At 67.3% G+C, this 112,885-nt stretch carries 101 protein-coding genes, 1 tRNA gene and 3 pseudogenes; 41 read left to right on the top strand and 64 right to left on the bottom strand.

The window, feature by feature from the left end; translation table 11 throughout:
- Positions 1-17: 17 nt before the first annotated feature.
- The 3 genes from AC5P9L_RS16165 to AC5P9L_RS16155 all read right to left on the bottom strand — a co-directional run bounded on the left by AC5P9L_RS16165 (position 18) and on the right by AC5P9L_RS16155 (position 3,636).
- The gene (locus AC5P9L_RS16165) at positions 18-533 is read right to left on the bottom strand and encodes a cytochrome c oxidase assembly factor Coa1 family protein (RefSeq protein ID WP_279915936.1); all 516 of its coding nucleotides are present in this window, start codon (positions 531-533) and stop codon (positions 18-20) included.
- 25 nt (positions 534-558) lie between these two features.
- A complete protein-coding gene (locus AC5P9L_RS16160) occupies positions 559-2,784 on the bottom strand; it encodes a S9 family peptidase (RefSeq protein WP_279915937.1) in 2,226 nt (741 codons plus the stop codon).
- 162 nt (positions 2,785-2,946) lie between these two features.
- Complete coding sequence (locus tag AC5P9L_RS16155) at positions 2,947-3,636, bottom strand: glutathione binding-like protein (protein ID WP_076739703.1); 690 nt, start codon at positions 3,634-3,636, stop codon at positions 2,947-2,949.
- Between the two features lie 112 nt (positions 3,637-3,748).
- Here AC5P9L_RS16155 and AC5P9L_RS16150 point away from each other — a divergent pair, with 112 nt between their 5' ends.
- Together AC5P9L_RS16150 and AC5P9L_RS16145 are read left to right on the top strand one after the other, a co-directional pair.
- The gene (locus AC5P9L_RS16150) at positions 3,749-4,369 is read left to right on the top strand and encodes a TIGR00645 family protein (RefSeq protein ID WP_005411554.1); all 621 of its coding nucleotides are present in this window, start codon (positions 3,749-3,751) and stop codon (positions 4,367-4,369) included.
- A gap of 202 nt (positions 4,370-4,571) precedes the next feature.
- Entirely contained in the window at positions 4,572-5,576 is a 1,005-nt protein-coding gene (locus AC5P9L_RS16145; protein WP_005414830.1) for an energy transducer TonB, read from the top strand.
- 82 nt (positions 5,577-5,658) lie between these two features.
- Here the strand turns inward: AC5P9L_RS16145 and AC5P9L_RS16140 are convergent, their stop codons facing one another.
- The gene (locus AC5P9L_RS16140; RefSeq protein WP_005414831.1) at positions 5,659-5,913 is read right to left on the bottom strand and encodes a hypothetical protein; all 255 of its coding nucleotides are present in this window, start codon (positions 5,911-5,913) and stop codon (positions 5,659-5,661) included.
- A gap of 77 nt (positions 5,914-5,990) precedes the next feature.
- Here AC5P9L_RS16140 and AC5P9L_RS16135 point away from each other — a divergent pair, with 77 nt between their 5' ends.
- Positions 5,991-6,788, top strand: a complete 798-nt coding sequence (locus AC5P9L_RS16135) for a helix-turn-helix domain-containing protein (protein ID WP_111193765.1) — start codon at positions 5,991-5,993, stop codon at positions 6,786-6,788.
- Between the two features lie 100 nt (positions 6,789-6,888).
- Positions 6,889-7,599, top strand: coding sequence for a transposase (locus tag AC5P9L_RS16130; protein WP_049397678.1), 711 nt, complete (start codon positions 6,889-6,891; stop codon positions 7,597-7,599).
- A 22-nt stretch (positions 7,600-7,621) separates the two neighbouring features.
- Here AC5P9L_RS16130 and AC5P9L_RS16125 read toward each other — a convergent pair whose 3' ends face one another.
- The 4 genes from AC5P9L_RS16125 to AC5P9L_RS16110 form a co-directional block, all read right to left on the bottom strand.
- Complete coding sequence (locus AC5P9L_RS16125) at positions 7,622-8,806, bottom strand: ABC transporter permease (RefSeq protein WP_032967061.1); 1,185 nt, start codon at positions 8,804-8,806, stop codon at positions 7,622-7,624.
- Positions 8,803-9,549 carry an ABC transporter ATP-binding protein gene (locus tag AC5P9L_RS16120; RefSeq protein WP_005411560.1) on the bottom strand — a complete coding sequence of 249 codons (747 nt, stop codon included), beginning with the start codon at positions 9,547-9,549 and terminating at the stop codon, positions 8,803-8,805. Before AC5P9L_RS16120 ends, AC5P9L_RS16125 begins: the two co-directional genes overlap by 4 nt.
- A complete protein-coding gene (locus AC5P9L_RS16115; protein WP_279915817.1) occupies positions 9,546-11,072 on the bottom strand; it encodes an alpha/beta hydrolase in 1,527 nt (508 codons plus the stop codon). The genes AC5P9L_RS16120 and AC5P9L_RS16115 overlap by 4 nt, the downstream gene beginning before the upstream one ends.
- A 68-nt stretch (positions 11,073-11,140) precedes the next feature.
- Positions 11,141-11,524, bottom strand: coding sequence for a GGDEF domain-containing protein (locus tag AC5P9L_RS16110; protein ID WP_080334785.1), 384 nt, complete (start codon positions 11,522-11,524; stop codon positions 11,141-11,143).
- Between the two features lie 216 nt (positions 11,525-11,740).
- Here AC5P9L_RS16110 and AC5P9L_RS16105 point away from each other — a divergent pair, with 216 nt between their 5' ends.
- The 3 genes from AC5P9L_RS16105 (at position 11,741) to AC5P9L_RS16095 (ending at position 14,979) form a co-directional block, all read left to right on the top strand.
- The gene (locus AC5P9L_RS16105) at positions 11,741-12,226 is read left to right on the top strand and encodes a DUF1203 domain-containing protein (RefSeq protein WP_049397677.1); all 486 of its coding nucleotides are present in this window, start codon (positions 11,741-11,743) and stop codon (positions 12,224-12,226) included.
- 232 nt (positions 12,227-12,458) lie between these two features.
- Positions 12,459-13,631 carry a lytic polysaccharide monooxygenase gene (locus AC5P9L_RS16100; protein ID WP_043034473.1) on the top strand — a complete coding sequence of 391 codons (1,173 nt, stop codon included), beginning with the start codon at positions 12,459-12,461 and terminating at the stop codon, positions 13,629-13,631.
- Positions 13,632-13,809: 178 nt separating this feature from the next.
- Positions 13,810-14,979 carry a lytic polysaccharide monooxygenase gene (locus AC5P9L_RS16095; RefSeq protein ID WP_005411565.1) on the top strand — a complete coding sequence of 390 codons (1,170 nt, stop codon included), beginning with the start codon at positions 13,810-13,812 and terminating at the stop codon, positions 14,977-14,979.
- Between the two features lie 113 nt (positions 14,980-15,092).
- Here the strand turns inward: AC5P9L_RS16095 and AC5P9L_RS16090 are convergent, their stop codons facing one another.
- A complete protein-coding gene (locus AC5P9L_RS16090; RefSeq protein WP_024958208.1) occupies positions 15,093-15,842 on the bottom strand; it encodes a ferredoxin--NADP reductase in 750 nt (249 codons plus the stop codon).
- Positions 15,843-15,926: 84 nt separating this feature from the next.
- Between AC5P9L_RS16090 and AC5P9L_RS16085 the strand changes: the two genes are divergently transcribed.
- From AC5P9L_RS16085 to AC5P9L_RS16065, 5 genes are all read left to right on the top strand, one after another.
- Positions 15,927-16,895, top strand: a complete 969-nt coding sequence (locus tag AC5P9L_RS16085; RefSeq protein ID WP_005411567.1) for an ABC transporter ATP-binding protein — start codon at positions 15,927-15,929, stop codon at positions 16,893-16,895.
- Positions 16,892-17,683 carry an ABC transporter permease gene (locus tag AC5P9L_RS16080; RefSeq protein WP_005411568.1) on the top strand — a complete coding sequence of 264 codons (792 nt, stop codon included), beginning with the start codon at positions 16,892-16,894 and terminating at the stop codon, positions 17,681-17,683. The genes AC5P9L_RS16085 and AC5P9L_RS16080 overlap by 4 nt, the downstream gene beginning before the upstream one ends.
- 323 nt (positions 17,684-18,006) lie before the next feature.
- Positions 18,007-18,774: a hypothetical protein gene (locus tag AC5P9L_RS16075; RefSeq protein WP_043034472.1), complete on the top strand. Its 768-nt coding sequence runs from the start codon at positions 18,007-18,009 to the stop codon at positions 18,772-18,774.
- Positions 18,775-19,151: 377 nt separating this feature from the next.
- Positions 19,152-20,090, top strand: coding sequence for a 2-dehydropantoate 2-reductase (gene panE, locus AC5P9L_RS16070; protein WP_005411570.1), 939 nt, complete (start codon positions 19,152-19,154; stop codon positions 20,088-20,090).
- Between the two features lie 29 nt (positions 20,091-20,119).
- Positions 20,120-20,971 carry an NAD-dependent epimerase/dehydratase family protein gene (locus AC5P9L_RS16065; protein WP_005414841.1) on the top strand — a complete coding sequence of 284 codons (852 nt, stop codon included), beginning with the start codon at positions 20,120-20,122 and terminating at the stop codon, positions 20,969-20,971.
- Between the two features lie 56 nt (positions 20,972-21,027).
- Here the strand turns inward: AC5P9L_RS16065 and AC5P9L_RS16060 are convergent, their stop codons facing one another.
- Positions 21,028-21,825 carry a TatD family hydrolase gene (locus tag AC5P9L_RS16060; protein ID WP_032967280.1) on the bottom strand — a complete coding sequence of 266 codons (798 nt, stop codon included), beginning with the start codon at positions 21,823-21,825 and terminating at the stop codon, positions 21,028-21,030.
- Positions 21,826-21,892: 67 nt separating this feature from the next.
- Between AC5P9L_RS16060 and hrpB the strand changes: the two genes are divergently transcribed.
- Together hrpB and AC5P9L_RS16050 are read left to right on the top strand one after the other, a co-directional pair.
- Positions 21,893-24,397, top strand: coding sequence for an ATP-dependent helicase HrpB (gene hrpB / locus AC5P9L_RS16055; protein WP_323162980.1), 2,505 nt, complete (start codon positions 21,893-21,895; stop codon positions 24,395-24,397).
- 211 nt (positions 24,398-24,608) lie between these two features.
- On the top strand, positions 24,609-24,983 hold the full coding sequence (locus AC5P9L_RS16050; protein ID WP_005411574.1) for a hypothetical protein: 375 nt from the start codon (positions 24,609-24,611) through the stop codon (positions 24,981-24,983).
- Between the two features lie 90 nt (positions 24,984-25,073).
- On the opposite strand, the gene AC5P9L_RS16045 is transcribed toward AC5P9L_RS16050, so the two are convergent.
- The 3 genes from AC5P9L_RS16045 to AC5P9L_RS16035 all read right to left on the bottom strand — a co-directional run bounded on the left by AC5P9L_RS16045 (position 25,074) and on the right by AC5P9L_RS16035 (position 26,896).
- Complete coding sequence (locus tag AC5P9L_RS16045; protein ID WP_012481576.1) at positions 25,074-25,613, bottom strand: pseudouridine synthase; 540 nt, start codon at positions 25,611-25,613, stop codon at positions 25,074-25,076.
- Positions 25,614-25,677: 64 nt separating this feature from the next.
- Entirely contained in the window at positions 25,678-25,944 is a 267-nt protein-coding gene (locus AC5P9L_RS16040; RefSeq protein WP_012481577.1) for a hypothetical protein, read from the bottom strand.
- A 94-nt stretch (positions 25,945-26,038) separates the two neighbouring features.
- Entirely contained in the window at positions 26,039-26,896 is an 858-nt protein-coding gene (locus AC5P9L_RS16035) for a class I SAM-dependent methyltransferase (protein WP_012481578.1), read from the bottom strand.
- A 169-nt stretch (positions 26,897-27,065) separates the two neighbouring features.
- Between AC5P9L_RS16035 and AC5P9L_RS16030 the strand changes: the two genes are divergently transcribed.
- The 4 genes from AC5P9L_RS16030 to AC5P9L_RS16015 all read left to right on the top strand — a co-directional run bounded on the left by AC5P9L_RS16030 (position 27,066) and on the right by AC5P9L_RS16015 (position 31,505).
- Positions 27,066-28,022, top strand: a complete 957-nt coding sequence (locus tag AC5P9L_RS16030) for an aldo/keto reductase (protein WP_049397671.1) — start codon at positions 27,066-27,068, stop codon at positions 28,020-28,022.
- 649 nt (positions 28,023-28,671) lie between these two features.
- A tRNA-Thr gene (locus AC5P9L_RS16025) sits at positions 28,672-28,745 on the top strand.
- A 358-nt stretch (positions 28,746-29,103) separates the two neighbouring features.
- On the top strand, positions 29,104-30,228 hold the full coding sequence (locus tag AC5P9L_RS16020; protein ID WP_005411579.1) for a slipin family protein: 1,125 nt from the start codon (positions 29,104-29,106) through the stop codon (positions 30,226-30,228).
- Between the two features lie 56 nt (positions 30,229-30,284).
- Positions 30,285-31,505 carry an RtcB family protein gene (locus AC5P9L_RS16015; protein WP_111202334.1) on the top strand — a complete coding sequence of 407 codons (1,221 nt, stop codon included), beginning with the start codon at positions 30,285-30,287 and terminating at the stop codon, positions 31,503-31,505.
- Between the two features lie 95 nt (positions 31,506-31,600).
- On the opposite strand, the gene AC5P9L_RS16010 is transcribed toward AC5P9L_RS16015, so the two are convergent.
- Positions 31,601-32,506, bottom strand: coding sequence for an NAD(P)/FAD-dependent oxidoreductase (locus AC5P9L_RS16010; RefSeq protein WP_012481581.1), 906 nt, complete (start codon positions 32,504-32,506; stop codon positions 31,601-31,603).
- Positions 32,496-32,951, bottom strand: coding sequence for an Rrf2 family transcriptional regulator (locus tag AC5P9L_RS16005; RefSeq protein WP_111202333.1), 456 nt, complete (start codon positions 32,949-32,951; stop codon positions 32,496-32,498). The genes AC5P9L_RS16010 and AC5P9L_RS16005 overlap by 11 nt, the downstream gene beginning before the upstream one ends.
- Before the next feature lie 182 nt (positions 32,952-33,133).
- Between AC5P9L_RS16005 and AC5P9L_RS16000 the strand changes: the two genes are divergently transcribed.
- Positions 33,134-35,254 carry a methyl-accepting chemotaxis protein gene (locus tag AC5P9L_RS16000; RefSeq protein ID WP_043034463.1) on the top strand — a complete coding sequence of 707 codons (2,121 nt, stop codon included), beginning with the start codon at positions 33,134-33,136 and terminating at the stop codon, positions 35,252-35,254.
- Positions 35,255-35,974: 720 nt separating this feature from the next.
- On the opposite strand, the gene AC5P9L_RS15995 is transcribed toward AC5P9L_RS16000, so the two are convergent.
- On the bottom strand, positions 35,975-36,877 hold the full coding sequence (locus tag AC5P9L_RS15995; protein WP_062605378.1) for a LysR family transcriptional regulator: 903 nt from the start codon (positions 36,875-36,877) through the stop codon (positions 35,975-35,977).
- Between the two features lie 106 nt (positions 36,878-36,983).
- Between AC5P9L_RS15995 and AC5P9L_RS15990 the strand changes: the two genes are divergently transcribed.
- Both AC5P9L_RS15990 and dkgB read left to right on the top strand, forming a co-directional pair.
- Complete coding sequence (locus AC5P9L_RS15990) at positions 36,984-38,198, top strand: MFS transporter (RefSeq protein ID WP_495230660.1); 1,215 nt, start codon at positions 36,984-36,986, stop codon at positions 38,196-38,198.
- 125 nt (positions 38,199-38,323) lie between these two features.
- Positions 38,324-39,133 (top strand): 2,5-didehydrogluconate reductase DkgB, encoded by an 810-nt coding sequence (gene dkgB / locus AC5P9L_RS15985; protein ID WP_262101815.1) that lies wholly within the window; start codon positions 38,324-38,326, stop codon positions 39,131-39,133.
- 68 nt (positions 39,134-39,201) lie between these two features.
- On the opposite strand, the gene AC5P9L_RS15980 is transcribed toward dkgB, so the two are convergent.
- Entirely contained in the window at positions 39,202-40,947 is a 1,746-nt protein-coding gene (locus tag AC5P9L_RS15980) for an ATP-binding response regulator (RefSeq protein WP_262101816.1), read from the bottom strand.
- Positions 40,948-40,959: 12 nt separating this feature from the next.
- On the bottom strand, positions 40,960-41,391 hold the full coding sequence (locus tag AC5P9L_RS15975) for a hypothetical protein (protein ID WP_262101817.1): 432 nt from the start codon (positions 41,389-41,391) through the stop codon (positions 40,960-40,962).
- Positions 41,392-41,661: 270 nt separating this feature from the next.
- Between AC5P9L_RS15975 and AC5P9L_RS15970 the strand changes: the two genes are divergently transcribed.
- Positions 41,662-42,438 carry a YdcF family protein gene (locus AC5P9L_RS15970; RefSeq protein ID WP_262101818.1) on the top strand — a complete coding sequence of 259 codons (777 nt, stop codon included), beginning with the start codon at positions 41,662-41,664 and terminating at the stop codon, positions 42,436-42,438.
- Here AC5P9L_RS15970 and AC5P9L_RS15965 read toward each other — a convergent pair.
- From AC5P9L_RS15965 to AC5P9L_RS15955, 3 genes and pseudogenes are all read right to left on the bottom strand, one after another.
- A complete protein-coding gene (locus AC5P9L_RS15965; protein WP_071305583.1) occupies positions 42,401-43,102 on the bottom strand; it encodes an alpha/beta fold hydrolase in 702 nt (233 codons plus the stop codon). The two genes, AC5P9L_RS15970 and AC5P9L_RS15965, sit on opposite strands and share 38 nt — an antisense overlap.
- Before the next feature lie 127 nt (positions 43,103-43,229).
- Positions 43,230-43,995: pseudogene (locus tag AC5P9L_RS15960) on the bottom strand (ATP-binding cassette domain-containing protein).
- 172 nt (positions 43,996-44,167) lie between these two features.
- Positions 44,168-44,545 carry a hypothetical protein gene (locus tag AC5P9L_RS15955; RefSeq protein ID WP_279915804.1) on the bottom strand — a complete coding sequence of 126 codons (378 nt, stop codon included), beginning with the start codon at positions 44,543-44,545 and terminating at the stop codon, positions 44,168-44,170.
- A gap of 159 nt (positions 44,546-44,704) precedes the next feature.
- Here AC5P9L_RS15955 and AC5P9L_RS15950 point away from each other — a divergent pair.
- Both AC5P9L_RS15950 and AC5P9L_RS15945 read left to right on the top strand, forming a co-directional pair.
- Positions 44,705-44,933, top strand: a pseudogene (locus AC5P9L_RS15950) (transposase); the annotation flags it as partial.
- 684 nt (positions 44,934-45,617) lie between these two features.
- Positions 45,618-45,728 (top strand): annotated as a pseudogene (locus tag AC5P9L_RS15945) (YbjQ family protein); the annotation flags it as partial.
- Between the two features lie 28 nt (positions 45,729-45,756).
- On the opposite strand, the gene AC5P9L_RS15940 reads toward AC5P9L_RS15945, so the two are convergent.
- Both AC5P9L_RS15940 and mgtE read right to left on the bottom strand, forming a co-directional pair.
- Positions 45,757-48,477 (bottom strand): bifunctional acetate--CoA ligase family protein/GNAT family N-acetyltransferase, encoded by a 2,721-nt coding sequence (locus AC5P9L_RS15940; protein ID WP_279915803.1) that lies wholly within the window; start codon positions 48,475-48,477, stop codon positions 45,757-45,759.
- Positions 48,478-48,655: 178 nt separating this feature from the next.
- A complete protein-coding gene (gene mgtE, locus AC5P9L_RS15935) occupies positions 48,656-50,026 on the bottom strand; it encodes a magnesium transporter (RefSeq protein WP_043034452.1) in 1,371 nt (456 codons plus the stop codon).
- A gap of 344 nt (positions 50,027-50,370) precedes the next feature.
- On the opposite strand from mgtE, the gene AC5P9L_RS15930 reads away from it, so the two are divergent.
- Positions 50,371-52,149, top strand: a complete 1,779-nt coding sequence (locus AC5P9L_RS15930; protein ID WP_005411591.1) for a monovalent cation:proton antiporter-2 (CPA2) family protein — start codon at positions 50,371-50,373, stop codon at positions 52,147-52,149.
- A 168-nt stretch (positions 52,150-52,317) separates the two neighbouring features.
- On the opposite strand, the gene AC5P9L_RS15925 is transcribed toward AC5P9L_RS15930, so the two are convergent.
- From AC5P9L_RS15925 to AC5P9L_RS15790, 28 genes are all read right to left on the bottom strand, one after another.
- Positions 52,318-55,656, bottom strand: a complete 3,339-nt coding sequence (locus AC5P9L_RS15925; protein ID WP_274849963.1) for an ankyrin repeat domain-containing protein — start codon at positions 55,654-55,656, stop codon at positions 52,318-52,320.
- Positions 55,649-55,909, bottom strand: coding sequence for a YcgL domain-containing protein (locus tag AC5P9L_RS15920; RefSeq protein WP_005411593.1), 261 nt, complete (start codon positions 55,907-55,909; stop codon positions 55,649-55,651). The genes AC5P9L_RS15925 and AC5P9L_RS15920 overlap by 8 nt, the downstream gene beginning before the upstream one ends.
- A gap of 160 nt (positions 55,910-56,069) precedes the next feature.
- Positions 56,070-56,510 (bottom strand): hypothetical protein, encoded by a 441-nt coding sequence (locus AC5P9L_RS15915; protein ID WP_043034448.1) that lies wholly within the window; start codon positions 56,508-56,510, stop codon positions 56,070-56,072.
- 62 nt (positions 56,511-56,572) lie between these two features.
- Positions 56,573-57,811 (bottom strand): beta-ketoacyl-ACP synthase, encoded by a 1,239-nt coding sequence (locus AC5P9L_RS15910; RefSeq protein WP_005411595.1) that lies wholly within the window; start codon positions 57,809-57,811, stop codon positions 56,573-56,575.
- Positions 57,811-58,542 carry a 3-ketoacyl-ACP reductase FabG2 gene (locus AC5P9L_RS15905; protein ID WP_262101820.1) on the bottom strand — a complete coding sequence of 244 codons (732 nt, stop codon included), beginning with the start codon at positions 58,540-58,542 and terminating at the stop codon, positions 57,811-57,813. The genes AC5P9L_RS15910 and AC5P9L_RS15905 overlap by 1 nt, the downstream gene beginning before the upstream one ends.
- On the bottom strand, positions 58,539-58,994 hold the full coding sequence (locus tag AC5P9L_RS15900; protein ID WP_005411597.1) for a hotdog family protein: 456 nt from the start codon (positions 58,992-58,994) through the stop codon (positions 58,539-58,541). The genes AC5P9L_RS15905 and AC5P9L_RS15900 overlap by 4 nt, the downstream gene beginning before the upstream one ends.
- Positions 58,991-60,175, bottom strand: a complete 1,185-nt coding sequence (locus AC5P9L_RS15895; RefSeq protein WP_005414864.1) for a beta-ketoacyl-[acyl-carrier-protein] synthase family protein — start codon at positions 60,173-60,175, stop codon at positions 58,991-58,993. The genes AC5P9L_RS15900 and AC5P9L_RS15895 overlap by 4 nt, the downstream gene beginning before the upstream one ends.
- Complete coding sequence (locus AC5P9L_RS15890; protein WP_005411599.1) at positions 60,172-60,729, bottom strand: DUF3261 domain-containing protein; 558 nt, start codon at positions 60,727-60,729, stop codon at positions 60,172-60,174. The genes AC5P9L_RS15895 and AC5P9L_RS15890 overlap by 4 nt, the downstream gene beginning before the upstream one ends.
- Complete coding sequence (locus AC5P9L_RS15885) at positions 60,717-61,967, bottom strand: NAD(P)/FAD-dependent oxidoreductase (protein WP_262101821.1); 1,251 nt, start codon at positions 61,965-61,967, stop codon at positions 60,717-60,719. The genes AC5P9L_RS15890 and AC5P9L_RS15885 overlap by 13 nt, the downstream gene beginning before the upstream one ends.
- 51 nt (positions 61,968-62,018) lie before the next feature.
- Complete coding sequence (locus tag AC5P9L_RS15880) at positions 62,019-64,394, bottom strand: MMPL family transporter (RefSeq protein ID WP_032964027.1); 2,376 nt, start codon at positions 64,392-64,394, stop codon at positions 62,019-62,021.
- The gene (locus tag AC5P9L_RS15875) at positions 64,366-64,995 is read right to left on the bottom strand and encodes an outer membrane lipoprotein carrier protein LolA (RefSeq protein ID WP_262101822.1); all 630 of its coding nucleotides are present in this window, start codon (positions 64,993-64,995) and stop codon (positions 64,366-64,368) included. Before AC5P9L_RS15875 ends, AC5P9L_RS15880 begins: the two co-directional genes overlap by 29 nt.
- Positions 64,992-65,423, bottom strand: coding sequence for an acyl-CoA thioesterase (locus tag AC5P9L_RS15870; RefSeq protein WP_043034444.1), 432 nt, complete (start codon positions 65,421-65,423; stop codon positions 64,992-64,994). The genes AC5P9L_RS15875 and AC5P9L_RS15870 overlap by 4 nt, the downstream gene beginning before the upstream one ends.
- Positions 65,410-66,960, bottom strand: coding sequence for an HAL/PAL/TAL family ammonia-lyase (locus AC5P9L_RS15865; protein ID WP_262101823.1), 1,551 nt, complete (start codon positions 66,958-66,960; stop codon positions 65,410-65,412). Before AC5P9L_RS15865 ends, AC5P9L_RS15870 begins: the two co-directional genes overlap by 14 nt.
- Complete coding sequence (locus AC5P9L_RS15860) at positions 66,950-67,891, bottom strand: lysophospholipid acyltransferase family protein (protein WP_005414871.1); 942 nt, start codon at positions 67,889-67,891, stop codon at positions 66,950-66,952. Before AC5P9L_RS15860 ends, AC5P9L_RS15865 begins: the two co-directional genes overlap by 11 nt.
- A 1-nt stretch (position 67,892) precedes the next feature.
- The gene (locus AC5P9L_RS15855) at positions 67,893-68,663 is read right to left on the bottom strand and encodes a glycosyltransferase family 2 protein (protein WP_043034442.1); all 771 of its coding nucleotides are present in this window, start codon (positions 68,661-68,663) and stop codon (positions 67,893-67,895) included.
- Complete coding sequence (locus AC5P9L_RS15850; protein WP_279915635.1) at positions 68,653-70,338, bottom strand: ApeI family dehydratase; 1,686 nt, start codon at positions 70,336-70,338, stop codon at positions 68,653-68,655. Before AC5P9L_RS15850 ends, AC5P9L_RS15855 begins: the two co-directional genes overlap by 11 nt.
- Positions 70,331-70,882 (bottom strand): COG4648 family protein, encoded by a 552-nt coding sequence (locus AC5P9L_RS15845; RefSeq protein ID WP_005414874.1) that lies wholly within the window; start codon positions 70,880-70,882, stop codon positions 70,331-70,333. The genes AC5P9L_RS15850 and AC5P9L_RS15845 overlap by 8 nt, the downstream gene beginning before the upstream one ends.
- Positions 70,883-70,904: 22 nt before the next feature.
- Complete coding sequence (locus AC5P9L_RS15840; protein WP_005411609.1) at positions 70,905-71,162, bottom strand: acyl carrier protein; 258 nt, start codon at positions 71,160-71,162, stop codon at positions 70,905-70,907.
- Positions 71,163-71,179: 17 nt separating this feature from the next.
- A complete protein-coding gene (locus AC5P9L_RS15835; protein ID WP_005411610.1) occupies positions 71,180-71,437 on the bottom strand; it encodes a phosphopantetheine-binding protein in 258 nt (85 codons plus the stop codon).
- A complete protein-coding gene (locus tag AC5P9L_RS15830; RefSeq protein WP_005414875.1) occupies positions 71,424-72,221 on the bottom strand; it encodes a lysophospholipid acyltransferase family protein in 798 nt (265 codons plus the stop codon). Before AC5P9L_RS15830 ends, AC5P9L_RS15835 begins: the two co-directional genes overlap by 14 nt.
- Positions 72,214-72,957 (bottom strand): beta-ketoacyl synthase chain length factor, encoded by a 744-nt coding sequence (locus AC5P9L_RS15825; protein ID WP_279915634.1) that lies wholly within the window; start codon positions 72,955-72,957, stop codon positions 72,214-72,216. The genes AC5P9L_RS15830 and AC5P9L_RS15825 overlap by 8 nt, the downstream gene beginning before the upstream one ends.
- A gap of 217 nt (positions 72,958-73,174) precedes the next feature.
- Positions 73,175-74,188, bottom strand: a complete 1,014-nt coding sequence (gene cydB, locus AC5P9L_RS15820) for a cytochrome d ubiquinol oxidase subunit II (protein ID WP_005414876.1) — start codon at positions 74,186-74,188, stop codon at positions 73,175-73,177.
- 1 nt (position 74,189) lies between these two features.
- Positions 74,190-75,587 (bottom strand): cytochrome ubiquinol oxidase subunit I, encoded by a 1,398-nt coding sequence (locus AC5P9L_RS15815; protein ID WP_024957719.1) that lies wholly within the window; start codon positions 75,585-75,587, stop codon positions 74,190-74,192.
- Positions 75,588-75,716: 129 nt separating this feature from the next.
- The gene (locus AC5P9L_RS15810) at positions 75,717-76,916 is read right to left on the bottom strand and encodes an FtsX-like permease family protein (RefSeq protein WP_099473863.1); all 1,200 of its coding nucleotides are present in this window, start codon (positions 76,914-76,916) and stop codon (positions 75,717-75,719) included.
- A gap of 1 nt (position 76,917) precedes the next feature.
- Positions 76,918-78,213, bottom strand: a complete 1,296-nt coding sequence (locus tag AC5P9L_RS15805; RefSeq protein WP_227843490.1) for an ABC transporter permease — start codon at positions 78,211-78,213, stop codon at positions 76,918-76,920.
- A 321-nt stretch (positions 78,214-78,534) separates the two neighbouring features.
- The gene (locus AC5P9L_RS15800) at positions 78,535-78,750 is read right to left on the bottom strand and encodes a hypothetical protein (protein ID WP_049417918.1); all 216 of its coding nucleotides are present in this window, start codon (positions 78,748-78,750) and stop codon (positions 78,535-78,537) included.
- Complete coding sequence (locus AC5P9L_RS15795; RefSeq protein WP_049417915.1) at positions 78,747-79,397, bottom strand: RNA polymerase sigma factor; 651 nt, start codon at positions 79,395-79,397, stop codon at positions 78,747-78,749. Before AC5P9L_RS15795 ends, AC5P9L_RS15800 begins: the two co-directional genes overlap by 4 nt.
- 36 nt (positions 79,398-79,433) lie before the next feature.
- Positions 79,434-79,763, bottom strand: a complete 330-nt coding sequence (locus tag AC5P9L_RS15790; RefSeq protein ID WP_005411618.1) for a hypothetical protein — start codon at positions 79,761-79,763, stop codon at positions 79,434-79,436.
- A gap of 168 nt (positions 79,764-79,931) precedes the next feature.
- On the opposite strand from AC5P9L_RS15790, the gene AC5P9L_RS15785 reads away from it, so the two are divergent.
- From AC5P9L_RS15785 to AC5P9L_RS15755, 7 genes are all read left to right on the top strand, one after another.
- Positions 79,932-82,304, top strand: a complete 2,373-nt coding sequence (locus AC5P9L_RS15785; RefSeq protein ID WP_183153677.1) for a S9 family peptidase — start codon at positions 79,932-79,934, stop codon at positions 82,302-82,304.
- Positions 82,301-82,720, top strand: coding sequence for an NUDIX hydrolase (locus AC5P9L_RS15780; RefSeq protein WP_012481609.1), 420 nt, complete (start codon positions 82,301-82,303; stop codon positions 82,718-82,720). The genes AC5P9L_RS15785 and AC5P9L_RS15780 overlap by 4 nt, the downstream gene beginning before the upstream one ends.
- Before the next feature lie 30 nt (positions 82,721-82,750).
- Entirely contained in the window at positions 82,751-83,311 is a 561-nt protein-coding gene (locus AC5P9L_RS15775; RefSeq protein ID WP_279915631.1) for a hypothetical protein, read from the top strand.
- 35 nt (positions 83,312-83,346) lie between these two features.
- Entirely contained in the window at positions 83,347-84,468 is a 1,122-nt protein-coding gene (locus AC5P9L_RS15770) for a hypothetical protein (RefSeq protein WP_495230658.1), read from the top strand.
- A 37-nt stretch (positions 84,469-84,505) separates the two neighbouring features.
- On the top strand, positions 84,506-86,119 hold the full coding sequence (locus AC5P9L_RS15765) for a hypothetical protein (protein ID WP_262101826.1): 1,614 nt from the start codon (positions 84,506-84,508) through the stop codon (positions 86,117-86,119).
- A 54-nt stretch (positions 86,120-86,173) separates the two neighbouring features.
- Positions 86,174-87,070: an oxygen-dependent coproporphyrinogen oxidase gene (gene hemF / locus AC5P9L_RS15760; RefSeq protein WP_005411624.1), complete on the top strand. Its 897-nt coding sequence runs from the start codon at positions 86,174-86,176 to the stop codon at positions 87,068-87,070.
- Between the two features lie 95 nt (positions 87,071-87,165).
- Positions 87,166-88,329 (top strand): hypothetical protein, encoded by a 1,164-nt coding sequence (locus AC5P9L_RS15755; protein WP_062605336.1) that lies wholly within the window; start codon positions 87,166-87,168, stop codon positions 88,327-88,329.
- Between the two features lie 42 nt (positions 88,330-88,371).
- On the opposite strand, the gene AC5P9L_RS15750 is transcribed toward AC5P9L_RS15755, so the two are convergent.
- Together AC5P9L_RS15750 and polA are read right to left on the bottom strand one after the other, a co-directional pair.
- The gene (locus tag AC5P9L_RS15750; protein WP_062605334.1) at positions 88,372-88,851 is read right to left on the bottom strand and encodes a DUF421 domain-containing protein; all 480 of its coding nucleotides are present in this window, start codon (positions 88,849-88,851) and stop codon (positions 88,372-88,374) included.
- A 340-nt stretch (positions 88,852-89,191) separates the two neighbouring features.
- Complete coding sequence (gene polA, locus AC5P9L_RS15745) at positions 89,192-91,966, bottom strand: DNA polymerase I (protein WP_323162947.1); 2,775 nt, start codon at positions 91,964-91,966, stop codon at positions 89,192-89,194.
- A gap of 98 nt (positions 91,967-92,064) precedes the next feature.
- Between polA and AC5P9L_RS15740 the strand changes: the two genes are divergently transcribed.
- On the top strand, positions 92,065-92,349 hold the full coding sequence (locus tag AC5P9L_RS15740) for a DUF2782 domain-containing protein (protein WP_005411628.1): 285 nt from the start codon (positions 92,065-92,067) through the stop codon (positions 92,347-92,349).
- Positions 92,350-92,606: 257 nt separating this feature from the next.
- Here the strand turns inward: AC5P9L_RS15740 and AC5P9L_RS15735 are convergent, their stop codons facing one another.
- A complete protein-coding gene (locus AC5P9L_RS15735) occupies positions 92,607-93,053 on the bottom strand; it encodes a universal stress protein (RefSeq protein ID WP_005411629.1) in 447 nt (148 codons plus the stop codon).
- A gap of 185 nt (positions 93,054-93,238) precedes the next feature.
- On the opposite strand from AC5P9L_RS15735, the gene AC5P9L_RS15730 reads away from it, so the two are divergent.
- A complete protein-coding gene (locus AC5P9L_RS15730; RefSeq protein ID WP_005411630.1) occupies positions 93,239-93,385 on the top strand; it encodes a hypothetical protein in 147 nt (48 codons plus the stop codon).
- A 49-nt stretch (positions 93,386-93,434) separates the two neighbouring features.
- Here the strand turns inward: AC5P9L_RS15730 and AC5P9L_RS15725 are convergent, their stop codons facing one another.
- A complete protein-coding gene (locus tag AC5P9L_RS15725) occupies positions 93,435-93,989 on the bottom strand; it encodes a hypothetical protein (protein WP_012481617.1) in 555 nt (184 codons plus the stop codon).
- A gap of 147 nt (positions 93,990-94,136) precedes the next feature.
- Between AC5P9L_RS15725 and AC5P9L_RS15720 the strand changes: the two genes are divergently transcribed.
- Positions 94,137-94,763, top strand: coding sequence for a hypothetical protein (locus AC5P9L_RS15720; RefSeq protein ID WP_024957802.1), 627 nt, complete (start codon positions 94,137-94,139; stop codon positions 94,761-94,763).
- Positions 94,764-94,854: 91 nt separating this feature from the next.
- Here the strand turns inward: AC5P9L_RS15720 and AC5P9L_RS15715 are convergent, their stop codons facing one another.
- From AC5P9L_RS15715 to rpmB, 6 genes are all read right to left on the bottom strand, one after another.
- Positions 94,855-95,181 carry a low molecular weight protein tyrosine phosphatase family protein gene (locus AC5P9L_RS15715; protein ID WP_024957801.1) on the bottom strand — a complete coding sequence of 109 codons (327 nt, stop codon included), beginning with the start codon at positions 95,179-95,181 and terminating at the stop codon, positions 94,855-94,857.
- Positions 95,182-95,352: 171 nt separating this feature from the next.
- Positions 95,353-97,545, bottom strand: a complete 2,193-nt coding sequence (gene uvrD / locus AC5P9L_RS15710) for a DNA helicase II (protein WP_012481620.1) — start codon at positions 97,543-97,545, stop codon at positions 95,353-95,355.
- A gap of 9 nt (positions 97,546-97,554) precedes the next feature.
- Positions 97,555-98,976: an FAD/NAD(P)-binding protein gene (locus AC5P9L_RS15705; protein WP_279915772.1), complete on the bottom strand. Its 1,422-nt coding sequence runs from the start codon at positions 98,974-98,976 to the stop codon at positions 97,555-97,557.
- 45 nt (positions 98,977-99,021) lie between these two features.
- A complete protein-coding gene (gene cls / locus AC5P9L_RS15700) occupies positions 99,022-100,440 on the bottom strand; it encodes a cardiolipin synthase (protein WP_495230670.1) in 1,419 nt (472 codons plus the stop codon).
- Positions 100,441-100,672: 232 nt separating this feature from the next.
- Positions 100,673-100,840, bottom strand: coding sequence for a 50S ribosomal protein L33 (gene rpmG, locus AC5P9L_RS15695; RefSeq protein ID WP_169411268.1), 168 nt, complete (start codon positions 100,838-100,840; stop codon positions 100,673-100,675).
- 10 nt (positions 100,841-100,850) lie between these two features.
- Positions 100,851-101,087, bottom strand: a complete 237-nt coding sequence (gene rpmB / locus AC5P9L_RS15690; protein ID WP_005411638.1) for a 50S ribosomal protein L28 — start codon at positions 101,085-101,087, stop codon at positions 100,851-100,853.
- Between the two features lie 278 nt (positions 101,088-101,365).
- Between rpmB and AC5P9L_RS15685 the strand changes: the two genes are divergently transcribed.
- The gene (locus AC5P9L_RS15685; RefSeq protein WP_043034428.1) at positions 101,366-102,580 is read left to right on the top strand and encodes a glycosyltransferase; all 1,215 of its coding nucleotides are present in this window, start codon (positions 101,366-101,368) and stop codon (positions 102,578-102,580) included.
- A gap of 13 nt (positions 102,581-102,593) precedes the next feature.
- Here AC5P9L_RS15685 and dnaQ read toward each other — a convergent pair whose 3' ends face one another.
- Together dnaQ and AC5P9L_RS15675 are read right to left on the bottom strand one after the other, a co-directional pair.
- Positions 102,594-103,103 (bottom strand): DNA polymerase III subunit epsilon, encoded by a 510-nt coding sequence (gene dnaQ, locus AC5P9L_RS15680; protein WP_005411640.1) that lies wholly within the window; start codon positions 103,101-103,103, stop codon positions 102,594-102,596.
- Between the two features lie 55 nt (positions 103,104-103,158).
- Positions 103,159-104,052, bottom strand: coding sequence for a LysR family transcriptional regulator (locus tag AC5P9L_RS15675; RefSeq protein ID WP_279915773.1), 894 nt, complete (start codon positions 104,050-104,052; stop codon positions 103,159-103,161).
- Positions 104,053-104,159: 107 nt separating this feature from the next.
- Here AC5P9L_RS15675 and AC5P9L_RS15670 point away from each other — a divergent pair, with 107 nt between their 5' ends.
- The 5 genes from AC5P9L_RS15670 to AC5P9L_RS15650 all read left to right on the top strand — a co-directional run bounded on the left by AC5P9L_RS15670 (position 104,160) and on the right by AC5P9L_RS15650 (position 110,784).
- On the top strand, positions 104,160-104,558 hold the full coding sequence (locus AC5P9L_RS15670) for a RidA family protein (RefSeq protein WP_005414901.1): 399 nt from the start codon (positions 104,160-104,162) through the stop codon (positions 104,556-104,558).
- Between the two features lie 161 nt (positions 104,559-104,719).
- Positions 104,720-105,052 carry a hypothetical protein gene (locus AC5P9L_RS15665; protein WP_005414902.1) on the top strand — a complete coding sequence of 111 codons (333 nt, stop codon included), beginning with the start codon at positions 104,720-104,722 and terminating at the stop codon, positions 105,050-105,052.
- Between the two features lie 56 nt (positions 105,053-105,108).
- On the top strand, positions 105,109-106,362 hold the full coding sequence (locus AC5P9L_RS15660) for a TolC family protein (RefSeq protein ID WP_108270106.1): 1,254 nt from the start codon (positions 105,109-105,111) through the stop codon (positions 106,360-106,362).
- Positions 106,359-107,564, top strand: coding sequence for an efflux RND transporter periplasmic adaptor subunit (locus AC5P9L_RS15655; protein WP_164172853.1), 1,206 nt, complete (start codon positions 106,359-106,361; stop codon positions 107,562-107,564). Before AC5P9L_RS15660 ends, AC5P9L_RS15655 begins: the two co-directional genes overlap by 4 nt.
- Before the next feature lie 10 nt (positions 107,565-107,574).
- Positions 107,575-110,784 carry an efflux RND transporter permease subunit gene (locus AC5P9L_RS15650; protein ID WP_279915774.1) on the top strand — a complete coding sequence of 1,070 codons (3,210 nt, stop codon included), beginning with the start codon at positions 107,575-107,577 and terminating at the stop codon, positions 110,782-110,784.
- 95 nt (positions 110,785-110,879) lie between these two features.
- On the opposite strand, the gene AC5P9L_RS15645 is transcribed toward AC5P9L_RS15650, so the two are convergent.
- The gene (locus tag AC5P9L_RS15645; RefSeq protein ID WP_043034422.1) at positions 110,880-112,652 is read right to left on the bottom strand and encodes a DUF885 domain-containing protein; all 1,773 of its coding nucleotides are present in this window, start codon (positions 112,650-112,652) and stop codon (positions 110,880-110,882) included.
- Positions 112,653-112,885 lie beyond the last annotated feature (233 nt).

Here is a 112,885-nt window from a genome sequence, read left to right as displayed (position 1 = left end):
TCGCCTGCGCCCGGAGGTCACAGCACGGCGGTCAGCGGGCATTCGCCGCGATCACGGCAGGCCCTCAGCTCGCACTCCTGCGCGGCCTCGTCGTCATCCAGCGCCGTCAGGTCGAAGGTCTGCTTGTCCTCGCCCAACACGTACATCACCGGGTAGTCCCACACGTCATCGCGACGGGTACCCTGCACGAACAACCGTCCGTGCGCATGCGGTCCTTCCAGGGCTACGGTCAGGCCGACATCACGCTGGCCGTTGATCGCAGTCTGCATGCTGCCCAGCGGCATCGACTCGATGTTCAACGGCTCACCGAACGCTTCCACCAGTTCAATACTGCAGCCCGCGCGCCGCAGCGCCTCGCGCATCGGCGGGCTCTCGCGTGCCGCCTCGCTCCAGCGCAGCACGCTCCAGGTCACCACACCCCCTGCACCACCCAGCACCAGCACCACCATCAACGGCATCGCCCAGCGCCAGTGGCGGCACCACCAACCGGCGGATGCCGGGTCATGGGCGGGAATCGGCGGTGGCAGGGTCATCGGCGGGCTCCTTCCCGTTGCTGGATCAGGGCTTGAGGCAACGTCCCAGGAAGGCTTCGGCCACGCGGTAGCGATGCAGGGCATCGGCGCCGGACAGGCCATGCTTGGCACCCGGGTAGGTCATCAGCTCGAACGGCTGTGCACGCTTCTGCAACGCGCTCATCAGGCTGGTCGAATTGGTGAACAACACGTTGTCGTCAGCCATGCCGTGGATCAGCAGCAGCGGCGAGCGCAGGCCATCGATATGGGTCAGCACGCGCGCTTCGCGGTAACCCGCTTCATTGCGCGCCGGCAGGTCCATGTAGCGTTCGGTGTAATGGCTGTCGTACAGGCCCCAGTCGGTCACCGGCGCACCGGCCACGCCACAAGCGTACTGGTTCGAAGCCTTGGCCAGCAGCATCAGGGTCATGTAGCCGCCGTTGGACCAGCCCTGCACGCCGATGCGCGCCGGGTCCACCCATGGCTGCTGCTTCAGCCAGGCCACGCCGCGCAGCTGGTCGGTCACTTCCACCGTGCCCTGCTTGCCATACAGCGCACCACCGAAGTCGCGGCCACGGCGCGGGGTGCCACGGTTGTCCAGCGAGAACACCACGTAGCCCTGCTGGGCCAGGTACTGGTTGAACAGGTGGTCGCCACGGCCGGGCCAGCTGTCGGTGACGGTCTGGCTGGCCGGGCCACCATAGACGTACACGGCCACCGGGTAGCGCTTGGACGGATCGAAGCCGGCCGGCTTGATCACGCTGTAGTTCAGCGGGGTCTTGCCGTCGGCAGCCATCAACGTGCCGAACTCCACCGGGCGCTGCGCATCGCGGTAGCGCGCATACGGATGCTTGGGATCGGCCAGGTCGTTCTCGAGCAGGGTGGCGATCTTCTCGCCATTGGCGCGGAACAGTTCGATCTGCGGCGGCGTGGTGCTGTTGGACCAACTGTCCACGTAGACGCTGGCGTTGCGGGCGAAGCTGGCGCTGTGCATGCCCGGCGCCTTCGACAGGCGCTGCGGCTCACCGCCCTGCAGCGACACCGCGTAGATCTGGCTTTCGCGCGAGGTCTCGATGCCGGCGCGGAAGTAGGCCTTGCCAGCCTTTTCATCAACCGCCAGCAGCTCGTCCACCGGCCAGTTGCCGTGGGTCAGCGCAGTGGCCTTGCCCTTGCTGTCGATGCGGTAAAGGTGCTGGAAGCCGGTGCGTTCGGACGACCACAGCACGCTGCCATCGTCGAGGAAACGCAGGCTGTTGTGCAGCGGCACCCAGGTCGGGCTGGTTTCGTGGGCGAGCACGCGCTGGCGGTTGGAGTCGAGTGCCACTTCCACCAGGTCCAGCTGCTTCTGGTCACGCGACTGGCGCTGGAAGCTCAGGTGCTGCGCATCGCGCCAATCGACGCGGGCCAGGTAGATGTCCTGTTCCTTGCCCAGATCGACCCAGCGCGGCTGCGCGCCGGAAGCCGGTGCGATCACGCCCAGCTGCACGCGCACGTTGGCGTCGCCGGCGGCCGGGTAACGCTGTTCGATCACATCGGTGCGGTCGGCGTAGACCTCGTAGCGCTTCTGCACCGGCACCGGTGCCTCGTCGATGCGGGCGAAGGCGATGGCCGAATCGTCCGGTGCCCACCAGTAGCCGGTGTGGCGGTCCATTTCTTCATCGGCGACGAACTCGGCAACGCCGTTGCCGATGGTGGTGCTGCCGTCGCGGGTCAGCTGCAGCTGCCTGCCGCTGGCCAGGTCGATCACCCACAGGTTGCGGCCGCGGATGAAGCTGACGAAGCCGCCCTTGGGCGACAGCTTGGCGTCGGTGGCGAAGCCTTCACCATGGGTCAGCTGGCGCACCGCCGCCTGGCCCTGCTGCTTGAGGTCGTACAGGTACAGCTCGCCGCCCAGCGGGAACAGCAGGCGCTGCGCGTCCGGCGACCACTGGTAATCGACGATGCCGGTCATCGCGGCGATGCGCTGGCGCTCGCGGCGGGCCTTCTCCTCGTCGCTGAGGGTCTCGGTGCCGGGCAGCACCACCTTGGAATCAACCAGCAACCGGGTCTGGCCACTGTCGATGTCGTAGGTCCACAGGTCCAGCTGGTTGCGGTCGCTGTCCTTGCCGCGCAGGAAGCTGACCTGCGAACCGTCGGGCGCCACCTTCGGCTTCATCAGGGTTGGGCCGGACAACGGCAACGGGCCGGTGATGGCTTCCAGGGTCAGCTTTTCAGCGTGGGCGGCGGTACTGGTGGCGAGCATGAGGGCGAGCGAAGCGAACAGGTGGCGCATGGAGGATCCCGGCAAACGGCAGGTCCGCCCCCGCGATGGACGCGGAGCGGTCGTCCCCCATCCTAACCAAGCCCGTGCGGGAAGGCAGCATGACCTTCTGCCCATGCCGCGGTGCTGGGGTCAGAGCCCTTCGCGCTGCAAAGGGATCCGACCCCGAGGCGGTCAGCGCTGGCCGAACAGGTGCTTGCGCTCTTCGTCGCTGAGCGGCTTGCCGGCGTTGGGGTTCACCTGCTGGCGCAGGGCATAGGCCCGCTGGGTGGCCGGGCGTGCGGCAATGGCTTCATGCCAGCGCTTGAGGTTCGGGAACGCGGTGAAATCCACCGGCAGCTTGTCGTAGGCGCCGATCCACGGGTAGCTGGCCATGTCGGCGATGGTGTACTCGTCGCCGGCCAGGAAGGCGTGCTGGGCCAGGCGCTTGTCCATCACCCCATGCAGGCGGCGCACTTCGTTGTCATAGCGCTCGATGGCATACGGCATCTTTTCAGGCGCGTATACGTTGAAGTGGCCCATCTGGCCGCTCATCGGGCCCAGGCCGGCCATCTGCCAGAACAGCCACTCCAGGGTGGTGACGCGGCCGCGGGGGTCGCTGGGCAGGAAGCGGCCGGTCTTCTCGGCCAGGTACAGCAGGATCGCGCCGGACTCGAACACGCTCTGGGGAGCACCGCCATCGGCCGGTGCCTGGTCGACGATGGCCGGCATCTTGTTGTTCGGCGAGATCGCCAGGAATTCCGGCTTGAACTGGTCGCCCGAGCCGATGTTGACCGGGTGGATGCGGTATTCCAGGCCGGTTTCTTCCAGCAGCAGGGTCACTTTGTGGCCGTTCGGGGTGGGCCAGTAATACAGGTCGATCATGGCGGCGGCTCGGGGTGCGGAAAGGAACCTGAAGTCTAGTGCGTGAGTTGGGTTGGCACCGTCATGGCGGGCCGGTAACCTCGCCTCTCCCCCGCAACGCAGCATCCCTCGCATGAGTGCAAACCGCCCGCCGCTCTCCCCCCTGTCCACGCTGATCTTCGCCTCACGCTGGCTGCAGCTGCCGCTGTACCTGGGCCTGATCGTGGCGCAGTGCGTCTACGTGTTCCTGTTCGGCAAGGAACTGTGGCACCTGATCTCGCACTCGGTGTCGATGGGCGAGCAGCAGATCATGCTGATCGTGCTGGGCCTGATCGACGTGGTGATGATCTCCAACCTGCTGGTGATGGTGATCGTCGGCGGCTACGAGACCTTCGTCTCGCGCCTGCGCCTGGAAGGCCACCCGGACCAGCCGGAATGGCTGAGCCACGTCAACGCCAGCGTGCTGAAGGTGAAGCTGGCGATGGCGATCATCGGCATCTCCTCGATCCATCTGCTGAAGACCTTCATCGCCAGCGGTGCGCTGGGCGGCATCCCGCTGTGCACGCCGGAGCAGATGAGCGTGGCCGCTGCCAACATCGGTGTCGCCCGCTGCTCGATGCTGACCCAGGATGGCGTGCTGTGGCAGACCATCATCCACTGCGTGTTCATCCTGTCGGCGATCGGCATCGCCTGGACCGACAAGCTGATGTCCAACAGCCACAGCAAGTCGCACGACAAGGCACACGACCACTGAGGTCGCCTCCACCAGCGGCTTGACCGCCGCTGCCCCATTCCGGCCACCGTCCCTTGTGCGCGGCGGTGGCCGGGATGCTAGATTGCACCCTCGCCGTTGCCGGCGGTGGCGTCGGGAAACGTCACCCTGCCGCGCCCGGACCGCAGGTCCCGGCCATGCGTATCAATGATTTACGTCACGTCGTCTTCTAGAGGGGAGCAGGATGTCGCACGTCTCAACGATCACCGCCGCGCGCCGGTGGCTGCCGGTTGCCCTGGCACTGGCACTGGCCGCCTGCTCGGGCAAGGAAGAATCCGCAGCGCCTGCTGCCGCCACGGCGCCTGCCGCTGCCGCACCCGCCGCACCGGCGGTTGCTGCCAAGGTGCAGTCCATGGGTACCGAGCAGCTGCGCGAGTCGGCCAGCCAGGCGCTGCGCGAGAACCGCATGTATGCACCGGCCGGCGACAACGCCATCGAGTACTACCTCGCCCTGCGTGACAAGACGCCGGACGACGCCTCGGTGAAGAGCGCACTGACCGACCTGCTGCCGTACACCCTGATCGCCGCCGAGCAACACCTGGGCCGCGAGGACTACACCGAAGCGCAGCGCCTGGTGGCACTGATCGAGAAGGTGGATGCATCCGCGCCGGCCCTGCCGCGCCTGAAGGACGGCCTGGCCAAGGGCGTGCAGAACGCCGCCAAGCGCACCGAAGCGGAAGCCGAGAAGGCCAAGAAGGACGCCGAGGACCGCAGCAAGCAGCAGACCGAGCAGCAGCGCCTGAGCGAGCAGCGCGCCAAGGAAGCCGACGCCGCCAAGCAGATTGCCGCGCAGCAGGATGCCGCGCGCCGCGACAACGAGCGCCAGGAAGCCGAGCGCCAGGCCGCCGCCCGCCGCGAGGCCGAGCAGAAGCAGCAGCAGGCTGCCGCCCAGCAGGCCAGCGCCGCACGCCAGGCCGCCGCACCGGCAGCGCCCACCCTGCGCCCGGTCAGCACACCGGCGCCGCGCTATCCGGGCGAAGCGCTGCGTTCGGGAACCTCCGGCGAAGTGCTGGTGGAGATCACCGTCGGCACTGACGGCTCGGTGGTGAACGCTCGCGTGCTGCGCGCGACGCCGGGACGCGTGTTCGACCGTGAAGCCCTGAACGCGGTCAAGCGTTGGCGCTTCGAGCCGGTCAGCGCGCCGGTGACCACCCGCCGTACGCTGGTGTTCGCGCCGGGCAACAACTGAACGAAAAAGGGGACGGAGGGGATTAAGTCGTTTCTGCCCCTGCAATGACGCCAAGGCCCGGCATGTCCGGGCCTTGTCCGTTTCAGGCCGCTCCATCGATCAGGTGTTGCAGTGCCGGATCGCGCGCCGTCAGCACCTGGAACAGGCCCAGCGCGTGCAGGCCCGGCAGCAGCGCACGCAGGTCGGCTTCGGCAGTGGAACGGGTGGCAACATCGCTGGCGGGATCCTGCCAGTCACGGACGCTGGCCAGGAAGGCGCCGACACTGCCCTTGCGCACGGTAAGGCCGTTCACCTGCACGTCGTTCTGATGGTCGGGGAGGATGTCGTGTGGCTGCATGGGGAAGCGCTCCGTTGAAGTGGGCCCCAGTGTGGGGGTCCGGAGGCGACGTTTCTGCCGTATAACTGCCAATCGATATGGCAGATCAGACAACCGCCGCATTGCTCGCCCCCGCGCTGGCCGATGCCACCGATGGACCGGCGGTGCTGGCGGCCCGGCTGCACCAGCTCGGCAAGCGTCGCACGGCCCGCCACCGGCATGCGCGTGGGCAGCTGCTGGGTGCGTACCAGGGGCTGCTGCGGATCGCCGCCGACGACCTGCACTGGCTGCTGCCCGCAGGTCACGTCGCCTGGATACCGCCCTTGCTGCCCCACGCGCTGCTGGGCGCAGACGGGTTCAATGGCTGGAGCCTGTACTTCAACGCGGAGGCCTGCCTGGGTCTGCCCGCCACACCACGCATCTTCCAGCCCAATGCGCTGCTGCAGGCGGCGACAGCACGTGCGCTGCAATGGCCCCATGCGCCACTGGATGCTGCGCAGGCACGCCTGGCCGGCGTGATCGCCGATGAGATTGCCGCCAGCACGCCGCTGCCGCTGGCCCTGCCACAACCGCGTGACCGGCGCCTGGGCCGGATCGCCGCCGCGCTGGCTCGCGCGCCGCACGACAACCGCAGCGTCGAGGACTGGGCCGCCAGCAGTGGCCTGTCCGGCCGCAGCCTGGCCCGCCACTGGCTGGCCGAGACCGGCATGACGCTGAGCCAGTGGCGGCAACGCCTGCGGGTGCTGCTGGCGCTGCCACGCCTGCTGTCCGGCGAGCCGGTGATCAGCGTCGCGCTGTCGATGGGGTACGACACGCCCAGCGCCTTCATCGCCGTGTTCAAGCGCGAGATGGGGGTGACGCCTGCGCGGTATGGAAAAGGGGACGGAGGGGATTAAGTCGCTTCTGCCCTCCCCCACGCCATCTCGCGGCATCGCCTGATGCCCTTCAAGGTCACGGAGGCGGCAGTCTGATGAATTCTTGAAGCCCCGAACTGCCATGCCTCGACAAGCACGCCTGATGTTGGCCGAACAGCCGTACCACGTAACCCAGCGCGGTGTGAACAAGGGGGCGATCTTCGTTGACGATATCGACCGTCAGCTGTTTCTGCACCTGTTGCACAGCGCGTTCCTGAAGCATCAGGTCGCACTGCATGCCTACGTATTGATGGGCAATCACGTTCATCTGTTGGCCACACCTTCCACGCGTGTTGGCTTGGCGAATGCGATGCGGATGCAGGGCAACAACTATGTCCAGGCGTTCAATCAGCGGCATCAGCGCAGCGGACCGCTCTGGCAGGGCCGCTTCCATTCTTCGATGGTGGACAGCGACGCCTATCTGCTCAGCGTCTATCGCTACATCGAACTCAATCCGGTTCGTGCAGGCATGACTGCCGCCCCGGAAGATCACCCATGGTCGAGCGTGCATGGAAACCTGCAGCGGCGCCACGATCCGATGCTGACGGAACATCCCGCATTCCAGGCGCTCGCCCCGACCCAGCGACAGCGGGCAATGCTCTATGCGGAGTTTCTGCAGGACATGAACGCGTCCGCTGACCTGCCGGCAATCCGTGCGCACAGTGCCGGCCAGCATCCGTTGGGAAATGCAGCTTACCTGCGAATGGTGGAACAGACCCTGGGTCGCCCCGTGATGCTGCGCAAGCGGGGGCGCCCTCAGAAGAAGGGCGCGGGGGGGTTAGAAACGACTTAATCCCCTCCGTCCCCTTTTACGGTCAGCCGGAGATGGCCAGGCGCTCGTTGTGATAACGGCGCACGGCGGCGAACCACAGCACGGCGGCCAGGCCGAGGCTGGCGCCGAGGTAGATGGCCCAGACCGCGGGTGTGATGGTCTCGTGGCGGATCACCTTCAGCAGCATCTGGTTCTGCGACAGGAACGGCACGGCGTACTGCCACAGCTGGCTCTTCACCGGGTAGGCAATCAGCGCATAGCCCGGCAGCATCGGCAGCAGCATCAACCAGGTCATGTGGCTCTGCGCTTCCTTCATGCTCTTGGCCGCTGCGGCCAGGAAGGTCAGCAGCGAGGTGCCGATCAGCAGCATCGGCAGCATCACCAGCAGCATCTGCACCATCGCCATGATGTTCATGTTGAGCTGGCGGCCGATGTTGCCGGGGGCGATCTGCGCGCTCACCTTGAACGCGGCCAGGGTCAACAGCAGCGACGCAAAGCCGACCATGCAGGCGGCGGCGATCTTGCCGCTGACAATGGCACTGCGCGACCCCGGCGTGGCCAGCAGCGGCTCCAGCGACTGCCGCTCACGCTCGCCGGCGGTGGTGTCCATCACCAGGTAGGCACCACCGAGGAACGAGGTGAGGGTCAGCAGGATCGGCAACAACGCCGACAGCATCAGGCCACGCTTGGCTTCGGCACTGGCCATGTCCTGGCTGGCCACGTCCAGCGGCCGTGCGACCTGGGCGTCGATGCCCCGCGCCATCAGCCGCAGCGCCCCTACCTGCCCGTTGTACGTGGCCAACGCCGCCTGCAGGCGCGCAGTGGGCACCTCGGCGGCACGTCGTGTGCTGTCACTGATCACCTCCACCAGCGCTGGCTTGCCATCGGCCCAGTCCCTGCCGAAGTCCGGGCTGATGCGCAGCGCCACGTCGATGTCCTGCGAACGGATGGCCTCGGCCAGGTCCTTCGGCGCAGCAGCGGCATTCAGGCCCTGGGCAGCCAGGAAGCGCACCAGGTTCGGCGCATGTTCGGCGCCGATGGTGGGAATCTGCAGCGGCTGCTCGATCTGCGTGCGCACGCGGCTTTCGGACAGCTTGCCCATGCCCAGGATCAGCAGCGGGTACAGCAGCGGCCCGAACAGCAGGGTCAGCGCCAGCGTCCGGCGGTCGCGCGACAGGTCACGCAGCTCCTTGCGCATCACCGTCATCAGGGTCGACATCATGCTCATGCGTGCAGGCCCTCTTCGCTGCCGATCAGTTTCACGAACGCATCCTCCAGGTTGGATTCGCCGGACTGCGCGCGCAGTTCATCGGCGCTGCCGGCGGCCATCACCGTGCCCTTGGCGATGATCACGATGTGATCGCACAGCGCGGCCACCTCCTGCATGATGTGGCTGGACAGGATCACGCAGCGGCCTTCTTCGCGCAGGCCCAGCAGGAAGCGGCGCAGTGCGCGGGTGGTCATCACGTCCAGGCCGTTGGTCGGTTCATCGAGAATGACGTTGCGCGGGTCGTGCACCAGTGCGCGGGCGATCGCGGTCTTGGTGCGCTGGCCCTGCGAGAAGCCATCGGTCTGGCGGTCGAGGATGTCCCCCATGTCCAGCGCGTGCGACAGCACCTCGATGCGCTCGCGGATGCGCTCGGCCGACAGGCCATGCAGTTCGCCGAAGTAGGCGATGTTCTCACGCGCGGTCAGGCGCTTGTAGACGCCACGCGCGTCGGGCAGCACGCCGAGATGGCGACGCACTTCCACCGGATTGCGCGCAGCATCGACACCATCGACGCTGATGCTGCCCTGGTCGGGGGTCATCAGCGTGTACAGCATGCGCATGGTGGTGGTCTTGCCGGCACCATTGGGCCCCAGCAGGCCGGTGATGCGGCCATCCTCGGCGCGGAAGCCGACGTTGGACACGGCCTGGATACGGCCGGTGCGGGTGTCGAAGGCCTTGTGCAGGTTGTCGGCGACGATCATGGTTCCCATCCGTTGAACGAGGTGAACGCCGGCACGTAGCTCAGCGTGTCCAGGCAGCCGGCATCCAGCGCCTTGGCATCGGTCGTGTCGATGAACTGGCCGAGCAGGCGCGGCATGCAGCCGGCAGTCAGCGTGCCGTGGCCCTGGCCACGGGCGACCAGCGCGCGTCCATTGGGCAGGCCCTTGAGGACCTGCTCGGCATAGCGCGGCGGGGTCACCGGGTCCAGTTCACCAGACAACAGCAGCGCCGGTACGTCACTGCGCAGCGGCACGGCATTGGCTGCCGGTGCCGGCCGGTGCGGCCATGCCGGGCAGGCGGCAAAGAAGGAACTTGCCACGTCGTTGCCGAACAGGCGCCCGGGATCCTCGGCCGGCGCCTGGTAGCGCGGCGCGTCTTCGCTGCAGATCACCGACCAGTGCATGCCACGGTTGATCTGGAAATCCATGCTGCGGTTCGCACCGCGCGCCAGCGAGGCGAGCGGCGCGTAGCGGCCGTGCGCGGCTTCATCAAGAACCAGCGGCAGCAATGAGGCGTACTGAGGTACGTAGGAAAACGCAAACGCCAGGCCCACCACGCTGTCCGGTGTCAGCACATCCTTCCGGGTGTCGTAGGTGCCAGGATCGCGATACTCGACCGGAACCGGTGCACGGCGCAGGGTCTCGACCACGCTGCGCAGCTGCGCACGGGTATCGGTCGGGAAGCGCCGGCTGCAGGCAGCGTCCTTGCGGCACTGCGCCGACTGCAGGGCGATCGCGTCTTCGAACGTTCTGGCGAAATCGCCGCCCACCACCAGCTCATTCGGCACCACGCCATCGATGACGATGCTGCGGGTGTGCTGTGGATAGGTACCCGCATAGCGCTGGGCCACGCGGGTGCCGTAGGACGCACCGATCAGATTGACCCGGTCCACGCCCAAGGCCTGGCGGACCGCGTCCAGGTCGGCAATGGCTTCGGTGGTGGTGTAGAAACGTGCGTCCGCACGTCCCTGCAGGGAAGCCGCGCATCGCTGGGCATAGTCGCGCAGCAAGGCCTCGGAGGGCGCCGCGTCCTCGTCCATCGGCAGTTCCTTTCCGTCCGCGCCGAGGCAGCTGAGCGGGTTGGAGCCGCCGGTGCCGCGCTGGTCGACCAGGAAGATGTCCCGCTGCTTGCGCACCTGGCGCAGCGCGGTATCGACGATGACGGCCACTTCGCTGGCGGCCTGGCCGGGGCCACCGGCCAGGAAGAACACCGGGTCGGGCTGGCTGGAGCCGCTGCTGCCCGATTCCAGCCAGGCGATGCGCAGGCCGATGCGCCGGCCACCGGGCTGGGCCCGGTCCTCCGGCACCTGCAGGGTGGCGCACTGCGCTTCCACGTTGGCACTGGCACCTACCGTGGACAGCGTGCAGGGCTGGAAGTCGATCGTGCCGAAACGGCGGCTGGGTGCATCGCTGGCGCCTTCGGCGCCGGGTGACGGTGACTGGCTGCATCCGGCAAGCATCAGGCTGGCCAACACTGCGGCCAACGCGAGGTGGTGTCTTTGCATCGTGCTCGTTTCCCCTGGAGGACGTTCCTGGCAACCACGACGGGCTGCCGCGGAAGATGTGACTCAACTTACACGGGCACGGCGTCGTCGGCGATGGGCAGACGCGAAATCTCCGCCGGCGTGGCGCAGGCCAGGCGATCGCGGCCGGCGGCCTTGGCCCGGTACAGCGCCGCGTCTGCCGCTGCCAGCAGCGTGGACAGCTCGCCCTGGCCGTCGTCCATCGCCAGGCCGATGCTGGCAGTGAACGTCACCGGCCCGGTGGCCAGCCGCGCCGGCTTCTGCTGCAGAGCGGTACGGATCGCCGCAGCCCGCGCCATCGCTTCCGCCTGCGTGCTGCCGGCCAGCACCAGCACGAACTCCTCGCCACCGTAGCGGCCCAGCAGCGTGTGATGGCCCTGCAAACCGTGCTGCATCAACGCAGCGAAGTGGCGCAGTACCTCGTCTCCGGCCAGATGGCCCCAGCGATGCAGAGCAGGAAGCCAAGCACGGTGAGGGTGGGGAAATCCACGGACATGCGGCGCTCATCGGCCGGGGCGGCGCGCGCATCTTGGCGCCTTGTGCTGCGTTCCCCGTGGCGCTGCCTGGCCCGATGGAGATGCGGGGTCTGAAAACGGCGAGCACGGCGGCCGGTGCCTGCGCAGAATCCGTGGGAAACCAAGGAGACGCCCATGCATGCGTGGTACCTCGGTGGCATCGACCACCGCCCGTTCCTGCACCTGTTCGAAAAGAGCGACACCGCGCTGGCTGCGCTGGGCATCCGGCGTCGCTGGGCCGGCGAATCAGGAGGACACCCCTGCCGGATCAGCCTGAGCGATCCGCCCGGTGGCAGCGAGCTGCTGCTGTTGTCCCACGTGCACCTGCCCCTGCACTCGCCCTATCACGCCTCGGGCCCGATCTTCGTGCAGCGTGGCGTGACCCGCTGCGTGCTGCCGCCGGGCGAAGTACCCCCGTACGTGCAGCGCCGGATGATCTCGTTGCGCGCCTATGACCAGGCTGCATTGATGCTGGCCGCCGAGATCAGCGCAGGCACGGATGTCGGCGCTCGGCTGGACGCGCTGTTTGCCGACCCTGACGTGGCCTTCGTGCAACTGCACAACGCGGCCCACGGCTGCTTCTCGTGCCAGGCGGATCGCGTCGGCATGGCGCCGACATGACCGGATCTCCACGACGTGATCGTTGCCACGCCGGACACGTGATCGCCAGCGCATCCGTTCAGGCCCACGTGAAGCCCGCGGGAAGGGCTTCACACCCACAGTCACGGATCAGCATTTCCATGGTTCCGCACCCGGCACCGCAACTCGATACTCGCGATGGTGCCGCCGAAAGTCCGCCGCGCAGCGCAACTCTGCGGTCACCGCTCTCTTTCGACGACCACAAGGAAGCGCCATGTCATTCCGATCCACACCGCTGCTGCTGGCCACCTCGTTCGCCGCTGCAGGCCTGTGCCTGGCCGGCAACGCGTTCGCCCACGGCACCATGACCACGCCGGTCAGCCGCGTCTATGCCTGTTTCCAGGGCAATCCGGAGAACCCGACCAACCCGGCCTGCGCCGCCGCGAAAGCGGTGGGCGGATCGCAGGCGTTCTACGACTGGAACGGCATCAACCAGGCCAACGCCAACGGCAACCATCAGGCGGTGGTGCCCGACGGCAAGCTGTGCAGCGGCAACAATCCCACCTTCCGCGGCTTGGACGTGAACCGCAGTGACTGGCAGACCACGCCGATCCACGCCGATGCCAATGGCAAGTTCACCTTCGTGTTCAAGGCGACCGCGCCGCACGCCACGCGCGACTGGCGCTTCTTCGTCACCCGCGACGGCTGGCAACCGGGCAGCCCGTTGCGTTGGGCCGACCTGCAGGAGTTCTGCACGCTGGGCAATACACCGCTCTCTGCCGATGGCACCTACAAGCTGCAGTGCACGCTGCCGCAGCGCACCGGCCAGCATGTGATCTACAACACCTGGCAGCGCTCGGATTCGACCGAAGCGTTCTACACCTGCATGGACGTACGCTTTGAGGGCAGCGGCGGTGGTACGACGCCGGCACCGCAATGGCAGGATGCCGGCCCGGTCACCGCCCGCGGTGAATTGCCGGTGGGTACGACGCTGGCACTGCGCGTGTTCAATGCCAGCGGCAACGATGTCGAACGTGTGGAAGCGACGCTGGCCAGCGGCCAGACCTCGGCCGCGCAATGGCCCTTGGCGCTGGCCCGCAAGGTCAATGCCAGTGCCCGGCATGCGCGCGTGGGCGTGCTTGCCAATGGCGTGATCACGCCGTCGGCGTCAGCCACCGACAATCGCGTGTACCTGAAGGACGGCAACCGCTTCCAGCTCGATACCCAGGTGCCGGACCCGGGTACGCCATCGCCGGGTGGTGATTTCGACCACGTGTACCCGGCGGGCATCGGCAGCTATGTGCCGGGCCAGACCGTGGTGAAGAGCAGCGACGGCAAGCTGTATGCCTGCCGCCCGTTCCCGGAGGGTGCATGGTGCAACGTCAATGCCGAGGCCTACCGGCCGGGCGTGGGCGCGGCCTGGCGCGATGCGTGGATCGCGTACTGACGCAGTGATGTGGGAGGCGGTGCACATCACACCGCCTCCTGGCTCCCCTGCCGCGCAGTGGGGCGCGCGTTGCAGAAACAGAGGAACGCAGCAGCCTTTCAAACTTGTCTGATGGGCATATGGCGGCTACATGGGAAGACTCCGCGAGGTTTCCAACACTTCGCAAAGGAGTTCCTGCATGCACCTGTCCCATCGGGCCGTCCTCGCACTGTCCGCCGTTGTCGGCCTGGCACTGTCCGGCAACGCCTTCGCCCACGGCACCCTGTCCAAGCCGCTCAGCCGCGTGAAGCAGTGCCACGAGGGCAATCCGGAGAATCCGACCAACCCGGCCTGCGCCGCCGCCAAGGCCATCGGCGGCGCCCAGCCGTTCTACGACTGGGCCGGTGTCAACCAGGCCAACGCCAACGGCAACCATCAAGCGGTGGTTCCAGATGGCGAGTTGTGCAGCGGCGGCAACAGCAAGTACCGCGGCCTCGATCTGAACCGCAGTGACTGGCCGACCTCGCCGATCCGCGCCGATTCGCGCGGGCGCTACACCTTCGAGTTCAAGGCACCGGCCCCGCATGCTACCCGCGAGTGGAAGTTCTACGTCACCCGCGACGGCTGGCAGCCGGGCAGCCCGCTGCGCTGGGCCGACCTGCAGGAATTCTGCACGCTGGGCAACGTGCCGGTCTCCGGCGACGTCTACAAGCTGGATTGCCCGCTGCCCAAGCGCAGCGGCCAGCACATCATCTACAACACCTGGCAGCGCTCGGATTCCGGTGAAGCGTTCTATACCTGCGCGGACGTGCGCTTCGAAGGCGGTGGTGGCGTTGAACCGCCGCCGCAGTGGCAGGACGCCGGCCCGGTCACCGCCCGCGGTGCGTTGGAAGAAGGCACCACCCTGACGCTGCGCGTGTTCAACGCCCAGGGCAATGATCTGGAGCGTCCGGAGATCACCCTGGCCGCAGGTCAGACCGCTGCGAACCAGTGGCCGCTGGCGCTGGCCCGCAAGGTCAACGCCAGTGCACAGCAGGCGCGTGTGGGCGTGATGAGGAACGGCGTGATCACGCCGGTCGCCTCGGCCACCGAGAACCGCGTCTACCTGAAGCCGGGCAACCTGTTCCAGATCGATACCCGCCTGCCGGGCCCGGTGGATCCGGTCGATCCGCCGCCGGGTGACGACTACGACTTCGTGTATCCGGCCGGTATCGGCAGCTACACGCCGGGCGAAACCGTGGTCAAGGGCACCGACGGCAAGCTCTACGCCTGCCGGCCGTTCCCGGAGGGTGCGTGGTGCAACATCAACGCCGATGCCTATCGCCCGGGCACCGGTTTCGCCTGGCGCGATGCCTGGGTCGCGTACTGAGGCAGGGCACCGGGGGCGGCGTGGCGCCGCCTCCGGTTCTTGGAGTTGCCGGCCAGCGGCCGGCACTACCAGGGTTCGTGGGGCTGCCGGCCAGCGGCCGGCACTACCCTGACTTACTTGCTGCTGACGTACTTCTCGCGGCGGATCTGCGGGTTGCCCAGGCCGGCGGCCTTCAGCAGCTCGGCACAGGCATCGACCATGTCCGGGTTGCCGCACAGGTAAGCGATGTCGGTGGCCGGGTCCGGCGTGAAGCCGGCCAGCGCCTGCTGCACATAGCCGTGCTGTACGTCCGGGTGCGGATCAGCCGGGAGTTCACGCGACAGGCACGGAACATAACGGAAGTTCGGGTGTTTTTCGGCGAAGCTGTAAAAATCTTCGCTGTACAGCAGCTCGCCCGGGCTGCGCGCGCCCTGCAGCAGCACGATCTGCACACCGCGTTCGGCCATGGCCTTTTCCAGCAGCGGCAGCATCGAGCGGTACGGGGTAACGCCGGTACCGGTGGCGATCAGCAGGTAACGGGCGTTGTGGTCACCGGGATTCAGGCAGAACCGGCCATAGGGGCCGGACGCACTGATCTGGCCGCCCTGCTCCAGTGCCTCGAACAGGGCCGTGGCGGCGCCACCGGGCACGAAACTGACGGCGATATCCACCGCCTCGCCTGGGCCCAGCGCGTGGTCGTGGATGGTCGCCAGCGAGTAGCTGCGCTTGGTTTCGGTGCCGTCGGCGTAGCTGAAATGGACCTGGATGAACTGGCCAGGCTGGAAATCCAGCGGCTGCCCATCGTCACGCACGAACTGGTAGTGGCCGACGGTCGGGGCCAGCATGCGGCAGCCGACCAGCTTGAGGGGGAATTGAACAGGCACGACTTTTCGGGACAGTGTGTAGCCGGGGCAAGCCCTCGGGGTCTTCTATAATAGCCCCTCCCCGCCCCTCTCCAGCGCCAGCCCATGGGCGCGAAGGCTTCGAGCTTGGCATCCCAGAACGATACGGCGCCCGCCCTGCGCGTGCGCGACCTGCGCAAGACCTACGACAACGGCACCCAGGCCCTGAAGGGGGTTTCCCTGGAAGTGGCCCCGGGCGACTTCTTCGCCCTGCTCGGCCCCAATGGCGCCGGCAAGTCGACCCTGATCGGCATCATCAGCTCCCTGGTCAACCTCAGCGAGGGCCAGGTGGAAGTGTTCGGCAGCGACCTGGTGCGCAACCGCAGCGCCACCATGCGCCTGATCGGGCTGGTGCCCCAGGAAATCAACTTCAACCTGTTCGAGAAGCCCTTCGACATCCTGGTGAACTACGCCGGCTTCTATGGCGTACCGCGCGAGGAAGCCGAGCAGCGCGCCGAAGAGGAACTGAAGCGCGCGCACCTGTGGGAAAAGGCACAGGTAATGAGCCGCACGCTGTCCGGCGGCATGAAGCGCCGGCTGATGATCGCCCGCGCGATGATGACCCGCCCGCGCCTGCTGATCCTGGACGAGCCGACCGCCGGCGTGGACATCGAGATCCGCCGCGACATGTGGCGCGTGCTGAAGGAGATCAATGCCGCAGGCACCACGATCATCCTTACCACGCACTACCTGGAAGAAGCCGAGTACCTGTGCCGCCACCTGGCGATCATCAACCATGGCCAGATCGTCGAGCAGGGGCCGATGCGCACCCTGCTGGCCAAGCTGGACGTGGAGGGCTTCCTGCTGGACATCGACGGTGACCTGCCGGCACAGCTGCCGGTGATCGAAGGTGCGACGCTGACCGCGCCGGACCCGCACACGCTGGACATCGACATGCCGCGCGCAATGGACCTCAACCGCGTGTTCGCCACGCTCAACGAGGCCGGTATCCGCGTGCGTTCGATGCGTACCAAGAGCAACCGCCTGGAGGAGCTGTTCGTGCGCCTCACCGGCAACCTGGAGAAGCCTGCATGAGCACCACCGAGCTGACCGACGGCCAGCGCAACCGCATCGCGCTGATGACCATCGTGCGCCGCGAAGTCGCCCGCATCATGCGCATCTGGGGCCAGACCCTGGTGCCGCCGGCGATCACCATGACCCTGTACTTCCTGATCTTCGGCAACCTGATCGGGTCGCGCGTGGGTGACATGGGCGGCTACACCTACATGCAGTTCATCGTGCCGGGCCTGGTGATGATGAGCGTGATCCAGAACAGCTACGGCAACATCAGTTCCTCGTTCTTTGGCGCCAAGTTCGGCCGCCACGTGGAAGAACTGCTGGTCAGCCCGATGCCGAACTGGGTGATCCTGTGGGGCTACGTGGCCGGCGCCGTGCTGCGCGGCCTGATGGTGGGCGTGATCGTGCTGATCATAGCGATGTTCTTCACCCCGGTGCGCATCCCGCACCCGCTGGTGATGCTGACCACGGTGATCCTGGGCGCGACGATCTTCTCGCTGGCCGGCTTCATCAACGCGGTGTATGCGAAGAAGTTCGATGACGTGGCGATCGTGCCGACCTTCATCCTGACCCCGCTGACCTACCTGGGTGGCGTGTTCTATTCGGTGAAGCTGCTGCCGGGCTGGGCCGAAGCGGCCACGCACGCCAACCCGATCTTCTACATGGTCAACGCGTTCCGCTATGGCCTGCTGGGCAGCAGCGATGTACCGCTGCCGGTGGCCTACGGCCTGATGATCGGTTTCGTGGTGGTGCTGACGGCGTTGGCGCTGTGGCTGCTGCGTCGCGGCGTGGGCATGCGCAGCTGAGTTTTGCCTGCAGGGCCTGCGGCCCTGCACCCGCTGAATCAACGTCAACGTCAACTTCAACGGCAAAAGCTGACTAGCCGGGGATGGCGGGGTGGGTCCGGTTGCGGGCGACGCCGTGAATCCGTCCATGGAGGCTTGGCCGCGGCATCCATGCCGCAGACACCCCCGCAACCGGACCCACCCCGCCTTCGACAGATTGCCGCTGCTGTTGGTGGGTGTCGACCTTGGTCGACACGATGGATCCACGCCATGCGTGGATGGAGCGTTCACGGCAAGGCCGACGCCCGGATCTTTTCGTTCGGAATTGCGGCTAGGCTGTGGCGATGAAGATCACTTCCATTCCATTGGACAAGGCCGTTGTGGACGGCCCCATCGATGCCTTCAGCCATGCGTTGCTGGGCGATTCACCCACGCTGGATGAGGTGCTGGAATACCTGGCCTCGCGGCACGCGGCTGATCCCCGGTATCGCTACCTGTGCACGCTCGATGATGTCGGCCAATGCCGCTACACCAGCATGCATGCGTCCGACGACGCGCGCATCGCGCTGTACGAGGACGAAGATCCGGAAACCCCCGAAGATGCATTGGCGGCACGCGAGCGGTTGCTGGCGCATGTGGTCGCGCAGCTCGAGCATTCCTCTCATCGGCTGGAATGGAGCGCGCTGGCGGGCACGCTGATGTGCAGCAACGAGGACGTCGAGGCGCTGGTCGCCGCCAATGCAACGCCGGACCTGATCGTCGACGAGGTGGTCTGCGTACAGCAGGTGCCGGTGGACCGCGATGACCTGCTGATTGCCGCCCTGCCCAACGGTTACTTCAGCGCGGACTGGGACATCTTCCAGAATCACGCCCTGATCCGGCACCTGCAGGAACACCATGACTACCGCTTGTTCGGGCTCGGCGCATCGTGGCTCGGCTTCCAGCGCGACAGCGCGCCGTCGCCTGCACAGGCAAATGCGTTGGTCGCGGACCTGCAGCGCGTCTACGCGGCCGGACCGCACGACACGTGGTCAAAACTGGCTGCAACCCTGGCCACCCGCGCCACACTGCTGTTGGGCTACACCGAAGACTTCAGCGAACAACTGCCCTGAGCACCGCTCTACACGAGCGAGCGCAGCGGGCGACCCGCCTCCGCTCCTGATCTGTTTTCCGTGGTGGCCGCACCCGGAAACTGTCAGGGGTCGTGTGCGATGGGCTCGCGGGGGTATCCGCGCCATGGATGGCGCGGCTAAGCCCCCAGGGGTGAGGGCGCTTTGCTTGCGAAGCATTGCTTCGCAAGCGCCCGAACGCACAGCCGCCAGCGGCTGGGCCGGACCGCGGAGCGGGGTTCACGGCGTCCCCCGCGAACCCATCGCACACGACCCAGCTCATGAAACCAACTGCGCGAACCACTACGAGGGGCTCCGCCGTTGGCCGCAATCTCCGGCACAATCGCAGATCTGATTCCCCAGAAAGCGGTGAACGTGCAATGCGCATCCTGATCCTCGGCGCCGGCGGTACCGGCGGTTACTTCGGTGGTCGCCTGGCCCAGGCCGGCGTGGACGTGACCTTCCTCGTGCGCCCCGCGCGCGCCGCACAGCTGGACCGCGATGGCCTGGTCATCCGCAGCCCGCTCGGCGATGCCAGCTTCCCGGTGCAGCACGTCACCGCCGATGCGCTGCCCGCATTGGCCGCGCAGAAGCCGTTCGATCTGGTCATCCTCAGCTGCAAGGCCTACGACCTCGACAGCTCGATCGACGCCATTGCTCCAGCCGTGGGCGCGAACACCACCGTGCTGCCGATCCTCAACGGCCTGCACCACTACAACGCGCTGGACCTGCGCTTCGGCCGCGACGCCGTGCTCGGCGGCCTGTGCTTCATCAGCGCCACCAAGGCCCCCGACGGTGCGGTGCTGCACCTGGGCAAGCCGGCCAAGCTCACCTTCGGCGAACGCGATGGCGGCGCGGCGTCCGCACGCGTGCGTGCCTTCGCCGCTGCCTGCGCGCAGGCCCATCTTGATCACCTGGCGAGCGAACACATCGGCCAGGAACAGTGGATCAAGTACACCTTCCTGACCGCGCTGGCCGCTGCTACCTGCCTGCTTCGCGCGGATATCGGCACCATCGTCGCCACCGATGATGGCGAGGCGATCGTGCGCGGCCTGTACGACGAATGCCTGGCCGTGGCCGAAGCTGCCGGTGAGCCGATTCCCGATGCCGCGCAGGACACCGCACGCGGCACCCTCACCCAGGCGGGCTCGGCACTGAAGGCGTCGATGCTGCGGGATCTGGAAGCCGGCCAGCAGGTAGAGGCCGAACAGATCGTCGGCGACATGCTGGCGCGTGCACGCAAGGCCGATCAGGAAGCCCTGCTGCTGCAGGTCGCCTACAGCAGCCTGCAGGCCTACCAGGCACTGCGCGGCGCGTGAGCCTCCCGTTGCAGGCCGGCGCGCTGCCTATGCGGGTGCTGATCCTCGGTATGGGCTGGAGCGGATGCGTGCTGGCCCCGCATCTGCAGGCGCGGGGCGTGCACGTCGTCGGCACGGTGCGTAACCCCTCGTCGGCGCCGGACGATGGCCTGCTGCGGCATCAGCTGCACGCTGACTCCCCACCGTCGCCCGCCCTGCTCGATGAGGTCGCGCAGGCCGAGGCCGTGCTGTGCAGCGTGCCGCCAGATGCCGCGGGCGACCCGGCACTGCGCCTGCTGCTGCCGGCTCTGCGGGCCAGCCCGGCACTGCGCTGGGTGGGCTATCTGTCGTCCACGTCGGTGTATGCCGATCGGGCCGGCGGCTGGGTTGACGAGCACAGCGCAGCCGATGCCACCGAAGCAGCCGGCGTGCAGCGCCTGCGTGCCGAAGCGCAATGGCGTGCGCTTGCAGAGGAACGTGGCATCGCTTCGGCGGTGTTCCGCCTGCCCGGCCTGTACGGGCCGGGGCGCAATGCGTTGCTGCAGCTGTCACAGGGCCGTGCCCGCCATGTGATTCGGCCGGGCCTGGCGTTCAACCGCCTGCACGTAGAGGATCTTGCGGCAGTGATCGTCGCGGCGATGCAGCGACCGGTTGCGCAGGGGATATACCTGCCCAGCGATGACGAGCCGGCCCCACCGCAGGATGTGCTGGCCTTCGCCGCGAAGCTGGGCGGGTTTGCGATGCCACCTGCCGTGGCCTGGGACGACCCTGAACTCAGCCCGACGCTACGGCGCTTCTACGAGAGCAACAAGCGCATCGACAGTCGTGGCACGCGTGAAGCGCTGGCGTGGCAGCCGCGCTTCCCCAGCTACCGTGAGGGCCTGCGCGACCTGCTCCGGTAGTGCCGGGCGCTGGCCGGCAATCAGGATGTGCTGCCGGCCAGCGGCCGGCACTACCGTCAACCCGCGTCGGGCAGGCGGAAGAACGCACGCGTCGCCGCAGTCGCATTGGCCGCCGTCACTGCAACGTCCTCGCCACGGTCACGCGCCAGTTCTTCCACGATGTGCGAGAGGAACATCGGTTCGTTGCGGCGGTCCTTCGGCATCGGCTTCAGCGTGCGTGGCAGCAGGTAGGGCGCATCGGTCTCGATCATCAGGCGGTTGGCCGGGATGTTCTTCACCAGTTCGCGCAGGTGCGCGCCACGGCGCTCGTCGCACAGCCAGCCAGTGATGCCGATGTACCAGTCCTGGTCCAGGTAATCGAACAGCTCGTCGCGTTCGCCGGTGAAGCAATGCACCACCGCCGGGCCGATGCGTCCTTCAAAGTTCTTCATCTGTGCCATGAAATCGGCATGCGCGTCGCGCTGGTGCAGGAACAGGGGCTTGCCGTTGTCTGCCGCCAGCTGCAGCTGGCGCTCGAAGGCACGGTGCTGGGCCGGGCGCGGCGAGAAGTCACGGAAGTAGTCCAGCCCGCACTCGCCCACCGCCACCACTTCGGGGTGGGCATGCAGCGCGCGCATTTCAGCATCGCATTCCTCGGTGTACTCCACCGCGTGGTGCGGGTGCACGCCGGCGGTGGCGTACAGGAAGCCCGGGTGCTGCTGCGCCAGCTGCAGGGCCAGCGGCGAGTGCTCGCGGCTGGCGCCGGTGATGACCATCTGCACCACGCCGGCCTGCCGTGCGCGGTCGAGGACGGCATCGCGGTCGCGGTCGAAGGAGTCGTGGGTCAGGTTGGCGCCGATATCGATCAGGTGCATGGTCATCGCGGGGGAAAAGTGCCCGCGCATTGTACCTGCGCCCGCCGCGGCCCCTTATCCTTTGCCCATGAATGCCCCGCTCTTCCCGATTTCCCCGCTGCTGCCACAGATCCAGCAGCACCTGGCCGTGCAGCCACGGCTGGTGCTGGAAGCCCCGCCCGGCGCCGGCAAGACCACCCAGGTGCCGCTGGCGCTGCTCGATGCACCGTGGCTGCAAGGCCGGAAGATCATCCTGCTGGAGCCGCGCCGGGTGGCCGCACGCAGCGCCGCGCTGTTCATGGCGCGGCAGCTGGGCGAAGAGGTCGGCGGCACGGTCGGCTACCGCATCCGCTTCGAGAACAAGGTCTCGGCGCGCACCCGCATTGAAGTCGTCACCGAAGGCATCCTGACCCGCATGCTGCAGGATGACCCGATGCTGGAAGAGGTCGGTGCGATCCTGTTCGACGAATTCCACGAGCGCCATCTCAGTGGCGACCTCGGCCTGGCGCTGGCGCTGGACGTGCAGGCGCAGCTGCGCGATGACCTTCGCTTGGTGGTGATGTCGGCCACGCTGGACGGCGAGCGCCTGGCGCGCTTCCTCGATGCGCCGCGGCTGAGCAGCGAGGGCCGCAGCTACCCGGTGACGGTCAGCCATTTCCCGGCGCGTCGCGATGAGGCGCTGGAACTGCAGGTGCGCCGCGCGGTGCAGCAGGCGCTGGCCGAACACCCCGGTGACCTGCTGGTGTTCCTGCCCGGGCAGCGCGAGATCGCGCGGGTGCAGGCCGGCCTGCAGGAATCGCTGGATGCCGGCGTCGAAGTACTGGCCCTGCACGGTGAACTGCCGGTGGAACAGCAGGCGCGCGTGCTGCAGGCGGCCAGCGATGGTCGCCGCCGCGTGGTGCTGGCCACCAACGTCGCCGAGTCGTCGGTGACGCTGCCCGGCGTGCGCGTGGTGATCGACAGTGGCCAGGCACGCGAACCGCGCTACGACCCCAACAGCGGTTTCACCCGGCTGGACGTGGTGGCCATCGCCCAGGCGTCGGCCGACCAGCGCGCCGGTCGTGCCGGGCGCGTGGCCGAAGGCGTGGCCTGGCGGCTGTGGCCGCAGTCGCAGCGATTGGAGCCGCAGCGCCGCGCCGAGATCGACCAGGTGGAACTGGCCGGACTGGCACTGGAACTGGCCGCCTGGGGCAGCAGCGACCTGCGCTTCCTCGATCCGCCACCTGCCGGCCCGATGGGCGCCGCCCGCGAACTGCTGCAGCGGTTGGGCGCATTGTCCAGCAGTGGTGCGATCACCGCACTCGGCCGCCGCGTACTGGCGCTGGGTACGCACCCACGGATGGCGGCGATGCTGCTTGCCGCGCCCGATGCACGTTCGCAGGCGCTGGCCGCCGATCTGGCCGCGCTGCTGGAAGCGCGCGATCCGCTGCGCCAGGGCGGTGACGCGCTGGCGAGCCGCTGGCGCGCACTGGCTGCATTCCGCAATGGCCGCACACCGGGCGATGCCAACCGCGGCGGGCTGGCCGCCATCGATGCCGCCGCCAAGCAGTGGCGTCGCCGCCTGCGCTGCGAAGCCACGCCGCCGGCCAGCATCGAGGCCCATGAGCTGGGTGACCTGCTCGCTCACGCCTTCCCTGATCGGATCGGCTTCCAGCATCCCGGCGATCCACTGCGTTACCTGCTGGCCAATGGGCGCAGCGCGCGCCTGCACGAGCTGAGCGACCTGCGTGGCGAACCGTGGCTGGTGGCCAGCGAGCTTCGCTTTGAGGCACGCGATGCGCTGCTGCTGCGTGCCGCACCGGTGGACGAAGGCCAACTGCGCAGGGCGTGGCCGGAGCGCTTCGTCACCGAAGACGTGGTGCGATGGGACAGCGAGCGCCGCGCCCTGGTGGCCCTGCGCGAGACCCGTTTCGACCGGATCGTGTTGGACAGCCGCTCGGCCGGCCGGGTCGATCCGCAGCACGCCGCGCAGGCACTGACCGATGCGGTGGCCGAGCTCGGCCTGCAGGCGCTGCCGTGGACCGAAGGCCTGCGCCAGTGGCAGGCACGGGTGGAATCGCTGCGCCGCTGGATGCCCGAGCTTGGCCTGCCCGACTGCAGCGACGACGCCCTGCTGGCCAACCGTGCGCAGTGGCTGCAGCCCGCGTTCGCCGGCAAGACGCGACTGGATGCGCTGGACGAATCCAGCTTTGGCGAAGCGCTGAAATCGCCACTGGAGTGGTCACAACGGCAGCTGGTCGAGCGTCATGCGCCGACCCGCATTACCGTGCCGTCCGGACTGGAGCGGCCGATCACCTATGCGCTGGACAGCGAGAGCGGCGATCCGCTGCCGCCGGTGCTGGCGGTGAAGCTGCAGGAACTGTTCGGCCTGGCCGACACGCCGCGCATCGCCGATGGCCGCGTGCCGCTGACCCTGCACCTGCTGTCGCCCGGTGGCCGGCCGCTGCAGGTCACCCAGGACCTGCGCAACTTCTGGGAAAACACCTACGCCGAAGTGAAAAAGGAGATGAAGGGCCGCTACCCGCGCCATCCGTGGCCGGATGACCCGTGGACGGCCACGGCCACGCACCGGGCCAAGCCGCGCGGAACCTGACGGGCGGGGTCGGATCCCATTGCATCGCGATGGGCTCTGACCCCAGGCGTGGCGCTGGGGTCAGAGCCGTTTCCCAACGGAAAGGGATCCGACCCACCCTGCCTGATCCTGAATGGCTACGCTAAAGTCACACCGCCTGCGTCCCCGACTGACATACCGTTTACGGGCAACACGCGACACTGGACTTCGACCCGAGGCAAAGGACCCCCGCATGAGCAAGCTGACTGTAATCACCGACCGCGCTCTGGAGCGCGCCCTGGAGCTGGCCCACACCGCCGGCGATGGCCTGAAGAGCGCCGGTGGCAGCCTGCGCAACGCGGACTGGATCAAGACCGGCGCCGCCCTCGGCGCAGTAAAGACCGGCGGCAAGGTCGCCACCAAGTTCGCCCGCCGCAACCCGGCCGTGACCATTGCCGCGGCTGCCGTCGGCGTCGGCCTGCTCGGCTATGCGCTGTACCGCAAGCAGCAGAAGAAGAAGGCTGCCAATGGCCACGTGGTGAATGGGCAGGCGCAGCGCATCAACGCACGCGACCGCCGCAACGACACCGTGGTGGACGAGCACAGCGATATCGGCAGCGACGCCTGAGTGTGACCGACCGGTTCAGAGCCCTTCCTGCGGAAGGGATCTGAACCCGGGCCGGGGCCGGATGCCGCGAGGTATCCGGCCCTTTCTGTTTCAACCGATCTGCCGCCACTGCCCCGGCTGCAGGTCGTCCAGCCGGTAGGGCCCCATCGCCACCCGCACCAGCCGCAGCGTTGGCAGGTTCACTGCGGCGGTCATCCGCCGCACCTGGCGGTTGCGGCCCTCGCGGATCGTGATCGCCAGCCAGGCATCGGGCACGGTCTTGCGGAAGCGCACCGGCGGATCGCGTGTCCACAGCGACGGCGCCGGATCGAGGCGCTCGATCTTCGCCGGCAAGGTCGGTCCGTCGTTCAGCTCGACGCCGTCGCGCAGCTGTTGCAGCTGCTCATCGCTGGGCGTGCCTTCCACCTGCACCCAGTAGGTCTTGTCGGCCTTGTGCCTGGGATCGGTGAGCTTGTGCGCCAGCGTGCCGTTATCCGTCAGCAGCAGCAGGCCCTCGCTGTCATGGTCCAGGCGGCCCGCGGCATACACGCGCGGCGGCAGGCCGAACCCGGCCAGGGTCGGCCGCGCCGGCACGCTGCGGTCGGTGAACTGGCAGAGCACGTTGAAGGGCTTGTTGAAGGCGATCAGCATTGCGGGCACGGCAGTCGGCGGGTGGGGCATTGTCCCATTCCCGCATCGCCGCCGCGATCACCACTCAGCCGAAGACCTTCCTTTCCATCAACAGCGCAACGAGCACCACCACGGCGCCGCACGTGGCGGCAGCGTTGGCGCGATACCGTAGCCGCGCTACCGGTGGGCAGGCCCTGCGCGCACGTTCGTCCCACAGGCAGCCCACGAGCAGCACCGCAAAACCTGCCGCCGCCACGAGATCATGCACGTGACCCGCATGGAACACGAAGTCGTACAACCGCGGCAGCGCCATCAATGCGAAGGCGAAGTACAGCACTTTCTTCAACAGCACACTCCATTGGTGGCAGCGCCGGGCATTGCCCGGCCGCTACCCATTCCGCCCGACACCGCGCTGCGCGCTCACCAGGCGCAGCCCGGCGCCCCCTTTACGGCTTGATGAAGCGCAGGGTCATGCGGTCGCTTTCGCCGATCGCCTGGTACTTCGCATCATCGGCCTTGTCGTGCTGGTTGGTCGGCGGCAGCGTCCACACGCCGTTCGGGTGGTCCTTGGTGTCGCGCGGGTTGGCGTTGACCTCGCTGCGCGCGTCCAACCTGAAGCCGGCGGCCTCGGCCATCGCGATCACCTGCTGCTGGCCGACATAGCCGGTGTCATCGTCGTCGGCCACGTCGGCCTTGGCGCGGTGCTCGACCACGCCCAGCACGCCGCCCGGCTTGAGCACGTTGAAGAAGCCCTGGAACATGCCCTGCGCCTGGCCGGCCTTGCGCCAGTTGTGCACGTTGCGGAAGGTCAGCACCACATCGGCTGAACCGGCCGGGCCGAACACCGGCTTGGCCGGATCGTAGGCCACCACGGCAGTCTTGCCGAACTGTGCCGGTGCAGCGGCGTACTTCTTTTCCAGACTGTCGCGGCTGCGCTGCTGGTAGTCGCGTCCACGGCCTTCGGGCACCGCCATCGGATCGACCACCGCAGCAACGTAGTGGCCCTTGTCGTGCAGCAGGGGCGCCAGGATCTCCGAGTACCAGCCGTTGCCGGGGGTGATCTCGATGACGGTCTTTTCCGGCGTCACCTTGAAGAACGACAGCGTCTGCGCCGGGTGGCGGAAGCCGTCGCGCTTGACGTTGTTGGCATCACGGGTGGGTGCCTTCACCGCCGCGTCGATGGCCGGCGACACCTGGATCTTCGCCGGCGCCACCGTGGCCGGTGCGGCGAACGCGGGAACAGCGGCAAACAGGGCCGAAGCAAGCAGCAGGCGGCAACCACGCAGGGACGAAGCAGGCATCATCGGAGCGACTCCAGCGGAAGATGCGGCGAGACTAGCAGCCGCGGCGTCCCAGGTGTTCACAAAACGTTAGCTGCGTGCCTATCGCGGAACACTGTTTTGTGGTCGCCGCCGCAGCACGGTCACACTACGCGTTTTATTCTGGAGCACTTCCCCCAAGGAGTCCGTGCCCATGACGGCAACCCGCGAACTGGGCCGTTCCGGCCTGCATGTACGTCCGCTCGCCTTCGGTGGCAATGTGTTCGGCTGGAGCGCCGATGAGAAGGCCAGCTTCGCCCTGCTCGATGCCTTCGTCGACGCCGGCTTCAACCTGGTCGACACCGCCGATGTGTATTCGGCCTGGGTGCCGGGCAATGCCGGCGGCGAATCGGAAACGCTGATCGGCAAGTGGTTTGCCCGCAGCGGCAAGCGCGACAAGGTGGTGCTGGCGACCAAGGTGGCCAAGTGGGCCGAACGCCCCGGCCTGACCCCGGACAACATCAATGCGGCGGTCGAGGATTCGCTGCGCCGCCTGCAGACCGACGTGATCGATCTGTACCAGGCCCACGAGGATGACGAGTCGACGCCGCTGGAAGCGACCCTGGCTGCATTCGGCCGGTTGATCGAAGCTGGCAAGGTGCGTGCGATCGGTGCTTCCAACTACAGCGCCACGCGCCTGGCCGATGCGCTGAAGGTGTCCACCGACTACAAGCTGCCGCGTTACGAAACCCTGCAGCCGGAGTACAACCTGTATGACCGCGCCGGCTACGAAAAGGAACTGGAACCGCTGGTGCAGCGCGAACAGATCGGCGTGATCGGCTACTACGCGCTGGCCAGTGGCTTCCTCAGCGGCAAGTACCGCACGCCGGCCGATGCGGCCAAGAGCCCGGCGCGTGGCGAGAACGTGGTGAAGCGCTATCTGAATCCGCGTGGCCTGCGCATCCTGCAGGCACTGGATGACGTGGCCAGCAAGCACAACGCCAGTGCCGCGCAGATCGCACTGGCATGGCAGATCGCACGGCCGTCGATCACCGCGCCGATCGTCAGCGCCACCAGCGTCGAGCAGCTGCACGATCTGCTGGCGGCGGCCAACGTGTCGCTGAGCGTGCACGATGTCGCGCAGCTGGATGCCGCCAGCGCGGAAGCGTGAGGGCCGGTAGTGCCGGCCGCTGGCCGGCATTGCACACATACCGAAGAAAATAATTGAACAAAATGGTTGCGCACGACTAAATCGTGGTTTATCGTGCGCACCTCGTTTCAACAACCACTGGAAACTTCCCTTGAACGCGCATTCCGTCGCCATCGCCAAACTGCTGCCATGCCTGCGCATGGACGGGCCGGCGCGCGCGTTCGGCAAGGAAGACCAGCTGACAACGGCCTGATACCCGCCCTGCGGAGATCGGCCACCCCGATCTCCGAGGCCTGACGACGCCCTCGGAACGCAAGTCCCGGGGGCGTTTTCGTTTGCGTCGACACAAGGACCCGCGATGCCAGAACTGCACCCCGCGCGGCGACCCGCCGCTCACTGACCCAGGCTTTTCCCGCCCCGCCGAAGGATTTACTTCGCGCGACTGGCAGCGCCTGGACATTATCTGCATCGCATCAGAACATTATCGCTCGCCGATAATGTCGGTGGCCTGCACCCTCGATTATCCAACGGTCCCGTTTCAACCACGGGCTGGTGCGCGCGGCGTTGCCGTGGCGTATGCCGGAGGTCGCGGACATGCCATCGCCTGGATCGCCTGCTGGAGGCAGGCACCGGTTCGCCGGTACTCGGTTCGATTCCGCGCGGTCCCCAACTGGATAGCTCAGCTTGGTCAGAGCAACGGATCCGTAATCCGTCTGTCGTGGGTTCGATTCCCACTCCAAACCACATGACCTGTCACGTCATGACTTGAAGCAACACCCGGGGGCGCAAGCCCCAGCGGCCATCGTCGCCGTCCACCGACATCGCCTTCGGGCAGGAACGTGGAAGGCAACGGACCTCACGCCGGGCCCCGGCCCGCCGCCACTGCCAGCCACGTTCCGCACCGGTGCTGCCTGCCGGGAACGACGATGGCAGCACTGCCGGCGCATCGAAGGCTCCGCGCGCGGACCGTCCGCCGATGGCCGCCCTCTTCCGCTGCCTGCACGTGATGTGCAGGCAGCCTCGCCACGACCGGATCGACCCGGGTCATGGCGATTCATCCGCAACGGGTCGAACCACCAGAGCCATACAAGGAGAGACTCCCATGTTCTGGACCATCAAGGTCGTGATCGGCGACGGCGAGCGCGGCCTGGTGTATCGCAACCGTCGTTTCCAGCAGATCCTGCTGCCGGGCGTGCACCGCCTGTCGCCGTTCGGCGGCCGGCCGCACGTGGACATCCACACTGCATCGAAGGGCGCGGCCTACACTGGCAGCGACCAGGACAGCCTGATCGAAGCGCTGGGCGCACAGCTGGACACGCACTTCGTGCTGGCCAACGTCGGCGCCAGCGAGGTCGGCCTGTTGCTGCGCAACGGCCGCATCGATGAAGTGCTGCCGCCGGGCAGCCGCCGTCTGTACTGGCGCGGTTCGGTCGATACCCAGGTGCAGGTAATGGCGTTGGGTGACGAGCCGCGCATTCCGGCCGACGTGCAGCAGCGGCTGGGCCAGCTGGGCGTGCTGCCGCGTGTGGCGGTGATCAGCACGGTGCCGAGCGAGTCGGTCGGCCTGCTGTTCATCGATGGCACGCTGCGGCAGACGCTGGACGCCGGCCTGCACGCGTTCTGGAACTTCAACGGCAACGTGTCGGTGGAGCGTGTGGAACTGCGTGCACGTTCACTGGACGTGTCCGGCCAGGAACTGCTCAGCCGCGACAAGGTGACCCTGCGGGTGAACCTGGCCGCGACCGTGCAGGTGGTCGACCCGGTGCGTGCGCACCGCACGCTCAGCAATGCCGATGAGTTCGTCTATCGGCAGCTGCAGTTCGGCCTGCGCCAGGCAATTGCCGCGCGCAGCCTGGACGAGCTGCTGGGTGACAAGGCGGCACTGGACGGCGAGATCGCTGCGCATGTGCAGGCGGCGATCGAAGGCCACGGCGTGCGCTTGCTCGGCGTCGGCATCAAGGACGTGATCCTGCCGGGCGAGATGAAGGAGATCCTCAACGGCGTGGTGCTGGCCGAAAAGCAGGCCCAGGCCAGCGTGATCCGTCGCCGCGAGGAGGCCAACGCCACGCGTTCGCAGCTCAACACCGCAAAGCTGATCGAGGACAACCCGGTGCTGATGCGCTTGAAGGAGCTGGAGGCACTGGAGAAGGTCACCGAGAAGATCGACACGCTCACCGTGTTCGGCGGCCTGGATGGCGTGCTGAAGCAGCTGGTGACGATCAGGTAGGGGGTAGCGGTGGCGCAGGGACGCGCCGCCGGCCCATCAATGACATTAAGGAAGACATGGACACTCAACAGAACTATCAATGGCTGCATGCCGAGGGCACCACGCCGATCAAGGGCTGGGTCAACGGAGTGCCGCTGGAAGCGCAGGCGCATGAGCAGCTGCGCAACATCGCTGCGATCCCGTTCGTCGGGCCGTGGGTGGCCGTGATGCCGGACGTACACCTGGGCAAGGGCGCGACCGTCGGCTCGGTGATCCCGACCCGCGGTGCGATCATCCCGGCCGCGGTCGGCGTCGACATCGGCTGCGGCATGGCGGCGGTGCGTACCACGCTGCGCGCCAACGACCTGCCCGATGACCTGCGGCAGCTGCGCAACAGCATCGAGCGCAGCATCCCGGTGGGCAACGGGCGCGGCGGCGAGCATCACCGCATGCCCGACAGCATCCACACCCGGCTGGTGCAGTCCGGGCTGGCCGCCGGCCTGGAGAAGATCAAGGACAAGCACCGCCGCATCCGCACCGACAAGCTGGACCGCCAGCTGGGTACGCTGGGCGGCGGCAATCACTTCATCGAACTGTGCCTGGACGAGACGGACACGGTGTGGGTGATGCTGCACAGCGGCTCACGCGGTACCGGCAACCTGATCGGCACCTACTTCATCGAGAAGGCGCGCGAGGAACTGGCCCGGCGCGTGCTGGGCTTCCACCTGCCGGACAAGGACCTGGCGTTCTTCATGGAAGGCGAGCCGCTGTTCGATGACTACGTCGAAGCGGTGTCGTGGGCGCAGGACTACGCCCGGCAGAACCGCGAGGCGATGATGTCGCGCGTGCTGGCCGAGATGCGCCACCGGCTGCCGAAGTTCCAGCTGGCGGCGATGGCGGTGAACTGCCACCACAACTACGTGCAGAAGGAGATGCACCACGGGCAGGAACTGCTGGTGACGCGCAAGGGCGCGGTCAGCGCGCGTGAGGGCGAGCTGGGCATCATTCCCGGCAGCATGGGCACGCGCAGCTACATCGTGCGCGGCAAGGGCAACGCGGACAGCTTCCACAGCTGCAGCCACGGCGCCGGCCGGGTGATGAGCCGTGGCACGGCGCGCCAGCAGATCACGCTGGCCCAGCACCGCGAGGCCACCGCGCACGTGGAATGCCGCAAGGACAGTGGCGTGCTGGACGAGTCACCGGCCGCGTACAAGTCGATCGACGATGTGATGGCCGCGCAGCTGGACCTGGTCGACGTGGTGCACACGCTGCGGCAGGTGCTGTGCGTGAAGGGGTAATGGAGCGGTGCCGGCCAAGGCCGGCCTCTACCAGAGCAACACGTGGCGTCGGGGGTCAGATCCCTTTCTGCGAGAGGGATCTGACCCCGGCACATTCAGCGCGGCACGCTGTCCTCGGCCACCAGCGCATGGTGCACGCCGATGCCCGCGCGCACGCCTTCGGCCATGGCCAGGGTGATGTTGCCCACCGTGGTCGCATCGCCTGCGGCATACACGTTCGGCACCGAGGTGTGCTTCATCGCATCGACCTCGATCAGCACGCCCAGCGGGCTCTCGACCAACGTGCAGCCCAGCTGCTGCACCAATGGCGTGGCCATCGCCTGGGTGGCCGGCACGAACAACGCACGCTGGGCGATTCGGCGGCCGTCGGCCAGCTCCACTTCCAGCCAGGTCGGCTGGTCGCCCTGCACGCCCAGCACGGGTGACGTCTCGATCTGCACGCCGCGCTGCTGCATGGCGGCGCGTTCCTCATCCGTGATGTCCAGTCCCATGCTGAAGAACGTGACATTGCCCCAGTCCGCGAACAGCGGCGCCTTGCTGGCGGACATCGGATGACCGCCAAGCAGGCCAATGGCACCACCACCCACTTCATAGCCATGACAGTACGGGCAGTGCAGCACGGTGCTGCCCCAGCGCTCGGCGAGGCCGGGCAACGCCGGCAACTGGTCGGCGATGCCGCTGGCGAGCAGCAGCTTGCGCGCGGCCAGCACCTGGCCATCGGCGGTACGCACTTCCACGCCTTCGGCGCTGGCGGTGGCCTGCACGGCTTCGGCATGCACCCAACGCACCGTGGGGTAGTCCAGCAGCTGCTGGCGCGCGGTCTTCAGCAGCTCGGCGCCACTGATGCCATCCAGCCCGAGCACCCCGTGCGAATGACTGGCGAAACGGTTGCGCGGCGAACCGGCGTCGATGACGGTGACCGGGCGACGGGCACGGGCCAGGATCAGGCCGGCGGCAATGCCGGCATAGCTGCCGCCGACGATGAGCACATCAGGATTCATGGTGACCTTCCAGGGAACGGTGATGGGCAAGATGGCGGGCGAAGTCGGCGCCGAGCTGATCCAGGGTGGTCGCCTGCAAGCGTTGTTCGAGCAGGCGCTGCGCCTCGCGTGCACCCTCGAGCAGGGCGCTGTTGACCAGCTGCTGGATCGGGCAGCCACCGCCGGAGTCGCGTGCGCCGACCTGGACCAGCGGTGGTGCGCCCACCGCCAGGTAGATGTCATGCAGGGTGATCGCCGCGGCATCGCGTGCCAGCAGGCTGCCGCCGCCGTGGCCGCGGGTGCTGCGCACCAGGCCGGCCTTGTGCAGCTGCGCCAGCAGGCGACGGATCACCACCGGATGCATCGGCAGGCAGGACGCCAGCTGCTCGGACGTGCGCGGGGCGGCATGGCCGACCAGGTGCGCCATCACATGCAGGGCGTCGGACAGTGGATTCGCGGATTTCATGTAACAACGATAGTTACATTTAAATTCTCTGTCGAGGGTCTTCTTTCGTTCCATATGGACACATTTGTCCTATGAAACACCCCCTTCACATCACTAAACGAAACGGTAATGTGATGGGCGTCGCACTTCAGATGCGAGGGGACAGGTCGATACCGCATTGCCCCTTCCCGAGAGTCCCTTCCATGAAAGCGTCTGTCCGTGCTCCGCGCCTGCAGTCCAAGCTGCTCGGCGCGGTTTCCGTTGGTCTGGCCGTGGTCCTGCTGTGCGCATTGGCGGGCCTGGCCTCCGCCTGGTTGAAGCTGTCCACCGAGGTTCCACCCGAAGTCGCGCACAGCCGCGACGCCGAACGCCTGCAGCGCGAGTTCCGCGGCCAGGTGCAGGAATGGAAGAACGTGCTGCTGCGCGGCCACGACGACGCGCTGCGCCAGCGCCATCTGGACGCCTTCGACAGCGAGGGCCGCCTGGTCGAGCAGCTGGCCAGGGGCCTCGTAGCCAGCCCGGACATACGCACGCGCGAACTGGCACAGTCCTTCATCGGCCTGCACACGCAGCTGCAGAAGGACTACCACGCCGCCCTGCAGGCGTTTGCGGAAGCCGGCTACGATCCCGCCGCCGGCGACAACCTGGTGCGTGGCAAGGACCGCCCGGTGGCGACCGCACTGGATGCGCTGAGCACGCATGCCACGCAGGTGGCCGAAGCAACCGTAGCGGCGCGGTCGCAGCAGGCGCGGCAGACCCTGCTGCTGTGCGCGGCGCTGACCGTGCTGGCCGCCGTGTTGCTGCTGATGGGCCTGGCCTGGTGGCTGCGGCGCGCGGTGGTGCAGCCGGTGCTGGCGGTGGAAGCCGCTGCGCGTGCCGTGGCCGCCGGTGATCTGCAGCACGTGGTGCAGGTGCGCAGCCGCGACGAGATCGGTCGCCTCGCGCAGGCGATGCAGGCGGTGCAGTCCACGCTGCGCGGCGTACTGGACGCACAGGCGACGATGGCGCAGGCGCATGACGCCGGCACCATCAGCCATCGCATGGATGCCAGTGCATTCCCGGGCGCGTTCGGCACCATGGTGGCCGACTGCAACACGCTGGTTGACGCGCACATCCAGGTGAAGATGCGCGCGATCTCGATCATGGGCCGCTATGCCGTCGGTGACCTCAGCCAGGACATGGAACGCCTGCCCGGCGAAAAGGCCGTGATCACCAACGCGTTGGATACGGCCAAGGCCAATCTCGGCATGATCAACGGCGAGATCCGCCGCCTGGCCGAAGCCGCCGCCGCCGGTGACTTCGGCCAGCGCGGCGACAGCGCACGCTTCGAGCATGATTTCCGCGCAATGGTCGACGGCTTGAACCGATTGATGCAGACCACCGAACTGAACCTCGGCGAGGTCTCCAGCATGCTGCGCGCGATTGCCGACGGCCGCCTCGGCGCGCGCATGCACGGTGATTTCCAGGGCGTGTTCGCGCGTATCGCCGGCGACGCGAACACCACCGCTACGCAGCTGGCAACCATCGTCACCGACATCAAGCACGCCTCCGGCAACATCCACACGGCGGCGGCGGAGATCGCCGCCGGCAACAACGATCTGTCGCGCCGTACCGAACAACAGGCCGCCAACCTGGAAGAGACGGCGGCATCGATGGAGGAACTGACCTCCACCGTGCGCCAGAACGCCGAGCATGCGCGCCAGGCCAACCAGCTGGCGATCGGCGCGCACACCGTTGCCTCTCACGGCGGCAGCGTGGTCGGCCAGGTGGTGACGACGATGGGCGCGATCGAAACCTCGTCGCGGCAGATCGCCGAGATCATCAGCGTGATCGACGGCATCGCCTTCCAGACCAACATCCTGGCGCTGAACGCCGCGGTGGAAGCGGCACGCGCCGGCGAGCAGGGCCGCGGCTTCGCGGTGGTTGCCAGCGAAGTGCGCACCCTGGCACAGCGTTCGGCGGCAGCCGCGAAGGAGATCAAGGCGTTGATCGAAGCGTCGGTGGAACAGGTCGGCCACGGTGCACGGCGCGTGCGCGAGGCCGGTGACACCATGGCCGAGATCGTGGCGTCGGTGCAGCGCGTCACCGACATCATGGCCGAGATCTCCGCCGCCTCGCAGGAGCAGAGCGCGGGCATCGAACAGGTCAGCCAGACGGTGATCCAGATGGACGGCACCACCCAGCAGAATGCCGCGCTGGTGGAGGAAGCCAGCGCCGCCGCGCGCAGCCTGGAGCAGCAGGCGAACCGGTTGATCGACGCGGTGGATGTGTTCGATCTGTCGACCACCGCCGCAGCGAAGGACGCGCTGGCGCGCGCGGCCTGATTGATCCGGTTGCCGGCCAGCGGCCGGCAACCCCACCACCACATGGGTAGCGCCCGACCGTTGGTCGGGCGATGGCAGGGGCCGTGCGGACCAACGGTCCGCACCCACCGTAACCTGCGGTAGTGCCGGCCGCTGGCCGGCAACCCCACCACCACATGGGTAGCGCCCGACCGTTGGTCGGGCGATGACAGGGGCCGTGCGGACCAACGGTCCGCACCCGCCGTAACCTGCGGTAGTGCCGGCCGCTGGCCGGCCACCCCACCACCACATGGGAAGCGCCAGACCGTTGGTCGGGCGATGGCAAGGGCCGTGCGGACCAACGGTCCGCACCACCGTAACCTGCGGTAGTGCCGGCCGCTGGCCGGCAACCCCATCACCACATGGGTAGCGCCCGACCGTTGGTCGGGCCATGGCAGGGGCCGTGCGGACCAACGGTCCGCACCCACCGTAACCTGCGGTAGTGCCGGCCGCTGACCGGCAACCCCATCACCACATGGGTAGCGCCCGACCGTTGGTCGGGCGATGGCAGGGGCCGTGCGGACCAACGGTCCGCACATACCGTAACCTGCGGTAGTGTCGGCCGCTGGCCGGCAACCCCACCACCACATGGGTAGCGCCCGACCGTTGGTCGGGCGATGGCAGGGGCCGTGCGGACCAACGGTCCGCACCCGCCGTAACCTGCGGTAGTGCCGGCCGCTGGCCGGCAACCCCACCACGACCTCAGCGCAGGTAATCGCTCCGCGCCATCGCTTCACCCAGGTAATCCAGGAACGAGCTGATCCGCGCCGACACCGCCGTGTTGCGGTAATACACCGCGTGGATCGGCTGGTACACATCCAGCGTCTGCGTCGCCAGCACCGGCACCAACGTGCCGGCGGCGCGGTCGCGGTCGGTCACGAAGTCGGACAGGCAGGTGATGCCCACGCCTTCCACCGCCAGTCGGCGTAGTGTTTCGCCGCTGGACACCGCGATATCCGGTCGCACCCGCAGCAGGCCATCGGCATCGCCCGGCAGCGGCCAGTGATTCAACGATTCCGGTTCGTTGAAGCTGAGCAGGGTGTGCTGGCCCAGCGCGGCGACGCTGGCCGGTTCGCCGTGTGCCGCCAGGTAGGCCGGACTGGCCACCAGCCGCAGCTGGCAGCGACCCAACGGCCGCGCATGCAGGGTGGAGTCGGCCAGCAGCCCGATCCGGATCGCCAGGTCGGTGCGCCGTTCCAGCAGGTCGATGTAGCGCTCGGAGCTGTTCAACTCCAGCTGCACCTCCGGGTAGCGCGCGCGGTACCCGGCCACCAGCGGCGCGATCACGTGCAGCACGAACGGCATCGCCGCATCCACGCGCAGGCGTCCGGCCGGGCGCTCGCGGCGGGCGGCCATCTGTTCCTCGGCGGACTCCACCGCATCGATGATCGCCCGTGCATGGCGCAGGTAGGCCTCGCCCTCTGCGGTCAGGTGCAGGCGGCGGGTGGTACGGGTCAACAGGGTGGTGCCGAGCTTGTCTTCCAGCCGCCCCAGCGCCCGGCTCACGCCCGACGGCGTCTGCCCCAGCTGTTCGGCGGCAGCACTGATCGACCCGCTGTCGATCACCGCGAGGAAGGCCTGCATTTCATCGAGAGTGGTCTTCATGCCTCCATTATTGACTGGGCGGCAATAGTGATTGGCGTGAAGGCCGGTTTTTTCCGCAAAGGTGCGCCGCGCACACTGCGCGCCTTCCTTCCCTCCGGAGCCGGCCATGATCCGTGGCATTCCCCTCGCCCTGCTGGCGCTGACCCTCGGTGCCTTCGCCATCGGCACCACCGAGTTCGTCATCGTCGGCCTGATTCCCACCATTGCCGCCGACCTTCAGGTCAGCCTGCCCTCGGCCGGCCTGCTGGTCTCGCTGTATGCCCTCGGCGTGGCCATCGGTGCGCCGGTGCTGACCGCGCTCACCGGCCGCGTGCCGCGCAAGTCGCTGCTGGTGGCGCTGATGGTGCTGTTCACCCTCGGCAACGTCATCGCCTTCCTGGCGCCGGGCTACACCTCGCTGATCGTCGCCCGAATCCTCACCGGCCTCGCCCACGGTGTGTTCTTCTCGATCGGTTCGATCATCGCCACCGCGGTGGTGCCGAAGGAGAAGGCCGCCAGCGCGATCGCCATCATGTTCACCGGCCTCACCGTGGCGCTGGTGACCGGGGTGCCGCTGGGCACCTTCATCGGCCAGCACCTGGGCTGGCGCGCCACCTTCCTGGCGGTGGCCGCTCTGGGCGTGATCGCCCTGCTCGGCGCGCTGCTGTTCGTGCCGCGCAGCGTGCCGCAGAGTGCGCCGGCCAGCTTCCGCCAGCAGCTGGCCGTACTCGCCCAACCCCGCCTGCTGCTGGTCTATGCGATGACCGCGCTGGGCTACGGCGGCACCTTCCTGGCCTTCACCTATCTGGCGCCGATCCTGCAGGACGTCACCGGTTTCTCCGCCAATGTGGTCAGCCTGGTGCTGCTGGTGTACGGCGTGTCGGTGGCAATCGGCAACCTGTGGGGCGGGCGCATGGCCGACCGCATGGGTCCGGTGCCCGCACTGAAGCGCATCTTCGCCCTGCTGGCCATCGTGCTGTTCGTGCTCACCTTCACCGCCTACAACACCTGGCTGATGCTGCTCACGGTGCTGGCACTGGGTGCGGTGGCGTTCGGCAACGTGCCCGGCCTGCAGGTCTACGTGGTCAAGCAGGCGCAGCGCTATGCGCCGCAGGCCACCGACGTGGCCTCGGGGCTGAACATCGCCGCCTTCAACATCGGCATCGCGCTGGGCGCCTCGCTCGGCGGGCTGGTGGTGGAGAACATCGGCCTGATGCACACGCCGTGGCTGGGCGCGCTGGTGGTGGTGGGCGCGTATGCATTGACCGTGCTCAGCGGCCGCCTGGACCGCCGCGACGGCATCGATGACCGCGCCGATGGCATCGCCGTGGCCGCGCATTGAGATAAGTCATGCCGTGCCGGCGCCCTGCCGGTACGGTGGTGCAATGCACCGTTGCCGGCACGCATGCGGCCACTGGCCTACCCTTTGCCGGATATTCGCATCCCTCCCCTTTGCTGGAGCTCCCCATGACTGTCCCCGCCTTCGGTCTCGGCACCTTCCGCCTCAAAGACCAGACCGTGATCGATTCCGTGCGCAATGCGCTGGATGTCGGCTACCGCGCCATCGATACCGCGCAGATCTACGGCAATGAAGCCGAGGTCGGCCAGGCCATCGCCGATTCCGGCGTGCCGCGCGAAGAGATCTACCTGACCACCAAGGTCTGGATCACCGAGTTCAAGCGCGAAGCGCTGCTGGCCAGCCTGCGTACCAGTCTGGAAAAGCTGCGTACCGATCATGTGGACCTGACGCTGATCCACTGGCCGTCGCCGAACGACAAGGTCGACGTGCCGATGGAGGAGTACCTGACCGCACTGGCCGAGGCCAAGGCACAGGGCCTGACGAAGGAGATCGGCATCTCCAACTTCACCATCGCACAGACCCGCAAGGCGATCGAGATCCTCGGCGCCGATGCGATCACCACCAACCAGATCGAGATCCATCCGTACCTGCAGAACCGCCTGCTGGTGAAGTTCCTGCAGGACAACGGCATCCACATTACCGCCTACATGAGCCTGGCCTATGGCGAGGTGATCAAGGACCCGGTGATCCAGGCCATTGCCGGCCGTCACCAGGCCACGCCCGCGCAGATCGCACTGGCCTGGGCACTGCAGCAGGGTTACTCGGTCATTCCGTCTTCGACCAAGCGCGAGAACCTGTCGGGCAACCTGGAAGCGGCCGCGATCCGCCTCACCGACGAAGACATGGCGCAGATCGCCAAGCTGGATCGTGGGCACCGCCTGGCCAACCCGGAAGGCATTGCGCCGGCCTGGGATTGAGGCCCTGTTGTTGTAGAGCCGAGCCCACGCTCGGCTGCCGTCTCCCTGGAGCCGAGCATGGCTCGGCTCTACAGACTGGATCCCCGAGGCGCCACCTCGTGCAGCATCCGCAGCACCTCGTGCACATCCAACGGTTTGCACAGGAAGCCGGCGGCGCCCATTGAACGCGCCCTCTCGATGACCTGCAGACGCGTGTCCGCGCTCATCACCAGGATGGGCGGACCGTCCGTTCTGGAGCCGACCGCTTCAAGTATGTCCCAACCGCTGCAACCCGGCATATGAAGGTCCAGCAGCACCACGTCTGGCGCAAGCGACGCCACCGCAGCCTGCGCATCGCGCCCGTCGTGCCGGCAACTCAGTCGATGACCTGCACATTCCATCAGCCGCTCGACCACCTGCCGGTTGGTTTCCACATCCTCGAACAGCAGGCAATGCAGGGATCGTACCGACGCCGCATGTGCCTTGAACACCGCCTCAAGCGAAGGTGATGCTGCCTCGCCGATCACGGCAGGAGCGGTGAAGCACCACTGGAACGAGGCGCCACCCCACGTGCTGCGGCCCACCTCGATCGTCGCGCCCATGGCATCGGAAATCAGTCGCACGATGTAGAGCCCAAGCCCAACCCCCTGCTCGCAACGGGCATCGCCCTCGCTCACCTGGACGAAGGGGGAGAAGATCGCCTCCTGGTCGCTCTCGTCGATACCGCACCCGGAGTCGGAAACGGTCACCCGCACCTGCCATTGCTCACCGATGCGGGAGGCGTCAATGGACACGCGGGTCTCGCCCCCCACCGGGCTGAACTTGATCCCGTTGCAGACAAGATTGCTGATCACCTGTTCGACCCGGCCTGCGTCAACCAGCATCCACACTGCGGGATCGCAGTCCTCCACCGTCAGCAGTACACCTTTCTCCGCAGCAGCCGGTGCGCAGCTTTCCTGCATCGCATCGAGCGCGGACGCCAATGAACAGGGTTGAGGACGAAGCCGCAGCGTTCCACCCTCGATGCTGGCCACATCGAGGACATCATCAATGCGATGCCGCAGCGCTCTTGCCTGCCGGGCCACCAACGCAAACGAACTGCGCTGCGCCGGCGTCGCGGCGTCCATGTCCAGCAACTGGATGCCATTGATGATGGCATTCAACGGCGTCCTCAGCTCATGGCTCATCGTTCCGATGAACCGCCCCTGGGCCTCGCGCGACGCGACGGCACGGAGCGCAATATCGCGCATGGCCGCAACCATGGAGGCAACCACGGCCGGCAGCAGGATCGTCAGCGCCAGGGCATAGGCCAGGTAGGCAGGTCGCGAGATCCAATAGCCCTCCGGCGCGGCCCACAGCAGCCCCAACGCCGTTGCAGCGATGGCTGGCGCGATCGCCCTCCGCCCGTAGGCAGCCGTCGCCGCGATCACCAGGAAGGGCAGCGTTGCATTGAGCGTCATCAGAAGAATGAAGGCTGCATCGACCTGCACCGTCACCATCACCAGGCTGAGGAGCAGGCCCACCGCGTCGCGCCATGCCACACCGCGATCCTTATGGAGGTTCACCCATGCGGCCCATGCCACGGACGCAACAAGCAGCGCAATCGACGCAGGCAGCACCTTCGCCGCCTCGTTGGCCAGCACGGGTTGTGGTCCATCCATCCAGAGCCAGCACCACAGCACGGTCAGTGCCTGCAATACCACTCTGGACAGGCTGGCACGCGGCTCCTGCAGCCAGGACAGCAACAGCGCAAGTCGTTTCATTTCCAGTGAGCGGGCCGCCTGAAGCAGTGCGTCGGGGCCAGGATCGAGCAGAGCAGAGGGTGCATGGGGCATGGCCGGACTCCTTCACCTGTGAGAAACGATGGAACGTTGCAGAAGGCGCTGCGCCGCTACCGCCAAGGCTTGGGAGCGGCGTCGTATGTGGTCTGCCGCCGCGCCCGATCGAAGGCACTCACCCAGGTCGTCGCACGCGCTGGCGATCAGCCTGCTGCCCAGCGCCGACGTGATGCTCTTGAGCGCGTGCAGGCGCGCCAGTTCTGCATCCAGATCGCTGCTGGGCGTACTCGCAGACTCCGCCCTCCACCGTGCTATCGCTTCGTCCAACGCAGCAACAAAGGACGGCAGCTCGCATGGTGACACCGCGGCAATCACCTTCAGCATTGAATGCTCGCCAAGCTCAGGGCGATCGGCGCCTGCCGCCTGCGTTCCCGCCATGCCACGTCGATCGATTGCGTGCATCTGTCTCCGCCATATGTCGCATGCGACCTGTTCGTGCATGTCGCTCCCGGCCAAATACGATTTCGTGCAGGGCCATTCGCGACAACGCATCTTCCCGATTCGCTACTGCATCCGCTCATGAATGAGAGCGAACAAACCCGGAAACCGCTCGGAAAACACGTATCCCAGCCCTAATCCAAGCAATACGCCGCCGAGAATGACGCCCGCTCTTGCGGAGGGTGACAGTCGCTTCAGATCCATGGCATCCAGCATCCACACAACGAAGGCCCCGCGCCATCGGAATTCATTCAAACTTTCCTGAGGTGCACTGTGCTGGCGTTTACCCTTCTTCTTCTGCTGGCATGTGCTGCACTGATCGCCACACGCCGATTCCGCACCGCGGCACTCCTGTCGGTGCTGCCCCTGATGGCCCTGTCCAGCGCAACGGGCCCGATAACGCAATGGATGCTCGACCGGGCCCAGGCCAGCGCTGCACTCACGACACCTGCAGATCGGCCGAAGACAACGATCGTGCTGCTGGGCGGTGGCATCGAGCACCATGCCGAGGGCTCCAGCCCGGGTCTGGTGGGGTACAGCCGATTACTGGTTACGGCGCAGCGCTATCTGCTCTGCCAGCAGAAGCACGAGACCTGCAGGGTGATCGTGAGCGGAGGTGCCTCACGAAACCGTAAGACCAGCGAGGCCAACGTCTACGCGCGCGAGCTGGCCCGTCTGGGTGTGCCGATGGATCGCATCGAGCAGGAGGATGCCAGCGCCAACACCTGGGAGAACGCCCGGAACAGCAGCGCGATGCTCCGCCACGATCCATCGCGCGTGGTAATCGTGACCTCGGGTCTTCACCTCAGGCGAAGCCTGCTCTATTTCCAGCATTTCGGCGTGATTGCCGAAGGCCTGCCCAGCGACCGGCTACGCGCTACGCCCGGATGGCTCCCCTCGGCCTTCAACCTGCTGCTGGCTGAGGTGATGTTGCACGAACGTATCGGCGTGCTTCGTTACCACGCCTACAACAGACTGGGGTGGAACGAACCACCGATGCCACCGATCCCCTTCAATCCACAGACAGCCACCCACGCATCGCCGCACTGACCTCGTCCGGCTTTTCCATCGGGGCCAGGTGCCCGCAATCGGGCACCACCACCAGCTGCGAGTGCGGCACCAGGTCGTGCATTTCCTCGCTCACCGCCAGCGGCGTGATGCGGTCGTTGGCACCGCACACGATCAGCAGCGGATCGCGGTAGCCCGCCAGCACGTCATGGCCGTCGCGCCGCTCCAGCGCACTCTGGCGCAGGAATACCTCCGCCCCCAGGCGGGCGGTCATGTCGCGCACGCGCTGCACCAGCACGTAGTCGTCCAGCCGTGAGGCGTCGATGTAGCTGCGCATCAGCACATCGCCGAAGCCATGGAACTTGCCAGGCAGGCGCACGCTGGCGCGCTGGCTACGCCGTTGTTCGGCACGTTCCGGTGAATCGGCGTGGATCGAGGTATCGATCAGCGCCAGCTGCAATACGCGCTCCGGGGCGATGCGCAGGATCTGCTGGGCCACGAAGCCACCCAGCGAGAAACCGGCCAGGGCGAAGCGCTCCGGTGCCTGTGCCAGCACGTCCTCGGCCACCGCCTGCAGGGTCTCGCCGCGGGTCTGGTCGCCTACGGTGCAATCGGCAATGTCGGCCAGGTCGGCCAGCTGTGCGCGCCACAGTTCAGCATCGTTGAGCAGGCCGGGCAGCAGCAACAGGGGGATACGGTCGGTCATGGGGGTATTGTCGCGCCGGTGCGGTGGTAGCGCCATGCCAGCGACCGCGCCAAGCGCGGCGACATGCCCCGGATGAAACAGGCGCGCCGGACCCGCGCCCGCTTCTGGATACCCTGTGGGACGCCAGTCAGACCGATGCCGCGACGCATTCCTCGGCGTCGGAAGCAGGCGCCGTCGACGCCCCACGCTGGGGCCGCACCTCCTGGACGATCCGCCCCTGCTCCATCACGTGCACGCGGTCGGCGCTGTTTATGGTCTCCGGCCTATGAGCCACGATCACCTTGATCAGCTCCATACGCTGCACGGCTTCGTTGACCAAGCGCTCGCGCATGACATCAAGATGGCTGGTGGCCTCATCTAGAAGCAGAATCCGTGGCCGGCGGTAGAGGGCGCGGGCCAGAATCACGCGCTGCTTCTGACCGCCTGAGAGCGAGTTGCCCATGTCGCCGATATGACCGTGGTAACCCATCGCCATCCCCGCGATCTCATCATGCACCGCGGCCATTCGAGCAGCTTCCTCAATGCGCTGTTCATCGAAGCCGCTATCGAAGCCGCTGATGTTGTCGACAATGCTTCCGACAAACAACTGGTCATCCGGGATCGCATCAAGCTCGCTGACCCGGGCGAACAGCCGCATCGAAGCGATCTCGTGCAGCGCTTACTACATGCCCGGAGCGCTCCAACGCATATCACTGCTGCAGCAGGTGGATGCGCAGCATCGTGTCCACCGCATACGGCGACTTACCCACGCGACCCGAACGCGGGTAATCTGGCTCGATCCGGGCCAGTAGTGCCTTTCATGGCGCTACCCAGTCCACCTCGTAAAGGAGAATCTCGCGCCGGGTCTGCTTGCGCTTGCCCAGACCCTGCGTATCGCCAAATGTCAGCTGCATGGATGGCTTCTCAACGTGTGCCTCTATTGTCTCTCAGGCCGCCGGCCAGCGGACAGCACTACCGAAGTAGTTGTTCAGAGCATCCGTAGATGCAGGTCATGAGGACGGCAAATCTCGCTCAGCCATCAGCGACCAGTGGACTAAGAATAAGCCAATCTATAGACAAATAACGTTATTCATCCCCCTCGACCTGTACATCGACCTTATCCCGAAAAATAACTGAAATTAAAGACAAGAGCAGAGCTGGAAGCCCCAAGAGAAGCACGAACGACAAAGGCGCACCGAACGACCATAGAGCGGCCGAAAACACGGCAGCCGAAACCCCAAGCAGCAGGAACGAGTACTTAATTTTCCCTATTAACAGGTAACTTGCCGTCGAACACATCAGCGAGAATGCGGCAACAAAAGCTCCAACCTCCTGAGGAACCTGCAAAGGCTCAGCACCCCGAAGCGCCGCCACCAGCATCAGCGCTGACGCAGACGCCATTGCTACCAGGGAAATAAAGTAGAACTTGCCATGCCGGCCATCAAATCCATCAGTAATCTTCATATCGACTCTCAATGGATCGCAGGGCGAAAGCCCCGCGATCCAGCTAATGATTGACCAGCGCTAAGGATGTTCTGAACAGCTCCCTGCGAACTGTGCAGCAGTGCCCGCCACAGACTGCCGCTTCGGGGGACACTACTGAGCCGCGTAGTGGAGTACATCATACGGCTGACACTTGGGGATGCGCAGGGCCTGGGCAAGCGCAAGCAGACCCGGCGCGTGATTCTCCTTTACGAGGTGGACTAGGTAGTGCCATGGAAGGCACTACTGGTCCGGATCGAGCCAGATTACCCGCGTTCGGGTCGCGTGGGTCGGTCGCCGTATGTGATGGAGACGATGCTGCGCATCCACCTGCTGCAGCAGTGATATGCGTTGGAGCGATTCGGGCATGTAGCAAGCGCTGCACGAGATTGATTCGATGCGGCTGTTCGAGCGGCTCACCAGTCGTTCTCAGGTCAAGATGCCCTGCATAACTCGCGTGGACTCCATGCCAAGCGTCGAGAAGGGCCATGACGATTGCTCTGGTCCATCAACTGCCGCATTGAAACCAATACGGACTTGGCGTCCTTGCAGGAATCAGCCGCAGCTGCAACTCAAGCGGCAACCTTGCAAAGTGATCATTTCGACTCGTGCTCTTCCCGAATCCGCTCGCGCCTGACGTCGGCATGCCTGGCTATCGCAATGACAACCGCTCCTATGAACAAGAACGGCAAGATCCGACCGTCTGCAGTTGCCGCCACCATAGCTAGGCAGCACACGCAGATGGCGAAGGTCTTTTCGTTGATACCTTGGATCCTCACAAATTTCCTCATGCCTGCAACATCGGGAAACATCCTCTTTCAATAAGGTCACGAAGGACCGCTGCCACGCAGTGGCGCAATGTAGCGTTGCTTCTTCGCTGAGTTGAAGAGCGAAATGCGTCAGTAGCCGCTTCTTTCCTTCTGGTGATTCAGTCACTCCTACGCAAGAGACACAGCAGGCGCCCGGTACGCCGACATGCGTGGACCACTCGGACGTCACTGGCGTAGGGTATAAGCCATCGTTGTAGTCAATATTCAATCGTTGAACGACTGACAGCAGCGCAATCATCAGCATGAGCTTGCTTTACGACGCCGCCGATGTGATGACTGGACTGACCGAGGTGCTGTGCTATGGCACGGCGGTGGAGGTGGACCCCTTGCGGTGACGTTGTCGAACCGGGCGCAGGCTCGGCTCTACAACGGGGTTTCGGGCACCTCGACCTGCTGCACCGGCAGCGTCACCACCATCACCGTCGGGTCGTCCGGATCGAGTTTGGTCTTGAAGCCCAGGCTCTGGCACATCGCCAGCATGGTGCTGTTTTCGCGCAGCACCTGGCCTTCCACCACGTCCAGGCCCAGCCACTTGGCGTACTCGATCATGATCGCCATCAACCGCCAGCCGATGCCGTGGCCCTTCAGGTCCGAGCGGATCAGGATGCCGTACTCGCCACGGTGGTAATCGGCATCGGCGTGCAGGCGCACCGCGCCAAGCATTTCGCCGCTGCGTGGTTCGATCGCCACCAGTGCGATCGAGCGTGCGTAATCGAGCTGGGTCAGGCGCGCGATGAACTCGTGGCTGAAATGCTTCACCGACTGGAAGAAGCGCAGGCGCAGGTCCTCGTCGCTGACACGGGCGAAGAATGCGCGGAACAGCGCATCGTCTTCCGGACGCACCGGACGCACGAAGGCGCGGCCGCCATCGGACAGTTCGATGGTGCGCTCCCACTCCTTCGGGTACGGGAACACCGAGAAGCGCGGATGACCGCGGCCCTTGTGCAGAATGCGCGACGGCGCCACCGCCACGCGTGCGTCGAGCGCGAGGATGCCCTTGCTGTCGACCAACAACGGATTGATGTCCAGCGTACGCACTTCGGGAATGTCCGCGGCCAGCTGTGCCAGCTTGACCAGCGCCAGCGCCAGTGTGCGCTCGTCGGCGGCGGGCACATCGCCATAGGCCTTGAGGATGCGCGAAGCCCGGGTATGGCCAATCAGCTCGTGGGCCAGGCGCAGGTCCAGCGGCGGCAACGCCAACGCCTTGTCATTGATCACTTCAACTGCGGTACCGCCACGACCGACCACGATCACCGGGCCGAACGTCGCGTCATCGGCGATGCCGACAATCAGTTCACGCGCCTTCGGGCGAACAATGGTCGGCTGCACCAGCAGGCCATCGATGCGGGCATCCGGCCGCAGCTGGCGTGCGCGCGACAGGATCGCGTTGGCCGCGCTCTGCACCGCCGGCAACGTGGACAGGTTCAGGCGCACGCCGTCCACTTCCGACTTGTGCGGGATGTCCGGTGACAGGATCTTCAGTGCGACCGTGGCACCGCGCTCGAGCAGCGGCTGCGCCAGGTCCATCGCCTCGTGCGCATCGCGCGCATGCATGACCGGTGCGGACGGAATGCCATAGGCCTTGAGCAGTTCATGCGTAGCCAGCGGGTCCAGCCACTGCTGGCCGTTGGCCAGCGCGGCATCGACCAGCGCGCGTGCGGCCGCCGCGTCGACATTGAAGTCCTGCGGCAGGCTGGGCGGCGTTTCCATCAGCGCGTTCTGCGCTTCGCGATAGCGCACCAGATGCTGGAAGCCGCGCACCGCTTCGGCCTCGGTCGGATAGGTCGGCACCCGTGCCGCGTTGAGCGTGGCGGTGGCCTGGTCATCGTTGCCCAGCCACACCGCGAATACCGGCTTGTCGCGATGGTGGCGCGGACGCAGGCCGAGCGTGCGGGTCAGCGCCTGCGCAGCGTCTGCAGACGAGGTGAATGCGGTGGGCACATTGACCACCATCACCGCGTCGTTCTCGTTGTCGGCCAGCAGCGCTTCAATGGCGGCGGCATAGCGGTCACCATCGGCGTCGACCACGATGTCGACCGGATTGCTGCGCGACCAGCCCTGCGGCAACACGGCGTCGAGTTTCTCGACCGTGCTGTCGGACAGGTTGGCCAGCGTGCCACGCAATGCAATGAGCTGATCCACGGCAAGGCGGCCGACACCGCCACCATTGCTGAGAATGGCCAGGCGACGACCGGGGAACGTCCCCAACCGGCCCAGCGATTCGGCAGCCGTGAACAGCTCGTCCAGCGCGCTGACGCGCAGCAGGCCGGCGCGGTTGAAGGCCGCACCGTACACGTCGTCGGTGCGGGCCAGGGCCTGCACATGGGTATCGCGGCTGCCCGGCTGCACGCGCTCGGCGCGGCCGGACTTCACCACCACCACCGGCTTGGCGCGGGCGGCGGCACGCGCGGCCGACATGAACTTGCGCGCATCCTTGATCTGCTCGACGTAGAGCAGGATGGCGCGGGTGCGGTAGTCGGTGGCGAAGTAGTCGAGCAGGTCACCGAAGTCGACGTCCATCGTGTCGCCCAGCGAGACCACCGCGGAAAACCCGACCGAGCGGGCCACGCCCCACTCCACCAGCGCGGCGGCAATGGCCGAGGATTCGGAGATCAACGCAAGATCACCGGCCTGCGGGAAGTGCGCGGCGATGCTGGCATTGAGCCGTGCGTGCGGTGCAATCACACCCAGGCAGTGTGGGCCGAGGATGCGCAGGCCATGCTTGCGCGCCACCGCCTCCACCTGCGCCGACAGCGAGCCCGGGCCTTCACCCAGGTGCGCGGTGAGGATGATTGCCGCCTGCACGCCGCGTTCGGCAGCGGTGCGCACCACCTGCGGCACGATCGACGCCGGCGCGGTGATCACCACCAGATCCGGCACCCAGTCCAGGTCCTTCAGCCGCTTCACGGTGCGGATGCCATCAATTTCGGCATGCCGCGGGTTGATCCACGCCACCTTGCCGGGGAAGCCGGTGCCGCGCAGGTTGCGCATCACCGCACGTCCGGCCGAGCGCTGACGCGGGCTGCCGCCGATCACCGCGACCGACTGCGGACGGAACACGGACTGCAGGTGGTAGGTACTCATGCGCCTACGGTAACCAAATTCCATGACGATGGGGTCAGATCCCTTTCCCCAGGAAAGGGATCTGACCCTTGCGTGACCCTTGCGTGCCGACCAAGGTCGGCAACTACCGGAGCACGCTGCTTCAGGGGTCCGAGCCCTTCGCTGCGCGAAGGGATCCGACCCAGTAAACGACCCCGGCCTACAACAGCGTGCCGTGCAGGATCATCGCGGCGATGCTGAAATAGATCACCAGCCCGGTCACGTCCACAAGGGTGGCCACGAACGGGGCCGAGGCACTGGCCGGGTCGAAGCCGAGCCGCTTCAGGATGAACGGCAGCATCGATCCGGACAGCGAGCCGAACGTGACGATGCCGATCAGCGCCGCGCCGATGGTGATCGCCAGCAGGATCCAGTGCTCGCCGTAGTCATGCAGGCCACCCAGCTGCCAGATCACGATTCGCACGATGGCCAGGCAGCCGAGGATCGCGCCCAGCACCATGCCGGTGGGCACTTCGCGCAGGGCCACCTTCCACCAGTCGCGCAGGCGCAGTTCGCGCAGCGCCAGGCTGCGGATCAGCAGCGAGGTGGCCTGCGAACCGGAGTTGCCGCCCGAACTCATGATGAGCGGAATGAACAGGGTCAGCACCACCGCACGCGCCAGTTCGTCCTCATAGTGCTGCATCGCGCTGGCGGTCAGCATCTCGCCCAGGAACAGCACGCTCAGCCAGCCGGCGCGCTTGCGCAGCATCTCGAAGAAACCGATCTGCATGTACGGCTTGTCCAGCGCTTCCATGCCGCCGAACTTGTGCGCGTCCTCGGTGGATTCCTCGATCAGCGCATCCAGTACGTCATCGACGGTGACGATGCCGAGCATCTGCTGCTGCGCATCGACCACCGGGATCGCCAGCAGGTCGTGGCGACGGATCAGCCGTGCCACTTCTTCCTGGTCCATCAGTGCGTCCACCGTCACCGGTGGATTGACCTGGGCCACGTCCAGGATCGACTCCTCCGGCAGGCCGGTGATCAGCCGGCGCATGGTCACCACCTGCTGCAGCTGCTGGCTGGCCGGCTCCAGCACGTAGATCGCGTACACCGTTTCACGGGTGCGCTCGACCTGGCGGATGTGCTGCAGGGTCTGCGCCACGGTCCAGCTGGCGGGTACCGCCACGTACTCGGTGGTCATCAGCGCGCCGGCGGTGTTCGGCGGGTAGCTGAGCAGCTTCTGGATGGCCTGGCGGGCGTCGGTGCCCAGCAGCGGGATCAACCGGGCGCGTTCTTCCTCATCCAGCTCATGGACGATGTCGGTGGCGCGGTCGTCGGCCATCAAGCCGAGCAGGGCGGCAGCGCGCGCCGGCGGCAGCGCAGCCACCAGTTCGCCGCTGCGGTGCAGTTCCGGCGCTTCCAGCATTTTCACTGCACGCGGCAACGGCAGCGCAGCCAGCGTTTCCGCGGCGCGGGTCAGTTCCAGCGTGTTGAGGAATTCCACCGCATCGGCGGTGTTGAAGTTCGCCAGCGGCGCGGCCAGTGCGGCGGCATCGGCCACCGGGCGCAGCAATTGCTTCTGGTTCATCGGGTTTGCCTTGTGGGGGTGCGACCTCGCGCAACGCCAACGCAGGCAAACCGTCCCGATGTCAGGCGGTGGCCATCGCTGGCGTCGAACGAGGTCGACTTCTACTGTCGCTGGACATGGGTTGGGGACTCCGGGATGCGTGTGCCGACGGACGCGCCGCCAGCGGCGGGCAGTCTGGACCCGTGGACCATGCAGGTCAACCCGGTCCCGCCGCGGCAGCACCCTGCCCGCAGGTTGTTCTCGTGCGTACACAGGCCGGCGCGCATAATGGCGCGGTGGTGTTCGCCACGCTTTTCCCAACCCGAACGGACGCACAGCGGCTCCCCCGATGACCAGGTATTCCCATGCATAGCGGTGGTCTGGAACTGGCGCTGGTGCTGCTGCTGGCAGCGGTCATCGCCGTGCCGGTGTTCAAGAAGTTCGGTTTCGGCGCGGTGCTGGGCTACCTGGCGGCCGGTGTGGTGCTGGGCCCGGACGGGCTGGGCTTCGTGCAGGACGCCGACCGCATCCTCGGCGCCGCCGAGATCGGCGTGGTGATGCTGCTGTTCGTGATCGGCCTGGAGCTGTCGCCGGCACGCCTGAAGGTGATGCGGCGCTCGGTGTTCGGCGCCGGTGCGGCACAGGTGGCGCTGTCCGGGCTGGTGCTGGGCGGCCTGCTGCTGCTCGACCACTTCCAGTGGAAGAGCGCGCTGGTGGTAGGTGTGGCGCTGGCGCTGTCATCCACGGCGGTGGGCCTGCAGCTGCTGTCCGAGCACAAGGCGATCAACAGCGACCACGGCCGGTTGGGCTTTGCCATCCTGCTGTTCCAGGACCTGATCGCGATTCCGCTGCTGGCGGCCATCCCGCTGCTGGGCGGGGTCAAGAACGAGACCCTGCGCTGGGAAGATGCGGCCGTGGCGCTGGGTGCGCTGGCGGTGGTGATCCTGTGCGGACGACCGGTGCTGCGCAAGGTGTTCAGCATCATCGCGCGCACCCGCAGCCCGGAAGTATTCACTGCCACCGCCCTGCTGGTGGTGCTGGGCACCGCCTGGTTCATGCAGGAAGCCGGCCTCAGCCCCAGCCTCGGCGCGTTCCTGGCCGGCGTGCTGCTGTCCGATTCGGAGTTCCGGCATGAGCTGGAAGCGCAGATCGAGCCGTTCAAGGGGCTGCTGCTGGGCCTGTTCTTCATCGCAGTGGGCATGGGCATCGACCTGGACCGCATCGCCGCCGAGCCGTGGCTGATCGCCGCAGGTGTCGGCATCCTGCTGGTGGTCAAGTTCAGCCTGCTCTACGCGGTTGGACGTGTCGCCCGGCTCAGCTCGCGGCAATCGCTGCTGCTGGGCAGCGTCCTGTGGCTGGGCGGTGAGTTCGCCTTCGTGGTGTTCAACGAGGCACAGCGCGCGCACCTGCTGGGCAACGCCAACCACGACCGGCTGGTGGCGATCGTCGGCCTGTCGATGGCGATCACGCCGCTGTTGATGATCGCGCTGCTGAAACTGCTCGGCCAGGAGAAAGCCACTCCGCGCGAGCCGGCCGAGGCCGACAAGGTGGCGCCGGACAACCGGCCCAAGGTGCTGATCGCCGGCATGGGCCGCTTCGGCCAGGTGATTGCGCGCCTGCTGACCGCGCAGAAGGTGCCGTTCGTGGCGCTGGAGGCGAACCCGGATACCGTGGCCGACCTGCGCCGATTCGGCAACCAGCTGTATTACGGCGACCCGACCCGGCCGGAGATGCTGCGCGCGGCCGGGGGCGAGCACATCGATGTGTTCGTGATCACCGTGGATGACCCGGAAACCAACCTGCGCGCGGTGCGCATGGTGCGCCGGCTGTACCCGGACGCGACGGTGCTGGCGCGTGCACGCAACCGTCAGCATGCGTGGCGGTTGATGGACATGTCGGCCGAGCCGTTCCGCGAAGTGTTCGGCACCAGCCTGGAGATGAGCGGCCGCGTGCTGACCGCGCTGGGCGTGGCACCGGACGTGGCCGAGCGCCACGTGCAGCGCTTCCGCGAGCACGATGAGCAGCTGCTGCGCGACCAGTACCTGGTGTACGACGACGAGGCGGCGGTGATCCAGACCTCGCGCGACGCACGCAACGACCTGATGCATCTGTTCGAGGCCGACGCGGAAAGCGACGGCAAGTAGGCGTGCCGACCAACGGTCGGCACCCACCACGGATTGCAGTAGTGCCGGCCGCTGGCCGGCAATCTCGCGTCCCCGGGGTTTCATGAGGTTGCCGGCCAGCGGCCGGCACTACCCACTGCGGATTCCGGCCGTAGATCCACGCCATGCGTGGATGTCGCAGACCTCGGCTCAACCGTTGTCGCGCAGGAACCGCGCCATCGACGAGACGCCCGGCACGCGCGGTTCAAACTCGCCGGCCACGTCGATGAAGCCACGCATCACCGCGATCTCGCGCGGGCTGCGGTTGAGGCTGTCGCGCGCCTCCGGATCGGCACCAGCGCGCAGCAGGCGCTGCACCAGCAGCGGCAGACCGTGCAGGGCCGCGAGGTGCAGCGGTCCGAAGCCGCGCGGATCACGCACCTCAAGGCTCACGTCTTCGTCCAGCAGGCGTTCCACTGCGGCCATCACCACCTGTTCGTCGCAGGCGGTGCCGGGCTCGGCGCGTGCGCCCAGCAGCAGCAGCAGCGGCGTGACCGCACCGGCCGCGGCCTGGTCCGGTTCGGCACCGGCCAGCAGCAGGGTGTCGAGCAGGGCGAGCAGGCGCGAGCGGTCGCGGGCACTGAAGCCATACAGCGCGGCACAGTGCAGTGGGCCCAGCTGCTGGGCGTCACCGGCGTGCACGTCGGCACCGGCGGTGAGCAGGCGGGCAACGATGTCCGGCAGGCCCAGCGCGGACGCCAGCATCAGCACGGTCACTCCGCCCGGCAGGCGGTGTTCCAGCTTCGCGCCAGCGTCGAGCAGGGCCGAGACGATGTCCACCTGGCGCATGCTGACCGCCGCCGACAGCGGCGTGGCACCACTGGCCGCTGCATGCTGCGGATCAGCGCCACGCGCCAACAACAGGTCGGTCACCGCCAGATGGCCACCGCCGGCGGCGCGCAGCAGCGCGGTGCAGCCCTGCGCATCAACCGCATCGACGGCGAAGCCCAGATCGATCAGGCGGCGTACCGCATCCACGTCACCGGCCATTGCGGCGGCCGGCAGATCGGACTCGCGCAGGGTGCGGCGCGGCAACGGCCACACCCGCCAGTCCAGCCAGTCGGCCAGATCGCGGCGACCAATCGACAGCGCCACGCCCAGCGGCGTCTGGCCATCGGCGGCGCGTGCTTCCGGCGAGGCACCGTGCTGCACCAGCAGCTTCAGCGCGCCTTCGCGGGCCAATGCGGTGGCCAGATGCAATGCGGTCATGCCATGGCTGTCGCGCGCTTCGCGATCGACGCCCGCCTTCAGCAGCGCCTGCTGCAGGCGCAGCCAGCCCAGGCGCACCGCCAGCGACAACGGCGGATCACCGGCCGGCGAAGCCGCGAACGGATCGGCGCCACGCTCCAGCAATTCCAGCGCCAGCTGTTCCAGGCCACGGGCGGCCTGGTCGTGCTGCGCACAGGCCGCCAGGAAGCGCGCCAGGCCACCGCGTCCGGCCGGCGACAAGCCACGCTGCAACATCACCTGCAACGCCGGCACCGCATCGATTCCGCGCGACAGCAACGCGAACATCGGCGTATCGGAACAGGCGTCGCGCACGTAGGGATCGGCGCCGTGGCCCAGCAGCCAATCCACCGCGCGCGGCTCCAGCGCCAGCTCGGGGTCGAGCAGCAGGCCGCCCAGTTCTTCCGGCTGGCACAGCTTGGCCAGCGCGGCCATGCCTTCGGTGTTGCCGAAGCCCAGCGCCTCGCGCAGCAGGGTCAGCGGCGGGCGGTCCGGCAGCAGGCCGCTGGCACTGGCGGCTTCGCCACGCTCGGCCAGGCCGTCACTGACCGCGGCCGGCAACGGATAGGACGGATCCAGCAGGGCGACAATCGCCCAGCGCCCGGCTTCGGCAGCGTAGTCCACTGCACGGCGACCGACCGGATCGGTCGCGTCGGCGGCGATGCCCAGCTCCACCAGGCGCTTGACCAGCAACGGCGAGACATCCTCTGCCATCACCGCCAGCTGCACTGCGTTGCGCCCTTCGCCGTCGACGGCAACCAGGTCCGGCTTGTGCGGCAGCAAGTGTTCGACCACCGCGGCGCGCCCGGCACGGGCGGCTTCCAGCCAGGGCGTACGCCCCAGTGCATCGCGTGCTTCCAGGTTGGCACCGGCGGCCAGCAGCACGCCGATGATTTCAACGTGGCCGGCCAGCGCCGCCTCGTGCAGCGCGCTGCGGCGCTGGCGATCACGCGCGTCGGCACGCGCCTTGTGCTTGAGCAGCAGCTGCACGCCAGCCGGATCGTCGTCTTCGGTGGCGGCGGCGGCCAGCAGCACCGGGGTGCCCTCTGCCGGTTCGCTGCGCGCACCGCGTTCGAGCAGGAAGCGGGCCAGACGCCAGTTGCCGACCTGGCAGGCCACGGCCAGCGGCGACCAGCCCTCGTTGTTCAACGCATCGACTTCGGCGGCGGCATCGCGCAGCAGCGCGGCCACGCCCGGGTCGGAACTGCGCGCGGCATGGTGCAGCGGGGTGTTGCCATCGCTGTCGGTGGCACGCGAATCGGCACCGTTGGCGAGCAGGGTCATCACGGCTTCGGGGCGGCCATGCCAGCTGTCGCGGGTGGCGGCCAGCAGCGGGGTCATGCCCCGGTGCGGCGCGTTCACGTCAACGCCGCGGGCAATCAGTTCGCGCAGCAGGCGCAGGTCCGGCAGCACCGCCGCCAGCACCGCCAGGCTGCGCTGGTCGCGCCAGTTCGGGTCGGGCAGCGCGTACGGATCGGCGCCGGCCTGCAGCAGCTGCAGGCCGCGGTCGATGCGGCCGTGGCGGGCGGCTTCATACAGGGCCGGGGTCAGCTCCTGCGGAGCCATCGCCTCCAGCGGCGCGGTCTCGGCCGCGGCAGCGAACATCGGTTCGTGTTCTGCGCTGGACGTCGCCATCGGGCTGGGTCGCAACGACACCAGCGGCGCCGGCGCGACCCGCTGCAGCAGCAGGTGCAGCATGGGAGACACCACCACCACGGCCAGCGCAGCGGGCCAGCGGGCGCTCTCCGGCAGCAGTCCCGGCCAGGCCGGCAGCACCACCAGCGCGGCCAGCGCGATCACCAGCGCCGCCACGCCGAGACCGCGCCAGGCGGTCAGGTCGCGACCGGCCAGCGCCTGCCAATGATGGGCCAGGCGGCCATCAAGCCGTTCGACATCGTTCCACAGCGGCCAGGTGCGCCAGGCAGCGAGCAGGCCGGCACTGACCAGCACGCTCAGGCCCAGCACCGCCGCAAGGCTGCCGCTGTCACGCAGCGCCGCCAGCGGCCAGGCCAGCAGCAGCGCCAGCAGCAGCGGTGCGGCCGCCCACAGTGCCAGCAGCGCCGGCAGGTCCTGGCGTGCAACCACCTTCAGCGGCAGCAGCGCACGGCTGCGCCGCCACCACGATACGCCCAGCGCGAACGCCGGTTGCGCCAGGGCGGCGAGAATGGCACCGGCAACGCCGCCCACGGCAGCACCCAGTGCCAGCACGGCGCCCACGGCGAAGGCGATCGACAGGGCGCGCGGACGGGAGGCGTCAGTCATAGTGGCGCGGCATCAGGCTGGCCACCGACGGCGGCACCTGCAGGTAGAACCCGCGCTCGCTCATGTCACTGCGAACCTTGTCCGGGTCGGCCTGGGCCAGGCGACGCTGGGCATCCAGGGCCACGTCCAGGACGAAGGTGAGCGCACCCAGCGAGGTGAGCAGCGGCGCAGGCAGCGCGCTGAAATCATCGCGTCGGGGAACGTAGACGTAGGTGTCAGGCTTGAGTTGGCTTTTATAGACGTAGGCGTGCATGTCCGCGGGACGATAACCCGGGAAGAGCCATGATTGTGTCGGAAAGCCGACACCGGGGAAAGCCGTCGGCCGACGATGGCGGCGTGATCGACGGCGTTTCCCCGACGGGGTTCAGCAATGTGGCGGCGGCGTTCAGGCAACGCCGCTGCCCTGCGGTCGCTTACTTGACCTTGGCGTAGGTGCCCTTCAGCGCCACGCCAGCGAGGATCGTACCGGCATAGCATTCGTAGTTGGTGCTGCTCTTGAACTCGTTCTTCTTGTAGTAGCTGACGATGTCGACCACCGCGTTGGCACCGCGCGACTTGGCGCCGTCCTGCAGTGCGCGCAGCGCCGACAGCGCGACCCAGCGGCAGGCCTCGGCATCGCTCTTGTTGGCGGCGTTGGTCTTCTTGTTGGTCACGTCCTCGCCCAAGCGCTGCTGCACGCTGACCGGCTGGCCGGCCAGGTAGAAGCGCACGCTGCCGTCGATGCCGGCGTCCCGGGCGGCCTGCGAGGTGATCAGCTCCTGCAGGGACTGCTCAACGCGGGTGTCGCGGGCGGAGGCGGTGGAGGTCAGGGCCAGCAGTGCAGTGGCCGTGGCGATCATCAGGGTGCGGCGCATCGGAACATCTCCTTGTCGGGGGTGCGGGTGGGTTGAGGAAAAAGGCGGGATGGGACGGTGGATCATTCGCTCCAGCGGCGGAACACCAGCGAGGTGTTGATGCCGCCGAAGGCGAAGTTGTTGCTCATCACGTACTCGGCCTGCAATTCGCGGCCCTGCCCGGTGATGAAGTCGAGCTGGCCGCAGCGCGGGTCAACCTCGGCCAGGTTCAGCGTGGGGGCGAACCAGCCGGCACGCATCATCTCGATGCTCAGCCAGGCCTCGAACGCACCGCAGGCACCGAGCATGTGGCCGACGTAGCTCTTCAGCGAGCTGATCGGTACGCGGCTGCCGAACACCTGCGCGGTGGCCTGGGTCTCGGCGATGTCGCCGTGATCGGTGGCGGTGCCGTGGGCGTTGACGTAGTCGATCTGCGCCGCCTCCAGGCCCGCATCCTCCAGCGCCAGGCGCATGGCCTGGGCCATGGTGTCGGCGCTGGGCTGGGTGACGTGCTGGCCGTCGCTGTTGGTGCCGTAGCCGACCACCTCGGCAAGGATGGTGGCACCGCGCGCCTGCGCGTGCTCCAGGTCTTCCAGGATCAGCGTGCAGGCACCCTCGCCCAGCACCAGGCCATCGCGGCCGGCATCGAACGGGCGCGGCGTGGTCTGCGGCGCGTCGTTGCGCACGCTGGTGGCGAACAGGGTGTCGAACACCGCCGCAGCGGTAGCGTCGAGCTGCTCGGCACCACCGGCGACCATCACCGTCTGCTTGCCGCTGCGGATCGCTTCATAGGCCGCGCCCACGCCCTGGCTGCCCGAGGTGCAGGCGCTGGAGGTGGTATAGACACGCCCGGACAGGCCGAAGAACACGCCGATGTTGACCGGCGCGGTGTGGCTCATCATCTTCAGGTAGGTGGTGGCGCTGATGCCTTCGGTGGTGAACTCGTTGAGCATGCGCCCGAACTCGCCGGTGGCTTCGTGGCTGCCCGACGAGGAACCATAGGCCACGCCGGTGCGACCGCTGCGCAGCACCGGGTGCTCGTGCAGGCCAGCTTCGCGCAGCGCCACTTCGGTGGCACGCACCGACATGATCGCGACCTTGCCCATGGAGCGGGTGGTCTTGCGGTTGTAGTTCGGCGGCAGCGCGAAGTCCTGCGCCGGCGCAGCCAGCTTGGTGTTCAGCCCGGCATAGACATCCCACTCGGGCATCGCGCGCACCGCGTTGCGGCAGCTGCGCAGGTGCGCCTCGATGGTCGGCCAGTCATGGCCGAGCGGACTGATCGCGGACGCACCGGTCACCACGACGCGACGATCGGTGGCCATCAGAGCATGCCCCCGTTCACCGAGATCACCTGGCGGGTGATGTAGCCGGCCGATTCGGACAGCAGGAACGCCACCGTGGCCGCCACTTCGTCGGGACAGCCGACGCGGCCGGCGGGAATCAGCTTGAGCGCGTGTTCGATCACTTCATCGTTGAGCATTTCGGTCTCGATCAGGCCCGGGGCCACGCAGTTGACGGTGATCTGGCGGCTGGCCAGTTCCAGCGCCAGGGCCTTGGTGGCACCGATGATGCCGGCCTTGGCGGCACTGTAATTGACCTGCCCGCGGTTGCCGGCCAGTCCGGACACCGACGACAGGGTAACGATGCGGCCCGGCTTGCGCCGCCGCACCATCGGCATGATCAGCGGATGCAGCACGTTGTAGAAGCCATCCAGGTTGGTGTGGATGACCTGGTCCCAATCCTCCGCCGACAGTGCCGGGAAGGCGCCATCACGGGCGATGCCGGCATTGCAGACCACGCCGTAGTACGCGCCGTGCGCTTCGACATCGGCCTCCAGCGCGGCGCGTGCGGCCTCGCGGTCGGCCACGTCGAACATCAGTACGCGGGCCTGCTGGCCCAACGCGTGGATCTCGGCCACCACGGCCTGTGCCTCATCCAGGCGGCTGCGGCAATGCACCACCACGTCGAAGCCATCGCGCGCGATGCGCAGCGCGATGGCCCGGCCGATGCCCCGGCTGGCGCCGGTCACCAGCACGCTTCGATTCCCTGTCATGCCTGTCCACTCTCCAGATAGGCCATCGCATCGGCCGGTTCGAATACCGACACGTTGGCTGTCGCCCATTCGTCCTCGCCCGCCAGGATGCGGCAGGCGAACATCCCCAATCCATTGTCACCCAACAGCTCGCAGCGCGCCTGTACGCGCAGCCGCGAGCCGCTGGGGAAGCTGCAGCGCGCGCTGTTGTAGCGGCGGCTGCCGAGCAGGAAGCCCAGCTGCGGTGGCTTGCCCGCTGCACGCGCACGGCAGCCGGCCCAGGCCGCGATGGCCTGTGCCATGTATTCGATGCCCACCCAGGCCGGCACTTCGTGGTTTTCCACGAACAGGCCGGCCTCGGGCACCACCAGTTCCGCCTCGATGGTGTCCTGGTCCCAGTGCGTGATGCGCTCCAGCAGGCACATGTCCTGGCGGTGCGGTACCACCTCTTCAATTGCATACAGCATGTTCATCGACGCTCCAGCGCCAGCACGGCATTGCTGCCGCCGAAGGCGAACGAATTGCTCAGCACCCGCCGCGGTGCCTGCGCCAGGCGGGTGGCCGGTGCGACCAGCGGCAGTGCCGGCAGCGCGGGGTCTGCCACGCCGTCCCACCAGTGCGGTGGCAGTTGCTGCTGCGGGTTCTCGGCCAGCACGATCCAGCACAATGCAGCTTCGATCGCGCCTGACGCACCCAGCGTATGGCCGGTCAGGGGCTTGGTCGAACTGGCCCGAATGCCGTTGCCCAGCACCTGCGAAACCGCCAGGCTTTCCATCGCATCGTTGTGCCCGGTGGCGGTGCCATGCAGGTTCACGTAGTCCACTTCATCGGCCGCCCAGCCGGCGCGCTGCAGCGCCTGCTGCAGGGCATCGATGGCACCCAGGCCCTGCGGATCGGGGGCGGACATATGGTGAGCGTCGGCCGATTCGCCCCACCCGGCCAGGCACACCGGACCCGGCTCGCGGGTGAGCAGGAACAGCGCGGCGCCCTCGCCGATGTTGATACCGGAGCGGTGCTGCGAGAACGGATTGCAGCGCAGGGCCGACACCGATTCCAGCGCGCTGAAGCCGGCCACGGTGAAGCGGCACAGCGAGTCCGCACCGCCTGCGATCACGGCGTCGACGATACCGGCTCGCAGCATGCGTGCAGCCGACATCAGCGCCTTGGCACTGGACGAACAGGCGGTGGACAGGGTCCACGCGGGCCCTTGAGCGCCGCTGCGCTGACGCACGAACTGCGCGGCAGTACCCATTTCCTGCTGGGCGTAATCGAAGCCCTGCGGCCACTGGCCCTGTTCGGCGTGGGTGCGCAGGGCCTGCTCGGACTCACCAATGCCCGAGGTGCTGGTGCCCAGCACCACCGCCACGCGCTCGGCGCCATGGCGGGTGATCGCGGCGGCCACCGCCGGAGCGATCTGCGCCAGTGCCACGTCCAGCAGGGCGTTGTTGCGCCCGCGCAGGGCCACCGGCAGTTCCTCCAGCGCCGGCAGTGGCGTGCGTACTTCTCCCAGCGCCAGGGTGCGCCCCGGCAACAGGCTGTCGTTGTCACTGAGCCCGCCCGGCACGTCGGCGAACATCGCCGACGCGACAGCGGCGCGGCCATCGCCGAGCGCGCAGACCACGCCCAGGTCGTTCAGGTAGATCGGTGCACTCATCGGTCCTGTCCGGCCATGTCGATCGATTCGATGCGCAGCGCATAGCCTTCGGCACGGTTGTCCAGCTGCACGCTGCCATCGTCCAGGCGCTGCAGTTGCAGCCACACCGTGCCATCGCGCGACAGGCTGCGCTGCTGGCCGTCGTCGCTGACCTGCCAGTCGGACGGCAGCGCGGCGGCGATGGCCGCGGTCGGCCACAGCGCGAACTGCAGGTCATCCAGCACACGCTCGGCACGTACCTGCGGCGGCAGCCACGGCGCGCGCTGCTGGGTCAGCTGCTGGCCGTCCCACTGCAGGCGCACGCCGGTCTGGCCCATCGCCTGCACCGCCAGCTGCACCTGCTGCGCGTCGGCTTCCAGCAGCGCGTCGAGGTCGCGCTCATGGCTGCCGAAGCGGAAATGCAGCTGCTGCTGCAGGGCCAGCGGCGCCGGCAGGCTGGCCGGCGACAGCCGCAGCGGCGGCAGCTCCACCTGGGGCTTGGGCATGCGCCCGGCACAGGCGGCCAGCAGCAGGCACAGCAGCAGGGCCGCAGTACGGAAGATCAGGCGCTGCACAATTCCTCCAGCACGCGCATGCGGCGACCACCTTCATCGGCCACATACGGATTCTTGGTGTCCCAGGCGTAACCGGCCAGGATGGAGCTGATCATGTCGCGCACTTCGGGCTGCTGCTGCGGGTGGTAGATGATCTTCTGGAAGCCGCCCTGGTACCAGCTTTCCACGAAGCGGCGGAAGGTCTTCACGCCGGCGCGCAGCGGGATCGAGAATTCAGCTTCCCAGTCTACGGTTTGGCCGGCATAACGGCGCTTGAGGCACTCGCTGGCCAGCTGCGCGGACTTGAAGGCAATGGTCACACCGGACGAGAACACCGGGTCGAGGAACTCGCCGGCGTTGCCCAGCAACGCGTAGCCGGGGCCCCACAGCGAGCTGACATTGGCCGAGTAACCCGTGATGCGGCGCACCGGCAGCACCGCCCATTCGGCATTGGCCAGCAGGCGGGTCAGGTTGGGGTCCTCGCCGACGATGGCCTGCAGCTTCTGCAGGTCGTCGCCTTCGTAGCGCTCGAAGAACGACGGCTCGGCGACCACGCCCAGCGAGCAGCAGCCGTTGGAGAATGGAATCGTCCAGTACCAGACGTCGATGTGTTCGGGATGGGTGGTGATCAGGATCTTGTTGCGGTCGAAGTCGGCTTCGGCCGGAATGTTGTCGCGCACGTGGCAGAAGATCGCGCCGCGCACCGGGAAATTGGATGGCGATTCCAGCTGCAGCAGGCGCGGCAGCAGGCGCGCGAAGCCCGATGCGTCGAGGATGAAATCCGCCTCGATGCGGTATTCGCTGCCATCCGGGCGGCGCACGCTCACCGCAGGCTGTTCACCGGGTTCGACCGACAGCACTTCATCACCGAAACGCAGCGTGGTTCCCATGCGCTCGGCGCCGCGTGCCAACACGTTGTCGAAGTCGGCGCGCTGCACCTGGTAGGTGGTACCCCAGCCCGGCGAGAACTTCTTCCGGAAGTCGAAGGCAGTACGCGCTTCACCGTGCACGAAGGCCGCGCCGTTCTTGTACTGGAAACCGGCCTCGACCACATCCTGCAGCAGCCCGGCTGCTTCGATGTACTCCATGCTCTGTGGCAGCAGGCTTTCGCCGATGGAGAAGCGCGGGAACTGCTGGCGCTCCAGCATCAGCACCTGTCGGCCCTGCTGGCGCAGCATCGCCGCGGCCACGGAGCCGGCCGGGCCTGCGCCGATGATCAGGATTTCAGTGCGTTCGACAGCATCCACAGCAGTACTCATCGGGGCGTCCTTGTTGCTCGATCAGGGAAAGAAGAAAAGCGGAAGGCGGACTCAGGCCGGCGGCAGGTCATGCGGTGGCGGCCGGAACAGTGGCGAGATCAGCCAGACCAGGCCGATGCCGAACAGCAGGGTCAGGCCGAACGCGCGCAGCGCCGGGGTCTGCGACAGGCCCAGCAGGCCGAACGACAGCCAGGTGCTGGCCGCACCCACGCAGACCGCCAGCCATGCGCTGGCATCGCCACGGTGTTCGATCAGGAAGATGCCGTAGTCGATGCCCATGCCCAGCAGCAGCATCAGCGCCAGCACGTTGAACAGCTGCAGCGGCTGGCCGAACAGGCCCAGCAGGCCCAGGGTCAGTGCGCCGGCAATCAGGGTGGGGGCAAATACGCGCCAGGCCTGGCGGCGGTAGCGCAGCCACAGCGCACCGAACACCAGTGCGATGCCGACCAGCAGCAGCCCGCCCATCAGCTTGCGGTAGTGGCCCAGCAGCTTGGAGAAATCGGAGGTGCGGTCTACCCAGCGCACGCCGGGCAGGCCTTCGGCAGCACCCTGCAGCGTGGCCAGGGCATCGGCGCGCGACAGGTCATCGACCATCACCACGCTGATCATCTGCCCACCGACTTCACCCACCCACAGGTGGCGGAACGGCTGCGAGGCCGGCGAGGCCAGGAAGGCTTCGGCGGTGAGCGGCGCGCCGGCGAACTGCGGCCGCTGCAGCGGCTCGCCCACCGCCTCGGACACGGCCGACAGCACGCCGGGTTCCACCTTCGCGGTCAGCGCAGCATCGGCCTGCTGGCGTGCCGGTGATGGCAGCCAATCGCTGATCGCGCGATAGCCACCAATGCGCTTGTCGGTGGCCAACACACGCAGGCGCTCGGTCAGTGCTTCCTCGCGCTGCAGCAGCTGCGCGGCATCGACACCCTGCACCAGGTAGAACTGCGCCGGACTGGGCATGCCCAGCAACTGGCTCAGGCGGATCTGCTGCGCCATCAATGCCGGCGGCGAGGACTGCAGGCTGCGCAGGTCGTCGTTGCTCTGCAGGCGCGCGATGCCGATGGCAGACAGCGCCAGCGTGATCACCACGAACATCGTCACCGCGCGGCGGCCATGCAGGCGCGGGAAGCGCTCCAGCGTATTGCCCAGCCACTGCGAGAAGCGGGTCTGGCGGATCTCGCCACCGTCGAGCCACGGGAACCAGAAGATCACCGTGAGGAAAGCTGCGGCCAGGCCCACCACCGAGAACAGTGCCATCTGGCGCAGGCCGGGGAACGGGGCCAGGCCCAATGCCAGGTAGGCCAGCGCACTGGTCAGCAGGGCCAGCCACAGGCCGGGCAGCAGATGCCGCAGCAGTTTCCAGCGACGATCGGCCGGTTCGGCCTGGCGCGAGGCGAACCAGTGAATGCCGTAATCCTCGGCCACGCCCACCAGCGACGCACCAAACACCAGGGTCAGCACGTGCACCTTGCCGAACACCAGCACGGTCACCGCCAGCGCCACGCCACAGCCGATCAGCAGCGAGGCGGCCACCAGCAGGATCGGGCGCAGCGAGCGGAATGCCAGCCACACCAGCAGCAGCACCGCCGCCAACGACCCCCAACCGATGGTGTTGATCTCCTGGTTGGCCTGCACCGCGGCGGCCTCGGCATGCAGCGGCACGCCGGCATGCAGGATTTCAAGCTCAGGCGCCGCCGCCGTGGCGGCCTGCCCGGCACGTTCCAGCAGGCCATCGAGGTGGCGCTCGCCATCCAGCTGGAACGCCGAGCCGGGCGTATCGAACTGCAGCACGGCCCAATGCCTGCCCTCGGCTTCAAGCAGGCCGTCATCGCCCAACCGCAGGCCCGAACCCTGCGCCTGCTGCTGCCACCACTGCGGCCACAGCGACAACGGATCCTGGCGCCATTCAGTCAATCGCGGCGCACCCATCGGGCCATACAGCGCAGCCAGCGCCTGCTCGGCCAACACGCCCGGTTCGCTGCCCAGCAACTGCTCGCGCTGGGCCGGTGTCAGCAGGCGGTCGCGGTACGGCGCGTAGAACGCGCGCGCCTCGTCAAACCAGCCTTCGATCGAACCGCTGGGTACCAGCAAGGCATGGTCGGCATCCTTGGCCATGGCCGCCGCAAAGGCCGCCTGCGCGCGCTTGGCAGCCGCGCTGTCCTTGCTGCCGAGCAGCACCACGACCTGCCGCGAACTGCCATCGGCAATGCGCCGGGTGACGTCGCTCAACAGGCGGTCGTGCGCATCCTGCGGCAGCAGGGCGAGGATGTCGGTGTCGATCCGCGATTGCTGGCTCCACAGCTGCCACTGCTGCGCGCCCAGCGCCAGCAGCACCAGCAGCCAGGCAATGCCCAGCCAGTGCCACCAGCGCCGCAACCGGTCCGGTGCGTTCGATGCCACGGCCTCACTCAAAGCGGCGGGCCTCGTCGGCATTGAGCGTGGCCGGCGCCTCGCTCAACGCGCTGAACTGGATCTGCGTGCGGTCCTTGTTGGCCTCGACGATCTCGACCTGGCGCACGTAGCGGTCGCCCTGCAGGGTCAGCGATTCGAAGGCCTTGGCCAGCATCGCCGACTTCGGCGTCAGGCGCAGCCGCCAGCCCTGCCCTTCACGGCTGGCCGCCACGTTGAACTGGCTGGACAGTGCCTGCACGTCGCCACTCATCAACGCGAACATGATCGCGTTCACTGAACGCATCGCCGGCTGCTGCCGCGCGTCCAGTTCGACGCGGGTGCTGCCATCACGCTGCCGGCTGAGGATGCGATCGGCGGTGACCACTACTTCCGAGGGGAACGGCTTGAGCGTGGTCCAGATCACGCCGTGCTGGCGCGCGACCACGAACCGGCCCTGCGAGCGCAGCGGGTTCTTGAAGCCACTCACCTGCTTTTCCTGGCTGAACTGGCCACGCAGCACATCCGGCCGCGCCACCGCCTGGGTGATCGCATCGATGGCAGGGTCGGCCGCCTGCACCAGTGGTGCGGCCACCAGCAGCAGCGCGCACAGCAGCGCACGCGCGAAACGGTTCGCTTGGTTCATGGCGCAGGCACTCCCAGGCGTTCCCACAGTACCGGCGGGCACTGGTACAGCATTTCCTTGCTGGCCGCGTCCACCGCGACCTGGATGGTCATCGCCCGGGTCAGCACCTGGCCGCTTTCCGCATCGAGGATTTCGTACTCGATCTTCAGCCGGTTCTCCCATTCCACGATGCGCGCGATCACGCGCAGCGCCTGGTTGAACAGCAGCGGGCGCACGTACTTCACCCGCGCATCGACCACCGGCCACAGGTAGCCCGATTCGAGCATCTGCGGATAGTCGTAGTCGTAGCGACCGAGCAGCGCGCAGCGCGCGATCTCGAAGTACTTGAAGTAGTTGCCATGCCAGACCACGTTCATCGGATCGCAGTCATGGAAGGCGGGCGTCAACGCAATCTCGCCAACCCGTTCGATAGCCTCATTCACCGGCATACAGCTCCCAACGTTGCGCGCGGATCTCCACCAGCAGTTCCCGCAGTTCGCGATCCAGCGCGCGGTCTTCCTCGACCAGGGCGATGCGCTGCCCCAGGTCGGCGTACATGTCGGCCAGACTGCCATGCAGCTGCGCATTCAGGCCAACCCGCTCACGCAGGGCCAGGCCCTGGCGCGCGGCGATCAGCATCGCGGCCACCACCTGTTCAGTCAGCTCGATCACCCGCAGGCAGTCGCGCGCGGCGATGGTGCCCATGCTGACCTTGTCCTGGTTGTGGCACTCGGTGGAACGCGAGAACACGCTGGCCGGCATGGTCTGCTTCAGCGCTTCGGCAGTCCAGGCCGACACGCTGATCTGCAGTGCCTTCAGGCCATGGTTGATGGCCGCGCGCGGACCGGTGGCCGCCGACAGGTTGGCCGGCAGGCCATGGTTGTAACGGGCGTCCACCACCAGCGCCAGCTGCCGGTCGAGCAGATCGGCAACGTTGGCCACGGTGTTCTTCAGGGTGTCCATCGCCAGCGCGATGTGGCCCCCGTAGAAGTGGCCGCCATGCAGGATGCGCTCGCCGTCGGCGTCGATCAGCGGGTTGTCGTTGGCGCTGTTCAGTTCGGTCTCGATCAGCTGGCGCAGGAACGGCAGGCTGTCCTCCAGCACGCCGATCACATGCGGTGCGCAGCGCAGCGAGTAGCGGTCCTGCAGGCGCTGTTCATTGCGCGGCGGGCGCTCGCTGTGCAGGTCGCTGCGCAGGCGCGCGGCGATGCGGCCCTGGCCCGGGTGCGGCTTGGCTGCGAACAGGGTTTCGTCGAAGTGGTGCGCGTTGCCGTCGCTGGCCAGCACGTTGAACGCGGTCAGGCGTGTAGCCATGCGTGCCAGGTAGTCGGCGCGCTGCCAGGCCAGGCAGGCCAGGCCGGTCATCACCGCGGTGCCGTTCATGATCGCCAGGCCTTCCTTCGGCCGCAGCTTCAGCGGGTTCATGCCGATCTTCGCCAGCACGTCCGCCGCCGGCTGCACGCGGCCGTCGTGCAGCACCTCGCGCTCGCCGCACAGCACCGCCGCCACGTAGGACAGCGGCGTCAGGTCACCGCTGGCACCGACCGAGCCTTCGGCCGGAATCATCGGCAGCACGTCGTGCTGCAGCAGCGTGGCCAGGCCTTCCAGCAGCGGCAGGCTTACACCGGACATGCCGCGCACCAGAGAGGCCAGGCGCGCCGCCAGCACCGCACGGGTCTCGACCGGGTCCAGGTAACGGCCCAGGCCGCAGCCATGGTAGGTGTACAGGTGGTGCGGCAGTTCAACCACCAGCGCCGGTGGGATGTTCACCGTGCACGAATCGCCATAGCCGGTGGTCACACCGTAGATCACGCCGTCCTCGCGCAGCAGGCGGTCGAGGAAGTCGGCACCGCGCTGGATGTGCGCGCGGAATGCCGGCGCGTCGCTCAGTGCGGCCTCGCACTGGCGCTGGGCCAGGGCAACCACGTCTTCGATGGTCAACGGTGCATCGCCAAAGCGGCACACAGGTACGGCGTCAGTCGTCATGCGGAGCCTGATCCCAGAAGGGGAAGAAATTGAACCAGTCCAACGGGGACTGGATGACCTGGAGTTCCAGCCAACGCGCGAAGCGCTGTGCCTGTTCGGCCAGTGCCGCATCGCGTGAGCCGCGCGGCAGCACGATGCGTTCGGCGAACTGTTCGAATGCCACGCGGTAGCCCTCGCCCTGGTGCAGGCAGGCCATGGTGTAGACCGGGCAGCCCAGTGCGGCGGCGAGCACATAGGCGCCGATCGGGAACGGGGCGCGGTGGCCAAGGAAATCGGCGGTGACGCTGCGTCCGCCCTGCACCGGCGTGCGGTCGCCGACGATGGCGACGAAGCCCCCCGCCGCGACGCGCTCGGCCAGCATCACTGCCGTGGCCGGGCCCATTTCGGTTACCTGCACCAGTTCCACCGCCGCCAGCGGGTCCAGCCGTTGCAGCAGGCGGTTGAAGCGCTGCGCATGCGCGGTGTGCACCAGCACGGTGATGCGGAACCCGGGCACCTGTTCGGCCAGCACCTGACACAGTTCCAGGCAGCCGATGTGCGCGGTCAGGATCAGCCCGCCTTCGCGGCGCGCGATCTTCTGCAGCACCAGGTCGCGATGCAGGTGGATGCGTTCGGCCGGATAGCGCCCGCCCAGGCCGAGGATCTTGTCCAGCATCGTGTCGGCGAAGGCGAAGAAGTGGCGCAGGCTGTCGCGCCGGGTCGGCGCACGGCCCAGCACACCGCTGTGTGCCTGCAGGCGCTGGAGGTACTGCATGGAGGCCTGGCGGCCGACGCGGTTGCCCAGCCAGTGGCAGGCCACCACCGGCCACACGCACAGTCGGAACGGCCAGCGCCCGAACCAGCGGTGCACCCAGCACAGGAACAACACGCCGGCCACCGACGTCGATTCGCCGATGTCGGCCCAGTGCGGAGCGCCCTGCGCGGCCGCCATCTCAGCGCTGCCCCCGCAGGCGGCGCCACAGCAGGCGCGGTGCGCGCCAGAGCATGCCGAAGAACAGGCGTGTATGCATGCGGCTGATGCGCACGTTGTCGCGCCACACATCGAAGTGCGACACGCCATCGGCGGGATAGGTCACCCGCGTGGCCAGGTGCTCGACCGGCAGCTGTCGCCAGTACAGGCGCACCATCACCTCGGTATCGAAATCCATGCGGCGGCCGATGGTCTCTTCACCGATCAGGCGCAGCACCGGCGGCAGCGGATACACGCGGAAGCCGCACATGGTGTCGCGCAGGTGCAGCGACAGCGTGTTGATCCAGACCCAGATATGGGTCGCGTAGCGTCCGTACAGGCGCGCCTTGGGAACACTGGCGTCGTAGGCCGGGATGCCGCAGATCACCACACCCGGGTGCGCACGCGCCGCCTCGACGAAACGCGGCAGGTCGGCGGTATCGTGCTGGCCGTCGGCATCGATCTGCAACACGTGGCTGTAGCCACGCGCAGCGGCTTCAGCAAAACCGGCCAGCATCGCCCCACCCTTGCCCTGGTTGATGTCCAGGCGCAGCAGGTCGACGCCCTGGCGCTGTGCCAGCGAACGCAGCACCGTCGCGCACGCTTCATGCGAGCCATCGTCGACCAGCAGGCACGGCAGCCCGGCGGCCTGCACGCCGTCGACCACCGCCGCGATGGCGTGCTCGTGGTCGTAGACGGGAATCACCACCAGTGGCGCGAACGCGGCACCGGCAACGGCCGGATCAGTCCGCATCGGCGAAAACCACCTTGCCGCTGGCATGCACACCGTGGCTGGAGGTGTAGCGGAAGGCCAGCACATTGCGCGTGGCATCCCAGTCCAGCTGCAGGGTCAGCTCATCGCCCGGGCGGGCCACGTGCTGGAACTTCACCGCATCCATGCGCAGGAATCCGGCCGGCATGCTGAACGCCTGGCGGCCAAAACGCACGGCCCAGTCCAGCTGCGCCACGCCGGGCAGGATCGCCGCCTGCGGGAAGTGGCCCTGGAACGGCCGCAGCGCCGGGTCGAGGGTCATGCGCAACGTAGCGCTGGCAGCATCGCGGTGATCCCAGACCGGCACCGGCATGAGCGGCTGGAACAGCGCCGCCAGTGCCGCCTGGGTGACCTTGCCCTGTGCATTGATCGGCAGCGCATCCACCAGGCGCCAGCGGCGCGGCCGGGTGACCGCGTCATGCGCCTGTGCCAGGCGCGCGCCAAGGCGCTGGCCCAGCGCGCGGCGCGCGGCGTCACCGCCCTCCAGCAGCGCCAGGCTGGCCGGTACCACCACCGCTGCCAGCTGCTCACGCTGTCCTGGCAGGACCAGTACTCTCACATCGTCCACTTCGGTGTCTTCGCGCAGCGCGCGTTCCAGCGCATCCAGCGAAACGCGGCGCTCCTCGATCTTGACGATGCGGTCGGCACGGCCCAGCAGGCGGAAGCGGCCATCGGCCAGGGCTTCCACGCGGTCCTGGGTGCGCCACCAGTCGAGGGTTTCCAGATGCGCCGAGGCGACGGCCAGGCAGCCATCCTCGATGCGCCACTGCACGCCCGGCAACGGCTGCCACGGTGGCAGGTCGGTATCCCAGCGGCGCCAGGCGATACCCCCGGTTTCGCTGCTGCCGTAAACCTCGGTCGGTGCCACGCCCAGCCATTGCCGTACCTGGCGTGCGGCTCCTTCGGGCAGCGGGCCACCGGAGGAGAACACCGCGCGCAGGCGGCCGTGCAGGCTGGCCCAGTCGAGCTGCTCGGGCAGGCGCTTGAGGTGGGCTGGCGTCGCCACCAGCACCGTGTCGGTACCGGCCAGCGCGCCCACCAGGTCTTCGTGGAAGAACCGGCGCGGATGGATCAGGCGGCCGGCGGCCAGCGGCCACAGCACCCGGAACAGCAGGCCGTAGATGTGCTGGTGGGACACCGTGCCATGCACCTGCACGCCTTCCAGCTGCGCGCCGAACGCAGCCTGCAGCGCATCCACCTCGCGCGCCAGCTGGTCCATGCGCTTGTTGATCGCACTGGGCTGGCCCGTGCTGCCGGAGGTGAACACGCACAGCTCGCAGGCGCGCTCGTCCAGCACCTGCAGTTCGCCGTCCACGCCAACGGTGGGGGCAACCAGCGCTCGGTAGTCGGCGGAAACATCGCCGGCAAAACCGCTCACCTGTGGCTGCAGCGCCTGCAGCGTGGCCGGCAGGTTGTCGGCAGCCAGGAACACCCGCTTGCCGGCATGCCAGGCGCCGAACAGCGCAGCAGCGAAGGCCACCGCATCATCGAAGTACAGGGCCCAGTCACGGCCATCGGCAGCAGCAAAGGCCGCACGCCAGGCCAGCACCCGCTGGCGGAAGCGGGAATGGTCGATCACCTCGCCATCGCACACGCCGATGCTGCGCTGCGGCTGCGGGTCCACCAGCAGCCGGTCCAGGGCAATCCACTCAGCCATGCGCGTGCGCTGCCTTGACCCGACGCCGCACCAGCCACTCACCTGCAAACAACACGCCCATCATCACGTACGCCAACAATCCGTTGTAGAGCATCCAGACCCGGTCCGACGCGTAAAGCGCGGTCAGCAGGGCCAGGCTGCCGTTGAGAACGAAGAAGCCACACCACACCTGGGTGACGCGGCGGGTATAGGCCACCGCGAACGCCGGCAGGTCCGGCTCCTGCAACCGCGCCAGGCGTTCCACCAGCGGCGGGCCGAAGCGCAGGCTGGTGCCGAACACCGCCAGCATCACCATGTTGACCAGCGCCGGATACAGCTTCAGCGGCAGGGCCTGGTTCAGCACGGTGGCCAACACGGCCAGCAGGCCGGTTCCCGCGGCGGCGGCCCACCACAGCGGCTGGCGCGTACTCAGCGCACGCAGCAGGGCCAGGGTGAACAGCAGCAGCGACAGCCAGCGTGGCTCGAAACGGCCCATCGCCAGGTACACCAGCACCGGGTAGGCCAGCGAGATCGCAGCCACCACGACCGTGCGTGCGCGTGCCATGGCGGAGCCGCCGGCGCTGCGGTCAGGCGGCTGCCTGGTCCGGCAGCAACCCATGCACGACATCGACGATGTCCTGCACGGTGCGCACGGCCTTGAACGCTTCCGGCTGCAGATTGCGGCCCAGCAGCGGCTTGAGCTGCACGATCAGGTCGACCGCATCGATGCTGTCGATATCCAGGTCGTCGTACAGGCGTGCCTCGGGGGTGATCCGGGCGGTTTCGATCTCGAAGCTGTCGGTCAGGATGCTGACGATGCGTTCGAACAGTTCATTCTTGGTCATGGCAATTCCTGGCGCCGTTACGACTGGCGGGCGGCGACGAACTCGCCGAGCGCGCGCACGCTGGAGAAATGGCGACGGGTTTCTTCCGAATCGGCCGAGAGGCTGACACCGTACTTCTTCTGCAACGCCAGGCCCAGCTCCAGCGCGTCGATCGAATCCAGGCCGAGGCCCTCGACGAACAGCGGCGCGGTCGGATCGATGTCCTCCGGCGTGATGTCCTCCAGCGAAAGGGAGGAAATGATCAATTCCTTGATCTCGTGCTCAAGTGCTTGCACGGGGCGGCTCTCCAGACAGGTCGAAATAACGAGAAAGGTGCTCGGTAACGCGGCGTGCCGCCAAGGCATCCCCCCTTGGCGAGTCGTCTTCGGCCAAGAAAGGCGCGATCGGGATATCTTCGCCGATCTGCAGCCGAACGTGAAAGCGACGTGAGGGGACACGATACCACTTCTGTCCCTTGGTCAGGGTTGGCGGGCTGCAGGTGATCCGCACCGGGGTGACGTCGATGCGGCCCCGTACGGCGATGTTGGCGGCCCCGCGCTGCAGGCGCGGCGGCTGCCCGGGCACGCTGCGGGTGCCCTCCGGAAAGATGACCAGGGTGCCGCCGGCATGCACCGCGGCCACGCAGTCATCGACCAGGCCGGCGCCATCGTCATTGGAGATGTAGCCGGCGGCCCGTACCGGACCGCGCATGAACGGGTTGCAGGCCACGGCCCGCTTGACCACGCAGTCGGCGTTGGGAAGCAGCGAGATCAGGCAGACCACGTCGATCAGGGTCGGGTGGTTGGCCAGCACCAGCAGGCCGTCACGCTGCAGGCGTTCACCGCCCTCGATCTCGTAGGTCATCACCCCCAGCCCGCGCATCAGCCGCAGATGGCTGGCGAACGCGACCTGGACCACGCGCCGGGCGCGCCGGCGACGGGCCACCGGGTCCCGCATCAGCAGCAGTACCGGCATCACCAGGACGCCGAGCAGCAGCCCGCCCAGGCCAAACGCAACAAAGCTCAGGCCGGTGCCAAACACCCGCCAGGCGTGGTCGAGGCGGCGCGGCAGCTCACTCACGGCGGCCCCAGCGCCAGCGCTGGCCATGGGCCACGTGCTCCAGCACTGGCGCGCCGGACAACAGGAAGCGATGCAGGTCCAGCGCGTGCGGCAGCAGGCCGGGCACAGTGCTGGCCTGGCCGTCGGCCGGCTGCCACTGCAGCGCCAGCGTCGGCCGGCCCTCTGCTGGCGCGGTCAAACGCCAGCACCAGGCGAAGAACGGGTCGGGTTCGTCGGCGAACGTCGCGTAAACCTCCGGTAGCGGCGACTCGTAGACCACCACCCGTACCTCGCGGGCGCCATCGGCAAGCAGGGCGACGGCCTCCAGGCACGCGGCTTCGACCGTTGCCTGGCCAGCAGCCAATGCCAGGTAGTTGCCGCGATGGCCGCGGGCGATTGAATACAGCGCGGCGATCGCGTTGTGCACCGACAGGCCAAATCCGGTGGGCGACAACGGCTGGTCGCCGACCAGCGCCCCCAGCAGGTCCATCGAACGTGCGACGTCGCCATGGCGGCTGGCGAACACCAGCGGCACGTCGCTGTCGGCCCCCTGCCCGTCCTCGCACCAGCACGCGGTCTGGATCGCCATGCGGCCCAACCGCTCGATGCGACGGCGTTGCATTGCCGGAACCTCTGCCAGTGCCGGCGTATCCCCGCCGTGCGGCAGGTACGGCGCTTCGGCCCAGCCCAGCCACTGGCTACGCTCGCTCAGGCCGGGCGCCCACGCGGCCCAGTCGACGATGGAGAATTCAATCATTTAGCGTTGGTGCTTCAACGGGAGAACGATAGGCACGAGCCATTACGGCGACGCGCGGCGGCCCCCCATTCCTGCAGCCGTGCGTCCGTCCAGGACGTCGCCGGCTGCCCCCCTGGCTGCCGGAAAGGAGCGCACGCTAGCACGTCCCGCCCGGGGTGTGCAGGTTTCACATTCCCCAACACGGGGCCCGGCACCGGCGGGCCCCGCCTTCAACCCATCAGTGGTAACCGGTGTCGGCGTGCACCTTGCCGCGGAACACCCGGTACGACCACGCCGTATAGCCGAGGATGACCGGCAGCAGAATGACCAGCCCGACCAGGGTGAAGCCCAGCGAGGAGGCCGGCGCGGCGGCCTGCCACAGGGTCATCGACGGCGGCAGCAGGTACGGCCACATGCCCAGCACCAGGCCAAGGAAACCAAGCACGAACAGCGCCAGGCTGAGCAGGAACGGCGGCAGGTCGCGGCGCGGATGGGTCGCACTGCGCCACAGCGCGGCGGCCACCGCCAGGGTCAACAGCGGCACCGGCGACAGCCACCAGAAGTTGCCGTCGCTGAACCAGCGCGCCATCAGCCGCGAATCGAGGAACGGCAGCCAGCTGCTGACCAGGCCCATCGCTGCGATCACCGCCACCACCAGCGGCCGGGTCATCTGCCGTGCCAGCGCCTGCACGCGGCCTTCGGTCTTCAGGATCAGCCAGGTGCTGCCCAGCAGTGCATAGCCGGCCACCAGCGCAGCACCGGTCAGCATCGCGAACGGGCTGAACCAGGCGAACGGCCCGCCCTGATAGACACCGTCCACCAGCGGGATGCCCTGCACCAGGGTGCCGAGTATCACGCCCTGGGCAAACGTGGCCAGCAGCGAACCGAGGCCGAACGCCACGCTCCACAGCCGGCGCGATCGATGCGCCTTGAAGCGGAACTCGAACGCCACGCCGCGGAACACCAGCGCCACCACCAGCAGCAGCACCGGCAGGTACAGCGCCGACAGCAGCACCGCATAGGCCTTCGGGAACGCCGCCAGCAGGCCGGCGCCACCCAGCACCAGCCAGGTCTCGTTGCCGTCCCAGATCGGCGCGGCGGTGTTCATCATCAGGTCCAACTGTTCCTCGTCCTCGGCGAACGGGGCGAGGATGCCGATGCCGAGCACGAAACCGTCCAGCACCACGTACATCAGCACGCCGAAGCCGATCACCGCGAACCACGCCACCGGCAGCCAGGTCATCAGGTCCATGTCAGCGCTCCTCCAGCGGTTCGTCTGCCGCCGACAGCGGGCGTGCCGGGGTGTGGCTGCCGTGGTCCAGCGACGGCCCATCATCATGTGGCCGCGGTCCGTGGCGCAGGATCTTCACCAGGTACCAGATGCCCCAGCCGAACACGAAGGCGTAGCCGACCACGTAGACACCCAGCGACAGCGCGGTCATCCACGCGCTCTGCGGGCCGACCGCATCAGCAGTGCGCAGCACGCCATACACCACCCACGGCTGGCGGCCCATCTCGGTGACGAACCACCCGGACAGCAGCGCGATGAAGCCGCTGGGCAGCATCCAGTTCCAGCCGCGCAGCAGCCACGGCGAATCCAGCAGCTTCCTGCGCCACAACTGGAACGCCGACACCCAGGCCAGCAGCAGCATCAGCGTGCCCAGCCCGACCATGATGCGGAAGGCGAAGAACACCGGCGTCACCGGCGGCCGCTCGCTGGACGGTACCGAGGTGAGCGGGTCGAAGGTACCGTCCAGGCTGTGGGTGAGGATCACGCTGCCCAGCTTCGGAATGGCAACTTCGAAATCATTGCGCTCTTCCTTCTCGTTCGGCAGCGCGAACACCACCAGCGGTACGCCCTCGCCCTCCTTGGTTTCATGCCAGTGCGCTTCCATCGCCGCGATCTTCATCGGCTGGTGCTTGAGCGTGTTCAGGCCATGCATGTCGCCGACGAAAATCTGCACCGGCACGGTCAGTGCCGCGAACGCCACCGCTGCGATCAACATGCGCCGGCCCGCTTCCACGTGCGTGCCCTTGCGCAGGTACCACGCGCCCACGCCACCGATCACGAAACAGGTGGTGATGAACGAACCCAGCGCCATGTGCGCCAGCCGGTACGGGAACGAAGGATTGAACACCACCTGCCACCAGTCCACCGGATGCACCACGCCGTTGACCATCTCGTAGCCGGCCGGCGTATGCAGCCAGCTGTTGGACGACAGGATCCAGAACGTGGAGAACAGCGTGCCCAGCGCCACCATGCAGGTGGACAGGAAATGCAGGCGCGGCGAGACGCGGCCCCAGCCGAACATCATCACGCCGAGGAAGCTGGCTTCCAGGAAGAACGCGGTCAGCACTTCGTAGGTCAGCAGCGGGCCGATGACCGTGCCGGCCACCTCGCTCAGCCGTGGCCAGTTGGTTCCGAACTGGAAGGCCATGACGATGCCGCTGACCACGCCCATGCCGAACGACACCGCGAAGATCTTCTGCCAGAAGAAATACAGCTCGCGCCACACGGGCAGCTTGGTGCGCAGCCAGCGCCATTCGATGAAGGCCAGCCAGCTGGCCGTGCCAATGGTGAAGGCGGGGAACAGCACATGGAAACTGATGACGAACCCGAACTGGATCCGGGACAACAACAACGCGTCCAAGGGACGCCTCCTGCCTGTGACCGGTGGGATACCGGACCACTTTAGGAGGATTTCGTTAAGACGGGATGCGACCGGGTGACGCGCTGCTTAACTTTGTCGCAGGTGAAGCTGGGTGACAGGATGAATGGGCTACAGCGGCTTCAGCAAGGTCAAGGGCGGCTCCTTGGCGATTCGCAGGGCCCGGGGTACCAGTGCAGTCAAGCAGGCCGCCATCACCAGCACGACAGCGCTCGATATCGAGAACCACGGTGAACCTGTGCTGCCGTCCTGCGGCGACCCTACCCACTGCAACGACAACGCGCCGAGCAGGGTGCCCAGCGTGGTGAACAGTGAAACCTCGAACATGATTTCGGCAAAGATCACGGACCTGCGAGCACCCAATGTCCGTCGGACCCCAATGGAGTGCCGGCGCCGATCAAGCCACGCGCCCACAACTCCGGAAACGCCGGCCATCAGCACACCGAGAACAACGGCGGTCATGACCGCGAGCACGGTCGTAGCGAAGCGATCAGCTTTGACGTAGGCGTCGCGATAACCCGCCAGCGTCTCGACACCGGCTGGATGCATGATCCGATAAGGCCGCTGCAGCGCATCGGCGGTGCGATCAAGCGATGAACGATCAACCTCCGACCTCCACTTCGCCAGATAATAGCGACTGGCGCCCATGGGAAGGCCCGGGAGCAGCACCCACTGCGAGTCCCGCTCATTGCCGCCTGGCGCCGGTCCAGCAACAGACGCAAATACGCCCACGATGACCCGGCTGCTGCCGGGGCCGAAATACAGGTGGCGGCCAACAGCATTCCCCGTTCCGAACAGATGGGCAGCCAGCGATTCACTGATCAGCACCACCGGAGCGCCTTCAACCATGTCCTCCTCCATGGCATCGCGCCCCAGGACGATTCCCGCGCCCAGCATCGCCAGCAAGCCAGAGCTTGCAGTTACAACGGGAACGCGATCACATCCAGCAACGTCTGCCGTGCCCGCGTTCATCGAATGCACCATGGCCGACTCACTGGTGCATACGCCGTATCGATGGGCTCTTCCCCCGAACGGAACAGCGTCGCTCACAACCGTGTCCTGAACACCGGGCAGCCGGATCGCGGACAGGTCTGCCCGCAGCACTGCCGCATCCGCGCCTTCTTCGACATCAGAGACTCTGACCACACCAATCGATGCTGCCTCCCGGATGCTCCCGGCGTTCAATCTGGCGAAGCTGTCCAGCGCAGATTGCAGTGCGAACGCACATGCCAGGCTTGCAAGCGCTGCCTGCACTGCAAGCAGTGCGGCGCTTCCCAAATGTCGTCGGGTCTCCCTCATCGATTCGAACATTTCAGGCAGCCCCCTTCGCGAAGGCACTCGACAGGGAGCTGACCCTGCAGATTTCAAACGACGGGACCAATGAACAGAGCAACGTCGTGACGACTCCCAGGCCAGCGGCCATCAGCATTGCCCCAGCATGCATCGCCGTTATCGCGCTGGGCAGAACGTCTCCCGCAGCAACCACCCGGATTCCCAGCGTGTAGGTGACGACAGCGAGCACACTGCTTGCGGCTCCCGCCGCGATGGATTCCCACATGAGCTGGATGAACACGTCCCGACGTCGCGCTCCCAGTGCACGTCGTATCGCGAGCTCCCGCCGACGGCGCCCCAGACTGAAGCTCAGCAGCGCCGCCGCGTTGACGATGCACACACCGAGAAGGATCAGTGACAGCCGAAGCTGCATCCTGGCCCGCTCCGGAACCAATCCCAGCCTATCCAGCCACTCCATCAACGGCCAAAGTGCCACCTGCTGGGTGCCTGGTTCGATCCGAAGGCCCTTTGCCTGTGCATAGGCATCCAGATTCGCCCGGTAGGCGGCGACATCGTCCGCGGTGGGCAGCCACGCCCACAATTGGAGCCATGACACGTTGGCTCCTGCAGGGTCCGTGTCCTGGTCACCCCCCCAGATCGCCGTCCCATCCACAACAGTCAGCCTGTCCGCGATTGCGGTCTCAACTGGCAGGTAGATCTCGTCAGGTTCCACAAACGGCCGGCGTGTGAGATCTCCCTGAAACATCGGTACCGGATGCCAATCCTCCGCGACACCCACAACAGTGTAGGTGCGCCTGCCCAGTTCCAACCGATGACCAACACAGTCCTGCGCACACTCGCGCTCGGCGAGCGCACGCGACAGGACCACTATCCGACTCGCAGCATGCCCCTCCTCGGCGGTCCATGCCCGCCCTTGAACAACGGCGATGCCAAGGACACTGAAGACTTCAGAGGTGGCGAACCTCGCACGCAGCCTTGCGCTGGACGCTCCCGGCCGGGAGAGCGTCACCGCCCCCCCTGCCATTGCTGCCTGCTTCCACGCCCGGCCCTGGTTCAGAAGCACCTTCGCATCTGGCCAGGTCAGTGCCTGGCCAGGATCCGGCGAACCCCTGCGCAGTGCGTCTGGACGCGCGTCAAGGTACGGGCGGAACAATGCCGAGCTCCTGCCTGGCGCGGGATCCGACGATGCCTGGAGAACAATGGAGAGCATCACGGTCGTGATCCCCACCCCCGCACCCAGCATGAGAGCGATTGCCAGATGAGTGCCGATCCGTTGCTTGAATCGGGCAAGCGAAAGCTGGATGTAGTAGAGCATCATCCAATTGCATCCGGCGTTGGATTACTGGCGCACCTGTCCATGTGATTCTCACTCCATACCCGTGGAAGCTGATGGTTGAGAGTCTCTGATTGTGAAACTCCGACTCAAGCGGAGGCATGGAGTTTGCAACTTTCCTCAGGAAACACACGTAGCTCGCGGACCCTGAATAGAGCGACTGCCACTGATGACGAGGCCGACGTGACGGAGTCTGACGGGAAAGGCCAACTGCCGACGTGGAGACAACGCCCGACGCTTGGATATCTGATCGGAAGTTGGAGGAAGAAGCGTCCCAAAGCAGTTGCGGGCGTCAATGTTCTTCTAGACCCAGAAGTACCAGGCCGCTGCAGCCAGCAGCGCGCCAAACAACAGCACCTGCACCACCACATAGCCCACGCCACTGTCGCGTGACTCAGCGGCAATGCGCTTCTGCAGCGCCTCACTCACATCCGGCGTTTCTTCCCGCTGCACCTGCTCACGCAACGCCTGCGCCAGCGCGCGCTTTTCCGCATCGCGAGGGTCGGTCGGTCGGTTCACAGCAGTTCTCCGGCGGCGGCACGCCGCGTCAGTTCCTGCTTCAGGACCTGGCGCGCACGGTGAAGGTGGCTCTTGATGGTACCGCGCGCCAGCCCGGTCACCTGCTCGATTTCGGCCAGATCGAAATCCTCCAGGTAGTGCAGGCCGACGATCAGGCGCTGCGGTGCACTCAGCCGTTCCAGCGCCGCGCCGAGCTGGCGCCCTGCCTGCAGCGCCTCGCTCAACTCAACCGGGCCCGGGCCTTCATCGCCGACACCCAGTTCCTCCGGCACCTCCACGGCCACCATCCATTGCGCCTCCAGCCGCCGCCGGCGCAGGTGCTGCAGCGCCGTGGTGTAAGCGACCCGGGATACCCAGGTGCGCAGCGAGCATTCAAAACGAAACCGGTGCAGCTGGCGGAACACCGCAAGGAAATTTTCCTGCAGCAGGTCGGCCACCTGATCACGATCGCCCACCATGCGCCCGATCACATGCGCGCAGGTGCGTTGATGGGTCTCGACCAGCTGCGAAAACGCCACCTGCGAGCCATCGATGATGGCCCGCACCAGGGCCTGGTCCGCGTCCAGCGGTCCGATGGGTGCCTCCGTCTTCGCGTCGTGGCGGCGACGGCCCCGCAGTGCCGACAGTGCGTCGTCGAGCAGGCTCATCTACGGGGCGCCCCCTGTGCCCGTGGCACGCCTGCCTCAGCCCTTGCGCGCAGCAGGACGGGTGAAGTGCCAGGCCAGCAGCTGGCCCAGGCCGGCACTGCCGACCAGTGCGGCGGCGGCGCCGAAGGTCAGGTCACGGGCACCCATCGCTTCCAGCAGGGCCATGGCCAGCGCCAGGCAGACCAGGCTGATGCCCCAGCGCAGCGCGCCCTGGCGGCGGCGCTCTTCTTCCAGCACGGCCAGCGAGCGGATCACTTCCTCGGGCACGTGCGGGGCCACCAGCTTGCTGCGCGCGCGGGCATCGGCAATGGCGTGGATCGCGTAGGCGATGCAGATGAAGAGGGTGATCGGGATCAGTTCCTGCATGGTCGGGCTCCTGTTCGGTGGATGATGCGGGTTCAGGAGAATGGATGCGCGAGGCCGGCCAGCGGTTGCACTACTTTGCCAATCCCGCTGCCATGACCTGTGGCCCCTGCCCCCGGCCCTTGCGGCTGCTACGCTTGGCCGGTTTTCCTCTACTGGTGCCGTCCGCCCATGTCCCGAGTGCTGCCCCTGTCCCTCCTGCTGTCGGCCGTGCTGGCCGCACCGGCCGCGCATGCCGCGCCGACGCCGATCACCATCGAACAGGCCATGGCCGACCCGGACTGGATCGGTCCGCCGGTCGAGAAGGCCTGGTGGTCGTGGAACAGCCAGCAGGTGGAGTACCAGCTCAAGCGCAACGGCAGCCCGGTGCGCGATACCTTCCGCCAGCCGGTGGCCGGTGGCGTGGCCGCGCAGGTGGCCGATGACCAGCGCGGCACCCTGGACGTGGCCGAGCCGGTCTACGACCGCAGCCGCAGCCGCAGTGCCTTCGTGCGCAATGGCGACGTGTTCGTGCGCGACCTGCGCAGCGGCGCGCTGACGCAGCTGACCCGCAGCAACGAGCGCGCGGGCAACGTGAACTTCGCCGCCGACAATGGCGTGATCTGGCGCGTCGGCCAGAACTGGTTCCACTGGACCGCCGCCAGCGGCGTGCAGCAGGTGGCCAGCCTGAAGGCCGAAAAGGATCCGCGTACACCGCCGAAGGCCGACGTGCTGCGCGACCAGCAGCTGCGCACGCTGGAAACCCTTCGCCGCGACCGTGACCAGCGCGAAGCACTGAAGGACCAGGACCAGCGCTGGCGCCAGGCCGACCCGACCCGCGCGCCGGGCCCGGTGTACCTGGGCGCCGACGTGGAGATCGCCGACAGCGTGCTGTCGCCTGACCTGACCCACCTGGTCGTGGTGACCAAGCCGAAGGACTTCGATGACGGCCGTGGCGGCAAGATGCCGCTGTACGTGACCGAGTCGGGCTACGAGGAAACCGAGGACACCCGCACCCGCGTCGGCCGTAACGGCTTCGAGCCGCACACGCTGTGGTACGTGGACGTGCGCACCGGCAAGGCCGAGAAGGTTTCGCTGGCCGGCCTGCCGGGCATCAGCACCGATCCGCTGGCCGAGCTGCGCCGCAAGGCCGGCAAGGACGCGCTGAAGGGCGAGCGCAGCCTGCAGGTGATGAGCGACTTCATGGGCGGTGGCATCCGCTGGAGCCCCGATGGCCAGCAGGCCGCGGTGATGCTGCGTGCCAACGACAACAAGGACCGCTGGATCATCAGCGTCAACGCCGCCGACGGCCGCGTGCAGAACCGCCATCGACTGACCGACACCGCCTGGATCAACTGGGGCTTCAATGATTTCGGCTGGATGGCCGATGGCCGCACGCTGTGGCTGCTGTCGGAGGAATCGGGCTTCTCGCACCTGTATACCCAGTCCGGTACGGGCAAGCCGCAGGCGCTGACCAGCGGCAAGTGGGAAACCTCGGCGCCGGTGCTGTCGGCCGACGGCAAGGGTTTCTACTTCCTGTGCAACCAGCAGGCGCCGCATGACTACGAAGTCTGCGCGGTCGACACCGGCAGCCGCCAGGTGCGCGAGCTGACCAGCCTCAACGGCGTGGAAGACTTCTCGCTGTCGCCGGACGGCCAGCAGCTGCTGGTGCGCTACTCCGGCGCCTACCTGCCGGCGCAGCTGGCCGTGGTACCGAGCACCGGCGCAGGCCAGGCCCGCGTGCTGACCGACACCCGTACCGCCGACTACAAGGCACGCCAGTGGATCCAGCCGAAGCTGGTGGCAGTGCCGTCCAAGCACGGTGCCGGCGTGGTCTGGGCCAAGTACTACGAGCCGGAAAACAAGGAACCGGGGAAGAAGTACCCGATCGTGATGTTCGTGCACGGCGCCGGCTACCTGCAGAACGTGCACCAGCGCTACCCGGCCTACTTCCGCGAGCAGATGTTCCACAACCTGCTGGTGCAGAAGGGCTACATCGTGCTGGACATGGATTACCGCGGCAGCGAGGGCTACGGCCGCGACTGGCGTACGGCGATCTACCGCAACATGGGCCACCCGGAACTGGAAGACTACAAGGACGGCCTGGACTGGCTGGTCGACACCCAGCAGGGTGACCGCGACCATGCCGGCATCTACGGTGGTTCCTACGGCGGCTTCATGACCTTCATGGCCCTGTTCCGCTCGCCGGGCACGTTCAAGGCCGGCGCCGCGCTGCGCCCGGTGGTGGATTGGCACCAGTACAACCACGGCTATACCAGCAACATCCTCAATACCCCGGACATCGATCCGGAGGCGTACCGCGTGTCCTCGCCGATCGAATACGCGCAGAACCTGCAGGACAACCTGCTGATCGCCCACGGCATGATGGATGACAACGTGTTCTTCCAGGACTCGGTGAACCTCACCCAGCGCCTGATCGAACTGCACAAGGACAACTGGTCGATCGCACCGTACCCGCTGGAGCGCCACGGCTATGTGCGCGCCGATTCCTGGCTGGACCAGTACAAGCGCATCCTCAAGCTGTTCGAGCAGAACCTGAAGTGAGCAACGCCGCGGCCACGATCCACATCGTGGCCGCGGTCATCCTGGATGACCGCGGCCGGGCGCTGGTGGTGCGCAAGCACGGCGCCAGCCGCTTCATCCAACCGGGCGGCAAGCCCGAACCCGGCGAAGCGCCGCTGCAGGCGCTGGCCCGCGAACTGGACGAAGAACTCGGTGTGCAGTTGTGCGCCGATACCGCCATCGCGCTGGGCACCTTCGAGGATTGGGCGGTGAACGAGCCCGGCCATCGCGTGCAGGCACAGGCCTGGTGGGTGCGGGTGGACGGCACGCCACAGGCATGTGCCGAGATCGCCGAACTGGCCTGGGTGCCGCTGCAGCCGCCGCATGGCCAGCCCTTGGCACCGTTGAGCGAACACCATATCCTGCCGGCCGTCGCCACCCGGGTGACGGCCCGCTGATCGCGCGGGCACCGATTGCAAGGACACCGGATGTCAATGTCGATCCCGCCGATTCCCTCGCTGGTCCAGCCGACCTATCACGCCTGGGTGCGCCCGATCGCACACGCTTCGTTCTGGCTGTCGCTGCTGCTCACGGTGTACTTCGTGATGCAGGGGCTGCTGCTGTGGCCGCTGCGCAACCTTCCGATCTGGCATCTGGTTGAGAGGGAAGTACAAGACCAGCACCTGCACAGCCTGACCTGGCTTTTGGCGCATCCGGTGGCCGCGTCGATGATTGCCGCGCTGCTGTGCCTGGCCTCGACGCTGGCCAGCTGGGGCCTGCTGCGCGAGCGCAGCTGGGGCCTGTGGAGCTTTGTGGTGATCCTGCTGCTGAGCGCATTGGCCAACTTTGCGGTCGCCGGCTGGTTGGACGTGTTCATGCGTGATGTCATCCCGTTTCTCTCCGACGACGCCGTCCTGCAGCAGGAACTCCATCTGAAACGCTGGTTGATCACGCTGACCGTGGTGGCCATGTCATTGGTGCTCCTCGGCCTGCAGGGCTGGCTGGCCTGGCGCCTGTTGCGGCCGGACATCCGCTCGCGCTTTCACTGAGCCACACCCCTTTCCCGCACGACAAGGACCGTCGCTTGCGCTTGCTGCCCCTTCTCCCCGCATTGCTGCTGTTGACTGCGCTGCCTGCCGGCGCCGATGCGCTGCAATGTGGCGAGTACCGCAGCGCCGATGGCGGCATGGCGCTGGTGTTCACCACTCCCGGCAGCGGCTACCACCACGATGAGGGCAGCGAGCCGCAGCCGCTGTGGGTTAATCGCGGTGCGGCACAGACGCGGTTGGTCATGCTCGACGATGGCGTGGCGCAGCCGATCCGGATCAGCGCCGATGGGCAGCGCATCGAGCACGACGGGGTGGTGCTCTACACCCTGCGCCAGTCCCGCACCTGCGCCAGCGAGCCCAGCGCGATGGACGGCAGCTGCCGCGTCGCCGGCAGCCACTGCGTTGCACGGCTGCCCACGGCCTCACCCGGCCAGGCCCAGCGTGCGTGCAGCGAAGGCGTTGGCGCGGGCTGCTCGGCGCTGCTGCGCCAGCTTCGCGATGGAACAACTGTAGTCGGCAGCGATGACACCAGCCCCGCGCGCTTCGAACGCCCGCCCATCTGCCGCGAACACACGCCCGGCCATGACCCACAGGCCTGCGAGACGCTGACCGGCGATGCGCTGGCCGCCGCCATGCAGAAGGTCGGTGAACGCCTGCAACAGGAAGACGAAGACATGCCGGATTCACCGCTTCCGGCCGCTGCACGCGATCGCCTGCAGCAGTTGTGCCTGCAGCAACGTGGTGGCCGCTTCTGCGTCGAAGTAGCCGCACAGCAGCTGATCGCGCTGGAGCCCGCATTGGCGGTGCAGGCGCTGCAGGTGGTCTGCGATGCCGGCCGCACCAGCGCCTGCGAACGCATCGCACCGCTGCGCGGTCCCGGCGCTGACCTGCGCCTCGTCCCGGCCCAGCAGGTGCCCTGCGGCCGCTACCAGGCCGATGGAGGCGTGATCGACAGGCTCGACTTCGGCGATGGCACCCGGGCCCGCCTGCAGAACGGCGCCATCCACCTGCAGCAGAACGGCGAAACCCTTGTGCTGCGCCAGTTCGGCAACGGCGATCTGCTCGGCATGGATGCGCAGACCGCCTACCAGCGTTACCAGCCCGTGCCCGGCACGGCAGAATGTACGCCCCCGCGCGAGGGCCCTGGTTCGCCGTAGCGCCTGGAGTTTCCCGTTCGATCGTCAAGGAGACGACATGCATTCACCCGCACCGCGCCAGCGCTGGCTGGCCTGGGCGTTGCTGCTGGCCGCACCGATGGCCGCCGCACAGTCACCACAATGCGGCCTGTTCAAGGCCGACGAAGGCAGCAGCACGCTGCGCATCAGCTCACCCAACCGTGGCGAGCAGAAGCACTTCGGCAGTGCGCCGTCTCCGGTCGCGTTCCAGCAGATCGACGGAAAGCTGCAACTGGTGAACCTGGAACATGGCCTGCCCAGCGCGCTGCAGGTGCGCGACCGTGGCCGCACGGTCGAGGTGGATGGCACGACCTACATCCTGCTGGCCCCCGAACAGTGCGCCGCAGCAACCACGCCGGCTGAAGGCAGCTGCCTGGCCAATGCCGTGGCCTGCCTGGACAACCGTCACGAAGCCACTCCGGCCACGCTGGAAGCAGGGTGTCGGGAAGGCGTGCCCGGCATGTGCCTGCAACTGGCTGATCGTTGGCATGAGGAGGCTAAACCTGTCGTCGAAGCCGATCCTGTCCAGCAGAAGGCGGCCCTCGACGCCGCCCTGTCCGGTATCAAGCTCCCCGCTGCCTGTGACAACGGTGGCTTCGAACAGGAAACCCCGGCATGTGCCGCCGCGCTCGAGGCCGACCCCGCAGTGCAGGCGCAGCTGGTCAAGGCCGCGATGACGGCAGCCATGACCGAAGCCATGGTGACGATGACGGCGCCGACCGTGCCGGTGATCATTCCGGCTGAGCGGCGGCAACAGTTGTTGCGGCTGTGCCGCGAGGTAGCGCATGGCGGCTTCTGCGAGCGGGTGGCCGAACTGTCCTGGGACGCGGGAGATCCCCTGCTGGCGGTGCAGGCGCTGGCTGCGGCCTGTACACCGGGCAACGACACCGCCACCTGCGAGCGTCTGCCGGCGTTGCAGGCGCTGGGCGCATCATTGCAACCGCAACCGGCAACGGCCCTGCCCTGCGGCAACTACCGGGCCGATGGCGGTCTGATGGACACGCTGGACTTCGGTGACAACGGCCTGGTCGGCGTTGGCTGGAACAGTCATCTCCGCGCCCGCGTCGAAGAGGGCGACATCCGCATCCGCCACGACAGGGGCGGCGACTTCGTGCTGCGTCCGCTGCCTGGCGGCCAACTGCTGGGCCTGGATACCTGGACCCGCTTCCAGGTGTTCACCCCCACTGGCGATGGCCCGGGCCGCTGCAGTGCACCGAAGCAGTACACCGTGCTGCCGCTACCCCAGGATTGCCCGCAGGCGCTCGCTGCCGGCGGGGCGGAAGCCTGCTGCGCGCAGGGCAAGCTGCAGGGCTGCAACGTACTCGGCAACCGCCTTGCGCTGTCCGGGCACTGGCTGCAGGCCGCCGAGCACTACACCACGGTCTGCCGCGCCGGCGTCCGCGAGGGCTGCGAGAACCTGGTCACGGCCCAGGGCAACGATGCCGAGGTGGATGCACATGCACTGCTGGACCGGCTGTGCAAGGCCGACCGCAGTGGCCTGCACGTGGCCTGCGACGTGCTCGGCACCCAGAACTGGGAACTGATCGATCTGGGCCGCGCGCTGCAGAAGGCGGCCGATGACGCGGCATCAGACGACACCCCGCCGCCACGCCATTCCAACCGCAAGCGCTGAGCCGGCCAGGGCCTGTCCGCAGCTTCGGGCGGGCCCTGCGGTAAAGTACGCGCCATGAACGAATTCGAGCGCGTGCGCGCCTACCTCACCGACCTGCAGGACCGCATCTGTGCGGCGATCGAGGCCGTCGATGGCCGGGCCCGCTTCCAGGAAGACCTGTGGCAGCGTGCCGAGGGCGGCGGTGGGCGCACCCGCGTGCTGCGCGACGGCGCGGTGTTCGAGCAGGCCGGTATCGGCTTTTCCGATGTGTCCGGCAGCCGCCTGCCGCCGTCGGCCTCGGCCAACCGCCCGGAACTGGCCGGCGCCTCCTGGCGCGCCACCGGCGTGTCGCTGGTGTTCCACCCGCTCAACCCCTACGTGCCGACCACCCATGCCAACGTGCGCTTCTTCCAGGCACAGCGCGACGGTGAAGTGGTGGCCAGCTGGTTCGGCGGCGGCTTCGACCTGACCCCGTTCTATCCGTTCGACGAGGACGTGCAGCACTGGCACAAGGTGGCACGCGATCTGTGTGCTCCGTTCGGCGACGAACGCTATGCCGCGCACAAGCGCTGGTGTGATGAGTACTTCTTCCTGCGCCACCGCAATGAAACGCGCGGCGTCGGCGGGCTGTTCTTCGACGACCTGCACGGCGACTTCGAGCGCGATTTCGCTTATCTGCGTGCGGTCGGCGATGGTTTCCTCGACGCCTACCTGCCGATCGTGCAGCAGCGCAAGGACACCGCGCATGGCGAGCGCGAGCGCGAGTTCCAGCTGTACCGCCGCGGCCGCTACGTGGAGTTCAACCTGGTCTACGACCGCGGCACGCTGTTCGGCCTGCAGAGCGGCGGCCGCAGCGAGAGCATCCTGATGAGCCTGCCGCCGCGGGTGCGCTGGGAGTACGGCTTCGTCCCGGAAGCGGGCAGCGCCGAGGCGCGCCTGGCCGACTATCTGGTGCCGCGCGACTGGCTCTGATCTTCCGGCGCCACGCCTGACCCGTGGCGCCCTCTCCTGCCTGTGGTGCGCCCTGCACCGGACAGTCCCTGCTCACTTCCTTCAAGGATGACCCCATGCCCGCCGCTGTTTCCCCCCGCCCCCGCGCTGCGGGCTGGCGCTCCCTGCTGTTGCTTGCATTGGCCTCGGCCAGCCTGCCGGCCGCCGCGCAGTCGATGGCCTGCGGCACCTACAAGGACAGCAGCGGCAACACCACGCTGACCCTGGAGAGCGAAGGCCACGGCTTCCTGTCCGGCCCCTACCAGGCCACCGAGGAGCTGCGCATCGCCCGCCAGGAAGACGTGCTCGGTACCGGCAACCTGTCCACGGGCCAGCTGGAAAACTGGTACTTCTCGGACAACGACCGCACGATCAGCACGCCCTATCGCGAGTTCACCCGTGAGCACGCCGCCGCCTGCAAGACGATGCCGCAGCCCGTCGAGGACGGTTGCGTGATGAACACCTCCGAGTGCCTGGAGGCGCTGCCAGAGGCCGCACCCGTGAAACTGCACGCCTGGTGCGCCGAGGGCGTGGGCGCAGCCTGCATGCGCCTGCTGGAGACCTACCAGCAGCAGGCCAGGGACGCAGCGCCCAGAGAGGAAGAACCGCCGATTCCCGAGATCTGCAGGGAGGAGCTGCCCTCGTTCGACGCCGAGGGTTGCATGACGGCAGCCAAGGAGATTGCCTCGGAAATGATGGGCAAGGCCCTGCTCGGCCTGCAGCATTCCGTGGATGCGCCTCTGCCACCTGCACAGCTTGATGAACTGATCGACCTTTGCCGCGTGCAACAGGGCGAAACGTTCTGCGCCGACACCGCCGAAACCTTGTGGAGCAGTGGCCGCCTGCAGCAGGCCCGCGATGCGCTGCAGCGATCCTGTGCACAGCGCGCGGATGCCCCGGCCTGCGGTCCGGCCAAGGACCTTGCCGTTCTCGCCACCGCCCCCGCGGCAGCGCTCACGCCGGTGCCGGCTGCCGCACTGCCCTGTGGCAGCTTTGAAGCCGAGCGCAGCGTGCTGTCGCAGCTGCGTTTCCTCGAGGGTGGTGTGGTTGAGGCCGGTGGCCGCGAACAGCCACTGCGGGCAAGCCTGCGCGATGGCCGCATCCTCATCCACCGCGATATCGGCAGCGACTTCGTGCTGCAGCTGCTGCAGAACGGCAACCTGGTCGGTATCGACAGCGGCAATCGATTCGCCTATTACGAGCGCAAACCGGCAGCCGGCACTACCCGCTGCACACCGTGAATGATGCCCTGTAGCGCCGAGCCCATGCTCGGTGCTGCACGATCAGGTGCCCTTTCGCGGAAGGATGGTGATGTGCCCGGTCGTCTCCAGCAGGGCGATCTGCACATCCTCGATCCGCAGGCCACCCTGCTGGCGCAACGCAGCATCGAAATCGGCCCGGCTGATCAGTTCGCGGCGGAGAACACCCTCCAAAAGCCGGCCATCGCGCGCGATTACGGTAGGTTCTCCTTCGATCATCCGCTCCATGCGTCGATTCCGGATGGTCAGCCAGCCCACCCCATAGTTGAGCAGGATGAGGGTCGCGGCCAGCAGCAGGCCGCCGCCCAGCGAGGTATCGGTGCCCAGCAGCGCGTTCTGCACCGCATTGCCCAGCAGCACGATCAACAGCACGTCGAAGGGCGTGATCTGCCCTAGAGCCCGCTTGCCGCCAAGCCGGACCATGCCCAGCACCACGACATAGACCACCACCGCGCGCAGGATGAACTCCCACCACGGCATTGCCAGTGCGAACAGGTCGGGCATGGTCTTCCCCTGTGGAACGGTAGCCCAGCCTAGCACCAAGGATCTGACCCCATCTCTGGTGCTGCGGCGGCACAAATAAAAAGCCCCGCTGACCAGGGGGAGGTCAACGGGGCCGGGGAACGGGCACTTGGGGAGGAGTCCCCGTTCCGAGATCTGCTCCAGGGGATGGGAGAGATCCACAACAGGCGTTGCGCCTGTCGAGAGTTATAGAAGCACTCCGAACACTAACGGTTCGTGAAGGGGCCCAATTTAATGAACCTCGATCAGGACAACATTCATGATCGAGTCAGAAACCTCTGACGAATGAACGAATTCACGTCGTTTTCGGCCTGAAATGCCCTCAGTGCGCTTCGTCCCAGTTGTTGCCGACGCCGGTATCGACCACCAGCGGCACCCGCAGTTTGGCCGCTTGCGACATGCGCTCGACCACCTGCAAACGCAAGTCTTCAACGAAACTGCTTTCGGTTTCGAACACCAGTTCATCGTGCACCTGCAGGATCATCCGTGCCGGTGCGCCGCTGTCACGCAGCCACTGGTCCACGTCCACCATCGCGCGTTTGATGATGTCGGCGGCGGTGCCCTGCATCGGCGCGTTGATCGCCGCGCGTTCGGCACCGGCGCGCAGGCCCTGGTTACGTGCATGAATGTCGTTCAGGTACAGGCGACGACCAAACAGGGTTTCCACATAGCCCTGGTCGCGGGCCTGCTGGCGCATCCGCTCCATGAAATCGCGCACGCCCGGGTAGCGGCTGAAGTACAGCGCCACGTAGTCCTGCGCCTGGCCACGGTCGATGCCCAGGTTGCGGGCCAGGCCGAAGGCGCTCATGCCGTACATCAGCCCGAAGTTGATCGCCTTGGCGGCGCGGCGCTCGTTCGGGGTCACTTCCTCCAGCGTGCGCCCGAACACCTCGGCGGCGGTGGCACGGTGCACGTCGGCGCCCTGCTCGAAGGCACGCACCAGGCCCGGGTCCTCGGACAGGTGGGCCATGATCCGCAGTTCGATCTGCGAATAGTCGGCCGCCAGCAGCTGGAAGCCCTCCGGCGCCACGAACGCACGGCGGATGCGACGGCCGTCCTCGGTGCGGATCGGGATGTTCTGCAGGTTCGGGTCCGACGAGGACAGGCGGCCGGTGGCGGCTCCGGACTGGTGGTAGCTGGTATGCACGCGGCCGGTATCCGGGTTGACCATCTCCGGCAGCTTGTCGGTGTAGGTGCTGCGCAGCTTGGCCAGCCCGCGGTACTCCAGGATCACGCGCGGCAGCTCGTGCTGGTCGGCAATCGCCTCCAGCGCCTCTTCATTGGTGCTGGGCTGGCCCTTGGGGGTCTTCACCACCGCCGGCAGCTTCAACTCGTCGAACAGCACCGCCTGCAGCTGCTTGGGCGAATCCAGGTTGAAGCTGCGCCCGGCCAGCTCGGTGGCTTTCTGCTGCGCGGCCAGCATGCGCGAAGACAGGTCCTGGCTCTGCCGGCGCAGTTCGTCGGTGTCGACCCGCACGCCGTTGGCTTCGATGCTGGCCAGCACCGGCACCAGCGGCATCTCGATGCCGCGGTAAACGCTGTCCAGCGCCGGCTCGGCCAGCAGCTGCGGCTGCAGCGCGTGGTGCAGGCGCAGGGTGATGTCGGCGTCCTCGGCAGCGTAGCGGCTGGCCTCGTCGATGCCCACCTGCGAGAACGGAATCTGCTTGGCGCCCTTGCCGGCCACGTCCTCGAACTTGATGGTGCTGTAGCCCAGGTAGCGCAGCGCCAGCGAATCCATGTCGTGGCGGGTGGCGGTGGAATTGAGCACGAAGCTCTCGAGCATGGTGTCGTCGTGGTAGCCCTGCACCTGCACGCCGTGGCGGCGCAGCACATGCAGGTCGTACTTGCCGTGCTGGCCCAGCTTCTTCTTCGCAGGGTCCTGCAGCACCGGGCGCAGTGCATCCAGCACCTGCTGCAGCGGCAGCTGGGCCGGCGCACCCGGGTAATCGTGGCCGACCGGAATGTACGCCGCCCTGCCCGGCTCGACGGCCAGGCTGATGCCCACCAGCCGCGCGCGCATCGCGTCCAGTGCATCGGTCTCGGTATCGAAGCTGATCAGGTCGGCCTGCTGCAGGCGTTCGACCCAGGCCTGCAGCTGCTCGGCGCTCAGCACGGTCTCGTATTCACCCGGCGCGGACAGTGCCGGATCCAGCGTGCCGGCGGCGGGCGCCTCGACGCTGCCACGCGCGAAGCCGGCCGCAGTGCCGCGCAGGCTCGGGGTCGCCTCGCTGGCGGCCACCGGTGCCGGCACCGGCGCACCCAGCTCCTTCAGCGCCTGGGTGAAGCCGTAGCGCGCATACAGCTCGGTCAGCTCCGGCACGTCCTGCTCGCGCAGGGCCAGCGTGGTCGGGCTGGCGTCCAGCGCCAGGTCGGTGCGGATGGTCACCAGCTCGCGGTTCAGCGGCAGGCGCTCCAGCGCCGCGCGCAGGTTTTCGCCGATCTTGCCCTTCATCGTCGGCGCGGCCGCCATCACCCCATCCAGGTGCTGGTACTCGGCCAGCCACTTGGCGGCGGTCTTCGGCCCGCACTTCTCCACGCCCGGCACGTTGTCGACGGTGTCGCCCATCAGCGCCAGCAGGTCGATGATCTGGTCGGCGCGCACGCCGAATTTCTCCATCACCGCCGCATCCGAATCCATGCGGCTGCCGGTCATGGTGTTGACCAGCTCGATGCCCGGGCGCACCAGCTGGGCGAAGTCCTTGTCGCCGGTGGAAATGGTCACCTTCAGGTCCTGCGCCAGGCCCTGGAGGGCCAGCGTGCCGATCACATCGTCGGCTTCCACGCCGGGGACGCGCAGGATGCTGATGCCCAGCGCCTCGACGATGCGGCACATCGGCTCGACCTGGCTGCGCAGCTCATCGGGCATCGGCGGGCGGTTGGCCTTGTACTGGTCGTACAGGTCGTCACGGAAGGTCTTGCCGGGCGCATCGACCACGAACGCGACGTAGGCCGGGCGTTCCTTCAGCGTCGAACGCAGCATGTTGACCACGCCGAACAGTGCGCCAGTGGGTTCACCCTGTGCATTGGACAGGGGCGGCAGCGCGTGGAACGCGCGGTACAGGTAACTGGACCCGTCGATCAGGACTAATCTGCTCATGGGCCGATTCTACGCGCCCGTGCCTGCACCGCGACGACACGGCACGCACCTGGCGATGGGGCATAATCAGGGCTCTCTCCAGGCAAAGGCCCCCGCCGATGAAGACCCTGATGCTGGCTTCCCTGCTCCTGCTCGCTGGCTGCGCCAGCATGGGTGGCGCAGGTGCTCCCCCGGTGGACGTCAAGGGCGCCGATGTCTCCAAGCGCACCATGGACAACGGCGATGTCATCGAGGAATACCGTGTGTCCGGCCAGCTGCGCATGGTCAAGGTGACGCCATCGCGCGGTGCTCCGTTCTACATGTACGACAAGAACGGCGATGGCCGTTTCGACAACGACAAGGACGGTGTGTCGCCGGTGTACTGGAAGCTGTACAGCTGGTGATGTGACCGGGGTCGGATCCCTCTCCACAGGAAAGGGCTCTGACCCCTCAAGGCCATCGGCACGGCCCATCCACGCATGGCGTGGATCTACCGGGACAACGAACGTGGATCCACGCCATGCGTGGGTGACCGCCTATCAGTAGATCCACGCCATGCGTGGATCCGCCCCCCGATCCCCGACAAAAAACAACGCCGGCGCGCATCCTGCGGCCGGCGTCGGGTCCCCTCCCCGGGAACGCTTGAATCAGTGGGTGTGGATCAGCGGATGACCAGCACCGGCAGCGTGCTGCGTGCCAGCACTTCGGCAGTCTGGCTGCCCAGCAGCACGCGGGTCACGCCACGGCGGCCGTGCGAGGTCATCACGATCAGGTCGCTGTTGCGCTCGCCGGCGGTCTCGATGATGCCGTCAGCTGCGTAGCGGTCCAGCACGTGCACCGGATTGGCGGTGATGCCCTGCTCGGCCGCCTTGGCCAGCGCCGGCTGCAGCACCTTCTGCGCGCCTTCCTCGCGGTCGGCCTTGTACTCGGGGCTGTTCATGTAGCCCACGCTCCAGCCCATGGCGTCGTACATGCCGACGGCCCACGGCTCGGAGACAGTCACGATATCGACCTCGGCGTTGAGGTCCTTGGCCAGCTCCAGGCCCTTGGCCAGGCCCTTGTCGGCCAGCTCGGATCCGTCGGTGGCAATCAGGATGCGCTTGTACATGGTGGGGCTCCGTGGCGGTCTGCCAGATGGGAACGACACCATTGCACACCGGATGTGCAGGCCGCGCCTTGAGCAGAATCAATCCGGCGCCGCGCATTGGCGTGTGCGCACCGCCCGCTTGCACGCACCGGTCGGGCGGCGCATGCTCGGCGGGCGGCGCACTGCCGCGCCCAAGGACGACCGACATGCAGGACAACAAGCCGCCCGTCTGGAGTTCCCAGAAGTCCATCATGGTCGCCGCGATCATCGCCTTGGCGGTGCTGTTCGGCGGCTACCAGATCGGCAAGGACATGGCACTGCGCGACAACGCCCGGCAGTCAGCCGGCCGATAACCTGCTGCCGTAGAGTCGAGCTTGCTCGACTCTTCAGCGCCCCCTACCTTCAGGCGATCTGCACCACGCGTGCGTTCTGGCACAGCGGATAGCTGCCCACGAATTCGGCAATCGCATCACGCATCGCTTCGAACGATCCGCCGTACATGTACAGCGCGGTCTCGGTCGGGCCCTGCCACCAGCTACAGATCTCGCCCAGGCCGTCGATGTTCTCCGACAGCTGTTCGAACACGTGGTTGGAATCGCACTGCTCGTAGACTTCGTCCGGCAGGTTCAGGCCATCCAGGTAGATGCCCAGGCCTTCGGTCACGCCGAAGCTGCGGTCGGTTTCACCCGCGCCCTGCAGCTGCGAACCCTTCGGTGCACCCAGCTGTTCCAGCAGGTCGATCAGCTTCGGCACGCCGTCCGCATCGACCAGCGCCACTTCGATGTCGCCGTACTCGACTTCACCGAGGTCGGATATTGCAGTGCCACCACCGGTCAGCTCGCCCACCTGGGCCGCCTGCAACAGCGCGTCGAGCGGGTCCTCGAACAGTTCGTGGCGATGCTCGGGCTGCAGCCGGGCGTTCAACTTCACGGTGACGTGCAGCGTGGGTTCGGTCATGGGGGCGTTCCTGGAAGATGTCGCCGCCTATTGTAGAGCTGAGCCATGCTCAGCTGCTTTTCCCTGCCCTGACCAACGACACTCCCGCTGCCGGCGAGCCACGCGATAATGCGCATGGCAAGGACACCATTCCAACAGGGGGAATACATGAAGTCGATCATTGGTCTTTCGCTGCTGCTGCTCCTCACCGGCTGCGGCATCCGCACCGAAGTGGTGCGCGTGAACGTGCCCGATATCCGGGTGAATCCCGAAGAGGGTCCGGTAGTGGTGGTGGGGCCGGTGCGCGACGTCCGTCCGGTCTATTACCCGGAAGTTGCGGCAGCCGACCGTGCGAAGAACATTGCCGGGGTGGTTCGTCAAGGCAACGGCGTCCTTGTCTCCATCGAGTCCACCACAGCGGCGGACAAGACACGCGCAATCATGATCCAGGCATTGCGAAACATGGGCTATCGCACCGCCGATCAGTGCGAAACCTCATGTACGCAACTGGAGGCCTCGCTCACCGATTTCTCGGTCAAGATGCCGGCGAACTTCTTCCGGATGGTGTCATCCACACAACAGATGCTGGCCGACATTTCGGTGCAGGTCGTTGCGCGGAAGGAAGGCCAGACCCGTACCTTCACCGCCACCGGGCATGGCGCGAACATCTTCCAGGTGCCATCACGCGAGAACTGGGAAATCGCACTGGAGCGCGCGGTAAAGAGTTTCACCAGCAGCCTGCAGCAGTCGATGTCCGAACAGGATGCGACGGCCGGTTCAAAGGCGCAGGACTGACGCTCTGTCTTTCTGGTAGACCCGAGCCATGTTCGGTTGCCTTTCCCGCCAGAAGCAGCCGAGCATGGGCTCGGCTCTACACCACCAACGCTCAACGCAGGAACGGCGTCACCTTGCGCTTCAGCAACTCCACCAGCACCGGGTCCATGTACTCGTAGTCGTCCGGAATATCCAGGCAGATCACCCGCTTGCCGTTCATCCATGTCTTGTAGCGGCTGGACAGGCGGTTGCGGTGCGCCTTCTCCATCACGAACACCAGGTCCGCCCACTGCAGCAGCTCAGGGCTGAGCACTTCCTCGGCGTCGGCCAGCAGCCCGGCCGAGGCGGTCTCGATGCCCGGCCAATCGGCGAATACCTGCTCGGCCGTCGGGCTGCGCAGGCGGTTCTGGCTGCAGAGGAAGAGCACGTTGCGGGTCATGGGCGCAGCCTAATCGGGGTCGGATCCCTCTTCCAACGGAAAAGGGCTCTGACCCCATACGTGTAACGTCCAACCGCTTTTGTAGAGCCGGGCCTATGCTCGGCTGTTCTTCCCCGCCAACAGCAGCCGAGCATGGCTCGGCTCTACAGGGATCCCGCCCCCCGACGGTGATCAGATCACCGTCAGGTTGGCGTAGGCCATCACCAGCCACTTGCTGCCGGCGTCGGCAAACTCGACCTGCACGCGGGCGTGGGCGCCGCTGCCTTCGTAGTCGGTCACCATGCCTTCGCCGAACTTGGGATGGGTGACCAGCGCGCCGAGCTTGACTGGCGGCGCCTCGATCGAGGCATGGCCCATCACCCGGCTGGCGCCCATCGAGGCCGGCCGCGAGACCTGCACCTTCGGGCGCACTTCGTGCAGCAGCTCGCGCGGAATCTCGCGCAGGAAGCGCGACGGCAGGCTGTAGTTGTCCTGACCATGGATGCGGCGCGATTCGGCATAGCTCAGCACCAGCTTCTGGCGCGCGCGGGTGATGCCGACGTAGGCCAGGCGGCGCTCTTCTTCCAGCCGCCCGCTTTCCTCCAGCGAACGTGCACTCGGGAACAGGCCGTCTTCCATGCCTGCCAGGAACACCAGCGGAAATTCCAGGCCCTTGGCCGAATGCAGGGTCATCAGCTGCACGCCGTCCTCGCCGGCCTGCGCCTGGCCTTCACCGGCCTCCAGCGCGGCGTAGGCCAGGAACGCGACCAGCTCGTCCATGTCCTCGCCCACTTCCTCGATGTCGTCGGCGCGGCGCACGAAGCGCGAAGCGACCGAGACCAGTTCGTCGAGGTTGTCGGTGCGCGATTCCGAATCCAGCGAATTGCGGCTTTCTTTGCTCCAGTGCTCGCGCAGCTGCGAGCGGGCCAACACGTGGTCCACGCGCTCGGCCAGGGTCATGTGCACGGTCTGCGCCTGCAGCTCGTTGACCAGCCCCAGGAAGCCGGCCAGTGCATTGCGCGCGCGTGCGGCCAGCGCGTTGCCCTGGGTGACCAGCATCGTTGCTTCCCACAGCGAGATGCCCTGCGCGCGCGCCTCGCGGCGCACTTCGTCCAGCGTGCGGTCGCCGATGCCCCGGGTAGGCGTGTTGACCGCGCGCTCGAAGGCGGCGTCATCGTTGCGGTTGGACAGCAGGCGCAGGTAAGCCAGCGCGTCCTTGATTTCGGCCCGTTCGAAGAAGCGCATGCCGCCGTACACGCGATAGGGCACCTGTTCGCTCAGCAGCGCCTCTTCAAGCGCGCGCGACTGTGCGTTGCTGCGGTAGAGCACGGCCACTTCGGTGTAGCTGCCACCATCGCGTACCCACTGGCGGGCACGCTCGACGATGTAGCGCGCCTCGTCCATCTCGTTGTACGCCGCGTACAGGTCGATCGGTTCTCCGTCGCCACTGTCGGTCCACAGCTGCTTGCCGATGCGATCCGGGTTGTGCGCGATCACCGCATTGGCAGCGCCGAGGATGTTGGCAGTGGAGCGATAGTTCTGTTCCAGGCGGATGGTCTGCGCACCTGGGAAATCACGCAGGAAGCCCTGCACGTTCTCGACCTTGGCGCCGCGCCAGCCGTAGATGGCCTGGTCATCGTCGCCGACCACGAACACGTGGCCGGAATCGCCGGCCAGCACGCGCACGAAGGCGTACTGGATGGCATTGGTATCCTGGAACTCGTCCACCAGGATCTCGCGGAAGCGGGCACGGTAGTGCGACAGCAGCGCCGGGTTGTCGCGCAGCAGTTCATGCGCGCGCAGCAGCAGCTCGGCGAAGTCGACCAGGCCGGCGCGGTCGCAGCGTGCCTGGTATTCGATATAGGCCTGGCGCATGGTTTCCAGCCACGCATCATGCGGCTCGGGCTGGATGTGCTGCGGGCGACGGCCCTCGTCCTTCTGCGCGTTGATCCACCACGCGATCTGCTTGGCCGGGTACTTGCCGTCGTCCAGCTCCAGCGCCTGCACCACGCGCTTGACCAGCCGCAGCTGGTCGTCCGAGTCCATCACCTGGAAGCCTTCAGGCAGCTTCGCGTCCTGCCAGTGCAGGCGCAGCAGGCGGTTGGCCAGGCCGTGGAAGGTACCGATCCACATGCCACGGCTGCCGTTGGGCAGCTGGGCGTCGATGCGGTGGCGCATTTCGCCGGCCGCCTTGTTGGTGAAGGTCACCGCGAAAATGCCGTGGGTCGGCACGCCTTCGACTTCATGCAGCCAGGCGATGCGGTGGGTGAGTACGCGGGTCTTGCCGGAACCGGCACCGGCCAGCACCAGGTGGTGGCCGGGGGGAGCGGAGACGGCTTCGCGCTGGGCCGGGTTCAGGCCATCAAGCAGGTGGGAGACATCCATGCCCCCATTTTACGGCATCGCCGTCGCGGCTCCTGCGACCACCTGGGTGGCCAGTGCCTGCGCCTGCTGACGCAGTTCAGGCACCGCCAGACTTTCCCACAGGCTGCCGATGCGCAGGCTGCCGAGCACGCCCAGCCGCGCCTGCGGTTGGCCACCGGCGGCACACAGGCGATCGCCCGGCACCGTGCTGTCCAGGCCCAGCCCATGCGGGCCGGGGCGGGCCAGGCCATCGGCCTGCAGCTGCTGCAGCAGCGGGTTGCGCAGCGCACTGGCGCGGGTTTCCACGCCGGTAGCGTTGATCACGCCGCTGATCGTCCACTGCTGTTCATTGCCGGTGGCATCGCGACCCGACAGCCGCAGGGCATCGCCTTCGCGGCCGACGCGTTGCAGGCGGGATCGGTGGATACGCAGTTGGCCGCTTTCGATCAGCGCCTGCAGCTGTGCGTCGACCTCTTCGGCGATGCGGTGGCGATGCACATCCCAGTAGCGCACCACATGGCGCAGGAAGCGGCGCTGGTCGGCCGCGTCGAGGCTGCACCACAGCGCCTGCCCGTGCGGACGGATACGGTCCATCACGCCCTGCCACGGCAGGCCGTCGGCCTGTGCCTGGCGTGCGAACCCACGCAACGCGCGCAGGCGCTGGCGCAGGTTCATCGGCAGCAGCGTGGCCGGGTCGAACGTGGGCAGGCCACCATGCGCATGCGGCAACGGCAGCAGGCCGTGGCGCGAGATCACATGCAGCGGGCCGGTGTGGCCGGCGGCGACCAATGCCAACACGGTGTCGGCCATGCTCAGGCCGGACCCGACGATGGCCACGGCCTGCTCGCCGGCCAGGGTGCGCACGCCGTCGTAGTCCCAGGCCTCGATCACGTCATCGGCTGGCAGTGCCTCGGCACCGGCCACCGGCAGCGGCCGCATGCTGTTGCCGGTGGCCAGCACCGCCTGCGCGGCGTGCAGCGTGCTGCCATCGCCGAGTGTCAGCTGGTAGCCATGGTCATCCGGCTGCAGGCCCAGCACCGGCTGCGCAATCACCTGCAGCTGTGCCGGGTTGGTCGCAGCAGCCTCCTGCAGGCGCTGCTGCAGGTAGGCAGCAAAGTAGTGGCGGCACACGTAGCGCTCGCCCAGCGCCTCGCGCGCCTCGCCCGGGTAGGCATTGGCGGCCATCAGGTGGTCGAGGAAATCGCCGGGCTGGTCGGCAAACGCACTCATCTTCGCCGCCGGCACGTTCAGCAGGTGCTCCGGCCACGGCGTGGCATAGGCGATGCCCTGGGCCAGCTGCGAGGCGGGTTCGAAGATGGCCAGCGCCAGCGGCGCATTCGCCTGGCGCAATACCTGGATCGCCACCAGCACCCCGGCCGCACCACCACCGATGATCGCCAGGTCCAGTTCGCCATTACGCGGTGAATCAGTCATGTGCCGATTGTAGGCCATCGGCGATGACAGGCAGGATTGCCGGAATGGGCGGCCGGCATTGCTTCACATCAACGCATCGGCCAGCCGTGCAATACCTTCGCGGCTGCGCCGCCACGTGGGACGGCTGCGCCACTGCTGCAGGTCCAGCTGCCGCGACTCGCGCAGGTAGCCATCCTCGATCGCGCACAGCTGCTGCACCAGCGCGCGGTCGTAGCAGATCAGGCCGATCTCGGCATTCAGCGCGAACGAGCGGATATCCATGTTGATCGAGCCGAGCACGGCGATGTCCTCATCCACGCTCATGTGCTTGGCGTGCAGGAACTGCGGCTCGTACAGCGCGATGCGCACGCCACAGCGCAGCAGCTCATCGTAGTAGGCCTCCTGCGCCCACGACGTCAGCCGCTGGTTGTTGCTGGCAGACAGGATCAGCTGCACCTGCACGCCGGACAACGCCGCAATGCGCAAGGCGCTGAGCGTGGCTTCGTCCGGCACGAAGTACGGGGTGACCATCACCAGCCGGCGTCGCGCCAGGTGGATCAGCGCGGCTACCGCGTCGCGCGCGTTGCTGTACGGGTAGGCCGGGCCGCTGGGCAGCAGCTGGGTGGCGATGTCGTCGCCGCATTCGGGCACATCGGTGATCACATCCAGGCGCTGGCCGGTCTCCATGTACCAGTCGCTGGCGAATACGGCTTCCAGATGCGCCACCGCCGGGCCGCGCACGCGCGCCACCAGCTCGCGGTTCGGGTGGCCCGGCACGAACTGCGGGCCCGCCAGGTTCTGCGAACCGACATAGGCCACTTCGTTGTCGATCACCGCGATCTTGCGGTGGTTGCGCAGGTCCATGCGTCCGCTGCGACGCCAGCGCAGGCCACCGGGCAGCATCGCGCGCACTTCGATGTCGCGCGCCTGCAGGCGCTTGCGATAGACGCGCAGGCCACGCTTGGCGCCCACCGCATCGAGCAGCACGCGGCACTGCACGCCACGCGCGGCGGCACGCTGCAAGGCCTCGACAATGGCCTCGCCGACCGCGTCATCGAACATCAGGTAGTACAGCAGGTGCACGCGGTCTTCGGCCTGGTCGATGTCGGCGATCAGCGTGTGCAGCGACTCGTCGTAGTCGGTCAGCAGATCGACGGCGTTGCCGTGCACCGGCATGAAATCGCCCTGGCGCTGCACCAACGGCACGATCTCGGCGCTGGCGGTGTCGGGCTGTGGGGTCCAGCGCAGGCGATGCTGGAGCGCCTGCTCCTCGCGGATCACCTGCGAGGCCTCGGCCTGGCGGCGGATGCGCTCGCGCGACAGCCACGGATGGCCGAACAGCAGGTACAGCGGCAGGCCCAGCAGCGGTACGAAGCCGACCAGCAGCAGCCAGCTGCGCGCCGCGCCGGGCGTGGTGCGGGTGGGAATCCAGCACAGCGCGACCAGCCGGATCAGCCAGTCGATCAGCAGCAGGTAGGAACCCAGCAACCACTCGAACAGCATCGTGTCGCCCGTCGGGAGGTGATGGGCCATTCTGCCCACCGGCCTTTGTAGAGTCGAGCCGCGCTCGACTGCGTTGAAGCAGCGTGCCAACCAAGGTTGGCACCTACCGGGGGGTGGAGGGAGTGTGCCGACCAACGGTCGGCACCCACAGGCGCCCACCACGGGAACATCGGGCATGAAAAAACCCGCCACAAGGGCGGGTTTCTTCGCGGGGACCAGCAATCCTTGCGGATTACTTGATCTTGCCTTCCTTGTACAGGACGTGCTTGCGCACGACCGGATCGTACTTCAGGAATTCCATCTTCCCCGGGGTGTTCTTCTTGTTCTTGTCGGTCGTGTAGAAGTGGCCGGTACCGGCCGAGGAAATCATACGGACCTTATCGCGCTTGCCTGCCATGATGCTTTACTCCTCAGACCTTTTCGCCGCGCGCACGCAGCTCAGCCAGAACGGAATCAATGCCGTTCTTGTCGATGGTGCGCAGTGCATGCGCGGAAACACGAAGCTTGACCCAGCGGTTCTCGCTGGCCACCCAGAAACGGCGCTCGTGCAGATTCGGCAGGAAACGACGACGGGTCTTGTTGTTGGCGTGCGAGACGTTGTTACCCGTCTGCACTCGCTTGCCGGAAACCTGGCATACGCGGGACATTGCGCACCTCGATAGTAGTAGTTGTCAGCCCGTAGCCCGGGAGACGGCGGCCTCGATGGTTGCCCACCACACGTCAAGAGAATCAAAGGGTTACGCTGGCGTTGGGCGGCCGGGGACGTGCTCCCGGGGGCGCCGCCCGGTAGAAAACCGGACACAGCGAGCCGCGCATTATGCACGGGTTCAAGCACTTGCGCAAGTTACCCACAGGCTGCGGCTGAACCGGCAGGGCCGGGAGCCCGCCAACCGGCATACTGCTCCGGTTCACTGCGGAGCTTTCCATGCGGCTGCTGGCCCTGACCTACGGAACCGAAGGCGATACGCGTCCCCTGGCCATGCTCTGCCATGGGCTGATCGGCGCAGGCCACGAGGTGACACTGCTTGCCGATGGCGGCACCCTGGGCAGCGCGCAGGCACTGGATGTGCCCCATGCGGCTCTTGAAGGTGACATCCATGACGAAGTGGTCGCGCTGGTCTCGCGTGGCAACGGTGTTGCCGCCGCCAGTAGCGGGCTGGCACGGATGGCGCTGCAGCATGTCAGCGGCTGGATGCGCCAGGCCGATGCCGCTGCCGAAGGCTGCGATGCGATTCTGACCGGTGGCCTGGCGGCCTTTGTCGGCATGAGCGTGGGCGAACGCCGCGGACTGCCGGTCATCGGCACCGGCATGATCCCGCTGACCCCGACGCGGGCCTTCCGCTCTCCGTTCCTGCCACCGGGACGCTCGCCGGGCTGGTTGAACCGCGCCAGCTATGGGCTGGTCAACGGCCTGATCTGGCGCCAGTTCCGTCGGCCGATCAACGCAGCCCGCAAGCAGCTGGGGCAATCGCCGCGCCGCTCGCTGTGGCCCGGCCTGCCGATGCTCTATGGCATCTCGCCGCAGCTGCTGCCGCCACCGGCGGATTGGCCGGCCGACCACATCGTCTGTGGCCAATGGCGCCTTCCTGATGCGCCCTGGATACCCCCGGCCGATCTGCAGGCCTTCCTCGATGCCGGCCCGGCGCCGGTGTATCTGGGCTTCGGCAGCATGACCGGCTTTGATCGCGAGCGCGTGTTGCCGGCCCTGCTGCAGGCGCTGGCGCCACGCCGGGTGCTGCTGTTTCCTGGCTGGGTGGGACTGCCTGCGATGCGCTTGCCCGATTCGGTCTTCGTACTGGGGCCGACTCCACACGAAGCGCTGTTCCCGCGTTGCGCATTTGCCATCCACCACGGTGGCAGCGGCACCACGCATTCGGCCTGCCGCGCCGACATTCCCTCGCTGGTGATGCCGTTCGCCGCGGATCAGTTCTTCTGGGCCGATCGCCTGTATCGGTTGCGGGTGGCACCGGCGCCGCTGTCAGCGAAGCGACTGGATGCAGCGACGCTGGCAGCGGCCATCACCTTCGTTGAAACCGACGCAACACGCGCACGCGCGGCGGCCCTGGGCGTGGCGATGCGCCATGAGGACGGGGTGGCCTGTGGCGTTGCAATGATCGAGCGATGGTTGCGGCCGGTGTGACAGCGGCCAAGCCTCAGCGCAGGTGCGGAATCACCTGCGCCAGCAGGTGCGCATCCTTCAACGCGCCATGCAGGCCGCGCTGGCTGGGAATGCGCAGGCGCTGCAGCACATCATCCAGCTTGTTGCCCTGACCCGGCCAGCGTCCCCGCGCAAGCTTCAGGCTGCAGGTGATGCGGCAGTGCTGGGCCAGCGTGCCGGGGATGCCGGACAGGCGCAGCTCGTTGTCCAGGAAGCCCACATCGAAGGTAGCGTTGTGCGCGACCATCTCGCTGCCGCGCAGGAACTCCAGCAGTTCGGCCGCCTTGCTGGAGAACAGCGGCTTGCCCACCAGCATCGCATCGCTGATGCCGTGCACGCGCTGTGCGCCCCAATCCACCTTGCGCTGCGGCTGCAGGTAGGTGTGGAACTGGCGGCCGGTGAGCTGGCCATCGATCAGTTCGACGGCACCGATTTCGATCACCCGGTGCCCCAGGCGGTGGGAGATGCCGGTGGTTTCGGTATCCAGTGCAACGATGCGGCTCATCAGGGTGTGCGTTCTCCAGTACGTGCACGCCGATTCTCGCACGCGACCGATGCACTCACCCCAACGCTTCCACCACCCAATCGATGAACACCCGCAGCCGCTGGCTCATGTGCCGGTTCGGCGGGAACATCACATGCATCGGCATCGGCGGCAGCTGCCAGTCCTGCAACACCGGCAGCAGCTCGCCGCGCGCCACGTGCGGTTCGGCCATGTAGCTGGGCAGCGCCACCACGCCCAACCCCGCCAACGCAGCGGCCAGATAGGCATTTCCATCATCGAAGCCGACCGTATAGCGGCCCTGCACCTCAACGCGCTCATCGCCGCGCTGTGCGCTGAACACCCGCGCCCGGCCACTGCGCGGGCTGAGGAAGCCGATCATGTGGTGGTCGGGTCCTTCCAGCGCGCGCGGGTCGGTCGGCAGGCCGAAGCGCTGCACATAGCCCGTACCGGCGTGGAAACCGATCGGCAGCGCGCCGAGCGGTCGCGCCACCAGTGCCGGGTCGGCCGGGGTGCCACCCCGGATCACGCAATCGACGTTGTCTGCGATGACGTCGACCTCGCGGTCGCTGACGCCGATGTCCAGCTGGATCTCCGGGTAGCGCGCCTGGAAATCCGGCAACGCCGGCACCAGCCGCAACCGCGCGTACGGCCCGGGCACATCCACGCGCAGCCGCCCGCGTGGCTGGGTGGCCGCGTCGCCCAGCCCGCCCTCCACTTCTTCCAGCTCGGCCAGCAGGCGGGCGATGCGCGGGTAGTAGGCTGCACCGTCGGTGGTGACGCTGACCCGGCGCGTGGTGCGGTTGAGCAGGCGCAGCCGCAGGTGTGCCTCCAGCTGCTGCACCAGCTGGGTGACCGTGGTGCGGCTGATCTGCAGCGTGTGCGCGGCGCGGGTGAAGCTGCCGGTTTCCACGACCCGGGCAAACGCCCGCATCGACTCGAAACGGTCCATGGCGGGCCATGATTGTTTGGAATTGGCAATCAATCTAGGCCGATCATCGCGGTTTATCCAGACAGCACTGGCGCGGAGGATGGCGTTCTCTCCCACGGATCTTCCCCATGTCACAGCGTGATGTCGTTTTCCCCACCGGCCGCCAGGCCCTGTACGAGCGCAACCGCTACTCGCCTGCGATCCGTTCCAACGGCTTCCTGTTCGTCTCCGGCCAGGTCGGCAGCCGTGAGGACGGCTCGCCCGAGCCGGACTTCGAAACGCAGGTGCGCCGCGCCTTCGAGAATCTCAACGCGGTGTTGGCTGCTGCGGGCTGCACGTTCGATGACGTGATCGACGTGACCGTGTTCCTGGTCGATCCAGAGAAGAACTTTGAGAAGGCCTGGGCGATCGTGCCCGAGTACTGGGGCGAGGCGCCGCACCCGACCCTGACCGGTATTGGCGTGACCTGGCTGTATGGGTTCCAGTTCGAGATCAAGGTGATCGCGAAGCTGCCTGCAGACCGGTAGTGCCGGCCGCTGGCCGGCAGCAAGGTGTCGGGGTCAGAGCCCTTTCCGGCGGAAAGGGATCCGACCCCGCGCCCGGCCCACCTGAACGGGAGATTCCGACGTATTCCCGAAGCGGCCATTGATATTGTATCCGGCGAAAACCGCTTGCTAGCCTCCCTTCCATGCGCCGGATCACCCGCCAACTGCGTACGTACCTGATGATGCTGCTGATGGCGGCATTCGTGGTCGTGCCGGTGGCCGACGCGCTGGCCTGCACGGTGGAACCGCACGCCAGCACGGTGCACGTGGAGTCCGCACCGGATGCCGATGGCGATACCGACGGCAAGCATGTTGGTGCCTGTGGCCACAACCACTGCCACCACTCCAACCTGAGCCTGCCGGCCAGTACCCTCGCCGCCTTCGGTGCGCCACTGCCGGCGCGCTGGATGAATGCCGGCGACGCGGCGACCTATGCGGTCGCCCAGGATGAATTGACGCGTCCCCCCCGGGCGTGAGTTGAGCGCGTCCCGCGATTGCGGGCTCCCGTTTCACTCACAACCGGAATCCCCCTATGTCGATCCTGACACCTCGGTCGCCGCGCGCGGCCGGGCTGGTCGTCGCCGTGTTGCTGGGCCTGGCCCCGGCAATGCAGGCGTCGGCGCAAGCCGCCCCTTCCTACGACACCCTGCTTGAACGCCTGGACCAGCTGCCGGGTACCCGCGTGGGTACGGCACTGGCCGAGGCCGCCGATGCGCGCGCCGACCAGGCGCGTGCGTTGCCCAATCCTTCCCTCTCCTATTCCGCCGAAAACGCCTGGGGCACCGGCTCCTATGGCGGCATGGGCAAGGCCGATACCGTGCTCACTTTGTCCCAGCCGCTGGAGGTCTGGGGCCAGCGTGGCGCGCGCGTCCGTGCCGCCCGGGCCGAAGCACAGGCGGCCAACCTGCGTGGTGCCCAAAGCCGCAGCGACGTGGCCAGCCAGCTGGCGGTGGTCTACGCACAGGCGGAAAGTGCACTGCGCCGCTACACCCTGGCCGAAGAAGCACTGACCCTCACCCGCGCTGACGCCAACGCCGTCAACGCGTTGGTCAAGCAGGGCCGCGAACCGCAGCTGCGTGCGGTGCAGGCGCAGAGCGAGGTGGCCAACGCCAGCGCAGCGCTGGATGAAGCGCAGGCGTTCCGCGATGCCGCGCTGGCCCGCCTGGCCGGTGCTGCACTGCTGGATGCACCGGTGCAGTCGATCAACGACAGCCTGCTCGACCGTGCGCCGCCGCTGCCGCGCGGTGCCACCGACGTGGCGCTGGCGGTGCGCATTGCCGAAGCCGAAGCCGATGCGGCGGGCAAGCTGGTCGAGGTGGAACGCAAGCGCGCCCTGCCCGACCTCAGTGTCACCGCCGCGCAGACCCGCTTCCGCGAAGGCGGCGAGCGCGCCTACAACCTCGGGGTCAGCCTCAGCATCCCGTTGTTCGACCGCAACCGCGGTGGCATCCGCGCCGCCAATGCCGACCAGCGCGCGGCCGAAGCACGCCTGGACCAGCAGCGCCGCGACAGCGAGGCCGAGCGCCTCTCTGCGGTGGCCGGGTTGAAGGCCGCCAGCAGCCGTACCCGCGCCGCTGATGAAAGCGTGGTCGCCGCCGAAGAGGCATATCGCCTGGCCCGCATTGGCTTCGACGCCGGACGCATCTCGCAGCTGGAACTGCGCAGCACGCGCAGCGCCCTCATCGCCGCACGCGGCACCGCCGTGGATGCGCGCCTGTCGCGCGTCGCCGCGGAAATCGATCTTGCCCGCCTGGAAGGGCGCGCACCCTTTGTGGAGGCTCCATGACTCTCTCCCGTACTTTCCCGCTGATCGGCGGCGTACTGCTGACCGTCCTGCTGGCTGGCTGCGCCGGCAACGCGCAGACGCCTGCCAATGAAAACCCCGCTGCGGCCAAGGCCGGCACCGACGATGGCCACGGCCATGCCGCCGGCAGCAAGGAAGCCAAGGCAGAAACCGCGAAGGCACCTGCTGACGCCGACGAAGGCGTGGTGCAGCTGACCCCGGAGCAGATCAAGGCCTCCGGTATCGAAGTGGTCGCGATCGGTCGCGGTGGCGGTGGCTCCACGCGCCTGTCCGGCCGGGTCGAACCGTCGGTCGGTGCACGCGCCTCGGTGGCGTCGACCGTGACCGGCCGCGTCGAACGCGTTCTGGTCGCACCGGGCACCGCGGTGAAGCAGAACCAGGCACTGGCGATCGTGGTCAGCGGCGAAGCGGCGGTGTTCCGCGCCAATGCGCTGGCCGCAGCGGCCGAAGCCGAAGCCGCGCGGCTGGCCTATGGCCGCGACAAGGCGCTGGTCGACCAGGGCGTGGTCGCCCGCCAGGAGATGGAAGCCTCGCGTGCACGTTCGCTGGCGGCACAGGCCCAGGCTGCTGCCGCGCAGGCCCAGGCCGCCGCCAACGGTGCGCCCGACGCCAGTGGCCGCGTGCGCATCACCAGCCCGGTGGCCGGCATCGTCGGCAACGTGCAGGTCACTCCGGGCGGCGTGGTCGCCGCCGGCAGTGCAGTCGCCGATGTCGCCGACCCGACGATGAACGAGCTGGTGTTCACCGCACCGCCCGCGCTGGCCGCACAGGTCACGCCCGGCATGAAGCTGGAGGTCAGCGTACCGGGTGGCAGCTTCACCGCCACCGTCACCGGTTCGGCCGCCGATGTCCGCCAGCAGGGCGGCGTCGCGGTCATCCGTGCCACGCCGGTGGATGCCTCGCTGCCACCGGCTGGTTCGCCGGTCTCGGCCGTGGTGGTCACCGAAGGCCAGGACGGTTCCCTTAGCGTGCCCGCCGATGCGGTGCAGAACGTTGATGGCAGCAGCGCGGTGTTCGTCGCCGTCGAAGGCGGCTTCAAGGCGCAGCCGGTGCTGGCTGGGCGCCGTGCCGGTGACCGCATCGAGATCCTCGGTGGCCTGACCGGCAGCGAGCGCATCGTCGGTGCCAATGCCTTCCTGCTCAAGGCCGAACTGGCCAAGGGCGAAGCCGAGCACGGCCACTGAGGAGGCGACCATGTTCAAGCTGATCATTGAAACAGCGGTGCGCCACCGATGGCTGGTGGTGTTCATGGCCGCGCTGATCGCCGCCGTGGGCCTGTTCCAGCTGGGCAAGCTGCCGATCGACGCGGTGCCGGACATCACCAACCGCCAGGTGCAGATCAACACGGTGGCACCGGCGCTGACCCCGGAGCAGATCGAGCGGCAGGTGACCTACCCGCTGGAAACCGCGCTGGCCGGCATCCCCGGCCTGACCACCACGCGTTCACTGTCGCGCAATGGCTTCTCGCAGGTCACCGCGATCTTCACCGATGCGACCGACATCTACTTCGCGCGCCAGCAGGTGGCCGAACGCATGCGCGAGGCATCTGAAGACCTGCCCGATGGCGCGTCGCCGATGCTGTCGCCGGTTACCACCGGCCTCGGCGAAGTGCTGATGTGGACCGTGGACTTCACCACGTTCGATCCGGCCAAGCTGGCCAAGCCGGGTGAAGCCGGCTGGCAGGCCGGCGAGGTCTACCGCACGCCGGAAGGCAATCTGCTGTGCACGCCGGAAGAACGTGCGACCTACCTGCGCACCGTGCAGGACTGGATCATCGCGCCGCAGATGCGTTCCAGCCCGGGGCTGGCCGGCGTCGATACGGTCGGTGGCTACGTCAAGGAATATGGCGTGCATCCGGACAGCGCCCGGCTGGCCGCGCACGGCCTCGGCCTGGCCGATCTGGTCACCGCCCTGCAGCGTTCCAACGTGCAGGCCGGTGCCGGTTTCGTGCAGCGCGCCGGCGAAGGACTGGTGGTGCGTGCCGATGGCCTGGCGCTGACCACCGAGGATCTGGCACAGGCCCCGGTGGCGACCCGCAATGGCGTGGTGGTGCGCGTGGCCGATGTGGCCGAGGTCGAGCTGAGCCGCGCGCCGCGCCTGGGTGCGGCCAGCCGCAACGGCCATGAAGCCGTACTGGGTACCGCGCTGATGATTGCCGGCGGCAACAGCCGCACCGTGGCGCAGGCCGCTGCGGCGCGCCTGGAACAGGTGAACAAATCGCTGCCGGCCGACATTGTGGCCGCGCCGGTGCTGGACCGCAGCGTGCTGGTCAATTCCACCATCAAGACCGTGGCCAGGAACCTCACCGAGGGCGCGCTGCTGGTGGTGGTGGTGCTGTTCCTGCTGCTGGGCAACCTGCGTGCAGCGACGATCACCGCGCTGGTGATTCCGCTGTCGTTCCTGTTCGCAGTAATCGGCATGAACCGCTTCGGGATCAGCGGCAACCTGATGAGCCTGGGTGCGCTGGACTTTGGCATCCTGGTGGACGGTGCGGTGATCGTGGTCGAATCGACCCTGCTGATGCTGGGCCAGCGCCGCGCCGAACTGGGCCGTGCATTGACCGCGATGGAGCGGCTGCGCGTGGCTGCCGATTCGGCGATGAAGATGGCGCGTCCAGCTGCGTTCGGACAGTTGATCATCCTGCTGGTGTTCGCGCCGATCCTCACCCTGGAAGGCGTGGAGGGCAAGACGTTCCACCCGATGGCAGCGACCTTCATGCTGGCCCTGGTCGGTGCCTTCATCTTCTCCTTCACCTTCGTGCCGGCGATGGCCGCGCTGCTGGTGCGCGAGCCGAAGGTGAAGGACGGCGATACGCATGCCGAAGATGGCGAGCACGAGACGAAGCTGATCCGCGTGCTGCGTGCGCGCATCGAGCCGATGGTGCGCAAGGCCGTGGCGCATCCGCGCACGGTGCTGGCAGCTGCGGTGATGATGGTGGTGGTGGGCATCGGCGCGTTCTCGCTGCTGGGCCGCGAGTTCATGCCGACGCTGGACGAAGGCAACGTGGCGATGCAGGCCCTGCGCGTGCCGTCGACCTCACTGGAGCAGTCGCTGGCGATGCAGCTCGCGCTGGAGAAAGCGATCGCCAAGCAGCCGGAAGTGGAAACCGTATTCTCGCGTACCGGTACCGCCGAGGCGGCCATCGACCCGATGCCGACCAACATCTCCGACAGCGTGATCGTGCTGAAGCCGCGCAAGGACTGGCCCGATCCGAAGCTGGCCAAGGACGCACTGGTGGCGCGCTTCGAAAAGCTGGCCGGGCAGCAGCTGGGCAACAGCTTCGAGTTCAGCCAGCCGATCGAACTGCGCTTCAACGAGCTGATTTCCGGCGTGCGTACCGACCTGGCGGTGATGATCTTCGGCGATGACTTCAGCCAGCTGCAGAAGGTGGCCGACCAGGTGGCGCTGAAGCTGCGTGCGGTGAATGGCGCGGCCGACGTGCGGGTGGAACAGATCTCCGGCCTGCCCACCCTGAACGTGGCGATCGACCACGTGGCGGCGGCTCAGTACGGCCTGACCGCCGCAGACGTCAGTGATGCACTGTCCACCGGCATTGGTGGCACGGCGGCCGGCAAGATCTTCGAAGGTGATCGCCGCTTCAACGTGGTGGTGCGCCTGGATGATGCCTCGCGCAACGATCCGGACCAGCTGGCCTCGCTGCCGATCGCCACGCCTTCGGGGCTGGTGATTCCGCTGTCGTCGGTGGCGCGCATCACGGTCAGCGAAGGACCGAACCAGATCAGCCGCAACAACGGCAGCCGCCGCGTGGTAGTGCAGGCCAACGTGCGTGGCCGTGATCTGGGCGGCTTCGTGGGGGAAGCACAGGCGGCGGTGGCAGACGTGGCGCTGCCGCCGGGTGCGTACCTGACCTGGGGCGGTCAGTTCGAGAACCTGCAGCGCGCGGAGAAGCGACTGGCAACGGTGGTGCCGGTGGTGTTCCTGCTGATCGGCAGCCTGCTGTTCATGGCCCTGCGCAGCGGCAAGGAAGCCATTCTGGTGTTCAGCTGCGTGCCGCTGGCGCTGGTCGGCGGCATCCTCGCGCTGCTGCTGCGTGGCATGCCGTTCTCGGTATCGGCGGCGGTCGGCTTCATCGCCGTCTCCGGCGTGGCCACCTTGAACGGCCTGGTGCTGATGCAGGCGATCCGCGAACGCCTGGATGCCGGTGACCTGCCGCTGCAGGCAGCGATCAACGGTGCATCGAGCCGTATCCGCGCGGTGCTGACCACCGCGCTGGTGGCGATCGTCGGCTTCATTCCGATGGCGATTGCCAGCGGTTCCGGTGCGGAAGTGCAGAAGCCGCTGGCGACGGTGGTGATCGGTGGCCTGATCACCGCCACCGTGCTGACCCTGCTGGTGCTGCCGACCTTTGCTGCACGGGTGGCCAAGCCGCGGGCGGTGGGGTGAGCTGAGAGGGGGTCGGAGCCCTTTCCGTGGGAAAGGGATCCGACCCCGTGACCGGGTCGGATTGCCGGCCAGCGGCCGGCACTACCCGGTAGCGGTCAGGCCTTCTTGCGCTCGGCGATGTAGGCCTGGATCTGCTGTTCCAGCACCGGCAGCGGCACCGAGCCCTGCTTGAGCAGGGTGTCGTGGAAGCCCTTGATGTCGAACTTGTCGCCCAGTTCCTTCTCGGCCTGCGCGCGCAGGCGCACGATGGCGATCTCGCCCAGCTTGTAGCTCAGCGCCTGGCCCGGCCAGGAGATGTAGCGGTCCACTTCGGTGGTCACTTCATGCTCGCTCAGCGCGGTGTGGTCACGCAGGTAGGCCAGCGCCTGCTCGCGGGTCCAGCCCTTGCTGTGCACGCCGGTGTCGATCACCAGGCGCGCGGCGCGCCACATCTCATAGGTCAGGCGGCCGAAATCCTCGTACGGGGTTTCGTAGATGCCCATTTCCACGCCCAGCTTCTCGCAGTACAGCGCCCAGCCTTCGCCATAGGCGGAGATGTAGGCGTTGCGGCGGAACTCGGGAAGGTTCTTCTGTTCGGCGGCGATCGCGCCCTGCAGCGCGTGGCCCGGATCGGACTCATGCAGCGTCAGTGCCGGCAGGTTGTACAGCGGGCGCGACGGCAGGTTGTAGGTATTGAGCCAGTAGGTGCCCATGCCACCACGGCCGGCGGTCCAGAACGGCGCGATATCCGGCGGCACCGGCACGATGGTGAAGCGCGCGCGCGGCAGCGTCATGTACTTGCCGAGCTGGCCGTCCGCCCGCTTGGAGATCCACGCGGCACGCGACAGCAGCTCTTCCGGCGTCTTGGCATAGAACTGCGGATCGGTACGCAGGAAGGTCAGGAACTCGGCGAAGCTGCCCTTGAACTTCACCTGCTTGATGATGTCGTTCATTTCCTTCTGGATGCGTGCGACTTCATCCAGGCCGATGCGATGGATCTCGTCCGGCGACAGGTCCAGCGTGGTGTATTCGTGGATCTGCTGCTTGTAGTACGCCTTGCCATCAGGCATCGCTTCGGCGGCCAGGGTGGTGCGCGCCTGCGGCACGTACTCGTTGACGAAGAAGGTGCGCAGCTGCTGGAACGCCGGCACCACCTTGCCGCTGATCGCTTCACGCGCCTGCGCCTGCAGCCTGGCCTGCTCGGCGGCCGGGATGGTGGTGGGCAGCTTCTTGAACGGCGCGTACAACGGCGATCCGGTCGGGTCCTTCAGCTCGGCGACGGTGGCGATGGACACTTCGCGGCCATCGAGCACGGCACGCGGCACGCTGAAGCCACGCTTCAGGCCGGCACGCATGTTCTCGGTCTGCTGGCCGAAGTAACGCGGCACATCGTTCAGCCGTGCGATGTAGTTCTGGTAGTCCTGCACGGTCTTCATCTCGCGCCGGGCCATGAAGGACAGGTTGGACCAGAACGAGGAGTCGGCGTTGAACGGCATCTCGTAGCCGCGCAGGCGCGTCTCTTCGGCCAGGTTGAACACCTGGTCGTGGTAGATCGCGTAGTTGACCTGGTTGTCGGGCGACAGGGTCTTCGGGTCGATCTTCTTCAGCGCGGCGAGGGTCTCGTCCCACACCTTCAGGCGCGCCTGCTGCGCGGCCGGGCCGACATCGGGCATGCGGGTGGCATTGGCCGGCGCGTCTTCGTCTTCGCTGGCCTCGCCGCCGCCTTGCTGGCGCCACTTCCATTCCTTCTCGTACAGCGCGCGGAAGGCAGCATCGGCGGGCGATTCGGTAGCGACGCTGGCCGGCGCGGCGGCGGCGGGCGGCGCGGCCAGGGCCACGGCGGGGGCGGACAGGGCAATCAGCAGGGCAACGGCAAGACGGGTTTTCACGAGCACAGGTTCCCGGGAAGGCAGACCCCGATGATGGCACCGCCCACGGCCCGTGGCATGGGACGAAGGTCCTGCCTGCAGCGCAGGCAGGACCGGGAACCGGCCGCAGGCCGGGGCCCCAGCGCCGGGGGCGCGTGGTAGAGCCGACTGTCAGTCGGCTGCTCTTCCGCCACATGCAGCAAACCCCGCGCTCCGCGCGAAAGTCGACTGACAGTCGACTCTACCCACGGCAG

Source organism: Stenotrophomonas sp. YJH_SMC_64 (assembly GCF_059371375.1).
The sequence above is the reverse complement of the archived record's forward strand: the minus strand, read 5'-3'. Positions and strand labels throughout refer to the sequence as shown.

What these genes read in the sequence shown, in the direction of transcription:
- AC5P9L_RS16165 (WP_279915936.1), bottom strand. Translation starts at nt 533, where the DNA reads ATGACCCTGCCACCGCCGATTCCCGCCCATGACCCGGCATCCGCCGGT.
- AC5P9L_RS16160 (WP_279915937.1), bottom strand. Translation starts at nt 2,784, where the DNA reads ATGCGCCACCTGTTCGCTTCGCTCGCCCTCATGCTCGCCACCAGTACC.
- AC5P9L_RS16155 (WP_076739703.1), bottom strand. Translation starts at nt 3,636, where the DNA reads ATGATCGACCTGTATTACTGGCCCACCCCGAACGGCCACAAAGTGACC.
- AC5P9L_RS16150 (WP_005411554.1), top strand. Translation starts at nt 3,749, where the DNA reads ATGAGTGCAAACCGCCCGCCGCTCTCCCCCCTGTCCACGCTGATCTTC.
- AC5P9L_RS16145 (WP_005414830.1), top strand. Translation starts at nt 4,572, where the DNA reads ATGTCGCACGTCTCAACGATCACCGCCGCGCGCCGGTGGCTGCCGGTT.
- AC5P9L_RS16140 (WP_005414831.1), bottom strand. Translation starts at nt 5,913, where the DNA reads ATGCAGCCACACGACATCCTCCCCGACCATCAGAACGACGTGCAGGTG.
- AC5P9L_RS16135 (WP_111193765.1), top strand. Translation starts at nt 5,991, where the DNA reads ATGGCAGATCAGACAACCGCCGCATTGCTCGCCCCCGCGCTGGCCGAT.
- AC5P9L_RS16130 (WP_049397678.1), top strand. Translation starts at nt 6,889, where the DNA reads ATGCCTCGACAAGCACGCCTGATGTTGGCCGAACAGCCGTACCACGTA.
- AC5P9L_RS16125 (WP_032967061.1), bottom strand. Translation starts at nt 8,806, where the DNA reads ATGAGCATGATGTCGACCCTGATGACGGTGATGCGCAAGGAGCTGCGT.
- AC5P9L_RS16120 (WP_005411560.1), bottom strand. Translation starts at nt 9,549, where the DNA reads ATGATCGTCGCCGACAACCTGCACAAGGCCTTCGACACCCGCACCGGC.
- AC5P9L_RS16115 (WP_279915817.1), bottom strand. Translation starts at nt 11,072, where the DNA reads ATGCAAAGACACCACCTCGCGTTGGCCGCAGTGTTGGCCAGCCTGATG.
- AC5P9L_RS16105 (WP_049397677.1), top strand. Translation starts at nt 11,741, where the DNA reads ATGCATGCGTGGTACCTCGGTGGCATCGACCACCGCCCGTTCCTGCAC.
- AC5P9L_RS16100 (WP_043034473.1), top strand. Translation starts at nt 12,459, where the DNA reads ATGTCATTCCGATCCACACCGCTGCTGCTGGCCACCTCGTTCGCCGCT.
- AC5P9L_RS16095 (WP_005411565.1), top strand. Translation starts at nt 13,810, where the DNA reads ATGCACCTGTCCCATCGGGCCGTCCTCGCACTGTCCGCCGTTGTCGGC.
- AC5P9L_RS16085 (WP_005411567.1), top strand. Translation starts at nt 15,927, where the DNA reads ATGGGCGCGAAGGCTTCGAGCTTGGCATCCCAGAACGATACGGCGCCC.
- AC5P9L_RS16080 (WP_005411568.1), top strand. Translation starts at nt 16,892, where the DNA reads ATGAGCACCACCGAGCTGACCGACGGCCAGCGCAACCGCATCGCGCTG.
- AC5P9L_RS16075 (WP_043034472.1), top strand. Translation starts at nt 18,007, where the DNA reads ATGAAGATCACTTCCATTCCATTGGACAAGGCCGTTGTGGACGGCCCC.
- panE (WP_005411570.1), top strand. Translation starts at nt 19,152, where the DNA reads ATGCGCATCCTGATCCTCGGCGCCGGCGGTACCGGCGGTTACTTCGGT.
- AC5P9L_RS16065 (WP_005414841.1), top strand. Translation starts at nt 20,120, where the DNA reads ATGCGGGTGCTGATCCTCGGTATGGGCTGGAGCGGATGCGTGCTGGCC.
- AC5P9L_RS16060 (WP_032967280.1), bottom strand. Translation starts at nt 21,825, where the DNA reads ATGCACCTGATCGATATCGGCGCCAACCTGACCCACGACTCCTTCGAC.
- hrpB (WP_323162980.1), top strand. Translation starts at nt 21,893, where the DNA reads ATGAATGCCCCGCTCTTCCCGATTTCCCCGCTGCTGCCACAGATCCAG.
- AC5P9L_RS16050 (WP_005411574.1), top strand. Translation starts at nt 24,609, where the DNA reads ATGAGCAAGCTGACTGTAATCACCGACCGCGCTCTGGAGCGCGCCCTG.
- AC5P9L_RS16045 (WP_012481576.1), bottom strand. Translation starts at nt 25,613, where the DNA reads ATGCTGATCGCCTTCAACAAGCCCTTCAACGTGCTCTGCCAGTTCACC.
- AC5P9L_RS16035 (WP_012481578.1), bottom strand. Translation starts at nt 26,896, where the DNA reads ATGATGCCTGCTTCGTCCCTGCGTGGTTGCCGCCTGCTGCTTGCTTCG.
- AC5P9L_RS16030 (WP_049397671.1), top strand. Translation starts at nt 27,066, where the DNA reads ATGACGGCAACCCGCGAACTGGGCCGTTCCGGCCTGCATGTACGTCCG.
- AC5P9L_RS16020 (WP_005411579.1), top strand. Translation starts at nt 29,104, where the DNA reads ATGTTCTGGACCATCAAGGTCGTGATCGGCGACGGCGAGCGCGGCCTG.
- AC5P9L_RS16015 (WP_111202334.1), top strand. Translation starts at nt 30,285, where the DNA reads ATGGACACTCAACAGAACTATCAATGGCTGCATGCCGAGGGCACCACG.
- AC5P9L_RS16010 (WP_012481581.1), bottom strand. Translation starts at nt 32,506, where the DNA reads ATGAATCCTGATGTGCTCATCGTCGGCGGCAGCTATGCCGGCATTGCC.
- AC5P9L_RS16005 (WP_111202333.1), bottom strand. Translation starts at nt 32,951, where the DNA reads ATGAAATCCGCGAATCCACTGTCCGACGCCCTGCATGTGATGGCGCAC.
- AC5P9L_RS16000 (WP_043034463.1), top strand. Translation starts at nt 33,134, where the DNA reads ATGAAAGCGTCTGTCCGTGCTCCGCGCCTGCAGTCCAAGCTGCTCGGC.
- AC5P9L_RS15995 (WP_062605378.1), bottom strand. Translation starts at nt 36,877, where the DNA reads ATGAAGACCACTCTCGATGAAATGCAGGCCTTCCTCGCGGTGATCGAC.
- AC5P9L_RS15990 (WP_495230660.1), top strand. Translation starts at nt 36,984, where the DNA reads ATGATCCGTGGCATTCCCCTCGCCCTGCTGGCGCTGACCCTCGGTGCC.
- dkgB (WP_262101815.1), top strand. Translation starts at nt 38,324, where the DNA reads ATGACTGTCCCCGCCTTCGGTCTCGGCACCTTCCGCCTCAAAGACCAG.
- AC5P9L_RS15980 (WP_262101816.1), bottom strand. Translation starts at nt 40,947, where the DNA reads ATGCCCCATGCACCCTCTGCTCTGCTCGATCCTGGCCCCGACGCACTG.
- AC5P9L_RS15975 (WP_262101817.1), bottom strand. Translation starts at nt 41,391, where the DNA reads ATGCACGAACAGGTCGCATGCGACATATGGCGGAGACAGATGCACGCA.
- AC5P9L_RS15965 (WP_071305583.1), bottom strand. Translation starts at nt 43,102, where the DNA reads ATGACCGACCGTATCCCCCTGTTGCTGCTGCCCGGCCTGCTCAACGAT.
- AC5P9L_RS15955 (WP_279915804.1), bottom strand. Translation starts at nt 44,545, where the DNA reads ATGAAGATTACTGATGGATTTGATGGCCGGCATGGCAAGTTCTACTTT.
- AC5P9L_RS15940 (WP_279915803.1), bottom strand. Translation starts at nt 48,477, where the DNA reads ATGAGTACCTACCACCTGCAGTCCGTGTTCCGTCCGCAGTCGGTCGCG.
- mgtE (WP_043034452.1), bottom strand. Translation starts at nt 50,026, where the DNA reads ATGAACCAGAAGCAATTGCTGCGCCCGGTGGCCGATGCCGCCGCACTG.
- AC5P9L_RS15930 (WP_005411591.1), top strand. Translation starts at nt 50,371, where the DNA reads ATGCATAGCGGTGGTCTGGAACTGGCGCTGGTGCTGCTGCTGGCAGCG.
- AC5P9L_RS15925 (WP_274849963.1), bottom strand. Translation starts at nt 55,656, where the DNA reads ATGACTGACGCCTCCCGTCCGCGCGCCCTGTCGATCGCCTTCGCCGTG.
- AC5P9L_RS15920 (WP_005411593.1), bottom strand. Translation starts at nt 55,909, where the DNA reads ATGCACGCCTACGTCTATAAAAGCCAACTCAAGCCTGACACCTACGTC.
- AC5P9L_RS15915 (WP_043034448.1), bottom strand. Translation starts at nt 56,510, where the DNA reads ATGCGCCGCACCCTGATGATCGCCACGGCCACTGCACTGCTGGCCCTG.
- AC5P9L_RS15910 (WP_005411595.1), bottom strand. Translation starts at nt 57,811, where the DNA reads ATGGCCACCGATCGTCGCGTCGTGGTGACCGGTGCGTCCGCGATCAGT.
- AC5P9L_RS15905 (WP_262101820.1), bottom strand. Translation starts at nt 58,542, where the DNA reads ATGACAGGGAATCGAAGCGTGCTGGTGACCGGCGCCAGCCGGGGCATC.
- AC5P9L_RS15900 (WP_005411597.1), bottom strand. Translation starts at nt 58,994, where the DNA reads ATGAACATGCTGTATGCAATTGAAGAGGTGGTACCGCACCGCCAGGAC.
- AC5P9L_RS15895 (WP_005414864.1), bottom strand. Translation starts at nt 60,175, where the DNA reads ATGAGTGCACCGATCTACCTGAACGACCTGGGCGTGGTCTGCGCGCTC.
- AC5P9L_RS15885 (WP_262101821.1), bottom strand. Translation starts at nt 61,967, where the DNA reads ATGAGTACTGCTGTGGATGCTGTCGAACGCACTGAAATCCTGATCATC.
- AC5P9L_RS15880 (WP_032964027.1), bottom strand. Translation starts at nt 64,394, where the DNA reads ATGCCGACGAGGCCCGCCGCTTTGAGTGAGGCCGTGGCATCGAACGCA.
- AC5P9L_RS15875 (WP_262101822.1), bottom strand. Translation starts at nt 64,995, where the DNA reads ATGAACCAAGCGAACCGTTTCGCGCGTGCGCTGCTGTGCGCGCTGCTG.
- AC5P9L_RS15870 (WP_043034444.1), bottom strand. Translation starts at nt 65,423, where the DNA reads ATGCCGGTGAATGAGGCTATCGAACGGGTTGGCGAGATTGCGTTGACG.
- AC5P9L_RS15865 (WP_262101823.1), bottom strand. Translation starts at nt 66,960, where the DNA reads ATGACGACTGACGCCGTACCTGTGTGCCGCTTTGGCGATGCACCGTTG.
- AC5P9L_RS15860 (WP_005414871.1), bottom strand. Translation starts at nt 67,891, where the DNA reads ATGGCGGCCGCGCAGGGCGCTCCGCACTGGGCCGACATCGGCGAATCG.
- AC5P9L_RS15855 (WP_043034442.1), bottom strand. Translation starts at nt 68,663, where the DNA reads ATGCGGACTGATCCGGCCGTTGCCGGTGCCGCGTTCGCGCCACTGGTG.
- AC5P9L_RS15850 (WP_279915635.1), bottom strand. Translation starts at nt 70,338, where the DNA reads ATGGCTGAGTGGATTGCCCTGGACCGGCTGCTGGTGGACCCGCAGCCG.
- AC5P9L_RS15845 (WP_005414874.1), bottom strand. Translation starts at nt 70,882, where the DNA reads ATGGCACGCGCACGCACGGTCGTGGTGGCTGCGATCTCGCTGGCCTAC.
- AC5P9L_RS15840 (WP_005411609.1), bottom strand. Translation starts at nt 71,162, where the DNA reads ATGACCAAGAATGAACTGTTCGAACGCATCGTCAGCATCCTGACCGAC.
- AC5P9L_RS15825 (WP_279915634.1), bottom strand. Translation starts at nt 72,957, where the DNA reads ATGATTGAATTCTCCATCGTCGACTGGGCCGCGTGGGCGCCCGGCCTG.
- cydB (WP_005414876.1), bottom strand. Translation starts at nt 74,188, where the DNA reads ATGGACCTGATGACCTGGCTGCCGGTGGCGTGGTTCGCGGTGATCGGC.
- AC5P9L_RS15810 (WP_099473863.1), bottom strand. Translation starts at nt 76,916, where the DNA reads ATGTTCGAATCGATGAGGGAGACCCGACGACATTTGGGAAGCGCCGCA.
- AC5P9L_RS15805 (WP_227843490.1), bottom strand. Translation starts at nt 78,213, where the DNA reads ATGCTCTACTACATCCAGCTTTCGCTTGCCCGATTCAAGCAACGGATC.
- AC5P9L_RS15795 (WP_049417915.1), bottom strand. Translation starts at nt 79,397, where the DNA reads ATGAGCCTGCTCGACGACGCACTGTCGGCACTGCGGGGCCGTCGCCGC.
- AC5P9L_RS15790 (WP_005411618.1), bottom strand. Translation starts at nt 79,763, where the DNA reads ATGCAGGAACTGATCCCGATCACCCTCTTCATCTGCATCGCCTACGCG.
- AC5P9L_RS15785 (WP_183153677.1), top strand. Translation starts at nt 79,932, where the DNA reads ATGTCCCGAGTGCTGCCCCTGTCCCTCCTGCTGTCGGCCGTGCTGGCC.
- AC5P9L_RS15775 (WP_279915631.1), top strand. Translation starts at nt 82,751, where the DNA reads ATGTCAATGTCGATCCCGCCGATTCCCTCGCTGGTCCAGCCGACCTAT.
- AC5P9L_RS15765 (WP_262101826.1), top strand. Translation starts at nt 84,506, where the DNA reads ATGCATTCACCCGCACCGCGCCAGCGCTGGCTGGCCTGGGCGTTGCTG.
- hemF (WP_005411624.1), top strand. Translation starts at nt 86,174, where the DNA reads ATGAACGAATTCGAGCGCGTGCGCGCCTACCTCACCGACCTGCAGGAC.
- AC5P9L_RS15755 (WP_062605336.1), top strand. Translation starts at nt 87,166, where the DNA reads ATGCCCGCCGCTGTTTCCCCCCGCCCCCGCGCTGCGGGCTGGCGCTCC.
- AC5P9L_RS15750 (WP_062605334.1), bottom strand. Translation starts at nt 88,851, where the DNA reads ATGCCCGACCTGTTCGCACTGGCAATGCCGTGGTGGGAGTTCATCCTG.
- polA (WP_323162947.1), bottom strand. Translation starts at nt 91,966, where the DNA reads ATGAGCAGATTAGTCCTGATCGACGGGTCCAGTTACCTGTACCGCGCG.
- AC5P9L_RS15740 (WP_005411628.1), top strand. Translation starts at nt 92,065, where the DNA reads ATGAAGACCCTGATGCTGGCTTCCCTGCTCCTGCTCGCTGGCTGCGCC.
- AC5P9L_RS15735 (WP_005411629.1), bottom strand. Translation starts at nt 93,053, where the DNA reads ATGTACAAGCGCATCCTGATTGCCACCGACGGATCCGAGCTGGCCGAC.
- AC5P9L_RS15730 (WP_005411630.1), top strand. Translation starts at nt 93,239, where the DNA reads ATGCAGGACAACAAGCCGCCCGTCTGGAGTTCCCAGAAGTCCATCATG.
- AC5P9L_RS15725 (WP_012481617.1), bottom strand. Translation starts at nt 93,989, where the DNA reads ATGACCGAACCCACGCTGCACGTCACCGTGAAGTTGAACGCCCGGCTG.
- AC5P9L_RS15720 (WP_024957802.1), top strand. Translation starts at nt 94,137, where the DNA reads ATGAAGTCGATCATTGGTCTTTCGCTGCTGCTGCTCCTCACCGGCTGC.
- AC5P9L_RS15715 (WP_024957801.1), bottom strand. Translation starts at nt 95,181, where the DNA reads ATGACCCGCAACGTGCTCTTCCTCTGCAGCCAGAACCGCCTGCGCAGC.
- uvrD (WP_012481620.1), bottom strand. Translation starts at nt 97,545, where the DNA reads ATGGATGTCTCCCACCTGCTTGATGGCCTGAACCCGGCCCAGCGCGAA.
- AC5P9L_RS15705 (WP_279915772.1), bottom strand. Translation starts at nt 98,976, where the DNA reads ATGGCCTACAATCGGCACATGACTGATTCACCGCGTAATGGCGAACTG.
- cls (WP_495230670.1), bottom strand. Translation starts at nt 100,440, where the DNA reads ATGCTGTTCGAGTGGTTGCTGGGTTCCTACCTGCTGCTGATCGACTGG.
- rpmB (WP_005411638.1), bottom strand. Translation starts at nt 101,087, where the DNA reads ATGTCCCGCGTATGCCAGGTTTCCGGCAAGCGAGTGCAGACGGGTAAC.
- AC5P9L_RS15685 (WP_043034428.1), top strand. Translation starts at nt 101,366, where the DNA reads ATGCGGCTGCTGGCCCTGACCTACGGAACCGAAGGCGATACGCGTCCC.
- dnaQ (WP_005411640.1), bottom strand. Translation starts at nt 103,103, where the DNA reads ATGAGCCGCATCGTTGCACTGGATACCGAAACCACCGGCATCTCCCAC.
- AC5P9L_RS15675 (WP_279915773.1), bottom strand. Translation starts at nt 104,052, where the DNA reads ATGGACCGTTTCGAGTCGATGCGGGCGTTTGCCCGGGTCGTGGAAACC.
- AC5P9L_RS15670 (WP_005414901.1), top strand. Translation starts at nt 104,160, where the DNA reads ATGTCACAGCGTGATGTCGTTTTCCCCACCGGCCGCCAGGCCCTGTAC.
- AC5P9L_RS15665 (WP_005414902.1), top strand. Translation starts at nt 104,720, where the DNA reads ATGCGCCGGATCACCCGCCAACTGCGTACGTACCTGATGATGCTGCTG.
- AC5P9L_RS15660 (WP_108270106.1), top strand. Translation starts at nt 105,109, where the DNA reads ATGTCGATCCTGACACCTCGGTCGCCGCGCGCGGCCGGGCTGGTCGTC.
- AC5P9L_RS15655 (WP_164172853.1), top strand. Translation starts at nt 106,359, where the DNA reads ATGACTCTCTCCCGTACTTTCCCGCTGATCGGCGGCGTACTGCTGACC.
- AC5P9L_RS15650 (WP_279915774.1), top strand. Translation starts at nt 107,575, where the DNA reads ATGTTCAAGCTGATCATTGAAACAGCGGTGCGCCACCGATGGCTGGTG.